The organism is Yaniella soli, from assembly GCF_054782375.1.
Window position 1 is genome coordinate 1 of sequence record NZ_BAAGSP010000008.1, and the last position, 115,343, is coordinate 115,343.

Genomic DNA, 115,343 nt, shown 5'->3' on the forward strand with positions numbered 1-115,343 from the left:
AGGCAGTGTTCTCAACGATCGGAGCCACCCGTCAGCAGACTTATCGACATAATCCCCACCTCGGCATAAATCGATTTATGCAGATATCGCCATAAATCGATGAGCTAGGCTACATCCCATTTGATGCTGACGCCGCCAACCTGTTTTTCCAACTCGTGGCCTCTCGGTATGAACAAGGCAGCTTGCTGATCACTTCGAATCTGAGTTTTAGTCGCTGGGGTGAGATCTTCACCGACGATGTCGTGGCAGCAGCCATGATCGATCGATTGGTCCACCACGCAGAAGTCCTGACCCTGGATGGTGAATCCTACCGCACCCGCACCAGACGAGAACTCATCGAAACAACCACCACCGACCAGAAATAACCCCTCAAGGGGTCAATATTCAAACGTCGAAAAGGGGTCAGAATTCAAACGACGTTGACACCCCGGAACATGGACACGGTTTCCACGCCGATTTCATTCGCCCCGCGCTCGCGGGGATGAGCCCAGTGCCGGAATTATCCACAAGAAAAAACGTTAATTCGCCCCGCGCTCGCGGGGATGAGTGAGAAAGTGGCGACTTTGGTGCCGTCTGGAAGTAATTCGCCCCGCGCTCGCGGGGATGAGCCCTTATTGCCTATAATTCCACGCCTAAACAATCGATTCGCCCCGCGCTCGCGGGGATGAGCCATGGTCGCGGTAGAAGTAACACCAATCGACCAGATTCGCCCCGCGCTCGCGGGGATGAGCCCCCAAGCCCTCGGCATCACCGTAGACACGTCTGATTCGCCCCGCGCTCGCGGGGATGAGCCCCCGTTTAGTAGTAGTCAGCCGTTGACACCTGAATTCGCCCCGCGCTCGCGGGGATGAGCCCCCCTAACGTTTATTTTGAAGCAATTTATAGAAATTCGCCCCGCGCTCGCGGGGATGAGCCCCAAGTCGCCCAGATGATTGAAGACCTACCAGAAATTCGCCCCGCGCTCGCGGGGATGAGCCCTCATAGACCCACTCACGGGCAACACCGGCCGGATTCGCCCCGCGCTCGCGGGGATGAGCCCGGTTCCACATCAGACACAGTGTCCACAGGTGAATTCGCCCCGCGCTCGCGGGGATGAGCCCCAGGTTTTTGGTATCAATGCATTACGCCAGCGATTCGCCCCGCGCTCGCGGGGATGAGCCGCTTTGTGGGAGGCGTCACGGGTGGTGGATGCGATTCGCCCCGCGCTCGCGGGGATGAGCCCCGGGGGCACCATCTTTGCGACGACAATGAATAATTCGCCCCGCGCTCGCGGGGATGAGCCCGGTGTCGGCTGAGTGGTTTGAGGCGACTGTGGATTCGCCCCGCGCTCGCGGGGATGAGCGATGTCACCATCGTCACCACCATCGTCACCACGTATTCGCCCCGCGCTCGCGGGGATGAGCCCATGCGAGAAGACATGATATAGGGATACAGTGAATTCGCCCCGCGCTCGCGGGGATGAGCAGCCCGGCCACCAGCAACGCGACAGCGAACGGGAATTCGCCCCGCGCTCGCGGGGATGAGCCCGCCGGTGATGTTGTTGAGCAGCACTGGGGGAAATTCGCCCCGCGCTCGCGGGGATGAGCCGAACTCACACAACTACCGACTCAGAATGCTACTCGTCGCAGGAGACCTAGACCACCAACCCCACACTTAAAACGGAAGAGCCCTTAAACGCTACGGCGTATCTGGAAGCACGGAACATCGACACCGTCAATTCACGATGGCAGCATAGAAGTACCACGAGTCTTTGAGCGGTCCATTCGCTCGGTGAGGAGATCCAAATGCGTTACCTGCTGTCATGGCATATCCGTGAGGATGAGATGCGTCAGCGCAGCCCTGCATGGCGGGAAGAAATAATGGCATTTCTCGCACAATTCGAAGATGAACTCTTTGTACATTCCGAGCTTGATTGGGTCGAGGTGCTCGATCCTGAATCGCATGCGATCGTGGTCGGCCCCGATGCCGAGATTCGCAACGGCTTCTATAACGAAAGCGGGAAGCCTTCTGCCAGAGTCTGGGCAATTCGCGTCGAAAACCGTGAGCGAGCCGTAGAGATTGCCGCGAAGTTTGCCGGTCAGCTCGACACCTGGATCGAAGTCCGTGAATCCTTGCCAGGGGCACAGAGACCCTAGTGGCGCAGGCTCGAATCACCACGGCTCAAACTCGTTCTACACGCGAGTGCTGTCGTAGCAAATTCGCTAGACCACTAACCCAGATAAATAATTTTCCGATGGTCGGATCGTGATCGGCCCGACTACTTCGAGCGAGTCGAGCGCGGCATCTGCATCGATTGTTGAGCGCGGTATCGCGGCTGGAGTTGGATAGGTCTTCAGCAAAAGTCGAAGCATATGACCACCAATAATTCGATAGTCACTGCCAGCGACGACGGCATCAGATACAGCTTTCTGCCCCAGGTATCCAAGGGCATCAGCGACGCTCAGTGCCGTTGTTTTGATTTTGATCGAGTGAGTCATAAAAATGCCCAGTGACGAGTGATGCAAGATGGTTTGCCGCTTCAAGACTGTCAATGTCGTTACTGTTGCGCACATCCCAGTACACAACGGCTGGATCGGCAACCGTTACATCATCGCAAACGGGAAAGTTCCCCACAGCAGTCGATTTCCACAGGGTGGGGTCACGGGGCACACAGATCACCAGTGTGGCATCGTGCAGAGGGGCTGGGACGAAGCCGTCCCCAGCAAGATCGATAGGGCCGTCTGTGTAAAGGCGACCACGTGTGGGTAACTTCCAGGGGGCGATCCGGTCAGCAGCCACGTCACCGCTAACTAGAGGACCGACTTCGAGCAGCGTAGCTACTTCGGCCGCTTTGAGCGTCTGCTCAACTATTGGCGCCACGCTGTACCAGCCGAATTCTTGCCCCGCGGCTCCAGAGTACCTCTCCGCCCAGTGCTTCAAGAGAGTTTCTGGATCACGGACTTCCACTCCCTGGTTTGTGCTGACCACCACTGAACCAAGCTGTCTACACGCGCTGGAGACCGATTGCTGACTGGTGCCCACCATGTCTGTGATCTCCGACTGAGTCAATGGATGCTCGGCAAGAAGCAAGCAGCGTTCCACTGCACGGCGAACCTAAGCTTTCCTACGGTGGCGTGGTTGCGCCAGAGCAGGCTGTTCAGACTCTTCCGACTGAAATATTCGACCCCGAAGGATAAGCTGCAGAGGTTCTTCCAGAAGAATATCTAGCTCTCCCGCACCGGCCCGTTCTAGAACTCCTGGCGTTGCGGTACGCCCAGCAAGAAGTGGCCTGAGGCCACTTGGCTGAAGTTTTCTTGCGCTCCGGACAGCATGGGCGGTAAGGCGCTCCACTGGTTCAACAAGGTGTACTTGGAACCTGTCTCCTGCTGGAGATTGAAGCAGCCAGGAGTTATTGGTGGCGCCCGCGGCGATGCTAAATTCCAGCTCTCGCAGCAGGGCTACGACATCAACGCTCATACTCGCTCCAACAACCTCTACTCCAATAAATAGGTTTTTACTTGTTGGACATTTAAGAGTTCGCGCCAATAGGGGCTAGTCAGCATGTCATTAATAGTCATTAAATCAGTACAGGCACCGGGGCCTGTTAAACGTGGATTTGTCAGAATTCATCGTTTGCCAGGAGCCCCTGATGCCTGCTTTTCCATTATTCATCATCGACCCCTTGTGGAGCCAATTTGAAGCGTTGATCCCGCCAGTGGTTGATGAGCATCCCTTGGGCTGTCACCGGACTCGGATCGCTGATCGCGTGGTGTTCGACAAGCTGGTGCAAGTGCTGGTGTTGGGTGCCTCCTATGAGAAAATCAGCGACACGACCTGTTCAGCCACCACTCTCAGACGCCGCCGTGATGAGTGGATTGCCGCTGGTATCTTCTCCGCTCTGGAACAAATTTGCTTGGATAACTATGACCGGATTGTCGGGTTGGAGTTGGACGATGTGTGTGTGGACGGGTGCATTGTCAAAGCTCCGTGTGGTGGGGACATCGCCGGTCGGTCCCCGGTCGATCGCGGCAAACAAGGCACTAAGCGTTCGGTGATGACCGATGGTGTGGGCAATTCCCATCGGTGTTGTGGCAGCCCCGGCCAACCGCAATGACTCTCCGTTGTTGCTGCCCACCTTGGAGTTGTTATCGCGGTTTGATGGGTACCTGCCAGACCAGATGACCGTACACCTGGATGCTGGCTACGATTCAGCCAAAACCCGTGGGCTGTTGACTACCCTGGGCCACAACTGACAGATCAGCACCAAAGGCGAACCCTTACAAGCCGGGGCTCGCTGGGTCGTGGAACGCACCAACGCCTGGCACACCCGAGGATTCAAGAAACTGCTGGTCAACACCGAACGTCGGGCCACGGTCAATGACGCCTTTATCGCCTTAGCCAACGCGATCATCATCATTCGAAGACTGGTTCGTGAAGCCTGGACCACCCACCGCTGGGATACCCGCCCCGAACGCAAACCTTAACCTATTGGCGCGCGTTCTAAGTCATATTTATGGTATATAGCAGTATATCCTGAGAGGCAGCACGTGAATACCGCCCAATACTGACAGCTCATCTCAGCTTTTAACGGCAACCGGGGCGATGGTCGAGTGACCACCACCCTGCTTACATGACTCACTATCGAGTCACTATCGATTCTGGTTAGTGTGCTGCCTTGCGACGAGCAATCATCAGCGCTGTCCCAACGCCCACTGCGAGCAATCCGCCGATCACGAGAGCAGAAATTTCTGCACCGGTATCGGCGAGCCCTCCGGTTCGGGTCATATCATCGCCTGCGGTGCCGCCACCCGTGGAAGTATCGTCTCCGCCATTTCCGTGAGCATCACCGGTGGGTGACGGAGTCGGTGTTTCTTCTGGAGTCGGCGTTTCGTCGCCGCTGGTCTGTTGTCCGGTCAGCTCAAGAGCTGAGCGAACTTCGGTGCCGGTGGCTTCGTGCGTGACAACCAGCGTGTAGTTGCCCGCTTCAACGTCTAGTGCTGACAGGTCGATATCGAGCGATGCTGTGTTGTCAGCAATTTCGACGGTTCCTGCGTCGACCGTGCCGGGGTTATCTGCAACTAGGCTGACCGACAGCTGTTCGCCGTCAAGCTCTGGAGCACCGTAGGACTGCAGTTGGAATCCGGACAGCTCAGCCGTGAAGTTGCCGTCAACGTCGTAGGAATCTTCGAGCCCCGAAACCTGAACAGCCTGTTTATCGAAACGTGGCGCAACAGCGCTGTCAAGTTCGTCCTGCAGGTAGTTGGTGAAGGCATCGGTATCAATCAGCGCAGTTTGCTGATCATTGGTGCCGTTGCCCAGCGCACGGAAGTTATCCCCGCCGGCAGCAAGGAAACTTGGTAGCGCGACGGTAAATTCGTCCTCGTCCTGGACCAAATTGCCGTTGACCCAGATCTCGTCGATGTTGTTGCCCAGCGTTTCGTGGCCAGCCATACCGATATCACCCGTGTAGGTGTAGGTCACGTTCGAGGAGAGCCCCAGCTGCAGGTATGGGCGCCCCGGAACCGAACCGTCAGCGGCTGTCTGCCACTGCTGCTCGAGTGTTTCACGCAACTGAGCACCCGTAATGTCTGTGGTGAAAATGTCGTTTGCGAACGGGTTGACGCCCACGGCATCTGCGACGGTGATATCACCGATTTCAGTTTCGATGTCCTGGCGTAGGCCGCCTGGGAATTCATCACGCAATCCACCGGAGTTCACCAGGCCGATATCGGCTGAAATACCTGCCGGGTTGTTGTTTCCGGCCCAGAGCCAAGCATCGGCGACTAGATGGCCCATCGAGGATTCGAGATCTCGCTGGTCAAAGTTGTGCCCGACTTCGCCGGTCTCTTCGTCTTCGCCATAGCGGTAGCCGGTGGTCACGTAGTCTTCCAGCGTCGCCAGTACTTGGCTGCCTTCTTCTTCGGCCACCTCTGCTGCGTCGTCAAGAATTTGCTGGATCTCCACGAGCGTCGGGTTAGCCGCGATCTCTTCTTCAGACGGTTCCGAAGTCTCCACCAGTTCGTGACTGTAGCCTACAACGTTGTCGTCAGCATCAAGCTCCAGCTCAACGCGACCCAAATTGTTGCCGTACTCGCCGGTTTGCAGCACCGGGCGTGTTTCACCCTCTTCGCCAGGAACGTTAGCATCAAGGACGTACTCTTCGTGGGTGTGACCGGTAAAGATGACATCGACTGCCGGGTGCGTCTCTGTGACAATCTCATCGGTGTGATCGTGATACTCAGCGACGATGACGTCGATGTCTTCATCTTCTGCAAGCAGCTCAGCTTGTTCATTCACCGCTGCAACGGGATCCGTGAAATCAAGACCCTGAACGCCGGACGGGTCCACCAGTGTTGGTGTTTCCTGTGTCACGGCACCGATCACCGCGACGGTCTGACCTTCTGGAGTTTCTATTTCTGTGTATGGGTCAACGATGGTGTCGCCATTCTCATCAACAACGTTCGCCGCGATGTGATCGAATGCTGCGAGCCCAGTTACGCGACCAGTCAAGTCATCTACACCACGGTCAAACTCGTGGTTCCCCAGCGCCGAAGCTTCCAGCCCCAAGGTATTGAGGTAATCGATGGTGGGTTCATCCTGCTGAACGGAAGAAACGAACAAGCTGGCACCAATATCATCACCGGCCGAAAGGAAGAGGTTGTTCTCGTTCTCTGCACGCTCAGCCTCGACGGTTGCCGCAAGGCTCATACCGACTTGGTGATCAACTCGTCCGTGGAAGTCGTTGATGTTGAGCAGCGTCAACGTCGACTCGGCGTCCTCCTGCATTGGAGCCATCAGGGTATTCGCTTCGAGACCCTCGCCGTTGTCATCATCATTTGAATCGTCGGCATCTGTTTGATTGTCGGTGTCGTTATCGTCGACGGACTCAGTCTCGTCCTCCGACGGCTCACCGGTTGGATCTTCGTTGCCTTCTGTTTCATCTTGTTCGGACGAAGGTGTTGGTTCCGACGTTTCCGGAGTAGGGGTCGACTCCCCCGTGGGTTCAGGTGACGGTGTTTCTGTCACCGAAGGGTTTTCAGGCGGTGTTGGTGATTCGGTAGTTGCCACCGCTGATGAGACCGCGATGGGAGCTACCAAGGCAGCAGCCAATAGAGCGCTGAGAGCTCGGGGCATGTGTGAAGACATGAAAGTTTTACTCCTTCAAGGTGTTGAGACGCCCTCACACTAAAGTCCTCATCTAACGGGCAGGTAAATCAGAGTTGACTCGAGAGGGACAAAGCTTCGAACTCCTGCGCCAAGGCGGTCGCTGGCCACTCTCCAGCAACCGGGAAGCTTGGATCAGATCCGTCGAACCTAGTGGAGTAATCCACTACCGACTGATGCATTACTCCATTAATTTCTGCGTTTTCATGCCGTATAGCCAGCGGCGGTCACCTTGTATTCAGGATCGAAAATTAGAGTGTCGAACGGAGCGCTATTCTCCACCTGCACCGTCAGATCCAAAGTTAATTTCACAGATTCTCTCAAATCGTATACGATTTGAGGTAAGAGATTTTGATCACGCATCAATCCTATGGAGGTACGGTCTCGCAATGAACGTCACTGCTTTCGACTTCTCACAGAAGCAGAATCGCCCGGGCAAAATTGTTGCCCTACATCTCAACTACCCGTCCCGCATCGAACAGCGCGGACGCAACCCAAAATTCCCCGGCTACTTCTTGAAGGCCACCTCTTCAATCGCCGCCACCGGTGCGACCATTGAACGTCCAGCCGGCACCGAGCTGCTCGCCTATGAGGGCGAAATCGCGTTGATCATCGGCAAGGATGCTCGTCGCGTTGCACCCGAAGACGGCTGGTCATACGTTTCCGGTATTACCGCCGCGAACGACTGGGGCCTCTACGATCTGCGTCATGCAGACAAGGGCTCGAATGTGAAAAACAAGTCCGGTGATAATTACACCCCGCTGGGTCCGGCTGTCATTGATGCCAAGGGTATCGACCCAGCTCAGCTGCGCGTCCGCACCTGGGTCAACGGTGACGTCGTTCAAGATGACACCACCGATGATCTCGTGTTCCCATTCGGCCAGCTGATCGCAGACCTCTCCCAGATGATGACGCTCGAAGAAGGCGACGTCATTCTGACCGGTACTCCTGCAGGTTCCTCGGTTGCGCAGCCAGGCGACGTTGTGGAAGTTGAAGTTGATGCACCGCAAGCTGACGGTGCACCGACCACCGGTCGTCTGGTCTCCAATGTCAAAGAAGCAGACTTCGCACTGGCCGCCTACGGCCACGGACCAAAGGTTGATGACGTCCAACGTGAAGAAGCCTGGGGCTCGAAAGAAGCCGCTGGCCTCCAAGATCCACGCGCCATCCTGACCGATGCACTGCGTGAGAAAATCTCTCAGACCGCTGTGGCCACCATCGTGGCGAACATGCGCAAACGCGGCATCAACAACTGCACCATCGATGGGCCGACACCAATGCACCCGGGCCGCCAGATTCTTGGTTTCGCCAAGACCCTGCGCTACGTGCCAAACCGCGAAGACCTGTTCAAGAAACACGGTGGCGGTTTCAACACCCAGAAGCAGGCCATGGACTCGGTCCAGCAAGACGACATCGTGGTCATGGAAGCCCGCGGTGAAAAGGGTACCGGAACACTCGGCGACGTCTTGGCCATGCGAGCGAAGGTTCGCGGCGCCAACGCGATCATCACCGACGGCGGCGTGCGCGACGCTGCAGCTGTTGTCGATGTTGACATTCCGGTGTACTCCAACGGCAACCACCCGGCAGTGCTCGGCCGTCGTCACGTCCCATGGGAGATGAACGGCACGATCGCTTGTGGCGGTACCACCGTCCAGCCAAACGACATCATCATTGGTGACGACGACGGCGTTGTGGTTGTGCCACCAGAGCTGCTGGTCGAAGTGATCGATGATTCTTTTGAACAAGAACAACAAGACGAGTGGGTCTACGAACAAGTCAAGAACGGTGCTGCCGTGGACGGATTGTTCCCACCGACGGGCGAGTGGAAAGCCAAATACGAGGCTTACCGCGCGGATAAAGGCAACTAAATGGAATCCAATGGTCTCTCAAAAGCCGATCAGGCACACCAGTATGTGCTGAAAGGCATTACCACCGGACGGTATAAGCCCGGTGATCGGCTGGTGCTGTCGAGTATTGCCACTGAACTCGGCATGTCGGTCGTGCCGGTGCGGGAGGCCATTCGGCGGTTGCAAACCGATCAGCTCGTACAGTTTGAACGCAATGTTGGTGCCACGGTCACCGGTATCGACCCGGTCGAATACCACCACACCATGGAAACGTTGGCGCTGGCTGAGGGATATTCGACGGCCCAGTGTGCACCACTGGTGACCGCCGAAACCCTCGAAAAAGCCCGCGGGATCAACGAACAAATGCGTGAACTGGTCGAGCAGGACTTTGCACCGGAACGATTTACAGAGCTAAACGAACAGTTTCACTCGGCACTGTTTGAACACCACCAGAACCCGCACATTCTTGACCTGGTGCACCGGGGTTGGAACCGGTTGGCGGCACTGCGTTCGTCAACGTTTTCCTTCGTGCCATCGCGTGCGACGACTTCGGTCGCCGAACACGATGCACTGCTGGAACTGATTGCTGAAGGCGCAGAGTTCTCAGTAATCGAAGCCGCCGCCCGCAATCACCGGCTCAATACCCTGAACGCCTACCTAGACCATCATGCAAAATCCGCAACCATAGATTTTTAGCAACACTCGAAAGGACGACATGACAAACGGAAAACCCGCAAACATGCCAGATAAAATTCGTCACTACATCAACGGTGAATGGGTTGACTCCATTGACGGCGACACCCTCGACGTCATCAACCCGGTCACCAACGAGACCTACATTCAGGCCGCTTCCGGTAAAGTCGCCGACATCGACGCTGCCGTTGCTGCCGCGAAAGAGGCTTTCGATAACGGCCCTTGGCCACACATGCTGCCACGCGAACGCTCACGCATCATGCACAAGATTGCCGATGTTGTAGAAACTCGTCAGCAAGAACTGGCCGAAATGGAAACCTGGGACTCCGGTCTGCCAATCACCCAGACCCTGGGGCAGGCACGCCGTGCAGCCGAAAACTTCCGCTTCTTCGCCGACCTGATTGTTGCTCAGCACGACAACGCCTTCAAGGTACCGGGTCGTCAAGCCAACTACGTCAACCGCAAACCAAAAGGTGTTGCAGGTCTGATCACTCCGTGGAACACGCCGTTCATGCTGGAATCCTGGAAACTCGGCCCAGCATTGGCCACCGGGAACACCGTTGTGCTCAAACCAGCTGAATTCACTCCACTGTCGGCTTCGCTGTGGCCAGGTATCTTCGAAGAAGCAGGCCTGCCAACCGGCGTCTTCAACATGGTCAACGGTTACGGTGAAGAAGGCTTCGCCGGCGACTCGCTGGTCAAGCACCCAGACGTGCCACTGATCTCGTTCACCGGTGAATCCTCGACCGGTCAGCTTATCTCGGCCAACGCTGCCCCGTATCTCAAGGGCCTGTCGATGGAACTGGGCGGTAAATCCCCAGCCGTGGTCTTCGAAGATGCCGATCTCGATGCCGCCATCAACGCGACCGTCTTCGGTGTGTTCTCCCTGAACGGTGAACGTTGCACCGCCGGCTCGCGCATCCTGGTTCAGCGCAGCATCTACGACGAATTCGTCGAGCGCTACGCAGCCCAGGCGGCAAACGTCAAAGTTGGTATGCCCAACGATCCAAAGACCGAGGTTGGCGCATTGGTCCACCCAGAACACTTCGACAAGGTCTGGTCCTACGTCCAAATCGGTAAAGAAGAAGCACGCCTCGTTGCAGGTGGCGACCGTCCAGAAGAGTTCCCAGAAGGAAACTTCCTGCAGCCAACCGTCTTCGCAGACGTCGCCCCGGATGCACGCATCTTCCAGGAAGAAATCTTCGGTCCGGTCGTGGCAATCACGCCATTCGACACCGATGAAGAAGCCCTGCAGTTGGCCAATGACACCCAGTACGGTCTGGCAGCCTACATCTGGACCAACGACCTGAAGCGTTCACACAATTTTGCACACAACGTCGACGCCGGCATGGTCTGGCTCAACTCCAACAACGTTCGTGACCTGCGCACCCCATTCGGTGGTGTCAAAGCATCCGGACTTGGTCAGGAAGGTGGCTACCGCTCGATCGACTTCTACACCGATCAGCAGGCCGTCCACATCAACCTGGGCGAAGTACACAACCCAGTATTCGGTCAGCAGTAAGACCTGGTTGGAACCATTACCGAAGGATCATCATGAAAATTGATAAAAATACACGCACCAAGACGAGCTCGGGTTTCCACGTATCTCAGCACGCGTCGGTGAACACGGACAACCCGATCCCAACGCCAAAGGCCGAAGCCCCAGATGTGCTGCGCGTCGCGTACATGGAACTACAGGTCACCGACCTGGCAGCTTCCCGCAAGTTCTACGTCGACGTTTTGGGCTTGCACGTCTCCCACGAAGACGACAACGAAGTATACCTTCGTTCTTCGGAAGAGTTCATCCACCACAACCTGCTGCTCAAAAAGGGCCCGGTTGCTGCTGTTGGTGCATTCTCTTACCGTGTTCGTTCACCAGAAGACGTCGACAAGGCCGAAGCGTTCTACAAGGAACTCGGCTGCCGCACCGAACGTCGCAAAGATGGTTTCGTAGAAGGTATCGGCGACGCCGTGCGCGTTGAAGACCCACTGGGCTTCCCATACGAGTTCTTCTACGAAGTCGACCACATGGAACGTCTGGCATGGCGCTACGACCTGCACGTCCCAGGCGCCCTGGTGCGTCTGGACCACTTCAACCAGGTCACCCCAGACGTCCCACGAGCCGCCGCGTACATGCAGGACCTCGGCTTCCGAGTCACCGAAGAGATCTCCGATGGCGAGACCGTCTACGCTGCATGGATGCGTCGCAAGCCGACCGTCCACGACACCGCGATGACCGGTGGCGACGGCCCACGGATGCACCACGTTGCCTTCGCGACCCACGAGAAGCACAACATCCTGGCGATCTGTGACCGCCTCGGTGCGCTGCGCCAGTCGGATGCCATCGAGCGTGGCCCCGGACGCCACGGTGTGTCCAACGCGTTCTACCTCTACCTGCGTGACCCAGACGGCCACCGCGTCGAGATCTATACGCAGGATTACTGGACCGGCGACCCAGACAACCCAGTAGTTTCCTGGGATGTGCACGACAACCAGCGCCGTGACTGGTGGGGCACCCCGGTTGTACCTTCCTGGTACACCGATGCTTCATTGGTGCTGGACTTGGATGGCAATCCGAAGGAAGTTGTCGAGCGCACGCACGACAGCGAAATGGAAGTCACTATCGGCGCCGATGGTTTCTCCTACACTCGCGCTGACGATGATGAGGAAATGCCAGACTGGAAAAAGGGCGAGTTCAAACTCGGCAACCAGCTCTAAGGCAACGTCACACACGATGTGACTAGCTCAAGCAACGCGCCTGCGGACCTTTTGGTCTGCAGGCGCTTTGTTTATTGAGCGACCGGGAGATAGTCAGACGCCTCGCCAGGGTAGAACGCCAAGCAACGAAAGAACCGAGTGCGGCGCGCGAGGTCACAACCCTTTTCAACAATCGTTGCGCGGATACCATAGCGATAAAGGGATCAAAGCGCATTGCTGCGCAAAAGAAAGTGGATGAAATATACTGTGAAAGAACAACAACGGGCCGACCTCCATAAGATGATCTGGCAAGTTGCCAACGACTTACGCGGTTCGGTCGATGGGTGGGACTTCAAATCGTATGTCCTGGGTATGTTGTTCTACCGGTTCATTTCCGAGAACCTCGCCAACTACATCAATAAAGGTGAGCACGAAGCCGGCAACCCCGACTTTGATTATGCCGTCCTAGCCGACGATGAGGCCGAGTTCGCGCGCGAAGAGATCGTCAACGAAAAAGGCTTCTTTATCTTGCCCTCAGAGCTCTTTGAGAACGTCCGCAAAGACGCGCCTTACGATGAGAACCTCAATGAGACACTTGAAGCTGTCTTCCGGGACATTGAGGGCTCCGCTGTTGGCACGAATAGTGAAGATGATCTCAAAGGGTTGTTTGACGACCTGAACGTTAACAGCACTAAGCTCGGCAACACCGTGGCACGGCGCAACGAAAGACTCGTAAAGCTGCTTAATGAGATTGGTCGGCTCCCGCTAGATGGAGATTACAACGACAACTCCATCGACCTCTTCGGTGACGCCTACGAATACCTGATGCAGATGTACGCCTCTAGTGCCGGCAAATCTGGTGGCGAGTACTACACGCCGCAAGAAGTCTCCGAGCTCCTCGCACTGATCACCACCCACAACAGAACTCAAGTTAACAAGGTGTACGACCCAGCGTGTGGTTCAGGTTCACTGCTGCTAAAGTTTGCCAAAGTGCTGGGCAAAGAGAATGTCGGTGGGTTCTACGGCCAAGAGATCAACCTGACCACATACAACTTGGCTCGTATCAATATGTTCTTGCACGATATCAACTACGAAAAGTTCGATATCGCCCTCGGGGACACGTTGACCGAGCCAGCTCACTGGGACGATGAACCATTCGAAGCCATCGTTTCTAACCCGCCCTACTCCACCAAATGGGAAGGCGACTCCAACCCCCTACTAATCAACGACCCTCGCTACTCCCCTGCCGGCGTGTTGGCTCCAAAGTCCAAGGCAGATCTTGCCTTCACCATGCACATGTTGCAGTGGCTCGCCGCCGACGGGACTGCAGCTATCGTTGAGTTTCCTGGTGTACTTTACCGCGGGGGCGCCGAGCAGAAGATCCGCAAATACCTGATCGAAAACAACTACGTCGAAGCAGTGATCCAACTGCCGCCAGATCTTTTCTTCGGGACCACCATTGGAACCTGTGTCTTGGTCCTCAAGAAGTCCAAGAACACCAACGATGTGACCTTTGTCGATGCCTCAAAAGAATTCGTCCGCGCTGGTAATAAAAACAAACTCTCCCCGGATAACATCCACAAGATCCTGAAGTCGTTTGACGACCGCGTAGACCGTGAGTACTTCGCCTCCGTCATCGATAACGGAGTTATCGAAGACAATAACTACAATCTCTCGGTCTCTTCATATGTAGAAGCCGAAGACACCCGCGAAACCATCGACATCACAGAGCTCAACGCCAAAATCGAAACAATAGTTGCGCGACAGTCAGAACTTCGTACTGAGATTGACGCGATCGTTGCCGATCTGGAGGGAGCGATATGAGCCGGGTTGATGAGCTGATCGCAGAGCACTGTTCGGATGGCGTTGAGTTCAAGGCGTTGGGAGACGTTTTGCGGATCAGGAATGGAAAGGACCACAAGCCGCTCGGGGACGGCGAGATTCCTGTTTATGGGAGTGGTGGGATCATGCGATACGTAGACGCTGCTGCCGCCGAAGGACCCTCAGTACTGATCCCGCGAAAGGGCTCCCTGGGCAATATTTACTATGTGGAGGGTCCATTCTGGGTCGTGGACACCATCTTCCGAACTGAGATCGACTCATCCCAGATCGACCCCAAGTTCGTGTACCACCTGCTGCTGACGTTGGAGCTTGGTGAGATGAATCAAGCAGGCGGTGTCCCGAGTCAAACCCAGAGGGTTCTGAATTCGTTACGAATCCCTGTGCCAGCGCTTGTGATACAGCGTGAGATAGTCAGGATTCTTGATACGTTCAGTGAGCTGGAAGCGGAGCTGGAAGCGGAGCTGGAAGCACGCAAGCAACAATACGATTTCTATGCTGAAATGTTACTGGCAGTCGACCATGATGTTCCGGTTGTGAGATTCGGCGATGTCGCGACAATTGTAAGAGGTGCATCACCGCGTCCTATACGACAATTCTTGACCGAAGACCCTGCCGGTGTTCCCTGGATTAAGATTGGGGACGTCCCGACAGAAGGCAAATACATAACACACACCGCGCAAAGGATCACCACTGAGGGTGCCCAAAAATCGCGGCGCGTGATGCCCGGTGATTTTGTGCTTTCAAACTCTATGAGTTTTGGCCGCCCGTATGTGTCTAAGATCGAAGGTTATATTCATGACGGATGGCTAGCCATCAGCGACTTTGAAGAAACCTTCATCCGCGACTACCTTTTCTATCTATTGCGTTCGGTATCTGTACAGGACGAATTTGCGCGAAGAGCTGGAGCGGGGACAGTAAAAAACCTAAATGCAAGCATAGTGCGTTCTCTTGATATACCTGTTCCACCCTTGGACCAGCAGCGGCGTATCGTTGAAGTCCTCGACAAATTCGATGCGCTCGTAAACGACATCTCTGCCGGTCTCCCAGGGGAAATAGCTGCGCGCCGTCAGCAGTATGAGTACTACCGAGATAAGCTGTTGACATTCAAAGAACTAGAGACTGCCTCATGACTGGGCAACAGCGGACTAATTATGACGTGGTGGCGTCCGGCGGCGAGCAGACGGTTGTGGTGGAGTATGAACCGGATCCTCGTTATGAGGTTGGGTATCAGTCAGAGGCGCAACTTGAAGTTGAGTTCATTCGTCAGTTGGAATCTCAGGCGTATGAGTTTGTCACGATCACGCGTGAGGAAGACCTGATAAGGAATCTTCGCACGCAACTCGAATCACTAAATAAGTTTGAGTTCTCTGATTTGGAGTGGCAGCGGTTCTTTGATGGTGTGATTGCCAGTAGGAATGACAGTATTGCTGAGAAGACCGCGCGTCTTCAAGAAGCAGACACCAAGCAGCTGCTCACTCGTGAAGACGGTTCTACGAAGAACATCACCCTCGTGGATAAGCGGAATATTCATAATAACCGGTTGCAGGTGATCAACCAATACGAAGTAGACCGCGGTGAGGGTGGGGCGTCGTTTTCGAACCGGTACGATGTGACGGTTTTAGTCAATGGCCTCCCAATGGTCCACATCGAGCTGAAGCGCCGCGGTGTGCCAATCCGTGAAGCATTCAACCAAATCGACCGCTATCAGCGGGATAGTTTTTGGGCTGGTTCGGGGCTGTTCGAATACGTCCAGCTTTTCGTGATCAGTAATGGCACGCAGACAAAGTATTACTCGAATACAACGCGTCGTCAGCATGTGGCTGACCAGCATGGCTCCCGGCGCACGCAGAAGACGTCGAATAGTTTTGAGTTTACGTCCTGGTGGGCCGACGCTCAGAATCAGCCAATTTTGGATTTGAAGGCGTTTGCCAAGACGTTCTTTGCCAAGCACACCTTGCTGAACGTCCTGACCAGGTATTGTGTGTGGACCAGTGACCGTCTTCTGCTGGTCATGCGCCCGTATCAGATCGTAGCGACTGAGAAGATCCTGCAAAAGGTCGAGATCTCGACGAACTACAAGACCCTGGGTACCCGGGAGGCCGGCGGGTATGTATGGCATACCACCGGCTCTGGGAAGACGCTTACTAGTTTCAAAGCAGCCCAGCTGGCTACCCGGAATCCCAGTGTCGATAAGGTCTTGTTCGTGGTCGACCGTAAGGATCTGGATTACCAGACTATGAAGGAATACGACCGGTTCGAAAAAGGTGCCGCGAATTCCAATACGTCGACGGCATTGCTGAAGAAGCAGCTGGAAGATCCGTCGAAGAAAATCATCATCACGACAATCCAGAAACTCTCAACATTCATCGCTGCGAATACGAAGCATGATGTGTATAGCCAGCACTTTGTGTTGATCTTCGATGAGTGCCATCGTTCCCAGTTCGGTGAGATGCACACGGCGATTACCAAAGCGTTCAAACGCTATAACCTATTTGGATTCACCGGTACCCCTATCTTTGCTGAGAATGCCGGCTCGGGTGGCAACCCGCATCTAAAAACCACTGAGCAGGCCTTCGGTGAAAAGCTCCACACGTACACGATCGTGGATGCGATCACCGATAAGAACGTGTTGCCGTTTCGGATTGATTACATCAACACCGTCAAGCTTGGTGCCGTTGACGATAAACAAGTATCGGCCATCGATACTGAGAATGCGTTGCTCTCTCCTGCTCGGGTATCTCAGGTAACGAAGTACATTCTGGATCATTTTGATCAGAAGACCAAGCGCAGTGAGAGCTATGCACTGGGTGAGCGACGTGTTCGCGGATTCAATTCAATTTTTGCGACTGCGTCTATTACCGCGGCTCGGACGTATTACGAGGAGTTCAAGAAGCAGCAAGAGGCGCTGGTGCCGGATCAACGGCTGAAAGTCGCCACGATCTTTTCATATGCTGCCAATCCTGAGCCGATCGATGGGATGCTGGATGAAGAAGGTTTCGAAACAGATGCAATGTCAGGAGACGATCGAACGTTCCTCGAGTCTGCCATTGTCGATTACAACCAGATGTTCGGAACCAGCTACGACACCAGCTCAGATAGTTTCCAGAACTACTACAAAGACCTCTCCCACCGGATGAAGACCCGCGAGTTGGACATGGTGATTGTTGTCAATATGTTCCTGACCGGGTTTGATGCGACCACCCTGAACACCTTGTGGGTGGATAAAAACCTCAGGAGCCATGGATTAATCCAGGCGTACTCACGCACCAACCGTATTCTGAACTCCGTCAAAACCTACGGCAACATCGTCAACTTCCGCGACCTGGAAGAAGCTACCAACGACGCCCTTGCCCTGTTCGGGAACAAGGACGCTGCGGGGATTGTACTGCTCAAGCCATATCGGGAGTACTACAGCGAATATGCTAAGAAAGTCGGTGAACTCCTTGCTGAGTATCAGCCAGGTGAGTTGATTACTGGAGAGGAGGACCAGGTCGCATTTGTGAAGCTCTATGGTGAGACCCTACGGTTGCGCAACATCCTTACCTCATTCGATGCGTTCGTCAACGACGAGATCCTCTCCGACCGCGATCAGCAGGATTACCAGTCGACCTACCTTGACCTATACAACGAGCGCAAACGCGCTGAGACCAGTGAAAAAGAAAGCATCATCGAAGATGTCGTCTTTGAGATTGAGCTGATCAAACAGGTCGAAATCACCGTGGACTACATTCTGCTACTGGTGCAAAAATACCGACAGGAACGCGGCGATGGCAATGACGTAGAGCTCCTGGCAGGCATTCGCCGTGCAGTGGACTCCAGCCCGAGTCTGCGGAACAAGAAGGACCTGATTGAAAACTTCGTTGACTCATTGTCTGTTGATGGGTCCGTCGAAGAAGAATGGCATACCTATGTAGCGGAACAGCAAGAACGAGAACTTAGCCAAATCGTCTCGGCGGAAAATCTTAAACCTGAAGCCACCGAAAAGTTCATTGATGATTCTTTCCGAAGCGGCGCACTGCGAACCACAGGAACCGCGATTACCAAGGTGCTACCGCCAGTCTCACGCTTTTCGAAAGACAAGAACCACAGCGAAAAGAAAAACCGTGTGATCCAAAAGCTCGACGACTTTTTCGAACGATTCTTCGGGCTAATTTCCAAAGAATAGATTCGAGTCTCGCATTAGGGAGTCTCCGATGCGCCGTGCAACTGGTCTGTTAAGTCGACGTACCTGTTTGTTTACTTTGGGCGCGAAAACAACGCCGGTACGTCATCGGCCAGCGTTATCTCAATCAACATCTTCCATTTTTATAGCGGTCTTGCCGGAGTTTTGGAATTCCCCAAGCGAGTCTTTTGCCAAAAAAATTCTTGGTACGTCCAGCTCTCACAGCCAGGGTTGTCAGGCGACTATCTGAGTTGGGCCGTTGCATTTTCACTATCGCAATGACGCTGTAGGCTTGCGGTATCTCTCGACCGATGGAGCACATATTGCGATCAAATATTGATGGCGGGGAGAAAGCCCCCACCGCCCAGTGCACGCGCGGTCATGACGGATTACACACCGGAGCAGTATGCTTTTCGTTTCCCAAACGCGTTCGTCAATTATGTCTGGAGCGGGCGTCTTCCGCCGCGCATTGGACGCAGATACGAGATTTCAACGGCCGGCAGGTGCGGCGGGATGGCGTTTGCATCGTTGGACTTTTTTCACCTTGAAACGCCTGTCCCATGCCGGGCGTCGAGTGATCGTTCTTTCGCGGACACACCGCCGGATGGTCACCCGCTGACGGACTATATCTATACTCGACAGTTGCACAGCATGCTGACCAAGGTGGGCGGATTGCGCGACGGGGTTCGGTATGTCCAGTGGAGTGGGTATTCAACGGCCGCCGTCCTCGCAAAGACCTCCGTCGAAGTGCAAAAGGTCGTCGAGTCAATCGATCGCGGACAACCCGTCGTGCTGGGCCTTATTCAAGCTACGAATCGAAGTTTGAAGGCTCAAGGCCGGAATCACCAGGTTGTCTGTTATGGCTACCGGTCCGATGCGTCAGGACCCCTCGAGTTTTATATTTGTGATCCGAATGAGCCGCCCCGAGCTTCATCGAATACCCCTTACGAAGTGATCCTAAGGTGTGTCGCTGACGCCGAAGACTCAGAATTCCCGTATCAAGTGAACAGACCCCACCGGGCTGATAGGTGGCGTGGATTTTTCGTTGTGCGATACCGCCCACGTCAGCCAAACCTCGATGTCATCAATGTCTGCAGCACAGACGGTCTGTGAGAAATAGTCTAAGTGCAGCCTTTTTTATGACCAGATCAAACAACGCTATGCGCGGCAGTTGATCGTGTGTTTCGGGTTTCTGACCCCGCAGTGTGAAGAAGAGTTCTGCAGGTCGGCGACGGCGGCCTGCCGCGCTGTACGAGCGGACGCGGAGGAAGAGTGAACCGCTGCCCTACTCTATGCGCTGGTGAGACGGTTCGCAGCCAGGCGGTTGAGCGAAACCTGCTGTTCTGCCGCGTCAAGTGCGAGTTGGCGGTGTGCCTCGGGGGTGACTCGAACCATGAATTTGCCAGAGTAAGAGCGGTCTGCAATCGCCTCGGGCAGTGCTTCTCCATTCGTTTTCATGTCCTCAAGCACGTCGGCAACGAGCTCCCGGATACCCGAAAACGCATCGTCTTGCTTGGCCGCGACCCACGACAGAGACGGGAGCTCTGCGACAGTACCAACGAACGCTGCGTCCTCAGCCGACCAACGCACACGGTAGGTGTAGTGTTCTGCGTTTACCATCATCATGACTGTTCACCTTCTAGTTTGTCGATCGCTGCTAACACTTATCGCACCTGATATGCCTTGGCCTTACCATGATCATTTTGAATGTTGACGCGCGGATCACCCTGCCAGCGAATCGAACGCCGCTCGGGCTGTTCCGCATCTGCGCTAAGAGTTTCTCAATCTTGACCACCGTTTTATAGCATCAATAATGATACTGGATTAGCAAGACTTCAGACATCGACAATGAAAGCGATGACAGCCCAGGCCCGGACCCCTACCTTCCTGGTAGACGGACGCGTCATTGATGCTGGACCTGGTTGGCAACCCAAAGGAAGTCGTCGAGCGCACCAATGACGGGGAAATGCCAGACTGGAAAAAGAAACTGTAGGCTTACGATACGCCTCGAGGGATGGAGCACAAGTTGCATTCAGATGCTGCTGGCGATGAGAAAGCCCATAGACCTCGTGAAGATGCGGTCATGACAGACTACGCACCAGAACACTATGCGTTTCGCTTCCCAAACGCGTTCGTCAACCACGTCTGGAGCGCGCGCATTCCGCCTCGTGTGGGCCGCAGGTATGAGATTTCGACGTCCGGCAGGTGCGGTGGGATGGCGTTCGCGTCGCTGGACTTTTTTCACTTCCGAATGCTTGTGCCGCCCGTGACATCAAGCGATTTTTTATCTTCTGTCGTGCCGCCGGACGGTCACCCGCTGGCAGACTATACCTATACTCGGCAGCTCCACAGCATGCTCACCAAGGTGGGAGGGCTATACGACGGTGTGCGGTATCTGCGCTGGAGCGGTCAGCGAACGGCCACCATATTGGCGAAGACCGCTGTTGAAGAACAGAAAGTTGTGGCATCGATTGATCGGGGGCAACCAGTCGTGCTCGGATTGATCCGTGCCACCAGCAGGAGCTTGAAGGCTCAAGGCCAGAACCATCAGGTCGTATGCTATGGCTACCGGTTCGATGCGTCAGGACACCTGGAGTTCTATATTTATGATCCGAATGAGCCGGTTCGAGCCTCGTCGAACAGCCCTTATGAAGTCATCCTCAAGAAAGCGAATGACGTTGCACACTCAGCGTTCCCGTATCAGGAGGACCGAGCTGATCGCATTGACCGATGGCGGGGTTTCTTCGTGGCGCACTATCGTCCGCGGAGCCCTGACTGCCCTGGCCTCACCTCACGTAGCGCCCAAAGAGGCCCAGCCCCCGACGATTTGCGGTGAAATCCTACCTGAGAGATTGAGCACCGCTGACGTTACGGCTCCCACCACAAAGCCAGCTTGAACAGATGCTGTCAGCCACAGGGCCTGCATCTCGGAGATCTGCCATTCCCTAATCAATGCCGGCGTGACCGCGGAAGCCGAAAACCACGTCCCCATTGCCAGTACGAGTACGAGTGCAATCAGCCACAGTTGACTCCGGGGACCAAAATATAGTGACCGTCTGTTGAATGCCGCGGTTGTCGTACGCCGTCTCGTCTGGCTGAGAGGCTGATTCCGGCCTGTTACTTTGCGACACCGCCGAGTTCACATCAGACGAATATCTCCTGGCCATTTGTGCTCCTCAAACCGTGACTCTGGTCCGGTGACACCTGAAGACTGGTTCCTTACTCCCCACATCGAACAGATCAGTACGATCAGCACTAAACCTTTATGACATAGGCCACAACTTGTTCACTCGCTCTGTGCGATCGACACTGGAGGTGTGGAGACTTTTACTGACAGACCGACTGCCCGGCAGCGCCTACTATAGACAGCTGACCGGCTGTTCTCTCAGCACGGCATACACGCTGTGGGAATAGACCGCATCGTCGCCGAAAGTGGCGTCGCAAAATCCACCATGTATGTCCACTTCCGGACAAAAGAAGAACTCATCATCGCGTATCTGCGCAGACGCAGCGACATGACGAGGGCTCGTGTCACGGCCGGAGTTGAGGCGCGGAACACCCGGCCGGTTGGTGATCGCGTTCTTGCCGTTTTTGATGTCCTGGACGAGATCGCCTCAGAACCAGACTTTCGTGGTTGCCCCTTCGTCAGCGCTGCAGCTGAGTATCCTGACCACCAAGGAATCTGGGAAGTCATCAATTACGACCGCAGCTGGCTGCCGCGTCTGTTAGAGGAGTTGCTGCGTAATGCCAATGTCCCGGACGCCTCAAACTTGATACGTCAGCTGGTCCAACTGCATGACGGTGCGAATGTCATGGCACACCTAGATCAATCAAAGGGCAGTGCAAGAATGGCGCGGAAGGCTGCCGAGCATCTCGTGGCCGACCTCTACTGAGCCCTTCTTGTTGCCACGTAGATTTGTCTCGTGCCTCGGACGCGAAAGGGTAAATAGGTCTACATCGGCCCTTACACCAGCGGCCAGGGGAAGCGAATACCGATCGACATAAAAAGGGTTTCGTATTACACTAAGTAGTATGAAAATATTGAGGGGTATATCAATTGCGGGTTCGAGTCCGTCCGAGGGTGCCTGCGAAGCGTCCTGAGATCAGTGATGAAGACGTTATCACAGCGTTTGAAACAGCATTGAGTTCCCGTGGCAGGAATACAGACCCCATCCAGTGGGTTGGGGTTGGCATAGATGGGCAGGGTCGCTTGTTAGAATTCGTCGCCGTTGAAGACGAACCGGATGGTTGGCTCGTATTTCACGCAATGATCGCGACGACCAAAGTACTTAACGAACTTGGGCTCAGGAGGTGATCACAATGGCTAAATACACCGCAACGAATGGCACCACTTTTACTGATGAAGACATTGAGCGCTGGGCTGCTGAGGCAGAATCTGAACAAGGCTACACCGGCGATCATATTGGCCCAGCCGTGCCAGGTCGGCCAGTCAGTGTTGGAGCTGAAGCGAAGCCGTTCACTCTACGTTTGGACGCAAACCGCCGCGCCAAGCTCAACGAAATCGCCGAACAACGCCACATCACACCATCGGAGCTCATGCGCGAATTGATTGACGCGTTGTAGCGGTCATTCACAGAAATAATACGTTCCAACGGCAGCAACAGAGCTTCACACCAGCGGCCAGGGGAAGCGCATGCCGGTGGGATCATCGGGATAGTGCCGGGCAAAGAGCAGTTGCCGGACCCGATCCTGCAACGCCGAGGTTTCTCGCCAACTCAGCTGTTCCTCAATGCTTTCTGGAACCTCATCCATCAGTGGTTCGAGATCGTCGAGCAGTTCAGCATCAATCTCTTCATCAGCAAAATCCCAGATCACGGTGCGCAGCTTCAACGGAGCGGCAAAACACAGGCCGTGATCGATACCCCAGAGCCTGCCGTCGCTGTCATAGAGCACATGACCAGCCTTACGGTCGGCATTATTTATGAGCAAGTCAAACACCGCCAGTCGACGCAGCTGATCGTGCGTCTCCGGTTTGTCCTCGAGCATCGTGAAGAAATGCTCGGCAGGATCATGGTCGATGAACAGCTGCAGTGAACCAATACCAAACGGCCCGTCGTCACGCACCACCGTCGTCGGGACGATATGCCACCCCAACGTTTCACTCAATAAATAGGTCGCACGTTCCCTCCGGTACAGGCCATGTTCGAAATCCATCAGCGGGCGCTCCCCGAGCTCCGGTTTATAGATTGCCCAGCACTGTTCATCGTCGTGTGTGATTTCGACGAGGAAGGTCTCATTGCTGCTGTTGGCCAGTTGCCCCAGCAATTCGATCTCGCCGTCAGCCAGTATTTCGTGATGCGCAGGTGACTGTTCGTCGGGCGGAGGCACTGGCGAATCCTGCATCATGGTGGTCACCGTTCCTATGAGGCGCGTAATCCTGCCAGTGATTCTAAGGTGGAGTTGACGGTCAGTACCCTCGGGTCGCTGTCTGCCGGTTGTGTTGGGTAGGCGATGGCTGACACGGAGCACGGCTCAATGCTGATCCGCTGGAAGCTGTTCAACGGGCTGCCCAGGGCATCGGACACGGCAACGCGAATAGGATCGGCATGCGAGAAACAGACGACCGTGCCACCTGGATGTTTCGTGCGAAATTGATCAAGGACGGTTGCCATGCGGTCTCGGATTTCTTCAAAGCTCTCGCCGTTGGGGAAGCGGAATTGATCCGGCTGCTGTTGCACGGTCCGCCATTCGGGCAGTTTCATCAAATCGCTCAGTTGCGCGCCGGTCCAGTCGCCGAAGTCGCCTTCGATGAGGCGGGGTTCCTCCACGATGTCCACGCCCGTTCGTGCGGCCGTGGGGGCCGCGGTCTGCATGGTGCGTTCCAGCGATGAGGAATACACCGCGGTGACCGGCAAAACCGCGAGCCGTTCAGCAACCCGGATAGCCTGGTCGTGTCCGTGCTCGCTCAGATACAAGCCGGACGCTCGGCCGGGCAGAACCTTGCCGGTGGTCGGGGTCTGACCGTGTCGCACCAGCAGAACCAGCGTGGTCTGGGCCTCATGTTCGGTATTCATCACTGCCAGCCTACCCAACCAGGCAATACCCCAACCCCTCGACACCTGTGATCGACCAGACTAGCGTGAGCAATGTGACTACCTCTGACGAGATCAATACGCTGGCACAATTACGAGCTTCCGGGCACGTCCAAAAATCCGTGCGCGAAGAGTTACAGGACAATTTACTGACCGCCCTGGCGGCCGGTGACAATCCGTGGCCCGGTCTGCACGGTTTTGAACGCACCGTACTCCCGCAGGTGGAACGTGCTCTAATCGCCGGTCACGACGTGGTTCTACTAGGTGAACGCGGCCAGGGCAAAACCCGCTTGCTGCGCACCCTTGCGACCCTGCTCGATGAATGGACCCCGATGATCGCCGGATCCGAACTGCACGAGCACCCCTATGAACCCATCACTGCCGAATCTCAACGCCTACTCGAAGCCAAGGGTGATGAACTGCCGGTCACCTGGCTGCACCGAGACGACCGCTACGTCGAAAAACTCTCGACGCCGGACACGTCCGTCGCAGATCTGATCGGCGATGTGGACCCGATGCGCGTGGCTGAAGGTCGGCGGCTGGGCGACCCCGAAACTATCCACTACGGACTCGTCCCACGTGCCAATCGCGGGATTGTTGCGCTGAACGAGCTGCCAGATTTAGCCGAGCGCATCCAGGTCGCGCTGCTCAACGTCATGGAAGAACGCGACATCCAAATCCGAGGCTATGTGCTACGGCTGCCACTAGATGTGTTGATGGTCGCGAGCGCAAACCCGGAGGATTACACCAACCGCGGACGGATTATCACGCCGCTCAAAGACCGCTTTGGGGCAGAGATCCGCACCCACTACCCTCTCGACATTGATGACGAAATCGCGGTCATTCGCCAAGAAGCTGAGCTCAGCGCCGACCTGCCCGATGTACTGCTGGAGATCCTCGCCCGTTTTACCCGGGCCCTGCGAAACTCCCCTGCGATTAACCAAGCCTCCGGCGTCTCAGCACGGTTTGCGATTGCGGGTGCTGAGACCATTGCCGCCGCGGCACGTCATCGCGCAACAGTCCATGATGAGAAAGCAGTTGCCCGACTGACCGACATCCATACGGCCGTTGAAGTCTTGAGTGGCAAAATCGAGTTCGAATCCGGCGAGGAAGGCCGCGAAGACCAGATCTTGCAGCACTTGTTGCGCACGTCCATCGCACAAGCTGCCCGGGCGCATTTTGGCGGCATCGATTTCACTGCGCTCGTGGATGCATTTGACGGCAGCCGGACGATCACCACCGGTGAACACATCACAGCCCAAGAGTTCTTAGCCGAGCTACCAGAAGTGGCGGAACCGGGGCTCTACGATGAGATCGCGTCCCGGCTCAATGCAGGTTCTGACCCCGGATTGCGCACCGGTGCCATCGAGCTGGCGCTCGAGGGACTCTATCTGGCTCAAGAATTATCGAAAGTGTCGGAAGACGGGCAATCTGTCTACGGCTAAGGAGGCGTCATGCGCCACGGAAAGTCTGCACGCTACGGCCGCTATACCGGCGGACCCGATCCATTGGCCCCACCCATCGATCTCACCGAAGCGCTCCATGAGATCTCCGAGGACGTGATGGCCGGATACTCGACCGAGCAGGCGATGCGCGAGTACTTGCAGCGTGGCGGACCCGGTATGACGGGGCTCGATGAACTGGCCGGACGAGTCCAGAAGCAACGCCGTGACTTGTTGAGCCGTCATCGCTTGGATGGCACGTTGGAACAGGTCCGTGAGCTCCTCGACGATGCGGTGTTGGAAGAGCGCAAGCAACTGGCCAGGGATATCTGCATGGATGACACCGACAGGGACTTTCGGGAAATGCAGTTGATGAATCTGCCCGACTCGACTGCAGCGGCCGTGACGGAACTGTCTGGTTATGATTGGCAATCGAGTGGCGCTCGAGAAAAATACGAACAGATCAAAGACCTCCTTGGCCGCGAGATGCTCGACCAACGGTTCGCCGGGATGAAACAAGCATTAGAAAGTGCCACCGATGAGGATCGAGCGGCTATTTCCCAGATGCTCAACGATCTCAATGACCTATTGGATAAGCACGCCCGCGGGGACGATACCCAGCAGGATTTCGATGATTTCATGGCCCGGCACGGGGACCAGTTCCCTGAGAATCCGCAAAATATCGAAGAACTCATCGACACTTTAGCCCAGCGCTCGGCTGCCGCCCAGCGAATGCTCGCCTCTATGACCCCCGAGCAACGTCAAGAGCTGACGGAGATGTCGAATCAGGCATTCGGTTCCCCCGAGTTGATGGACCAACTCAGCCGGCTCGATGCGAATCTGCAGGGTCTGCGTCCGGACGAAGATTGGACCGGTTCAGAGCAATTCGAGGGTGACCAGGGCTTAGGGCTCGGGGACGGCACCGGTGCGCTGCAGGATCTCGCCGAACTCGATGCGCTTGCCGAACAGCTGTCCCAGTCCCATGCCGGTTCCACACTGTCTGATGTTGATATTGAGAAGCTCGGCCGTCAACTCGGGGACGACGCCGCCGCCTCGGCACGGGCCCTAGCCGAACTCGAGCAAGCACTGCGGGATTCTGGGCTGCTTCGTCGTGGCTCAACGGGCGACCTACGCCTGTCACCGCAGGCGATCCGGCGACTCGGCAAAACGCTGTTGAAAGACCTCGGACGGCTCTCGGGTCGCCAAGGACAGCGTGATACCCGGCATGCCGGAGCTGCCGGTGAGCTGACCGGAGGCACCCGCGCCTGGCAATTTGGCGACGTGGAGCCTTGGAACGTCACGCGCACCATCACCAACGCCATCACCCGGACCGTTTCAGAAGGGCACGACCCACGGTCGGGACTGCGCCTAAGCGTGGAAGACGTCGAACTACAAGAAACCGAAGCACGAACCCAGGCCGCGGTGGCCTTATTGGTTGATACCTCGTTCTCGATGGCTGCTGAAGGCCGTTGGCTACCGATGAAGCGCACCGCGTTAGCCCTGCATCAGCTGATCTCGACTCGGTTCCGCGGCGATGAACTCCAGCTGATCAACTTCGGCCGCTATGCCAACCCGGTCCACATTGATGAGCTGACAACTATGGCTCCGATGTACGAACAGGGCACCAACCTGCACCACGGGCTCCTCCTTGCCACCCGGTTCTTCCGTAAGCATCCGTCCATGCAACCGGTACTGTTAGTCGTCACCGATGGTGAACCCACAGCTCACCTCATGGCACACGGCGAATCCTGGTTCTCATACCCGCCCATGCCCGAGACCTTGCACACCACCGTGGCCGAGCTCGACCGCACGAGACGGTTGAAGGCCGAGGTCACGTTCTTCCGCTTGGGAGACGACCCCGGTCTGGAGCAATTTCTCGATGCCATGGCCAATCGCGTGGGCGGCAAAGTAGTCTCTCCGGACGTAGCGGACCTGGGTGCGGCCGTCATCGGTGAATTCCTCCACTCCCGGGACCCGCATTTCCCGTCGTCCTTCTAACCAACTCGATGACGCTAACCTTGAACCAACACTCATGGGAGGATCAGAGAACCAATGGCACAACGCACCCCACCACCAGAAACCAGTGTCAATGAAGTACTCGCCGAGCTGGCAGATCTTGAGGATCCACAAGCCAGAGCGGTCAACGAACGCCGTGGCAACGATATTGGCGTCAACCTTTCGAAACTCCGTGCCATTGCCAAACGGTTGAAGACCCAACACGAGTTCGCCGCCGAACTGTGGGATACCGGCGATACTCAAGCACGCCTGGTCGCACTGCTCATCAATAGTCCGAAAAAGTACAGCGCCGAGCAACTCAATACGATGCTGCGTGAAGCGCGCGTGCCAAAAGTGCACGACTGGTTCGTCAGCTACGCTCTGAAGAAGAACCCGGAGTCGGAAACCCGACGGATCCAGTGGATGAGCGACCCCGACGAAGTGGTCGCCAGTGCAGGCTGGACACTGACCAGTCATGCGGTGGCCAAGAATGTCGACAATCTTGATTTGGAGGGGTTGCTCGACACTATCGAAACCGAAATGCCACAGGCTCCGAAGCAACTGCAGTGGGCGATGAACGAGTGCTTGGCCACCATCGGCATCCACCAGTCTGAGTATCGCGCCCGAGCCCTGAAGATTGGTGAGCGGTTAGCCGTCCTGAAGGACTATCCCACTCCCCCGAACTGCACCTCACCCTATGCACCAGAATGGATCAACGAGATGGTCTCACGCCAACAAGCCTGAACAGCAGACTGGGCAATATTTCGAGCAAAAACCCTCGCGTTCTCTGCAGCCGACCTCTATCGTGGTGTTTATGACGAATACATCACAGCCGACAGCTCTCGAACTGTTTGATATATCAGATAAACATCTGCGTGCTCGTGCAAGCCTCAAGTGGTCAAACGTCGATCCTGACGTCCTGCCCGCGTGGGTCGCTGAGATGGACGTACACTTGGCGCCTGCTATCACGGAAGCACTGCAGTCAGCGCTAGCACGCCACGACGCCGGCTACCCGGGCTCCGCCGAAGGCCTCATCACAGCGTTTTCGGATTTTGCCCGGCAATATTGGAATTGGTCTGTGGAACCCGAGCACGTCAGCGTTCACGTCGATGCGGCGACGATTGCTAGCAAACTGATGCGACACTATGCCGGGGCAGACGGCCGGGTAATGATTATGCCTCCGGTCTATAACCGCTTCTACGATTGGCTTTCGGGCAGTGGTGTCGAGCCAGTCGAAGTGCCACTGACCGACCTGTCCAACGGAGGTTTCTTTGATTTCGACGGGATCGAAGCCGGTTTGAAAGCCGGTACCCGGGTCATTTTGTTGTGTAACCCGCATAACCCGCTGGGTCGCGTCTTTTCCGAACAGGAGCTGAGCCAACTAGCAGAGCTGGCCGATCAGTACGACGCCGTGGTCCTCTCGGATGAAATTCACGCGCCACTGGTGCACCCAGGCGTCGAGTATGCGCACTGGTTGACCGTGTCGGATGCTGCACGGAAAACCGGGATCGCGCTGCACACCGCTACCAAATCCTGGAATTTCGCAGGGTTAAAATGCGGCATTGCAGTACGCTCCGCGACCGGCCCTTGGCCACACGAGCTCGATCCGAAATCCACGCTGACCGATAGTGGCTTCTGGGGCATCTTGGCGGCTGAAGCCGCCTTCGGCCGTTCTCGAGACTGGCTCGATACAGTTCGTGACCACTTCGCAGCACAAAGTCAAAGACTGACGGCCCTACTTGCCGAGCATGTACCCGGTGTGACATTTCATCCGCCTCAGGCAAGCTTTCTGGCATGGCTAGATTTCAGCGAAACCGCGCTCACCGAGGAACCATCGACCTATTTTCTGCGCGAAGCCCGCGTTGCGCTCAACCCGGGAACTGCGTTCGGCGCCGTTGGCGCAAGCTGTGCTCGCCTCAACATGGGGACCTCTGCCGAACGACTCGAACGGATCGTCACTGCGATGGGAACAGCCTGGCCGCCACGGTGACTACCGCTCGCGACGGTTCGTGGTGAACGCTGATTTACCAGTGATCGCCCGACCAACGATGAGAGCCTGCATCGAATCGGTGCCCTCATAGGTCGAAATGACTTCCATATCAGTCAGGTGACGGGCCACGTGGTTTTCTAGCAGCAGACCGTTACCGCCCATCATGTCGCGGGCTTCACGACACACTGCCAACGCCTTGCGTGACGTGGTCATCTTGACCATGGAGGCAATCGTTTGGTTGTCTTCCCCACGGGCTTGCAGCTCGGCCAAGCGCATGCACATCAGCTGCATGGTGGTCACATCGGCCAACATCGTTGCCAGTTTTTCCTGCACGAGCTGGTAATGACCAAGCGGTGCACCAAACTGGCTCTTCCCAGATGAGGGTGTAGGTCGGCCGGGCGCGTCGGTCCGCAGGTAGACGTCGAGGTCTCCCGACGATGGAGGTTCCTACGCCATCTATCCGAAAGACCTCGACGTGTCCGACGCTACCCCGCCGGCCGGCTTCGGCCGCCCTGACCTGACCGCCTTCGCGTCTTATCCCAATCGACTCTGATCGGGTCTGCTGATGCTCTCGACGAGAACGCAGCGACATCACAGCCACCCAACCCCGACCGTCCGGGAAGCCGGGACACGTCACATGGCTTGTGCTGCGGGCGTGTCGACTGGGTCGTCCACGGGCGACGCAGGAGCGTCGACGCGACGTGCTGAGAGGTGGTTCCAGTCGAGCACTAGCACACCGGCTACAGGCATGACGATAGGTCAGGAACGGCGTCGCTCCCTACGCAGGAGGGAGCGCAGAGTCTCGGCGTTCGCGTAGCCGACTCGTAGCGCGATCTCGGCGGAGGTGAGGTCCGTGGTTACTGAGAGGTGCCGAGCTCGTTCGATGCGAAGCCGTTGGACGAAGCCGAGCGGAGTGAGGTTGAGCGCCGCCCGGACTCGTCGTTCGAGGGTGCGCCGGCTGGTGCCGAGCGACTGCGCGACGAAGGCGACGTTGAATGGTTCGTCCAGGCGGGCGCGCACGAAGCGTTCGAACTCGACGACGATCGGGTCCTCGTGCCGGAGATGTTCGTAGGCGACGAAGGCCGCCTGCGACGGGCGCTCGTCGATGATGAGGAGCTTGGCGACATGTTGGGCCAGGTCGGGGCTGATCGATCGCACGAGTGAGAGCGCGAGGTCGATGTGGGCGAACGCGGCGCCGGCGGTGACGAGGTTCCCGTCGACCACGACCATGGTGTCGAGATCGAGGGCGACGGTCGGATAGCGCTTCAGGAACTCCGGCCCCAGGAACCAGCTGGTCGTCGCCCGCCGATGATGCATCCGTCCGGTCTCGGCGACAGCGAACACGCCGGTGCACGCCGCGGCGATCCGGGTGGTCGCCTCGTCGAGGCGCCCGAGCGAGGCGATGACCGAACGAGCATCTCGGCTCTGGAGGGCGTCGTTGGTAGCGGCGGCCGTAAGGGTTCCAAGCGCAGGGACGACGACCACGTCGAACTCTCCGGACTCCGACAGCGGGTGGTCCACCGACAGGGTCATCGATGCCGTCGTGGTCACTCGCCGTTTCGGTCCGAGGATGGCGAGTTCGATCGGGTCGATCCGCGGGTCGACATCGCCGCGGGCTCCGTCGGCCACCCGCAAGATGTCGATGATCGACGCGATAGCCGAACCGAAGCAGCCGTCGATCGCGATCAGTCCGATACGCATGACGTAAAGAATAGCATAACTGCCGTATACGCCACTTCCCACCGGCCCTCGCTCGTCATAGGCTGAACTCGTCCCACTAAGAACCCCGACCTCAAGGAGAGTCCCTCATGTCAACACCCGCATCACTTCCGTATGCTTTCGTCGCCAAGATCGTCGCGGCCGATGGACAGCACGACGCGCTTGCCGATCTGCTCGCCGGCGCTGTCGCGCTCGCCAACGAAGAAGTAGGAACGATTGTCTGGTTCGCGGTTAGGACCCACGCCGACACCTTCTGGATCTTCGATGCATTCCCCGACGAGGCCGCTCGCGACGCCCACGCCAACGGCGCCATCGTCGCAGCCCTGACGGCCAACCAGCACCTCCTCAGCGCAGCACCCGAGATCCTGGCGGCCGACGTCCTCGCGTCCAAGCTCCCGTAGTCCGCCAACGCACGAGACGCTCGCGCCCCGCCGAGCCGTCGCCAGGTCGCGACGCAACGCCATGCTGCGTTGCCGAGCGGTGCGAGGCCTATCGGCACACGGACAGGATGCCGGCCGTGAGCGCTCAGCCGGCGAGGGGTCCGTCGCAGAGGAGAGCGACGTCGGTGCCGGGCAGAGCCGTGAGGCCAGCGCATCGCGCGACCACCAGAACCGAACACGAACAGCCCCTGCCCTGCGTTTCCGCAGGCCAGGGGCTGTTCGCCGGAGCCGCCTGTCGGAATCGAACCGACGACCTAATCACGTCGGCTTTGCGTCTATCGCTTGATGCGCCCACGGGGCGAACGAGCCGCTGACCTGCGCAAACGCCGAGCGTGGGGGACGCCGCCATCAGGTGGTGACCGACGACGACCGACCAGTACCGACCGTTTCACCGGAGCTTGCGGCGGCGTCGAAGCCGAGCAAGTTCCATTCCTTTAGCTCACCGCGCCCTCCTCCTCACCGGTCCCGTCGTCGTCGAAGACGTTTCAGGGGTCTTCATCAGATGACGGTGTAGGTCGGCCGGGCGTGTCGGTCCGCAGGTAGACGTCGAGGTCTCCCGACGACGGAGGTTCCTACGCCATCTATCCGAAAGACCTCGACGTGTCCGACGCTACCCCGCCGGCCGGCTTCGGCCGCCCTGACCTGACCGCCTTCGCTCGACTCGACGGCCTCGGTCTGAGCGTGACCGGACAACGACTTGAACCGGATCGTGCGGTCCTCGCGTGCCGCGTGGTGGAACCAGATCAGTGGTGCCGACGGTGCGGCAGCGAAGGCGCTGCTCGTGACACCGTGATCCGGCGGTTGGCCCACGAGCCGCTGGGCTGGCGACCGACCGTGCTGGAAGTTGTAGTGCGCCGCTACCGCTGTGCAGACTGCGGACACGTGTGGCGCCAAGACACCAGCGCCGCGGCGGAGCCACGCGCGAAGCTCTCGCGCACCGGGCTGCGGTGGGCGCTGGAAGGGATCGTGGTCGCACACCTCACCGTCGCCCGTGTCGCCGAGGGACTCGGGGTCGCGTGGGACACCGCCAACAACGCGGTCCTAGTTGAAGGCAAGCGGCTGCTGATCAACGACCCCACGCGGTTTGAGGGCGTGAAGGTCATTGGCGTCGATGAGCACGTCTGGCGCCACACCAGGCGTGGCGACAAGTACGTCACCGTGATCATCGACCTCACCCCGGCCCGCGATGGCGCCGGCCCAGCAAGGCTGCTGGACATGGTCGAGGGCCGGTCGAAGGCGGCGTTCAAGACCTGGCTCGCCGACCGCGACGACGCCTTCCGTGACGCGGTCGAGGTGGTCGCGATGGACGGCTTCACCGGGTTCAGGACCGCCGCTGCAGAGGAGATCCCGGACGCGGTCACGGTGATGGATCCCTTCCACGTCGTGCGCCTGGCCGGTGACGCCCTCGACAGGTGCCGGCGCCGGGTCCAACTCGCGATCCACGGGCACCGTGGGTTCAGGGACGACCCGCTCTACAAGTCGCGGCGCACGCTGCACACCGGCGCGGACCTGCTCACCGACAAGCAGAGCGACAGGCTACGCGCGCTGTTCGTTGATGACGCTCACGTCGAGGTCGAGGCGGCCTGGGGTGTCTACCAGCGCATGATCGCCGCCTATCGCCACGAGGACCGGCAACGTGGCCGCGAGCTCATGGAGAAGCTGATCACCGACCTCAGCGCCGGCGTCCCCAAGGTGCTCACCGAGCTCACCACCCTGGGACGGACCCTGAAGAAGCGAGCCGCTGACGTGCTCGCCTACTTCGAACGACCCGGCACCAGCAACGGGCCGACCGAGGCGCTCAACGGACGCCTCGAACACCTGCGCGGCTCCGCACTCGGGTTCCGCAACCTGACCAACTACATCGCCCGAAGCCTGCTCGAGACCGGCGGCTTCAGACCCCAACTCCTACACCCCCGATTGGGATGAGCCACCAAACTGTTCGCGATTCAAGGCGTACCGTGAAGCATGCTCAAAGGCAGCCATCGCATGGCCCAGCGCTTCCCAGGAGGCTCCGCCGCGGGTTGCCTGCAGCACCCGATTCACGTCCTTGAACGACTGACCAAATTCCAACTGGTTCTCATTGGATACACGCACGTTGTCGATCGTGATGTCGGCTTGCAGAATTGAGCGTTTGCCAACTTTCCCTTCGATCACCTCTGGCGTGTACCCATCAGGGAACTCTCCGTCCTCTTTTTCGATAACGAATGCCTTGACTTCACCATCAGCCTCATCGCGTGCGTAGACCACGGTCACGTCTGCTGCATGGCCGTTGCCAATCCAACGCTTGTGGCCGTTCAGGACCCAGGAATCACCGTCGCGCCGAGCCGACGTTTCCAAGGCCACGGAGTCAGAACCATGGTTCGGTTCGGTCAGCGCAAACGCGCCAGTTTTGTCGAGTGCCGTCATGTCGGGCAGCCAGCGTTGGCGTTGTTCTTCATTGCCCAGTAGGAAGATTGATCCCATACACAGGTTGGCATGCACACCGAGGAACGTACAGATCGAACCGTCGATGCGTCCCAGTTCACGCGACAACAGGCCCGCCTCACGGCGCGAAAAACCAGGGGCACCGTATCCCTGCACGAAGCTGCCAACTATGCCGATTTCTTTGAGCGCCGGCAGGATTTCATATGGGAATTCCGCACGCTCCCAATGGTCATTAATCACTGGGCGCACATGCTCGAGGCCAAACGCACGGATCTTGTCGCGCAACGCGATTTCCTTTTCACTCAGATCACTATCAAGCATAAAAAAGTCTGGATGGTCAATAAGGTCGTTCGTTTCCAAAACGGTGCCCTCTCGCGGTCTATGAATATAAAAGGTATGGGTTATTCTGCTGAAAACCCTGGCCCGGCGTGTGTTTCAAGTACCCAACGAAACGCCTCGTCATGCGGTTTCGGCTTCCCTGTCTCGTCATCGAGCACGACCATGGTGGCTTCGGCATACACACACGGTTGGCCATGCTGTGTCAGTAACTGACCGAACGTAAATGAGGAGCTACCAATGTGGGTAATCCAAGCCCATACGGTAGTCTCTGGGCCATATTGCACTTCACGCTCGAAGCTTGCATTCATCGCACGGGTCACGCGTTTCGGACCGCTCTGTCCCGGAGTGGTATCGGTCCACTGCTGCGTGGCGAGGATGCGTGCCTCTTCGACAAGCGTAAGGATACGGACGTTATTGATATGCCCGTTAATATCTTGGTCCGACCAGCGCAATTGCACATCAATCGGCGTCGCAATGGCTTGGATTTCTGTAAAGTTCGACACGAGTCGCCATCTTCTGTGTGAGCGGATAGTTCATTCATTCTGAGTTCATATAATCAGGTAGATTGATCACTGTCCAATACTTACTGGCCGTATTTTTGATATCAAATTCTCATGAATGGTGCCGCTGATGGAAGTCAAGCAAGCAGAAACGTTCCTCGCAGTGGCTGAGGAACTGCATTTCGGTCCAGCCGCAGACCGGTTGCGGATAGCGCAGCCACCGTTAAGTCGAATGATCAAACAACTCGAACGGCAGCTCGGTACGGAACTGTTTATCCGTAGTACCCGAAATGTGGAGTTGACATCAATCGGTAAGGCGCTGATTGAGCCGGCCCGCAATCTGGTGACGGCGTCACACGATGCGATCCGCACTGTGGAGAACACGATGAACGGAAAAGTGGGCCACATTCGGATGGGGTTTGCCGGAGCGTCGACATATCGCTCGATTGGTGACATCTTCCGCCGGCTGCGAGAGGAAAAACCGGGCATCAGCCTTGATGTCCAATCGTCCATGTTCTCACCGGACGGCTTGCAAAATGTATTAGATAAGGACTTGGATCTGGCAATTGGCCGGTGGGATTTCCTGCCCGCAGACCTAGATTCTCACGTGATAGCGGTCGAAGATGTCATCGTGGCGCTGCCTCCGTCTCATCGATTGGCGGATGCCGAAGAGGTCTCCATGAAAGACCTTGCCGAGGACTCGTGGGTTTCACTTCCGGTTGGCTCCGGCTCCGCCTTGCAGAACAGACTGAAAAACTTGGCAATGGCATCGGGGTTTGTTCCTCGCATTACGCAAACCGCACCCGATTCCTGGGCACTGATGGTGCTCGTCGGGGTTGAGAGCGGTTGTGCGATTACGGTGAGTTCTGTCAGAGAGAACCTGCCCGATCCTGGTGTGAAGTTCAAGAGGATCGCCGATTCGCCAAACCCGCCACTTGAGGTGCGGCTGATCTGGCGAAAGGACAACATGACCCTTGCGGTCAACGCAGCCGTCAATATCGCAAAAGAGCTATTTCCGGTGCCCGAATAGTATGAGGGCTTATTCGGAGTAGTCGTACCAGCCTTTTCCGGTTTTTCGGCCATAATCTCCGGTCGCGTACTTGGCGGCCAGCACCGGGTGCGGCTTCGATGCTTCATCACCGGTCTGTTCATATTCGGCCATTCGAACGAGGTAGGCGACATCGATGCCGACTAGATCCATGAGTTCAAACGGTCCCATGGGGTGGCGCAGCGCGCCCTTGGCGGCACGGTCAATGTCTTGGAAGTCTGCGACTCCCGCATCATAGAGTTTCAATGCTTCTAACCGAAGGGCCCCGAGCAGACGGTTGGCGACGAAGCCTGGGATCTCTTGCTTCAGTTCGATGACATCTTTACCGAAGGCGTCAGTGACGGCGATGGTGATATCTCTCGTCTCTTGAGATGTACCCTCGTGTGGCACTACTTCAACACCTTGCATCACCAACGCTGGGTTGAAGAAGTGCATATTGCAAACTTTGTCCGGTCGATTCGTGGCATCTGCGATTTGCGACGACATAATATTCGAGGAGTTCGTGGTCAGAATGGCCTGAGCCGGAGCAGTCTTATCGAGTTGAGCGAAGATGTCACGTTTGATTGCAAGATTTTCAACAGCTGCTTCGATCACGAAATCGGTGTTGGCTACCGCAGCATCCTGGTCCGTCGAAAACTGGAGCAACTCTTTGGCCTGCTGCACCGCTTCGGCTGTGCGACGGCCTTTTTCAACGTCGCGGTCAACCCGTGACCACAGCTGTTCTTTCGCCCGATCCAAGGAAACCTGTTCAATGTCGACCACGGTGGTCGAGAAACCTGCGAGCGCGGCGACCATGGCGATTTGTGATCCCATGGCACCGGCACCGATCACGGTGATGTTGTTGATGTTATGTTTCATAAGCCATCCGGTTCTCCCCTAGTCTTCGAGCTGGGCTTGATGGTTTTGTGGGTGACGCGCTCGTGATGCACGGAGGCGTAGTCTGGATCGCGCTTCGCTGAGAAAGCCTCGGTGCCTTCGTCGCGTTCCTCGTTGCTATAAGCAACGGACTGCGCGAGTCGCTCCAGCAGCATGCCGGTTTCATGATCCACATCAAAACCTCGTTGCAGTACTTGTTTCACAAGTTTCAACGCCAAAGGTCCTTTTGACCGGATGCGTTGTGCTTTCTTCTGTGCTGCGTCGAGGAGTTCTTCTGGTTCCACGAGCTCGGTGAGTAACCCTAGTTCATAGGCTCGCGCTGCCTTGAGCCGTGCACCCGACATAATGACATCGGTGGCCACGCCGATACCAACAATCTTTGCCAATCGTTGAGTTCCACCAGCTGCCGGGATGATGCCCAACCCAGTTTCCGGTAGTGCGAATAGCGCGTTGGTCGAGCCGATGCGGATGTCGCAGGCCAGGGCCAGCTCATGACCGCCGCCAAACGCGATACCGTTGACAGCCGCGATGGTAGGTTTCGGAAAGGACGCGATCTTGTCATAGAGCCGCTGCATGACCGCAATCATGCCGTCATAGGGCAGACGTTGCGATAGCTCTTGAATATCCGCACCAGCGACGAAGGCCTTCTCCCCCGAACCGGTCAACACCACAACGTCCACGGTCTCATCAGCCTCAATATTGGTGAGGTGCTCATCGAGTCGTGACATCACGTGCTTGTTCATGGCATTGAACTTGTCAGGCCGGTTTATGCTCAGTATTGCGACCCCATCGGTATCTTCGCGCAATACGAGCGCTTCGGCTTCGTCTGTCATATGGTCCTTTCCGACTGTGGCGCAAATAAGCTCTCGCTCATTGTCACGCACCACGACACGAACCTCAATGATGGCGGACAACACTTACCATTCCGGTATCAATACGATGCAGCTCAGTCATCAACGAGGATCTGCTTCTGGAAGGTAAAACGTTGCCCTTCCTCAGGCAAGTATTGCTCTGTTATGCTGGGATCTATGTCACGGTTTTCAGCCCTCGGGTGGCCGGTTTTACGCCAGGCGATGTCCAAAGATAAGTTCGGACGCGGCCCGACTGTGGAGTCTCCCAAGTATCAAAATATGCGACCGCGCACCGAGGATGCTGACGACGTTGTCCAGAGTGTCTGCCCATATTGTGCAGTGGGCTGTGGGCAGCTGATTTATACCAAAGACAACAAAGTCACCCATATTGAAGGTGACCCAGACTCCCCCATTTCACGCGGCAGGTTGTGCCCCAAGGGGGCAGCATCCGAGCAGCTCGTCAATACGCCGTCACGTCAGAAGACCGTGCTGTATCGCAGACCCAAGGCCACCGATTGGGAAGAGATCGAGCTCGACACCGCCATGGAGATGATTGCGGATCGTTTTCTCGAAGCTCGCGAAAACCACTGGGAAGATTTTAACGACGAGGGAACGCCCGTCAATCGCACGATGGGAATTGCCTCCCTGGGTGGGGCGACTATCGATAACGAAGAGAACTATCTGATCAAAAAACTGTTTTCGGCTGCCGGTGCGGTGCAGATCGAGAACCAAGCCAGGATTTGACACTCCTCCACAGTTCCTAGTTTAGGATCTTCCTTCGGGCGTGGCGGTGCCACCCAGCCATTACAAGATATGGCGAATGCAGACCTGATTGTTATTCAGGGTTCAAACATGGCCGAGTGCCACCCGGTGGGCTTCCAGTGGGTCACCGAGGCGAAACAACGTGGCGCCAAAGTCATTCACGTCGACCCACGTTTCACGCGCACATCGGCCGTGGCCGATAAGCACATCACCATTCGTGCTGGCTCAGACATTGTGTTGTTGGGCGCGCTGATCCACCACATGATCGAGAACGACTTGTGGTTCAAGGACTACGTGGTGCCCTACACCAACGCCTCGCATGTGATATCTGAAGGATTCGCGGGGCCAGAAGATCTCGACGGACTGTTCTCGGGCTACGAAGAAGACCTGCTGGGCTATAACAATGACACTTGGCAGTACGAGGAAGACCCGAACGAACCGGACGGCATCGCCAAGGACCGGACTCTGCAGCATCCGCGGTCGGTGTTTCAGATTCTGAAGCGGCACTACTCGCGGTACACCCCGGAAGCCGTCGAGGACATGTGTGGCATCAGCCAGGAAGATTTCTCATACCTCGCCGATGCGTACGCCCAGAACTCTGGTCGAGATAGAACAACCTGTGTTGCTTACGCGCTGGGGTGGACCCAGCATTCCATGGGCGCCCAGTTTATTCGCACCTCGGCAGTCTTGCAGTTATTGATGGGCAACATGGGTCGTCCAGGTGGCGGCATCATGGCGCTTCGTGGTCACGCAACGATTCAGGGCTCAACCGATATACCAACGCTGTTCAACCTTTTGCCCGGCTACCTGCCTTTCCCGGTCGCTGGGAAGCACGACACTCTGCAGGATTACTTCGATAAAGCCGTACCCAAAGATCAGAAGGGCTTCTGGTCAAACGGGGACGCCTATATGGTTTCCTTGTTGAAGGCATGGTTCGGTGAGGCGGCCACCGAAGAAAACGACTACGCCTACCACTACCTGCCGAGACTGACCGGCGCCCACGGCACCTATCAAACGCTGATGCGTATGTTTGACAAGGGCGTCGACGGCTACTTCGTACTGGGACAAAACCCGGCCGTCGGTTCGGCCAATGGACGCATGCAACGCTTGGGGATGGCGAATCTGAAATGGATGGTCGTGCGGGACTTCCAACAGATCGAAACCGCTACCTGGTGGCGAGACGGCCCCGAAATCCAAAGTGGTGAGTTGAATACCGAAGACATCGACACCGAGGTCTTCTTCCTGCCCGCAGCCAACCACACCGAAAAAGCTGGGACGTTCACTCAAACTCAGCGGTTAGTGCAGTGGCGTCACCAAGCCGTCACCCCGCCCGGTGATGCCCGCTCCGAACTCGAGTTCTTCCACGAGCTTGGCAAACTCTTGCGAGAGAAACTCAAAGACTCACCGGACCCACGAGACCGCCCACTGTTGGATATGACCTGGGACTATCCGGTGGATGAACACGGTGAACCAGACGCTGAAGCCGTGATGCGAGAGATCAACGGCTTCCACACCTCCGGCCCCGATACCGGAAAGCCGCTGGATACGTTCAACCAGATGAAAGCCGATGGTTCCACCGCTGGCGGCTGTTGGATATACACGGGTGTCTATGCCGATGGCGTCAACCGTGCCGCACTGCGTGTCCCCGGCGATAAACAGGATGCGATGGCACAAAAATGGGCGTGGGCCTGGCCTGCGAACCGCCGCATTCTCTATAACCGTGCCTCGGCTGACCCGGATGGCAAACCATGGTCGGAACGCAAGAAACTCATTTGGTGGGACGAGGACGAAAGCCGGTGGGTTGGTCCAGACGTGCCCGACTTCCCCGTCGATCTCGCTCCCTGGTCCAAGATGCAGGCCGGTACCTACGGTCCGGCAGCTATTGCCGGTGATGACCCGTTCATTATGCAATCCGACGGCAAAGGCTGGCTCTTTGCCCCAATGGGTATGAAAGACGGGCCACTACCGACCCACTACGAACCTGCTGAGTCGCCTGTACGCAATGGGTTGTACCCCCAGCAAGAATCACCCTCCCGAATGCTCATAACCACCGAAGGCAATGAACTGGCACCGGCTGCCGGGGCACCAGGTTCAGAAGTGTTCCCCCACGTGTTCACCACCTACCGTCTCACCGAGCACCACACCGCGGGCGGCATGAGCCGGTTCTTGCCCTACCTCTCCGAGCTGCAACCAGAAATGTTCTGTGAAGTATCCCAAGAGTTGGCCGAAGAGATCGGTTTGGACCCCTACGGGTGGGCCACGATTGTCTCCCCGCGTGGCGCAATCGAAGCTCGCGTGCTGGTCACCGCTCGCATGAAACCGGTGCGCACCGGGGGCAACACGGTCCATCAGATTGGGCTGCCCTACCACTTCGGTGTCGGCAAAGAAGCACTCATCACCGGTGATAGCACCAATGACCTGCTGGGTATGACACTGGACCCCAACGTCTTTATCCAGTCGGCCAAAGCGGTGGCCTGCGACATCCAACCGGGACGCCGTCCACGCGGCGAAGCCCTGGTAGATTTTGTCGATGAGTACCGCGACCGGGCTGGCATCACCACCATGACCGGACAGCGTCAAGTAACCTATCAGCGCGACCCTGACACGATGAAAATCGACCAACCACCAAAGTTGTCTGAACCTGAGCACCACGAAGGAGACAAACTTGTTTGACTTCAAGGAAAAACCCGGCCAACTCATAGAGGCCCACGGTCAGGGGACGCAACGCAAAGGCTTCTTCACCGACACCTCCATTTGCATCGGGTGTAAGGCCTGCGAGGTCGCGTGCAAAGAGTGGAACGAAGTGCCCATGGACGGCAACCTGGAGCTGCTCGAATCCTCCTACGACAACAGCGGTGGCCTCGGGGCCAACACGTGGCGGCACGTCGCATTCATCGAACAAGACCAAGAGCAGATCGAAAAAGCCCGCGACTCCGGGAAAAAACTCGTCAGTCTTGGCATGCCGTCGATCGGTGCCCCCGAGAAGCAGGAACACGACACCTCGAAAAACATTGGGATGCCAGCCTTCGGCTCCCCCGGTGTTCGTATCAAAGACAAAGTCGATAATCCACCGAACCCAGATACCCCGGAATTCCGGTGGCTGATGAGTTCCGACGTCTGTAAGCACTGCACGTATGCGGGCTGTTTGGATGTGTGCCCAACCGGCGCCCTGTACCGCACCGAATTTGGCACCGTCGTCGTCCAAGATGATATTTGCAATGGCTGTGGCACGTGTGTGGCCGGCTGCCCGTTCGGTGTCATCGAGCGCCGCGATTCCGGAACTATCCACACCAAACCAGACCGTGTTGACTCTCGCTACGCGATGGACGTGAAGCACGAGGGCACCGCCAATAAATGCACGCTGTGCTACGACCGGCTGGTCGATGGTCAGCAACCAGCGTGCGCTCAGACCTGCCCGACCACCTCGATCAAATTCGGTGACCAGTCGGAGATGCGCGACTCCGCCATCGAACGGGTCACCACCATGCATGCACAAGGCAACACCGAAGCCCGCCTCTACGGAGCCAACCCCAACGACGGCGTCGGCGGCATCGGTTCCGTTTTCCTGCTGCTCGACGAACCCGAAGTCTATGGTCTGCCACCAGATCCACAGGTGCCCACCAAAAACTTACCGGCAATGTACAAAAAGGTTGGCATCGCGGCCGCCGGAATGCTGGCTGCTGCTGCAACCGCGTTCGTAGGAGCTCGTAAAAAGTGACCGTCTCCGACTTCGACGACTACCGGCCCGCACACGAGCCCCGTCGCAAAAAGAAACGCAACCGTCCGCCAGCTAAAGGTCGGCGACGCGGTGGCGGCGACGGTGGCCGTGAAGAACCGATGGTCGAAGACGTCGAATTCAGCGACTCCTATTACGGCCGACCCATCGTCAACCCCCCACCGTGGGACTACAAAATCGCCGCCTACCTGTTTCTTGGTGGCATGGCCGGCGGGTCAGCCATGCTGGCCCTCGGAGCGGATGCGGCAGGGCTCGACAAGCTGCGTCGCAACACCAGGCTCACCGCCCTTGGCAGCACGATCGCGGGCACCGGATTTCTCATCCTCGACCTGGGACGCCCCGAACGCTTCTTGCACATGATGCGCACCTTCAAACCATCGTCGCCGATGAACATCGGTACCTGGATACTGGGTAGCTTCGGCACCGGCGCGGGCGTCGTTGCGGCCGTCGAAGTCGACAACATGACGGGACAGAAGCTCCCACTCGGACCGCTACGTTCGTTGTTGCAGTGCGCCGAGAAACCAGCGGGAGTGCTCACAGCGCTCATCGGTGCGCCCCTGGCGTCCTACACCGGTGCGCTCCTGGCCGACACTGCGGTGCCAACCTGGAATGCGGCCCGAGATAACCTGTCGTATCTGTTTGTGTCATCGGCTGCGATGGCCTCCTCCGGTGCGGCACTAGTTACCACGCCGACAGCCCAAACCCGCCCGGCCCGCGTGCTTGCGACCATCGGTGCAGCATCTGAACTGTACTTCAGCGAAAAACTCACCGAGCCCATGCACCCGGTGGAAGCCGAACCACTCAAAATGGGACGCCCCGGCATGAAACTGCGCTGGGCCAAACGTCTGACCATCGCCGGTGGGGTCGGGGCCGCACTGCTGAGTCGAAATCGGATAGCGGCCATCGCCTCGGGAGCAGCACTGGCCACAGCATCATTGTTGACCCGCTCGGCCATTTTGGAAGCCGGCATCGACTCGACCAAAGACCCCCGTCACGTCGTGGAACCACAAAAAGCACGCCTGGAAGCACGACGAGAACAAGGCATCGTCGACGACTCGATCACCACCGTGGGCTAACGAACCTCCAGGGTCCCTGCACGATCCGTCGTATAGCCAACCACCGGGTGGCCCGGAAGTTCACCGACCACCAACAAACCACCTGAGGTTTGGGCATCGGCCAGCAACAACAGGTCCTCTTCAGTGATGCCATTGCCGGTTTCAACGTCGTCGGCAACCCACTCGAGATTGCGTCGCGTACCGCCCGAAATATAGCCATCGCGTAGCGCCTCAGCTGCACCATCGACCAGTGGCACCGCATCTTTGTCGATGACCGCACCCGTATTCGACGCGCGCATCATCTTGTATAAGTGCCCTAACAAACCGAAACCAGTCACATCCGTGGCGGTTTTCAACCCGGCGGCCACGGCTTGTTCGGCCGCTGCCTTATTCAAGGCGGTCATCGTATCAATCGCTGCCTGGAAAACTTCCCCGGTCGCCTTATGCCGGTTATTCAACAGGCCCAGGCCGATCGGTTTGGTCAACGTCAGCGGCAATCCCGCCTCAGCGGTGTCGTTGCGCAACAACTGATCTGGCCTGGCGATACCGGTCACGGCCATCCCGTATTTCGGTTCGGGATCATCCACCGTATGCCCGCCAATCACCGGGCAACCGGCCTCTTTCCCAACGGCCAGCCCACCGGCCAGCACCTCGGCCATCATCTCGGCCGGGAGCACGCCGCGCGGCCACCCCATGAGATTAATGGCCACAATAGGACTACCACCCATCGCATAGATATCACTGATCGCATTGGCCGCAGCAATCCGGCCCCAGTCATACGCCGAATCAACCACGGGAGTGAAGAAGTCTGCGGTCGACAGAATCGCGGTGTCACCATCAATTCGCACGGCGGCCGCGTCATCGCCGTCATCAATACCGACGATGACGTGGTCATACTCCTGGCCTGCGAGGTTCGCAACAGCATCTTCGAGCTCACCCGGGGGGATTTTGCAGGCGCATCCGCCACCCGAGGCTGTGGTTGTTAAACGAGGGACTGTGTGCTCTAAAATCTCAGACATGCCCCCAGTATAAGAACGCGGGCTGTGCTGCGATAGAGCCAGTGCGACAGTGCTGGGCGGTGGCAAACGTGATAGTTTGGTTTTTTGGAGGCGTCAGGGTTCCTGGTGGTCCCCGCGGTCTTCAAAACCGACGAGACCAAGTAGCTTGGTCTGGCGGGTTCGATTCCCGTCCGCCTCCGCCAATAATGCCACCGCAATGACTGGCGACGCAGAGTTTTGTAACCGCACAGATTGGCAACCACAGCGTTTGGCAACCGCACAGATTGGCAACGAAAGGACCCCGGTGAGTTCAGATCCGCGCCGAGCCATCCCGTCCACCGATCGGCTCCTGGCGCTGTCCGAAGTCGTCGAAGCCGGTACCCGGTTGGGGTCACCGAAGATCCGTCGTATTATTTCAGACGTGCAGGCTGCTGCACGTCGCGGAGACCTTGCCCCAGCAGACGTGACGCCACGCGTTGTGGCGGCTGTTCAGACCGCACAGACCACCGAACTGTCACCGGCACTCAATGCCACCGGCGTCATCATACACACCAACTTGGGGCGCGCTCCCCTAGCCGCTGCGGCCCGCGAGGCCCTGGCTGCTGCCGCCGGTTACGTGGACCTTGAACTCGACCTCGCCGACGGCAAACGCGCCAAGCGGGGCACGTGGGCAAAAACCGCCCTGTTGGCCAGGGCGCCCAATGCCGAAGACGCGCTGATCGTTAACAACGGCGCCGCGGCCTTATCGCTTGCCACCACGGCACTTTCGGTTGGAGAATCCCGGCCAGAGGTGGTGATCAGTCGTGGCGAACTGGTCGAAATTGGTGCCGGATTTCGACTCCCCGACCTCATCACTTCCACGGGGGTACAGCTCACCGAAGTCGGCACCACCAATCGGACCAACCTCGACGACTACCGCAACGCCATCGGAGCCAACACCGGGGCCCTGCTGAAAGTGCATCCGTCGAATTACTGGATCGGCGGGTTTAACGCAACGGTCCCCACCAAAGCACTGGCCAACCTGGCGGCAGCACATCAGGTTCCGTTGATCGTAGATGTGGGGTCGGGGCTATTCGAACCAGACCCGGTCTTGCCTGACGAGCCGACGATTTCGCAGGCGTTGGCCGACGGGGCAGATGTCGTGATCGCCAGTGGGGACAAACTCTTAGGCGGTCCCCAGGCCGGTTTGTTGCTGGGCAAGGCTGACGTAATCGCCCAATTGGCCAAACACCCCTTGGCTCGGGCATTTCGCGCCGATAAATTTGCGCTTGCCGCGTTGGAAGCCACACTCAATGCCCCATCGACACCGGTCCATGATGCACTGCACGCTGATGCCAGCGAACTGCTCGAACGCACGCAACGGATCGCGACTGCCATCGACGCCGAGGTCGTGCCCCACGAAGGGCGAGTCGGCGGTGGTGGAGGTGTCGGTGTCCCGATCCATGGATGGGCGCTGAGCTTGGAAGAACACTTCGCCGAGCCGCTTCGCACCGGCAACCCGGCGATCCTCCCCCGGGTCGCCGATGGACGCTGCCTGGTTGATCTACGCTGCGTGCCGCCAGCCGACGACCAAGTCATCATCCAGCGTCTGAGCGAGATCGTTGAGGTGCAGCGTTGACAGACCAGTTTGTGATCGCCACCGCCGGACACGTGGATCACGGCAAATCTGCCTTGGTACAGGCTTTGTCCGGAACCGAGACTGACCGCTGGGCCGAAGAACGCGAGCGCGGTTTGACCATCGATCTCGGCTTTGCCGAAATGGCGTTGCCCTCGGGCCGGTCGGTGTCGTTCGTGGATGTGCCAGGTCACGAACGGTTCGTCGGCAACATGTTGGCCGGTCTTGGCCCAGCCCCGATCGTCTGTCTGGTGGTTGCTGCCGATGAGGGCTGGCAAGCGCAGACCTCCGAGCACCGCGATGCGATCAAGGCGCTTGGGATCAGCACCGGCATCGTGGTCATTTCGCGGCTCGATCTGGCGCCCGAGAGCATCGATGCGGTCACGGCCCAAATCCGACACGAACTGGCTGATACCGCACTAGCACAGGCGCCAATCGTTGCAACGTCGGCTATGGAGCAGGCCGGATTGGATGAACTCCGAGGCGTACTGGATGAAGTGCTCGACACGCTGCCGACTCCCGATACCACCGCGCCGATTCGATTTTGGGTTGACCGGTCATTCGCCGTCAAAGGGGCGGGCACCGTGGTCACCGGGACCCTTGCGACCGGCACCCTGCGCTACAACGACCAGCTCCAATTGGCCGGCGAGTCCGCCACGGAAGTGACGGTCCGCAACCTGCAAAGCCATGGCAGCTCCGCCACGGAACTCAGCCCGGTCACCCGTGCCGCAGTGAATTTACGTGGAATTGCGGTCGAGGATGTTGCCCGCGGCGATGTGTTGGTCGCGCCGGCAGCATCGTTCACCACCGATATCGTGGATGTAGCCGGCACACCCGAAGTGGATTTCACCGCATTACCCCAACAATTCTCGGTCCACCTTGGCACTGCGACCGTCTATGCACACTGTCGACCACTGGGACCGGATTTCGCCCGGCTGACCCTGGACCGGGCCCTGCCGTTACACATCGGGGACCGATTTATTTTGCGCGGCACCGGACAGCATCTCATCGCCGGTGGAGCGACCGTGGTCGATGTCGACCCACCGGCCCTGCGGCGGCGCGGGGCGGCGAAGCGCCGCGCCGAAACTCTTGCCGACCTACGACCTGAGGATCATTTGCGCCTCGAAGTGCAGCGTCGTGGTGCGGCGGTCAAGACGACCGTTACCGCGATGGGTATCCCGGTGCCCGATCCCCTACCGGACACCGTGCTGGACCACGACCGGTGGTATGTCGACCGGCAGGCGCTGGCGACATGGGCCCAGCAACTCCGCGACACCGTAGCCGCACACTATGATCGTGACCCCAGCGCCGGCGGGATAACCCAGCAGGCTGCGGTCAACGTCCTGGCACTACCCGAGCGCAGTTTGCTACCCCTGGTCGTGAAACAGGCCAAGCTCGAGCAGGCTGCCGGGCGGATTGCTGATCCGGTCCTGCAACCCACCCTGGGTGCGGCTGAATCCAAGGTGGCTGAACTCGAGCGGCGTTTTGTCCAGGAGCCATTCGCCGCGCCCACCGCAGATGAGCTCGCAGCACTGGGCCTGGGTGATAAGGAACTGGCCGCAGCAGCCCAACAACAACGTGTCCTGCGCTTGGACGACAATATCGTGCTGAGTCCCAAGACGCCGGCCTTGGCCATGCGCAAGATCGTACAGTTGGAGCAACCGTTCACCGTCTCTGCGGCACGTCAGACGCTGGGCACCACACGACGGACACTCATCCCGCTGTTGGAACATTTGGATGCACGCGGCTGGACACAACGGTTGGATGGCAATGTGCGCACGGTGACCGGTCGGTAGCGGTCATTGCGCACTTCGACAAACTCACAATACGTCAATGGCATTTCGTATACGATTGAGACAGGCTTTTTCTACTCAAGGAGTCCGATGTTAGACCACGAAACACACGTCAAAATTGCAGACGAACTACACCAGGCCAACATTGACCGCAAACCGGTCCCGCTGCTGACCAAGCGCTATCCCGATATGGTGATCGAAGATTCCTACGCCATCCAGAAGATCTGGGCGGATCGCCAAATCGAAACCGGTCGTCGCAACGCTGGCCACAAAATCGGGCTGACCTCCAAGGCGATGCAAGATGCAACCGGCATCGACGAACCAGACTACGGCGTGATCTTTGACGACCAGGTCTTCGAATCCGGTCACGTTTTCGAATGGAAGCAATATACCCATCCGCGTATCGAAATAGAACTCGCCTTCGTGCTGAAGGATGACCTGCGTGGGCCAAACGTCAACATCTTCGATGTACTGCGTGCCACCGAATACGTCACGCCGGCGCTGGAAGTTCTCGACGCCCACATCGAAATGGAAGGCCGCACGATTGTCGACACCATTTCGGATAACGCTGCCCTGGGTGCGATGGTACTGGGTGGCAGCCCGATGAAACCAGAAGACGTCGATCTGCGCTGGGTTGGCGGTGCGCTGTGGCGCAACCAGGAAATCATGGAGACCGGTCTTTCTGCGGGCATCCTGGGCCACCCGGCCAATGGTGTGCACTGGCTTGCGAATCGTTTGGCTGGACACGATGACTACCTGGAGGCCGGCGAAATGATCCTGGCCGGTTCGTTCACGCGCTACATGTGGGTCTATCAGGGCGATACGGTCTTTGCCGATTTCGGTCCGCTCGGCACCATCGGCGTCCAGTTCGACTAACCACCAGCACCAGAAAGGGATTTTCAGTATGGCTTTAGTACCTCGCCCATCATTCAAAACACTATTTACCGATGCAGCACAGCAGGACCGCAACCGTGCGGCAGCCGGCATGTTCTTGTCTTCCGGTGATGCCACCGTGGCCGAAATTGCCGCCGGGGCCGACATGGACTACTTGCTCATTGACGCCGAACACTCCCCCTTGAGCCTGGAATCCGTCCAAGCACAGTTGCGGGTCATTGCAGGCTATTCCTCGATTCCGGTCGTTCGTGTACCAGAAAATGACTCGCGCATTATTAAACAGTTCCTCGATCTAGGCGCCCAGTCGCTGATCATTCCGATGATCTTCACCCCCGAAGACGCAGCGAAAGCCGCCGCCGCGGTCGCATACCCATCGGAGGGCACCCGAGGCATCGGTTCGGCGCTGGCTCGTTCCGGTGCGTGGGGTCGCTATCCCGAGTATCTGACGACGGCACGTGACACGATCACGTTGATCATTCAGATCGAGACGGCCGAAGCGGTTGAGCACATCGATGACATCCTCGCGATCGAGGGCATCGACGGGATCTTTATTGGCCCTTCGGATCTGTCGGCATCCATGGGATACCTGGGGCAGCAGAACCACCCGGATGTAGTGAAGGCCGCCAAGGACGTGATCGCCAAGGCAACAGCTGCGGGCAAGATCGCCGGCGTTAACGCGTTCAACCCGGATCAGGCCGCGGACTATGTGGCTGCCGGCGCTGACTTCGTCAATGTTGGCGCCGATGTTGCCCTGTTGGCCCGTGCGACCGAGCAGCTTGCGGCCAAGTGGACCAGTACCGAAACGGAAACCACCAGCTACTAATTCCCGATGCAGGGTCCGCTACAACCGTGCGGCCACTGCATCTCGGATTCGCTGTAAATCGACCGTGCCGGGGCAGGCGGTGGCCACCACCCAATGATGCGGGATGATCTGGGTCTGCGGATCCAGATCATAGTCCCGGCAAATTTGGGTGCACAGGTCAATCGAGATGTCGTACGTCGAGCTAGATGGCGCACGATCAGGATCAGCCGAGTGTTCGATGCCGATGCTGCGCTGGTTCATCGGGAAATCCCCGGCGTGCCAGGCGGTATTCATTTCACTGACGTACTGATGCAGCGCCCCTTCCCCGATACCATAGTGTGCACTGACCCCGGACGACGAATTCGCAAAGGTGGCATCAGCGGCCGCCAGCGTTCCGACGATGTAGTGAATGACAATGCGGTCAACGGCGGTGCCACCTCGTCCGCCGGTGTAATTTTCGGTGTGCTTCCAGATCGGCTGCATGGATCACAACCCCTTTCCGAGGGGGCAACCAAGCTGGTTGGCCGGATTCTGTTGTTTGGCTGTTTGGTCATAGGTGGTGCCATGGCCCAGCGGTTGCTCAGCGGTCTCGGCCGCCAGGTCTGCTGCGTTGGCACCGGGCGCCATGACGAGGCCCGCTGTTGCCGTTGCGGCGGATGCGGCACCCAGGACAAATAATCTCCGTCGTGAAAGTTCCATGTGAGCCAGGCTAATCACCAGGGAAATCCCTGCGCAAGAAATGCCACATGAACTTCGTGTAAACCCACACGAGGTTCGGTATCCTAAGCTGAAGAACACCTTGTCAACGCACCTACCCGGTCGTGAAAGAAGCACTGCATGAGCATTTGGTTTGATCAGCCCACGTTAGAAGATATCGCGAAGCTCAACGACGGGACCGTCGGCGAAGTGCTCGGGATCGAATTCACCCACATCGGTGAAGACTACCTGGATGCTCAAGTCACCGTCGATGAGCGTGTCCTGCAACCAGCCGGTATCCTTCACGGCGGGGTCTCGGTCGTTCTTGCCGAATCCGTGTGCTCGATTGCCGCGACCATGACCGTTGATTCGACGAAACAGTACGTGGTCGGTCAGGAAATTAACGCCAACCATATTCGCCCGGGTTTGTCCGGTGATGTCATTACCGCCCGGGGGACGCCGATTTCCCGTGGCCGACGATCCCAGGTCTGGGATATCCGCTTGCATAATCAGGACGGGAAACTGGTGTGCATTTCACGGTGCACGATGGCAGTGTTGGACCATGCCGAATAATATGACCACCCCGCAACGATTCACCGTGCCCGGGACCGATCCACATTTCGCCTCCGATAACATTGCCGGGGCGCATCCAGAAATCATGGCAGCGCTTGCCGATGCCAACACCGACGCTGCCGCCTACGGTGGGGATCCGATCACCGAGGACTTCCACCAGATGATCGATACCGTCTTTGGGACCGGGGCGTATGGGTTTCCGGTCTTCAATGGCACCGGTGCCAATATTGTGGCGCTGCAGGCGGTATCGCATCCGCACAGCTCAGTGATTTGTGCCGATACGGCCCACGTATACACCTCGGAGTCCTCAGCCCCGGTGCGCGCCGGCATCAGCTTGAAGCCCCAGCCGCACCGCAACGGCAAACTCGACCCCGCAGACGTCGAAGCGGTCCTGGCGTCTGATCTGGGCAATCCGCAGTCGACTCAGCCCACCGCGGTGTCCATTTCACAGGTCACAGAAATGGGGACGGTCTATACGGTTGCTGAGATGACAGCACTGTGCAATGCCGTCCACGAAGCTGGTCTGGCCATTCACATGGACGGCGCCAGACTCGCACAAGCCGCAGCCGCGCTCGGACTGGACCTACACGGGGCCACGACCGCCCTGGGTGTGGATATTTTATCACTGGGCGCTACGAAGAATGGTGCGCTGGGGGCCGATGCGGTCGTCGTCCTATCGAATCGGGTACAACAAGCTGCCCTGGCCCCGATCATCAAATACACCACCCAGCTGTCGTCAAAAACCAGCTTCCTCTCGGCACAGCTCAACGCCATGTTTGGTACGTCGCTGTGGCACCGCAATGCGACCACCGCCAACACGGCAGCACAACAACTGGCGCACGGTCTAGCAGCAATCCAAGACGTGGAAGTCCCGACACCGGATGCGACTACGGTGCTGGCCGCCATGCCCGAAACCCTGGTGGCGCGGCTGCACGAACACTACGTGGCCCACCTCTGGGGACACGATGCGACCGGACGACCGATTGTTCGACTGGTGTGTTCTTGGGCAACGACCCCACAGAAGGTCGACGAGCTGCTGCAGGTGCTCAGCCCCTAGCGCGGGTCCTACTCGTGTTTGTCCTAAATGTTGACATTACGTCTTAACCACCGGTGGCCCGTAGATTAATCAATCTACGGGCCACCGGTTCAGCACCGTTGCGGGGCTGAGTTTATTGCTGGTTCACAGCAAGGTGCCTAGTGTTTGCTGACCCTCTGGTGACGAATCACTAACACGGCACCCAGTGCGATCAACACCATGCCCAATATCCACGGCAACCACATGTTGGCACCGGTATTGGCCAGATCGTTCTGGTCACCGGAAGAACCATTGTCGTCCGACGCCTCCCCATCGTTGGGACCACTGGACTCGGTGTGCGAAGTAGCGCCGGGTTCGTCCGTGGCGTTCTCCGTTGGATCACCCGATCCGGTGTCTGTAGGGGTTTGGGTCGGTTCGGTTGGTTCCTCGGTCGGGGTTTCACCGTCACCTGGTTCATCGCTTTCACCCGGGGTTTCACCATCGCCTGGTTCTTCACCTTCACCCGGTGTTTCACCATCACCTGGCTCTTCACCTTCACCCGGTTCTTCAGGTGAGGTGACGGTTACGGTTGAGCGCGCGGTTGCGGTGCTGCCGTAGTCGTCGGTGACGGAGTACACCAGCACATAGGTGCCCGCTTCAGGTAGCGCCATGCGTAGGAGACTTGCTCCTTCCTCCACGGTAATGCTGTCGGTTATATCTTGACCGTTGGCATCGGTGGCAGTAACACCTTCCAGTGGGTCGAATTCGACCCCTGCGATTTCGGTGCGTTCTGCTGGGACACCACCGAGGGTCGGTGGTACCGCGGTCACAGTCACCTGAGTCGTGGCTGTGGTTTCAAGCTCCGAGGCATCCTTGACGGTATAGACCAATTCATAGGTCCCTGGCGTAGCGGTGTCTACTGAGCCGTCGACGGTGATGGCTGAGGTCAGATCCCCACCGGACGCGTCGGTGGCAGTAATGCCCTCCAACGGTTCGAATGGCTGGCCCTGGGCCACCTCGACTTCCTCGTGTACACCTTCCAGTTCAGGCGCGGTAGCGTCCTGAGTAATGGTGACTTGGTCAATCATGGTGCGATCGAACGTCTGATAGGTGCTCAGAGTAAGTGCCTCAGGCGAGACGTCGATGTCGGTGTACTGCGGCTGATTGGATTGATCCTTGACCGCAGCGTCCGGTGAATTGTCGTCGATGCCGTAGAACTTACTGCCCGAAGCGGAGTTCGCCGTCAAGTACAGCACTTCCCCGTCTTCGGGAGTCAGTGTGACCCCGGATTCCTGCTGAGCTTCCAGATCGCCGGCCGGTTCGGTACCGTCCATCAAGTAGCTACGGGTGTAAATGTGGTCGTGTCCTGAGAGTACCAAGTCCACGCCCAATTCGCTCATGACCGGCGCTAATGCTTCGCGACGCTCGATAACATCGGTCTCCACGGAGTGGAATGCTGCCGAGTAGATCGAGTGGTGCCAGGTGGCTACCGTCCAGTTGACGTCATCACCGTGCTCTTCTACTACCTCGCGCACAAACTCGATGTGGTCTTCTTCGCCTGGGCTGCGAGCGTTGGAGTTCAGGTTGAGGTACAGCACATCGTTGTAGATGTACCAGTAGTTCCCACCAGCACGTCCTTCAACGTCCTCATAGCCATGCTCGGTTGAGCGGTTGGGGATATTGAAGTGGGCGTCATATGCCTGCGACTGATTGTCATGGTTGCCGGGCACAACCGCCCACGGGAGTTGCTTGAGCAGTTCAGGTTCCAGGAATGCCGCATACTCGTCTTCGGAGGTGTGGCTTTCCACTTGATCACCGCCAGAAACAATCAGCGAAGTGTCCGGTTCCAGATCCGCAATGGTACCCAATGCGGTATCCCAGCGTTCACCGTCGGTTTCCCAGTTTCCTGAGGCACCGATCTGAGCATCCGAGAGGAAAACGAAACTGAAGGTTTCGTCGTATGTGCCGGTCCACAACTCGTAGGAGCGTGACCATCCCATCTCATCATTCCCCACCCGGTATAGGTACGAGGTGTCTTCAGCGAGCCCTTCCAGGGTGGCTTTATTGGAGAATCGTTGATCGGGCGCCTGGTTGGTTTCAGCCTCTACGATGCTAGCTTCGGCTTCCGGGAAGTCCTCAGAAGTCCTTGCGCTGGTCGGAGCTATCTGCACCTGTGCAGGCACTTCTCGGTCGGTATAGAATGTCAGGTTCCGTTCAGTCTGATCAGCACCTACCGTCAGCACCACATCAGAGACCGCTGCCGGTGCGTCACTGGCGACGACACTGAGTTCTTCAAGCTTCATGAAGATGTCCGAGCTACCTGCGTTGGTGTTGTGCACTTGCACGGCAATTGTGTTGGTGCCGGAGCGCAACACCTCAGCGTCGACGGAGAAGGTGTCCACCGAGGGGTTGGATTCGTTATCACCGGCGTACACCATGTTGGTTTCGGCCGCATCGATACGACCATCACGAAAGCCCGCGACCTGTTCACCATTCACGTAGACCCGGGCGGCATCGTCATAAGCAAGACGTCCGCTCAATGATTCGACACGTTCTAGCAGCTCGTCGTCGAGCTCAACGGTAGTGCGGAAGAAGAACGCCTCCTTATTATCGGTGGTGTCCTCCTTGTACTGGTCTACCAAGGTGGCCGGGGTATAGCCACCACCGAGGTCAGCGATCTCGCCACGTTTGGCACCGAAGCTATCACTGCCAGTACTCCATTCGGAATCATCGAAGTCTTCAGCTGTCCAGGCCGTCTTGGAATCAAGGCCTTCGGCTGGATCGTCACCGGTGTCAGAGTAGCGCCACTGCGTCTCTTCGGTGATCAGCTCAGTGCCTTCCAGATCCGGTGCCTCCGGGATTGTGGGCTCGGTTGGAGCCTGCGGAGTCGGACGGGTCGGCAGCTGCGTTGCAGGGTCCTCGGGGTTCTCCGGATCTTCGTCTTGCGTCGCAACCGGACGTAGGGCCACATCGAAGATGTGCATGATGCCCTGGCTCACCTCGGTTGGGAGGGTCACGCTGCTCACGGTCTTGTCCTCATCCAGCGGGACAACTGAGGTTCCGAATACCACCGGTGCGGCAGAATCGGAGCCACCATCGAGGGTGTTGCGCTGGGTGAGTTCAATCAATCGGACGTTGCCGGGCTCTATGGAGCCTGGAACCCAGTCACTGAATCGCACATCGACGTCCTGCGTCGTACCATCGGTGTAGGTCACTTCTGCGGTACCACGGGAGGGACCATTTGTGGCCAGGCCCATGAACGAAATACCAGAGGCAGGAGTGTCTTCAAAATCCAGCACCTGACCATTGGGAATCCAGTGGTCGGCTTCGCCCGGCGCGGTATCCGGCCAGGTAAAGGTCACGCCCGTTTCACCCATGCTGATTTCTGCCCCGCCGGTGACACCGGCGGCTTCAAGATCCTGACGGGACAACCCGGTACCACCGCCGTCAAGGCCGCCCATGTTGACTGCACCGTCATTGGTGGTGCCAACGGAGTTCCGGACGTTTTCGCCATGATCATAGGAGGGTGGAACGTCGTCTTCACCGGTGCCCCATGATCCTGGCTCAGTGTCCATCGTGAAGTCGAGGGTGCCGCCGCCGTTCTGCATGAACGAAGCCGGCAGCCATGATGCGGTCTGGGAGGTGCCGTTGACGGACAGTCCCGTCGCGTACTTGGTGGTCGAGCCGGCGCCGGGCGCGTTGATCTCAACCGTCCGGTCAGAACCCTGGGATGAGATGGTTATGGACTCGAACATTGGGGCGGAAACGACCATATCGGCGGTGCCCCAGATGGCTGGCATCATGCCAATATTTGCCCACACGTACCAGGCGCTCAGCGACCCCAAGTCGTCGTTGCCATAGAGTCCGCTCGGGGTGGTGTCGAACAGCTCAGTTGTGGCACGGTACAAGGTATCAGTGGTCTTGGCAGGATCCTGCAGCCAGTTGTACACCCAAGGCAGGATGAAACTTGGTTGGTTGGCCAAGTAAGCGGTCTCACTGAAGGCACCCCCATCCAGATCCTCCAACACGGCATCGAGCTCTTCGGTGGCCGTTTCAACACCACCGCGGGCTTCGATCAGTGCGTCCATGTTCTGGGTGACATTGAAGCCGTACTGCTTGCCGGTGGACTGTTCGAACTGATTGCCTTGCGTATTCAGCGGCGCATTGATGAAGCCGTTCTTATCGCGACCGTCGATATGTTCACGGGCGAAGTTGAACACGTTCTTCCAGTTTTGCCCTCGTTGAGAGAACAGGTCATATGCTTCCTCGTCGCCGAGACGTTGGGCCAGCTGCGCGATCGAGAAGTCGTTGGTCGCGTATTCAAGCGTGCGTGAGGTCGCAGCGTTATTCCGGTCTGCCGGGACCCAGCCCAACACTCCGTAAATCGCGGCATCCGAGCGGGCGGAGTCGGTAGCCGGAAGCGATTGCGATTGCACCATGGATTCCAGCGCAGCTTCACGATTGTAGTCGGTCGAGCCGAAATCATCGATGCTGGCGACGATCGTTTGGAGGGAGTCGCCGCTCATTTTGGTCTGGACCCGGTTGTAGGTCGGCCAGCTGGTCCACTGCCCGGACTGTTCTACCATGGCCACGATGGACTGGTTGATGTCTGATCCTCGCTCAGGGAAGAGCATCGCCAGCAGTTGGGCCTGACCGCGGTACATATCCCAACCGGAGAAGTTGACGTAAAAGTCTCGCCCATCTTCGATTTGGTGGACCTCGTCGTCAAAGCCACGATACCTACCGTCGGCATCTTGGAAAGTGTTCGGGTGCAATAGTGCGTGATACAGCGCAGTGTAGAGTTTCACCCGTTCGTCCTCGGTGCCGCCCTGAGCGTCGACGGTGCCTAGGGCTTCTTCCCAGGTACCTCGGGCTTGTGCTCGTATTTCGTCGAAGTCCACGTCCTGCGTCTCCGAGGAAGCATTATTGCGGGCACCTTCCACGGAAACATAGCTCAGTCCGGTTTTGGACGTAACATCCGCACCGTCTTCGAAGGTCAGCCACATACCACTGCCGTGCGCGGATTCTGTTGAGGCAACCGTGTCACCGGTTTCCATGCCTACAGCGTCCCAGGTGCCATAAGCCTCCACCTGCTGATCGAAGGTGGCAGAGAAATACGCGGTGTAGGGGTCCCCACCATTGCACACGATATTTGCGGTCACGCTACCGCTCAGTTCACCGGTTTCCGGATCAAACGCAATATCGGCATATGAAACGTCGTTATTCGAACCTGCCGCATCAAACATCAGCGTAGCGTTGTCGTCGAAAGCATACCGGCTCACCGATGTACGGGTGGTGCTGGTGAGCTCTACATCGACGCCGTCTTCCAGGCCCACGGAGTAATACCCGGGCTCGGCGGCTTCGTCCTCATGCTTAAAATCGAGGAAGTACTCACTGATCGACTCGGCAGGGTTGGTAGGCAGCACATCTGACTCGCCCATCTCACCGGTGTACGGCATGACCGGAAAATCGAATCCGCCATAGTTGGAGCGGCAACCTGTTCCGGACAAGCGCGTCATTCCGAAACCACGTAGCTGATCAGCGGAATACTCGTAACCGCCGAACTGCTCACCATCTTCGGTTTTATACGTAGTCGGACTGGATTGCACCATCCCGAAGGGAACCGTGGCGCCCGGGTAAGTATTACCGTAATGATCGTTACCACGACCACCGTTGTCGTGGTCAAATCCGGTGCCAATGAACTGATCCACCGCATCGAATGCAGTAATGTCTGATGACGGTTCCGCGTGGCTGACAGGGGCCGACACTAGCCCGGCTGCAGCAACGGCCGCCACGATGGTCGCGGCCATACCAGTACGGAATCTTCGAGGAATCCGTAAGGTGACAGGCCGCCCTTCAAAATCTGTGGGCATGAATGAGTTCCTTTCCAAGGGAGAGCGTGCAAGTGAGTCGGCGGTGCTATCACACCGCCACATTGCTGAGCGTAACCAGGCCACTTGTCTAGCGCATGAACAATAAGTACACGAAGGTAAAATTGAAACGTTCGTAGGAGAAAACACGCTGCATACCGAGGCGCTTCCTGCGTGAGAATCGCACCGCCGTCCACCACAGCAGCCGTGTTATTTCTGTTACTCACGCCTCAGACAGCCGGCACTCCACTATATTAAGTACAGCACCACTTCACTTATTCACACCAGGAGCCGCTATGACGACACCACCAGCGACCACCACCCTGACGCAATTGGCCGCCGGGCTTGCCGATCAGGCAGTCAACATCGTTGACCTAACCAATACGTTGTCAGCGTCGACGCCGACCCTGCGCCTGCCCGAACCGTTTTCGAATCTGGATGATTTCAGCCTGCAAAACGTTGCACGGTTCGACGAGGCCGGTCCGATGTGGGCACATAATAACTTCTCCCAGGGTGAGCACGTCGGCACGCACATCGATGCACCCATCCACTGGATTTCCGGCCGAGATGGCAAAGATGTGGCCCAGATCGAACCGGAGCGTTTGGTTGGGCCCGCCGTCGGGCTAGATTTCAGTACCGAGTCAGCCCAGGATCCCGATTTTCTGATCGAGGTCGAACACATCCAAGCTTGGGTTGCCGAACACGGTCCCCTACCCGAAAACGGCTGGCTGCTGTTTCGGACGGGGTGGGATCAATACGCCCACGATCAAGCAGCATTTTTGAACGCCGATGCAACGGGTTCCCACACGCCAGGGTTCTCGGCCGAGTGCTCGCGCTGGTTGGCCGAGGAAACGACGATCTCGGGAATCGGCGTGGAAACTGTGGGCATTGACCAGGGCAACGCCGCCGAACTCGATCCACCCTTTCCCATGCACTATCACCTGCTGGGTAACGATAAATACGGCATCACCTCGCTGCAGAACCTGGCGAAACTGCCAACGCGCGGGGCGGTCATTATCGTGTCGCCGTTGCCGATTGTTGGCGGGACCGCCTCACCGTGCCGCGTGTTCGCACTGGTGGAGGGGGCATGACCACCGTTGCCCAACAAATCGGTGCCCTACTGGGACAGCTTGGCGTTGGCCACAGCTTCGGTGTGGTGGGTTCCGGCAATTTTCATTTGACCAACGCCCTGCGTGATGCCGGTGTGCCCTTCACTGCCACCCGACACGAAGGTGGGGCCGCCACGATGGCCGACGCATATGCTCGCATGTCGGGCAAGGTTGCCGCCGTCTCGCTCCACCAGGGATGCGGGCTGACCAATGCGGCAACCGGGATCGGTGAGGCGGCCAAATCCGATAGTCCGGTGCTCGTGCTCGCCGCAGAAGCCTCCCGCGGGGCGGTGCACTCGAACTTCGCGATGGACCAAGACGGGTTCGCCACGAGTTTGGGCGCCAAGGCACATCGCGTGCACACCCCCGAAACTGCCGTGGCCGATACCCTGCGCGCCTACCGCACGGTCCTGCGGGAGCGTTCCACCGTCGTGCTCAATCTCCCTTTGGACGTGCAAGATGCCCCAGCCGTGGGCAGCATCGCGGAACTGGCCGTCGAAGCCGCCCCCGCACAACGCCCAGACCAGCGCTCACTGGCCCAGCTGGTCGAGTTGCTGCAAGCCGCCGAACGCCCCGTGTTCCTGGCGGGTCGCGGAGGGCGCAACGCAAAGTCCGAGATCACCGCACTGGCGCAACAGTCCGGAGCGTTACTGGCCACCAGCGCCGTGGCCAAGGGCCTATTCAACGACGACGCGTTCAACCTCGGCATCTCGGGTGGCTTTTCGTCGCCGCTCACGGCCGAGCTCATCACTCACGCCGATCTCATCGTGGCGTTCGGCAGCGCGTTGAATATGTGGACGATGCGGGGCGGCAAACTCATCGGTGCAAACACCAAGGTCGTCCAGGTTGATACCGATGATGCCGCTATCGGCGCGCACCGTCCCGTGACTCTGGGCGTGGTGGCAGATGCTGCCGCGACAGCAACCGATGTTATGGCGCGGTTGAGCAAGGATCAACCGCGGCGGTACCGCACCGACAACATTCGAGAGCGTATTGCCACCGGCGCCCGCTGGGACCAAACCGAGACCCCAGATATCGGGGTTGCCGGTCAACTTGTGGACCCGCGCGAGGTCACGAAGCGACTCAACGAGCTCCTGCCGGACGAGCGCGTCGTCGCCATCGATTCGGGGAATTTTATGGGCTACCCGTCCCAGTATTTGGATGTCCCCGACGAATTTGGCTTCTGTTTCACCCAGGCCTTCCAATCCATCGGGCTGGGGCTCTACACCACCCTGGGTTCGGCTTTTGCTCAACCCGACCGGTTGCCCGTGCTCGGAACCGGCGATGGAGGATTTTTGATGGCCATCCACGAATTAGAAACCGCGGTACGCCACCGCATCCCTTTGGTCGTCCTGGTGTACAACGATGCGGCCTACAGTGCAGAGATTCATCACTTCGGCGATGACCACGATTTGGACACCGTCGTCTTCCCGGACACTGACATCGCCTCCATCGCACGTGGTTTTGGCGCCGAGGCCATCACCGTCAAAGACGTCGCGGACCTGAACTACGTCACCCAATGGCTGGACTCCTCACCCACCGCTCCCCTGGTCATCGACGCGAAGATCGCCAACGATGGCGGCTCGTGGTGGTTGGCCGAAGCCTTCCAGGGCCACTAACCGCACGGGCCGTTTTGTGTTCACCCGTGACTCATCCCCTATCCGCGGCCGCTTGAGGTGACTATTGTGTGAGGCAACCAAACTTTAAGGAGCGGTTATGAGCCTCCCACATCTCACCTCACAGTATGCCGATGCGTTCCCTGAGCTCGTCCGGCACGCCACACCTGCTCCGACACCCGACCCTCAGCTGGTGCTACTCAACCACGAACTCGCCATCGAGATCGGCCTCGATCCCGCATGGCTCACCACGGGCGAGGGCATCGACTTTCTGTTGGGCCACACGCTGCCCGATTCCACCGAGCCCTTCGCCCAGGCGTATGCCGGCCACCAATTCGGTGGCTACGTTCCGTTACTCGGCGATGGTCGTGCCGTGCTCACCGGGGAACTGACCGTCGATGACCAGCTGATCGACATCCATCTGAAGGGCAGCGGTCCCACACCTTTTTCTCGTCCTGGCTCTGACGGGTACGCGGCACTGGGCCCTATGCTGCGCGAGTATCTGATCTCCGAGGCCGTGTATGCGCTGGGCATTTCAACCTCCCGCGCGCTGGCCGTGATCACCACCGGCAACACCATCTTGCGGGAGGCCGAACAGCCCGCTGCGGTCCTCGTCCGTACGGGCCCGTCCCACATTCGCGTCGGGACGTTTGAATATGTCCGCGCCAAAAAGGACTTGGAGTTGCTCCAACGGGTGACGAATTACAGTCTGACGCGTCATTATCCGCATGTTGAGGCCGAGAACCCTGCACTCGCCCTGTTAGAGCACGTGGTGGCCCGTCAGGCGCAGCTGTTGGCATCGTGGATGCACGCGGGCCTGATCCACGGGGTGATGAACACCGATAATATGACGATCGCGGGGCATTCGATTGACTTCGGTCCGGTGGCCTTTCTCGATGCTTTCGATCCCAATGCGGTGTTTTCGTCGATCGATTTCGCGGGACGGTATGCCTACGGGAATCAGCCGGTCATCGCCGAATGGAATCTTTCTCGCTTCGCCGAGGCACTGTTACCCGTCATCATGCAGCCGGGTGATGAACAACTCTTGACTCAAGATGAGGCGGTCACTGCCGCAACGGAAACCGTGGTGTGCTTTCGCTCGATCTACTCCCAGGCATGGGCTACAGGCTTTGTGCGCCGTCTGGGTATTTCCGATGTCGAGGATGGCGCCAGTCTGGGCACCGAAGTATTAGAACAGCTGCGGGCTACGGACACGGATTTCACGTCGTTCTTTGCAGGACTTGCACGGATCGCGGAGTCGGGTGAGATTCCCGCCGAAATCTCGTTAGAGTTATCAGCTTGGTATCGGCGTTGGTTAGATATGCGTCCTGATGTAGAGGCGGTCGCGAAGCATAACCCGGTCTATATTCCGCGCAATCATCTCGTGGAGGATGCGATCGAGGATGCTGTGACCGATCGGAACTACGAAACGTTCAATACCTTGGCGGCTGCCGTGACGGATCCCTACACGCGCAGGGCGGCCCTTGAGCGGTTTGAACAGCCAGCTTCGATGGCGTTTGCGTTGAATTACCAGACGTTCTGTGGCACCTAGCCGAAACCAAAACGTCTTCAAATGCAGTGATGCCGCCCGAGGTGATTCCCTCGGACGGCATCAGCGTTGCTATCTCTCGGCGCTGTCTCTCTGCACTATGTCAGGAGTTACAGCCCACCGTCTTGTCCCGGGACCCAGTTGGTTCCGGCCAGTGGCAGACCGGTCATCGCAGACGACTCAATGGTGAGTGCGACGAGGTCTTCTGGCTCGAGGTGCGTCACGTGTGATTTCCCGCAGGCACGCGCGATGGTCTGGGCTTCCAGAGTCAGCACCTGCAGGTAGTTCGCGAGGCGTTTACCTGCTGCTACCGGATCCAGGCGCTTGGAGAGTTCGGGGTCCTGCGTGGTAATTCCGGCAGGGTCGCGACCTTCGTGGAAGTCGTCGTAGTAGCCGGCAGCCGAACCGATTTGCTCGTACTCCTCGGCCCAGCGTGGGTCATTGTCACCCAGCGCGATGAGGGCCGCAGTGCCGATGGCGACGGTATCTGCGCCCAGTGCCAGAGCCTTGGCGACGTCCGCGCCGGTGCGAATACCACCGGAGATGATGAGCTTCACTTTGCGGTGGACGCCCATTTCCTTGAGTGCTTCGACGGCTGGTCGGATGGCAGCAAGGGTCGGAATGCCAACGTGTTCGATGAACACTTCCTGGGTCGCAGCGGTACCGCCCTGCATGCCGTCAACCACGACGACGTCAGCGCCGGCGGCAACGGCCAGCTTCGTGTCGTAGTAGGGACGTGAGGCAGCCACTTTGACGTGGATTGGGACTTTCCAGTCGGTGATTTCGCGAAGTTCTTCGATCTTCAGTGTCAGGTCGTCTGGTCCGGTCCAGTCTGGGTGACGGCATGCGCTGCGCTGGTCGATGCCCTGTGGCAGGGTGCGCATCTCGGCAACACGCTCGGAAATCTTTTGGCCCAGCAGCATACCGCTTCCGCCTGGTTTTGCACCCTGGCTGACAACAACCTCGATCGCGTCTGCTTGGCGCAGGTGATCTGGGTTCATGCCGTAGCGCGATGGCAGCAGCTGGTAGACCAGCTTGGAGGAATGATGACGCTCTTCGTCGGTCATACCGCCGTCACCGGTGGTTGTTGAGGTTCCCATGGCGGATGCGCCGCGGCCCAGGGCTTCCTTTGCCTGGGCAGACAGCGCGCCGAAGCTCATACCGGCAATCGTAATCGGAATGTCGAGTTCCATGGGTTGTGATGCAGTGTCAGCACCCATGGTGACGTCGGTATCACAGCGTTCGCGATAGCCTTCCATGGGGTAACGCGAGATGGCAGACCCCAGGAACAGCAAGTCGTCAAAGTGTGGCACGTCGCGCTTGGCGCCCCAACCGCGGATGTCGTACACGCCCGTGTCGGCAGCATGCTGGATGGCAGCGATGGACGCTTTGTTAAAAATGGCGGACTCGCGGAGTCCACGATCTTCAGGACTTCTCATTTACTCTCCAGAATTGAAGTGGTACAGGGTACGCGCAGAGCCGTAGCGGGTAAAGGAGTCGACGTAGTCAGCATCGTTGGCTTCGTCTTCCATGCCCGCATCTTTCAACAGCTGTACCAGCTCTTGCCGGTGTTCGTCGCGCATTTCTTTGGCGATGCAGTCGGCGCCGAGGGATGCGACGCTACCGCGTACGTACAGGCGAGCTTCAAAAATCGAGTCGCCCAGTGCTTCACCGGCATCGCCACACACGACCATACGGCCGGCCTGGGCCATGAATGCGCTGAGACCGCCGATATTGCCTTTGACGACAATGTCGCCACCTTTGAGCGAGATGCCACAACGCGTTGACGCGTTGCCGTCAACCACGAGCAGTCCGCCGTGGGCGGTAGCTGCTGCTGATTGGGAGGCGTGACCGTTGATATGGACCTTGCCCGACATCATGTTTTCGGCAACGCCGGGACCTGCCATACCGGTGACGGTGATGTTGCCGTTTTGGTGCATGCCCGCGCAGTAGTACCCTACATCTCCGTCGATCACGACGTCGATATCGTCTTTGACGCCTACGGCTACCGAGTGCACACCCCGTGGGTTGGTGACTTTGTAGCTCTTCGCGGTTGGTGCGTGCAGTGCTGCGTTGAGGTCTCGAACAGATTTTTCGTTCAGGTCAACTTCTACTGTGGTGTCTGTTAGCGATTCCATGTGTAGACCTTCCCTGGCTCTGGTTCGAAAATTTCTGCATCTTCAATGCCTGGCAGATGGGCCATGGCCTGGAACTCCGAAGCCATAGCTACCCAGTTTGGGTGCTCGGCAACGATGGCAGGCTTGCACGCGAATTCGTCACGGGCAACGGCGAAGCCATCTTGGGTGGTCACAAGCAGGGTGTAGAAGCCGTCGAAGGTCTCACTGAGCGCGCGGATCGCGGTATCTAGATCCTCGCCTTTTTCTTCCATACGGTAGGAAATGTACTGGGCAGCAACCTCAGTGTCATTCTGAGAGTTAAACTCCACGCCAGCATCCTGCAGTTCGCGGCGGATGGTCGAGTGGTTGGAGAATGATCCGTTGTGTACCAGGGACAGTCCGGTGCCTACGGAGTATGGGTGTGCGCCTTCAGCATCCACAGCGGACTCCGTTGCAAGACGCGTATGGATGACGCCCTGCCAACCGGTGGTCTCCCCGAGACGGAATTCTTCGGCGAGATCCATCGGATGGCCAACACCTTTATAAACGACCATGTCATCGCCGGTGCCAATTTGGCGGGCTTCGGGTGCAACTTCGCGGATGACTTTGACGAGCTCTTTGCTAGCAACCTTTGCGCGAATGTAGCTCGTCTCGGCCATTTCTTCGCCGCTGACATCAGCGTCGGGCAGTTTGGCTCGGACGCGTTCGACGATATCTTCCGGTGCGCTCAGCATGGATACGGATGAATAGTTCTCGGGCAAACGCTCACGGTCACCGTAAAGCGCGACGCCAGCAGAGTCTGGCCCGCGTACGACGATTCCTTCGACCATCTCATGCAGGAGTGAACCTAACTGCGGATAGAGTGACTCATCACGCAGGTGGATTCCAGCGATTCCACACATGGATAGACCTCCTAATGTTTTGTTCTAAGTGGTTATAAATTGTAGAGCTACTCTAAGTTCGTCTACCTTAGGCAGGATCGGTAGCCCGCATCTCTTCGGCGGGGAACGCCTCGACATCATCAAGCATCTTAGTCGGTTTCGGCATAACCTTCAGGATAAGACCGACGATAAACCCGAGGACCAGGGCAATCACAATCGTGCCTACTACCGCAATAGCCTGTGTTCCTCCGGCATGCCCGAAGGCAATCGGCATCAGACCGCCGAGAATCCCTGGTACACCGTGGAGGTTATGCACACCCATGGTGTCCCAGACTCCCGTTTTTGCTCTTAGCCATTCGTCAAGGAATACGAACGAGAGCGTCGAAACTGCACCGGCGACTAAACCGATCAACCAGGCCTGCCATGTAGTCACGAGATCGACGCTGGCACCGATTGCGACGCCACCGGCCAGGATGGCGTAGGTGAACACCAACGGATCAATAGTCCGCTTCAAGGCCCAGAGCAACACGTAGGTTGTCAGGATCGAACCGACCATAGCTAAGTAGGTGTTCGAAAGTCCTAGGATGATGTATTCAGGCTCGACCAGTGCTGTGACAAATGACGGCCACAGGACCATGAGCAACATCGATGCTAACCAGACAAATGACACGGAGTGCACGCTTGTGTCGGCTGGCTCGTCGTTGACCGCCTTATTACGCAAACCAAGAATGACACCCCAGCCCCAGTATGCGGCGAACATATGCACCAGGATGGAACCGCCGGCATCCAAAGTGCCTTGGAGCGCTTCGAAAAGAAACCACTCGATGATCATGTATGACGGGACGAATAGGATCCCGACAATAAGGTAGGAAATAGTGGAGATGTGACCCAAGAACACCCCGATGGCGATAACCAGGGTTATCGCGGCAAAGGCCGCGCCAATGACCAGCCCCACGCCCATCTCAGCATCGAAGAAGACTTGTTGCGCAAAGATGTAGAGCGGAAACACTGTGGCAAAAACCAACAGTGTCGCCAATGCCACTCCCCACTCGTAGCGTCTGATAAACATCATCAAGAATGCTACGAGCATGAGCATAAAGACGACGTCTTGACCACGATGGAACTGAAAGAGCTCCGCACTTTGGTCGCTGATCTCCGACACGGAGGCCTGTACATTTGTGAGTACTTGAGAAACTGTATTCATGATGTCACTTCTCCCTATTTCCGTCCGTGACTATCTGATTTATGGGAAACGCAGGTAGCGGGCGATTTCGTGCGTGGTGACCTCATCGGTGACCTCGTGGTACTCGGCGCGTTTGATCCGCGCGTAGTAATCCACAAATGATTCGGTGTCATCCGACGGTTCGCCGTATGGGCCATCAACTGGTACGTCACCGAATGCTTCGCGCAGCACGTCATCTTCACAGAGGTAGTGCACTGATTCCATCAGGGAGTGCGGCAACATCTGAATCTTGCGACGCTGGATTTCTTTCTGCGGTGCAATGTAGAGGTCCATGTCGTTTGGTTCGCCCGGATCCAGTTTCCGGTTCACACCGTCCAGGCCAGCTGCGAGGGCTGCAGTGAAGCCGAGATATGGGCTGCCTGCGAAGTCTGGCGTGCGGTCTTCAATAGCACCGGGGCGTGCAATACGCAGCATCTGTGTACGGTTATTGCCACCGTAGGTGATGGCAACTGGCACCCAGGTACGGATGAGTTCAGTACCGGCTTTCAATCGCTTATACGAGTTGACGGTTGGTGCAACCATAGCCATGTAGCCGCGTGCGTGATCCAGGATGCCGGCGGAGAACTGGTAGCCCAGTTCTGACAGATCCAGGCCACGTGGATCGTTTTCGTCCAAGAACAGGTTTTCGTCAGTTTCACTATCCCACAGGCTCATGGTGTAGTGGAAGCCATTACCGGTGTTATCGGTGAATGGTTTCGGCATGAAGGTCGCGATCATGCCGTACTGCTCAGCCAATGAGTCCACCATGTAACGGAAGAAGATCGCACGGTCAGCTGTTTCGAGTGCATCCGCGAACGTGACGTTGATTTCGAACTGGCCGTTGCCGTCTTCGTGGTCGACTGCGTAGTTGTCCCAGCCGAGCTCGGTCACGTATTTCGAAATGCTGGTCATGAGTTCGTACTGACGAGTCAAAGCCTTGACATCGTAGCAAGGGCGACCCCAGTTGTCGTATTTGTCGGCGACCTTTAGCGTGCCGTCGTCGTCATAGTCAACGAGCATGAATTCAGCTTCGAACCCCAGCTTGAACACGTAGCCCTGCTCTTTCGCCTTTTCCATCTGGTTCTGCAGGATGGTGCGTGGGCAGTATTCCCATGGTTCGCCTTCAACGGTCACGTTGCCAATAACGTGCGCCAGGCCCTTCTTCCAAGGGACGATTCGGAACGTCTTCGGGTCAGGAATAATCTCAACGTCCGGGCTCTGTGGGCCCTGGCCAATGTGTCCCGCAGCAAAGCCCGCGAACCCGACTCCCTCGGTAAAGAGTGCATCGACCTGGCTTGCAGGGACCAGTTTGGCACTTGATTTGCCTTGCACCTCGGTGAACGAGGCAAAGATAAATTCAATGTCGTGCTCTTTGATTAGTTTTTTGACATCTTCTACAGACTGGGGTTGTGCCACGGACTGCTCCTTCAGTGATGTTGGACTCAGTGGTCGTTCTTTGCTCATAGGGAACAACGAACTTCTTTCTGACATAAGTATCTGAGGTTGACTCAGTGATGACAGGTAACTTTTCCAGCCGCTTGAGACGGTGTCAACCGCGAAATCATGCGCCCATAGAGCGCAAATTAGCTGTGGACATGACGCACCTTTCGTGTTACGAGACTCGGAACGATCATTTTGGGTGCAAGAATGGTTGACTTGGAGTGTTACTTGCGTCACAATAATAGCGCTGACCCGATTGCACGTCTAGGTTTAGCCAAAACTCCATCACTACAGCCCCAAAAACCTGCAGATTCACTCAGCCTCTTAAGTTGCTGTTGGTAGCGACGACGCCCTATCCGGCGGATCTCGTAATGGGTTTTCGACCACCATAATCACCATTTGCCAGTGAGCACTGACCTCCGGTCGGGCACGCCCTAAAAGTGATGGCGATATGGCAGATATCGACGAAATATACCTGGCGGAAACGTTGCTTGAATGGTTCGGGCATAACTGGTGTAGAAAAAGTGACTTCGCGCAAAAAATTTACACCGCCGTCAGCCGCGTGTTCGATAATAGCGAAAAACGACGCTTGCCAAAACCCTCGCGATTCACCTACTCGTGGCCTTAGATCTGCGCAAGATGCGGCATCACGAAACCACAGCCAGGCACTTCTATCGCCTCAGCCTCAACCACCCATAAGGCATGGTTGCGCCCCACACCGGCTACACAAGCCAGCTGGGAACAGCCGAGCATGAACATAACTCGACGTCTTCCAAACCCATCGACGGCTTCGCAGAGCGAAAACGATAGGTTGTCAGAACCGCTGCCCGAGCCGCGCGGCAAACGCACTTGTTGGACAATCCCGCGCGGCACTGTTGAGAATCCAGGCAGAAATGTGAAGTCAGTGTTTGCGCCTGTCCCCGCACCCTGCGAACCTTAGATAGAAGGCGGGTTCGCAACTGGCCCGGCCCAGCAACACATTTTTCTAGAGAGTGAGGCAACCGATGATATTCATCGCCGCAAAATTCAAGGTCAAACCAGAATACGCCGACCAGTGGCCCGAGCACACCCGAGACTTTACTGAAGCCTCGCGCGCCGAACCAGGTAACCTCTGGTTCGACTGGTCACGAAGTGTAGAAGACCCCAATGAATATGTCCTGCTGGAAGCATTCAAGGACGATGCCGCTGAAGCGCACGTGACGTCAGAGCACTTCCGCAAAGCACAAGAAGATCTGCCGCAACTGCTGCAAGAGACGCCAAAGGTCCGCAATATGCTCATTGACGGTGAGCACTGGGACGAACTCGGCGAGATGAAAGTGGGCTAAACCCCGTAGGGTGGGCACATGGTCGATTATTCTGAATCCGCAACCGCTGCCCTCAAACCGCTCGACAACAGCTCTTTCCAACGGGTCCTGGTAGTGGTCGCCCACCCAGACGATGCTGAATATGGCACGTCTGCGGCGGTCTCGATGTGGACCGAGCAAGATATTGAGGTTGGCTACCTGTTAGTCACGGCGGGCGAAGCCGGTATGCAACGCCCGCCGATTGAAGCGCGCAAGCTCCGTGCTGCTGAACAACGCGAAGCCTGCGACATCGTCGGAGTAGATCACCTGCAGATTCTCGATTTTCCCGATGGCCAGGTTGAATATGGCATCGAGCTGCGCAAGGCCATTGCCTACGTGATTCGGGCATTCCAGCCCGATGTGATTATCAGCGGTGCAGGAGAGGTCCGTGTCCCCTGGGGGGCTGGATCATGCTGATCACCGCGCCGTGGGATTGGCTACCATCGATGCCGCACGGGATGCCGGGAACCAGTGGCTGTACACCGAACAGTTCCATGAGGGGCTCACCGCCTGGGAGACCGATACACTGCTGTTGACCGGCACCGAGCCCACACACTACGTTGAGATTTCTCAAAACGCCGTTGAGCAAGCCGTGGCTTCTCTGAGTGCACACCGCGAGTACTTGGCAGATCTGCCGGATCATCCAGCACCCAAGGACTTCATCCCCGAGATGCTCGCCGCCCAGGGCAAAGCAGCCGGGGTACCGTACGCGACGGGATTTGCAAGACAGTAACCCAGGGGCCGACACTACTCCTGCAGGGCATCCCCCAGCATCGACAGTGATGTCAACAGCGCTTCACGCCCGTTGGCACCCCGATACGCAATCAAGATATCCACGAGCTGTTCGGTGATCAACATCAACGTCGCCCGCGAAGTACGGATGAGTTCATCCTGAAACGAATCACTCGTGGGCGGTACCACCAACGTCACGTCGGCAATCTCGGCCAAAGCCGAGCCCGCAAACGACGTCATGGCCACGACGTTTGCACCGCCCAGCTTGGCCGCTCGCATCGCATCGAGGGTCGCTTTATTTGCACCCGACCCTGAGTAACCGAAGCACACCGATTTCGGCCCCAGCTGGTGTGCGATAATCTGCTCAGAGACCGTGTCGTATTGTATTTCTGCCGACCGGCCCATGGAGTTCAGCCGCTGCACAAGGTCAAGCCCCAATGGGCTCGACAAGCCATGAGCAATGACCAGCACACGGTCAGCCTCGTCGAAGAGGCGAATACACTCCCGCAGTGCCTCTTCGGTCAGCGCCGATGTTGCACCTGCCAGCCCGACGCCAAAATTCGTCACCCCGGCACGCAGTTCACCGAGCTTTGAAGAGGTTGCATGATCGGCAGGCGGCGACGCATTCTGCTCCAGTGCGAGTTCTTGTACGAGGGCCACCCGCAACTGAGGAAACCCGTCGTAGCCCAGCGACTGGGCGGTGCGGATCACGGTGGTGCGTCCCACCCCGACCTGTTCTGCCAGGACTTGCGCCGTGTACTCAACGGTGGCGGCTCGATCCGCCATAATGGCTTCAATGACGCGTCGCTGGTTGGGCTGGAGCGAGGGAGCAAGCGACGCCATCCGCGCGCTCGGTGGGGTATCAGAGGTCTGTTGCCACGACACGAGCACGGCTCCCTTCCATAATGCGGCGACGAATCGCGCCAGAAATCGTATCGACAATCATCGTGATGACCACGACGACGATCAGCAGCACACCGACGGTTTCCCATTCGCGGTAATTCGTATAGTTGGCCAGCATACTGCCAATGCCGCCCGCCCCGATCAGGCCGAGCACAGCAGAGGTACGAATGTTGATTTCGAAGCGATACAGCGCAAACGAAATAATGGATGGTGCGGCGGCGGGCCACAGTGCCCAGCGGGTCACTTCGGCCACGTTGCCTCCCGCGGCACGCACGGCCTCGGTGGAGCCGGTTGGCAACGATTCGATCGTCTCGTAGGTCCACTTACTCTGTTGCCCGATCCCTGAAATAGCCAGGGCGAGTGCACCGGTAAATGGCGTCAGCCCGGTCACGGTGAGCAAGATGATGGCGATGATGACTTCTGGAAACGCGCGGATGACCGCAAAGATGACGCGCAGCGTGGTGCGCAACCAAGCGGGCCCGACACCGTCGGCGGCCAACATCCCCAGGGGGATCGACACCACCACACACAGGATGGCGCCGATCCACGCCATCGAGATAGAACGCCACATTTCAAAAAGTGCACGCGGCAGTCGATCCCAGTCCGGGGACGTGAACATCAGTTGTAGGTAATGCCAGATCTGACCGGGCATTTCTGGCAGATCGCGCCACTGGATGTCGAGCGTGCCGGTGGCCACCAGGATGACAAGGGCAACCACGATCGCGATGAGCGTGGACCACAATTTTGACGGCCGCGTTGGGGGCGTCGGCGTGGTGGTGACGTGTTGGCCCTCGCGCCGGGAGGTTGGTGTCAGCAGCGTCATTACACAAGCCTCTTTCGTACCACGTTGGACAGCAGCTCGATGGCGATCACCACGACGAGAATCTGGAGAATCACGACGGAGACATCGGAGTAGGCGTAGAAGGATCGACGCTCGTCCAGCAGCCGGCCAATGCCGCCTGCCCCGACGATGCCGAGAATGGCAGAGATCCGGACGTTCAACTCGAGCGTGTACAGCCACTGGTTGGCAAACAGCGGCCAGCTCTGCGGTAGCGCCGTCACCCGGTTGATCTGGAACTGGGTGCCTCCGGCAGCACGACCAGCTTCCATATACGAGTGATCGGCGGAGTCGATCGCTTCGGAGACGAGCTTGACCACGATGCCGATGTTGAACAGGAACAGTGTCAGGACACCGGGCAACGCGCCCACCCCGACCATCGCTACCAACACGGTCGCGTACACGAGATCAGGCACCGAGCGGATGATGTTGATGATCGTGCGCGTGAGACCGCGAGCCAAAGATTTCGGGTTGGTGGGTTTGGCGGCCCAGAGCGTCAGCGGTATCGAGACAAGTGCCGAGGCGACGGCACCGACCAGCGCCATCTGTAGGGTTTCGAGCATCGGCCGCCAGGTGCGGCTCAGAAACTCGAAGTTTGGCTGCAGCATTTGCAACAGTTTGTCGTAGCCGTTGCGCCAATTCTGCACGATCGAGGCGATATCTACGTCAATACCACCGATCGACGGGACGGTGGTGGCAATGGTAAACACCACGAACCCCAAGACCACCAGCACATTGCGTCCGACGTTGCGCGGTTTTCGTGGCACCCGGTCGCGCACATTTTGGTGTGTCGGGGAGGGAGGCGTCACCGTGGTCATACGCCATCTCCCAGTACATCGCGCGATTGGATGGGGCGGCCGTAAATCTGCTCGAAGTGGGCATCGGTAGCATCATGAATCGGGCCGTCGTAGACGAGTTGCCCGTTGCGCAGCCCGATGAGTCTGGTGGTGTACTGCTTGGCCAAGTCCATCAGGTGCAGGTTGACCAGCACCGTGAGCCCCTGCTCCTTGTTGATGCGCAGCAGATCACCCATGACCGAATGTGCGGTCGGTGGGTCAAGACTGGCGACCGGTTCGTCAGCGAGCATCAAACTTGGTTCTTGCGATAGTGCGCGAGCGATCGCAACGCGTTGCTTCTGCCCACCGGACAGTGCCCCGCCACGGGCCCACATCTTATCCAAGATGCCCACGGAATCGAGTGAACGCAGCACAATATCGCGATCATGTTGAGTGGGGAGATCCAGCAGCGTGCGCCACCAGGGCAGGTGGGCGAACCGTCCGACCAGCACGTTATGAAACACATCGGTACGTTCTGCCAGATTGAATCCCTGGAAGATCATGCCGATCTGGCCCCGGGCATCGCGAAGTGTGCGCCCGCTGAGCGTATTGATCTGATGCGGACCTACGGTGACCTTGCCCTCGGTGGCCTCCACGAGCCCGTTGATGGTGCGGATCAAGGTGGATTTTCCTGATCCAGACAGGCCGATGATGGAGACCATCTCGCCGGGTTCGATCCGCAGTGACACATCGGACAACGCTCGTGTGCCGTTCGGGTAGGTCACAGAGACCGCATCGAGGTCGACCTGCCAGGAGGTGGCCGAAGTACCGTCATCAGTGTGTTGTGTGCGTGTGTCGGTGTGCATGAGCAGTCTCCATCAATCCGCAGGTTAGTTGGCAAACATTTCGAGGATCTCGCCGTAGCGTGCGATTTCTTCGTCACCGGTTTCAGCCGTCCAGTCGGACAGTCCGACGAGGTCATACATCACATCGGCTGCTTCATCCGAGGATTCGGCGTACTCATCCATCAGCGTCGTCAACTCGGCCACGAGATCATCGGGCAGTGTGTTGGTGACTGCTACGCCACCATTTGGAATCATCTCGGTGTAGGAAAATGCGACCACGTCCTCGGCGGCTTCTGGAGCTTCTTCGACGATCGAGTCGCGGGCGTCCCAGTACCCAAAGCTGACTTCTGCGTCACCGTTATGCACGGCCAGCACCGCATTGTTGTTGCCATCGACGGGAACCTCGACGATGTCATTATCGGTATCGACACCAGCGTCTTGCATGGCCACGATGGGATATTGGTATCCGGCAGGAGAGGTTGCAGCCTGTAGTGCAACCTCGGTACCCGCATCGATGTTTGCCAGGGCATCGGTGCCAGCCGGACCGTCGCCGGTCGCAGACTCGCCTGCTGCTTCGATGCCGTTGCAGTATGCCATTTCGGTTCCGGCAGCATCATAGGTGGCCATGACTGGTTCATCTTCGCAGTATTTGTCGGGGTTATTGGTGTAGCCAACCGCTGCGTAGGAGGTCGCGCCAAAGCGGACGTCGCGCAGAATGAGTTCGGCATCATGCTGTTCGATGGCGTTGTAGAGGGATCCTGCGTCGGTGATGGCGACCTGGGCCTGGTCGGCTCCTAGTGCTTCGACTGTGGCGGCGTAGTCGGTCGCCACAACTCCTTCGACGTCAATGCCAAGGTTCTCCGACAAATACCCAGTTAATGGGTCGAGTGCTTCGGCGAGGTCTTCACCTTCGGTCGAGGGGACTAGGGATAGGGTGATGGATTCTGGCCATTCGCCCTCGGCACCGCTGGTATCGGCATCGGGCTCACTACCGCAGCCAGACAGTGCGAGTGCACCGAGGGCGAGTGTGCTGAGCGTGACAAGAGGAGATTTACGCATGATGGGATGACCTTTCGGAAGTTGTGGGAAGTGCAGAAGAGGCGGGGGCTGCCGCTTGGACAGCCCATGTGTGGATGGCTGATACGAGGTTTTCCAGTGAAGCATCACGCATTGTGACTTGCGCGGTGGAGGTCGCTGCGGTGGCACCGACAAGCGCCGTATCGGCACCGAGTGCTAATGCCGGTGCAAGGTCGTATTCAACGATGTCCCCCACAGCAAGGACAGGTCCCTCGGCTAGCTCGACTTCAACGATGGCCTTCAGCCCGGCGGGTTTGCCGACCCTGAAGTGTAGTTCGTCGAAGCTGTCTTGTACGCCCCAGTTTTCGAGTACCCGTCCGACGCCTTCCTGCGGGGCGTTGGTCGCCAGCACGAGTCGTGCATGTTGACCGATGCGGGATAGAAAATCGTCGAGTCCGGGCATGGACCTGACCGGGGCGCTGCGCGTGCCGAGTTCTTCACGGCTGCGAATATAGGCGGCCGCCATCGTCTGGTCGTCTACCCCGTCGGCCTCTGCGAGCGATGCGACGATGTTGTATCCATCGCGATACTCGGTGGCGCCGGCGTCGTAATTGGCGAGTTCGGATTCGACTCGCTCAACAAATTGCGGGCCCGCAGCGTCAGCTACAAACCGCGCGTACGCAAGCACCGGACCGTGGCCGATGGCCAGGGTTCCGTCAAAATCAAAAATGATACTCGGTCTCACACAGATTCCTGTCGGGGTAAACGTTTTGGACGATGCGTCCACCGTAAGAGGATTCTGTGAACACAATGCCCCTTCTCGGGTGAACGCTGTGTGACCGCTCAGTGAAGTTCAATTGCATGAGGCCATCGTCACTGGGTGCGCGCTGGCAAGACACTGGACAGCGCACTCAGCATCCTTTGTTAGCGTCGTGCATACTCAGATTTTCGAACGACAAAGGAAGTATCCCCTATGCCAAAGAAGTTGCTCCTGAGCATCGCGGCAGTCGCGGCAGCATTCAGCCTGGCGGCATGCGGTGCTGACGGCGAAGAAAATGCCGGAGGCGATGATGCAGCACAGTCGGAACAACAAGGTCAGCAGGGTCAGGAAGGCATGCCTGAACCAAACCTTGAAGATATTCCGGACGTGGTAGCCGAGGTCAATGGCGAAGAAATCTCTGGCGACACGTTCTCGCAAAACTACGAGGCACAGTATCAGCAGCTGGCAATGCAGGCGCAGATGACCGGTGAACAGCCAGATGAAGCGCAGATCAAAGAGCAGGCGTTAGACATGATGATCAACAGTGAGCTGTTGGTGTCTGAGGCCGACGAGCAGGGCTTTAGCGCTTCTGACGAAGACGTTGATGAATACCTGTCCACCATGGCCGAAGAAAACGGCATGGAATCTTCCGATGACCTCGTAGCCCAGTTCGAGGAACAGGGTCTGGACGAGGAACAGGTTCGTGAGGACGTCCAGAAGGAAGTGAAGATGCAACAGGTCGTGGACACCCTCGATGCTGAGGAGCCATCTGATGATGAGCTCCAAGAAATGTACGACACACAGGTCGAACAAATCGAAGCCATGAATGAGCAGGCCGAAGAAGGCCAAGAGCAAGAAGTGCCTGATTTTGAGGAGCTGAAACCTCAGTTAGAGGAGCAGGCCACCATGCAGAAAGAAAACGAAGTGGTCAGCGCGCACCTCGAAGAACTCCGGCGTGACGCAGAGATCGAGACCCACATCTAATAATTGTGCAGACACAGAAAAGGTGCCTCAGGGAATCCCCGAGGCACCTTTTCTATGTCTCAACAACGTCGAGAAAAGTCTTTACTCTTGCCCGTCGCTCATCTGTGAAACGATCTCGTTGCGAACCGCTTCGACTTGTTCCTGCGACAGACCGAACTGGTGGTCGGCACCGAAATCGATCACGAGACCAGCATCGGTAATCGACTGGATGATCGCAGAGCCTGGAACCACACTGGCGTGTGGGGCAGCCTCGGTAAAATCTTCTGGGATGCCTTCTGGGGATGTGAAGAGCGGCATCACCGGATTGCCGTCGTTGTCTTGCAGCATCAGTGGGCTCACGGAACCATCTTCGCCGGCTTTATCCACGGATGGGAAGACCACCTGGGAATTCAAGAAGGCATTGATGACGTCGACAACTTGTTCATTGCTCGTGTCGCCCGCGGTTGCGGCGATCAACTTCTCTACTAGGTCAGTCTGCTCGGGGAATGCGTCCTGTGTCATCTCAATACCTCAAATTACTTCCGGTCGGGGACCTGCTGTTGCACAGGCATAACTGTCTCCACGCTACGCAATTCAACGGCTCGTGTGAAATCATTGACGTTCGACCGATTTCATAAGCGGGCTCAAAGTCTGCCCTCAGCTCTTCGAGCTCGTCCACATCAGCGTCGATCAGGAAAACCAAGCAGCCGTTGAAGCGTGGCTCGATGAGACCCTTGAGAGTTTTGTTGCCAACCCGTCAGGCCTCTGAAGCTCCAATATGGCAGGGACCGCTTCTCACAAAGAATCCTCGCGAAAACAACGGTGTGGCCACGCAAACGATAAAGATCAACTGAAGAATTGTTCGTGGTAAAAGCGCAGTTGAAGGAGCCGCAGCAGGTTCGACGCCCGATGCAGCTACAACATTTGCGGGAAACAGAGCAATCAACAACACGACGGCAGCCAACGCGGATAGGCGCCTCGTGCGCGGCACGAGCAACCCTGCCGCGAGCACGAACTCTATAACCCCGGTAGCGGTCACGGCGAGCCCCGGTTCAGGAATCAAGCCGGGGGCCGTTGCGATCAGCCCACTCCTTTGAGGTTCGACGAAATGCGTCACAGCGGTGCAGATGAACACCACGGACATACCCGCAGCGAGCGCAGCGGGCCAGTCATCCCAGGCAGCCGCAAATTTATACCCGCGAGCGCTTAGCCGTTTACCGACTGCGCGCACGATCAGTGACGTGAGCATAAGGGGAAGAAGGAGTGTCATGGCAACCCAATCTAGACAGCGTCTACATCATTCTAGTATGACATCTTTGCACTGTCTAGATAGGCTGACGGCATGAGCGATTATCACCACGGCAACTTGCGCTGCGCACTATTAGACGAAGCTGAACTTATGGCGGAGGAAGCAAACGCCGAAGCAATTACCTTGCGAGCATTAGCACGGAAAACTGGCGTGAGTCACTCAGCGCCGGTACATCACTTCGCCACGCGGCAAGGCCTGCTTTCTGCCCTATCTACCCGAGGCCTCGAACAGCTTCTGGCAGCGATCACGAAACACCCATCGGATATCTACGCCATGGGCGTCGAATACGTCAGTTGGGCGCTAGAACATCCAGGCCTTTATACGGTCATGTGGCAGCCACGACTCCTGGATGACACGGATTCTCGACTCAACGACGCGCGCAATGCAACATGGGATGCACTCACGAACGCCCTCACCACTGCCACACAGCAGTCTGCCGCCCACGAAGCAGAACTTCGAATTGATGCATACGCAGCATTCTCCATTGTGCATGGACTTGCGAGCTTATGGATCAACAAGGCTCTACCACTACCTGAGAGTCCAGCCGAGCTGGCAGCTCAGGTTACTCGTCGCCTATGTTTTGCTAGCAACAGCTCATAGCCGACGACCTAACAGCCCATTTTAGGCACCTTCAACAATGAGTTCGTCCAACTCAACGGGCTCGTCGATCAGACCCGTGTCTACCGAAATGCCGATAATCTGCTGCAAGGACTCGCGATGGTGCTCCTGCGGGAACCGGGGCAGTGCCGTTTGCTCGATGATCTCCGGGTCAGATTCGGTGTATTCAGTAATCACTTCCCGCACAACATCCGGGTTATCTTCTGCGTACTGCTGCGATTCTTTCATTGCAGCCGTAAAGTTCTCGACGAGTTCTGGGTCTTCAGCAAGCATTTGTTCATTCGTGAAATAACCGCCGATCGAGAGATCTTCGACCGGCTCAGAGAACGGTCCGTAAATCCGCTCAAGGCCAGCCTCATCACCCATAACTGCGAATGGGTCAACCGCAGAAATCGCATCGACATTGCCGGCTTCTAACTGGGCGACCATATCCGGGAAAGCCATCTCGACGAATTCAACCTGATCGGCGTCGCCACCTTCATCTTCGAGGCCTGAGGAAATCACGGAATCGAATATATTATTGAGGGTGTTGACGGCAAGCGTTTGGCCCTCGAGATCCGTGATGGACTCGATGCCTGAGTCTGGGTCGACCATCACAGCAGCAAAGTCTTCATCCGGGCTACCAGTGGTCTGCGGGCCGGTAGCGACAATCTGGACCGGGAGCCCCTGGGAACGGGCCATCACCAAGCTGGTGACGTTAGAACAACCGAAGTCTAGATCGCCCGATTGCACTCTTGGCACAATCGCTACACCGCCTTGGGCTTGGGTAAGTGTCAGATCGATGCCATGTTCTTCAAAGATACCCTCTTGCTGACCAACGTAGATCGAGGCGACATCGCCGATCGGAATAACGCCGACTTCGACGGGAGTCAGCTCACCGTCAGCACCACTATCACCTGAGTTATCTCCGCCACACGCGGTGAGTGCGAGCATTGCTGCTGCAGCGGTTGAACCGATGAGTGCCAAGCGGCGTCGACGAGCCGTAGTGTTGTTCATGGAGTCGTTCTTCTGTGCCCAATACGGTGTGAATCGTGTTGGTTATCACGTAATGATATTCACACAACTTACGCGACTCCAAACGATTGATCAATTCATCAATTGGAAATGACCACAATATGGAGGCTGGTGTCATGGATACGCTGCAAGAATTTTTAGAGACGGTTCCCAACGAAGATCATCGTGCCAAACTACAGCACGTCATCGAGTGGGCTCAGCGTGAGTTCCCGGACCTGAAATTGGAGATCAAATGGAATCAGCCCATGCTGACGCATAACGGTACGTTCATCATCGCGTTCAGTGCAGCCAAAAACTACTTCACCGTGGCTCCAGAAATACAGGTCTTGTCCGAATACCTCGGCCGCATCAAAGAGACCGGGTACGGGCACACGAAAATGAAGTTCCAGATTCGTTGGAATCAAGACGTGAACTACGACCTACTCAGAGACATCATTACCCGTTGCATGGAGTTCAAGAGGGGTTCTACGACGTTCTGGGCCCAGTAATTTCCAGTTACGATCGCCCTAATTTCGACAGCAGGACGGCAAGTGCTGCGCGCAGCCCGGTCGACAGTGTCGGCTCCATTACCGGAGCAAAGAACGGCGAGTGGTTGACTGGCACTCGACCGGCATCCAAGCGCTTTTGGGGATGCCCGCCGTACATCCAGAAGACGCTTGGTACCTCGATGGCTGCAGCGAGCGCACCAAAATCTTCAGAGCCCATGAGGGGCTCGGTTTCGATGACCGCTTTCTCACCCAGTTCGTTCTTCAACGCGCTCATGGCTGCGGTGGTTTCGGTTGGGTCATTGTAGTTCCGGGGAAAGGTCGAAAGTTCCTCGATCTTTGGTTCGGGCGCTCCAGAAGTCATGGCCTCGCCTTGAATAATGCGCCGCAATGCTGCCAACACAACCTGCCGGGTACTGGCATCCAGATTGCGCACGTTGAGGGTGAATTCTGCGGTGGCCGGGATGATGTTTTCTTTCAAACCGGCGTGAAAGGTTCCCACGGTCACCACTGCGGCATCCCGCGGATCAATCTCTCGAGACACGACGCCTTGAATGCGGGTAATGATGTGCGCACCCAAGACAATAGGGTCCGTCGAGTCTTGTGGCTGTGAACCGTGCGATCCCCGACCATAGAGGGTGACCTTCCAGGAGTCCGCCATGGACATTGCATCACCGATCGAATAATTGATCGTGCCGGTCAGGTTCGGCATGACGTGTTGACCGTAGACCACCTCTGGTTTCGGGGCCTTCTCCCAGAGCCCGTCTTCAATCATGGCCTGGGCACCGGCCGCAGTTTCTTCTCCGGGTTGAAAGATGATCACCAGGGTGCCTGCCCAGGCATCAGGGTTGGCAACCAGCACGCGGATCGCGGTCATGGCTGTTGCCATGTGAGTATCGTGCCCGCAAGCATGCATCAGCGGAACCTCGGTACCGTCGTCGAGTTGTCCGCGAGCCGTCGAAGCGTACTCGAGGCCGGTGTCTTCCGCAACCGGGAGGCCGTCAGTATCGGCCCGGAAGGCCACGGTCGGTCCGTCACCATTGCGCAAGATCCCCACGACACCAGTACCACCACAACGGAAGTGTTCGATGTCGAGTTCGTCCAGGAATGCCTCCAGGCGATGTGCGGTGGCGTGCTCCTGCATCGACAACTCGGGTGCTGCATGCAGTTCACGATAGAGCTGGTGCATGGATTCGATCAGTTGTGGCTCAAGTTCGGGCAATGCAGCAGTCATCGGTACCTCTCGTGATGGCGATCAGCCTGACGCTTCTATCGTATTGACTCAGACATAATTTGGAATGGTTGATGAACAGCTCTGCTGAGCCATCGACGTTAACACGGCCGCCAGTACTGTCCACCTGGCGCGTAGCAACGGGGCCCTGTATAGCCAGGATAATCCGCGTCAGTGCCATACCCGGACGGCGCCCCACTGCCAGACGTTCCTGAGGAACCTGAACCACCTGACGAATCGTTTGATGATCGAGAATTGCTGGATGACCCGCTCGTGGAACCCGACGAGCCGGAGGAACCAGAGGTTTCACTTCGTTGCTCTTGCACGTCTGGTGTTTGGCCTCGGTCGGGTTCAACTTGTTGACGACGCTGCCGCTCGGCTTCCTGCTGCTGTTGTTGCTCTTCTGCAGCTTCTTGCTGCCGTTGACGCTCCGCCTCCGCTGCGGCTTCCTGCCGTTCCTCTTCGGCTCGTTGCCGTTCTTCTTCCTCGCGCTTACGTTCCGCCTCGGCCTCGAGTTCCGTTTTGTGCTCCGTCAGCGCTGTTTCTCGCTCCTGGAGAGCCGATTGGTGAGAAGCTAACTGGTTCTCAAAATCGTCGAGACGATCTGCGTATACCAAGGCTAAAAAACGCGGTCCATCATTGTCACTGAGCTCGGCAAGGAGGGAAAGGTACTCATCGACCTGAGCTTGCAGAGGGGCTAACGTCTCAAGCGATTCTTCAACACCGGCTACATCCGACGGCAGGTCCTCTGGAGCCTGGTCAATATTGTCTTGCAAGTTCGTCAACTGTTGTGGCAAAGCACAATCGACTTCTGGGTCGAAGAGGCCAGCCTGATGATTTCTTGCATTGTGTTCAGCAGCTTTGACCTGGTCATAGAATTTCCGGTTTGGTTCGTACACCACGGCCACGCCCAGTCCCTGCGTGGCTATCTGCGAATTGACCAAAGAATCCTCGTGAAATACTCCGGCAAGTGTCCGCCCATAATGGTCTTCACGCTCAACGTCATACTCCAATTGCACTTCAGTACCAGTCGGTAAAAGTTCTTCTAGAAAATCGCTTGCCTCTGGCCCAAGACATTGCACGGCTTCATCGGGATGTTTTGTTTCCGGAGTATCTATATTCAGCAATCGCACCCGCGTTTTCTCGCCGTCCAAGTCCACGTCTATAGTGTCTCCATCGATTACTCGGAGGACCGATGCGGTGTCACGACCGTCATCGCTCAACGCTGCATACGACCATCCGATGATCGCCAGCGCCGGAACCAGCAAAATGCCAGCGGTCCATAACACCACTTTTTTAGTGACCCTCACGCGGCCCTCTCTTCATGTGTTCACAACAGAAAAATTCAGTCGCCAATATCGGCGCCCTGCCCGTCATCGGCAGAGTAGCAGGGGCTCCACACCGCAATATTGAGTGCATCATGACCGTCGGTGTGCTCGTGGGCCCGAATCGCAATCATATAGCCATCATCCGTGACCAGTCCCCGCTGAGCGTTGTCATCTTCTTCGGTCACGGCCAGGTTCTGGCTTGTCCGCCAAGCGTGATCGGCCTGCAACTGCTCAATCATGTTCTCGGCTACGGCTGAAGCGTCGGCATCTTCGATCAGGCGGATGGATATTTCACCCGGATAGTACATTGGTGTCCCAGCATTTCCACCGTCTACGCCTTCGCAGATCTTCGGACTGTGCGACTCGTCGCCCGGTCCTGGTAGCGGGTCATTGGTATCGACTGCATCCGTCGGCACCTGGGCGGAAAGCTCTTCGAGCAGTTCAAGACTGCGAGCTTCAGCTTGCTGGGCATCCAAGTATTCCCTCTCGTCGGTGTTCGCAGCGCAACTCGTGAAGCTCAGAGCCAGCGCACTGGCCATCAACAGCATGGGGAAGGTTCTTGAAACTCGAGCGGTGGGGAGCAGCATTATGGTGCTCCGTACACGGATAAGAGCCTCGAGCATTCCCGGTTTCAAACCCATCATTTCCTATTCTAAAACGATCCGTTGCTCGGGAGCAGCGCGCGCCCAAACGTGAGACCGCTCTGACCTCGAAGCATGCTGCAATGCAGCTTATATCACGGTTAATAAAAGGCAACTCACCTGACGCGACCCTAGCCTTGACTAGGAATATCGCGCGGTGGCAACCTAGGGTCAGCTGTAGTGAAGGTCACAACTCAAGATTGGCTAGCGCGACATTCACCTGGCTTTTCCGCAGTCACCAGGGATGTCCAAAATACCCGATACGACACCGTCGATATGTACGAGCATTCTCGTATACAAAGGACTTGATACGCGTGATGAATAATCCAACGCCCGGCAAACAACGTTCGCGCTATTCCGCGTTCCAACTCTTCTCCAAGGGGTTGTCCCAGGAAGGCTGGCCAGAGGTTTGGTCTCAGCCTGATATGAAGAGTAGCTACGATGTGGTGATCATCGGTGGTGGCCTCCACGGGCTCGCCACCGCATACTATTTGGCCAAGAACCATGGCATCACGAACATCGCGGTGATCGACAAGGGCTACATCGGAGGTGGCGGTTCGGGCCGTAATACGTCGATCCTGCGGTCGAACTATCTCACCCCGGATGGCGTGAAGTTCTACGATCGCTCCTTGAAACTCTACGAAGAGCTCTCAGGCGAATTGAATTTCAACCTGATGTTCGCTCAAATGGGTCACCTATCATTGGCGCACGATGACGGCGGCATGCGGACGATGCGCTGGCGCGCCGAGGTCAACAAGGTGCAGGGCGTGAATTCGGAAGTCATCGATGCCGACGCGGTCAAAGAACTCGTGCCGTATATCGATACGTCGAAAAGCACCCGGTATCCGGTGCTCGGGGCGCTGTACCACCCACCCGGCGGTACGATCCGTCACGATGCGGTGGTCTGGGGTTATGCTCGCGCCGCACACGAGATGGGCGTCCATATTATTCAGCACACCGAAGTGACCGGTATCGATGTCGAAGGCGGCAAAGTCACCGGTGTGAAAACCTCACAGGGCAATATCGCGACCGAAACGGCGCTGAACGCTACGGCCGGTTGGTCCTCGCTGATCTCCGATATGGCTGGCATCCGTATGCCGGTGACCACCTCCCCACTGCAGGCCGCAGTGACCGAACCGGTCAAACCATTCTTAGGCACCGTGGTCGTCTCCGGCACATTGCACGTCTATGTCAGCCAAACCGACCGCGGCGAACTAGTATTCGGCGCCAGCGTCGACCCGTTCACCTCATATTCGATGCGCGGCACCTTGGAATTCGTCGAAGGACTCGCAACCAACGTGCTGAGCTTGATGCCGTCCCTGTCGAAGATGCGCCTACTGCGCCACTGGGGAGGCCTATGCGATATGACGCCCGACTACTCCCCCATTATGGGCGAAACCGAGGTTGACGGCTTCTACGTTGATGTCGGCTGGGGAACCTACGGTTTCAAAGCCGGTCCAGTTGCCGGTGAAGCCATGGCAGAAAACATTGCCACGCAAAAACGTCCAGAGATCATCAAAGGCTTCGGTCTCGACCGCTTCTCGTCCGGCCGGTTGGTCGGCGAAAAGGGCGCCGCCGCGGTTGGCCACTAACCCGAATCACGAAAAGGAGCAACGTTATGATGCAAATTAACTGCCCGTGGTGCGGGCTACGCAACGCCACCGAATTTCGACAGCTCGGCGAAAAAGCGCCGCGTCCCGATGTCGCGACCGCCGATCCCAAAGCATGGCGCGAATACCTGTACTTCCGCGACAACACCTGGGGTATCGCCGAAGAACGGTGGTTTCATTCCGCGGGATGTCGCCAATACCTCACCCTGCACCGCGATACCTACGCCAATAAAGCCCTCCGTTCCGAAGGAGACCCTCGATGACCCCCTCTGAACACAATGCTCAACCTCGGCGTCTGCCCACCCAGAACCACGAGGTAATCGACCGGTCCCAACCCGTTACCTTCACCTGGAACGGCGAAACCTACACCGGATTCGAGGGCGACACCGTGGTGTCAGCACTGTATGCGGCTGGCGAGCGCATCTTCTCTCGCAGTATGAAACTGCACATCCCCCGCAGCGTCCTAACCGCCTCGATGCACGATCCGGGCACCATCATGCAGATCGATGACGAACCCAACGTGCGCGGTGCACACCGACAGATCACCGAAGGCATCAACGCCAGCTCCCAAAACACCTGGCCCTCGCTGAAATACGATATCCGCTCCATTAACCAGCTGGGCAGCCGATTCTTTGCGCCGGGCTTCTACTATAAGACCTTCATGAAGCCAGACTTCCTGCGTCCGCTCTACCAGAAGGTACTACGCGGATTCGTACACGGCGGTGTGGTATCCGAAGAAGAACCCGCCGAAATTTACGAGAAACGCTACGCCCACGCCGATGTCGTGGTCGCAGGTGGTGGACCCGCCGGCATGTCAGCTGCGCTGGCCGCCGCAGCAACCGGCGCGTCAGTGATGCTTGTGGAAGAAGAACACGAGCTAGGCGGTCACCTACGCTGGGCCGACGGCGTATTGGCACGTCAACTCGCGTCCGAGGTGGAAAGCAACCCGAATATTCGGGTGCTCACCAACTCGACCGTGGCGGCAAGCTATGACGACAACTGGCTCCCCGTCGTGCAGCGCTCACCAAAACCAGGCATGGCCGAACGCATTCTCAAAACCCGCGCTCGCAGCCTTGTCGTGGCCGCCGGTCTCATTGAGCGTCCATATGTCTTTGAGGGCAATGACCTGCCCGGCGTGATGCTCTCGACGGCAGCACGCCGACTCATCAACCTCTATGCGATTCGCCCCGGTGACCGCGCTGTCGTGTTAACCGCGAACCCCGAAGGCGATGCAGCCGTTGACGATCTGCGCCGGGCCGGTGTGGATGTTGCGGCCGTCGTGGATGCGCGCAAGGGCGATACCGTCGTGCGGGCTCGCGGCCGTGGCCGTCTGCAATCAGTCGAACTATCCTCGGGGCAACGCGTCGACGCTGACCTGTTGGTCACCGCGGTCGGCTGGACTGCACCGACGTCGCTGCTCAACATGTCCGGCGATCGGCCCTACTATGAACCACGCGCCGCACGCTTTTTGCCCGGTGGTACCGACGAGGGCGTCTATGCAGCCGGTGGGATTGCCGGCGATGGAGACGTTCAGCAACTGCGCGACCACGGTGCCTCCGTCGGTGAGCGTGCGGCAGCACATGCGCTGACCGAACGCGGTCGTGTGATTGCTTCGACCCCAACGGTGCCGGGCCAACTCGACGCGGTGGCTCAAGCCGACCTGCCCGAAATCGAACCGCTGCCGGTGCCCGAGCACCCCGAACTCTTCCGATCGTCCACGCACGGGTACGTGGATTACTCGGAAGATATCACCTCCAAAGATCTCGTCTCCGCGGTCAATGAGGGCTATGACTCGGCAGAGCTCGTCAAGCGCTTTACGACGGTCACCATGGGGCCGTTGCAGGGCAAGCTGGAGTTGGTGAACTTCATTGCCGTTGTCGCCGAAGCAACCGGCAAAACTATCGCCGAAACCGGCACGACCACGTGGCGTCCGATGTACTCACCGGTCGCCCTCGGCGCGCTGGCTGGGCGCAACTATGATCCGGTGCGCTACTCATCGATCCAGTCGTGGCACGAGGCCCACGGAGCCACTCCGCTGGTGACGGGCCAGTGGATTCGTCCAGAACACTACGGCGATCCCGAAGCTGAAGTGCGCCGCGTCCGCGAAACCGTCGGCATCATCGACGTGACCCCGCTGGGCAAGATTGACCTGCGCGGCCCGGATGTGCCGAAACTGCTCAACCTGCTCTACATCAATAAGTGGTCCAAATTGGATATCGGCAAGGTGCGCTACGGTGCAATGGTCTCCGAAGATGGCGTCGTGATGGACGACGGGGTCACCGCCCACCTGGCAGAAGACCACTACCTGCTGACCACCACGACCGGTGGTGCAGGTCGCGTGTGGGACTGGATCGAAGAATGGTTGCAGATTCACTACCCAGAATGGGAAGTCAACGCCACTCCGGTTACCACCGCCTACACGAGCATCAACATCGCGGGGCCACATGCCCGCACCCTGTTGTCGCGGCTTACCGAAGGCGTGGATCTGTCCGCGGATGCGTTCAAGTACATGCAGGTGCGTACCGGCACAGTCGCGGGCGTGGATGACTGTATTCTGTGGCGCATTGGCTTTACCGGCGAACTTTCCTATGAGATTCACGTGCCAGCCGCATACGGTCTGCACGTCTGGGAGACCCTCCTTGAAGTCGGCAAAGACCTGGGCGTTGGTCCATTTGGTATTGAGGCACAGCGTATATTGCGTCTGGAAACCGGCCATCTGATCGTCGGCCAGGACACCGACGGCCTAACCCAGGCCTACAGTGCCGGTCTCGACTGGGCCGTCAAGCTGGACAAAGACGATTTCGTTGGGAAGCCCGAACTGCTGTGGCAGCAACAGAAACAGGCCGGGCCCCGCTTCGTGGCCGTCCAGCCGGTCGATCCGACCATCGTGCCGGTCGAAGCCACCCAGATCATGCATCCTGATGGCACCATTGCCGGCCGCATCACCTCGAGCCGTCATTCACCGACGCTGAATCGATCGATCTGCTTGGCCCAGGTGGACCATTTGCTGTCTGAGCCGGGCACCATGCTCGACATTCGCCAGGTCGATGGTTCGATCATCCAAGCTGAGGTCATGCCAGAAATGTCGGCCGTCGATGCGGAAGGCACCCGCTTAGAAAACGACACGGTGCCACAACCGCTGACGACCTTCGCCAAGCCGATCGCTCGTGGCCCCGTGCGTCTTGGCACAGCGACCACGACAATCGCTGGCTGGGAGGTCGGAGCTGAGCCGAGTTCAGCGGCCATGACACTGCAAGATAAGTCGGCCATGGCAAAGATTGAAGTCCGCGGAGCCGCGCATGGTTCAACAGCGGAGAAGTTACAGACCGGGTTCGGCCGCACCCACCAAGGCGAACAGGGCACACTGGTCATCGGTTCTGGACCGGGCCAATGGCACGTCCTGTCTGAACCTGGCTCGCAGCACACCGCACTGGAGGAACTGCAGCAGATGGCCGATGAGACCGAAGAACTCACCACGGTGGTCGATCTCACCCACGGTCGTGCACTGTTCCGACTCACCGGCGCCGAGGCAGCTGAACTGCTCAATAAGGTTTGCTCGTTGGAGCTCTCCGACGACATCGTGCCTGACGGTTCCGCACTACGCAGCACAGTAGCCGGTGTCGTCACAGATATTGCACGCAACGATATCGCCGGCACACGCAGCTACCTGCTGCACTGTGAACGCTCAGCAGGCCAATACCTCTGGGACACGCTCTTCGATGTCGGTGCAGAATACCGCATCGAAGCCGCAGGTTCCAGCACCGTCTAACCGCAAAAGAACATACCGATAAGAAAGTGGCCGATCCAATGTGGATCGGCCACTTTCTCATGCATACTGGATCCCAGCACACTCGAAGTTATTCTTCGTCAGTACCCGCGTCGATAATCTCCATATCGGCGTCACGACGGGAATCCACCGCACCGGTCACCGAGCCATCGTCGTAGTCAATTTCTAAGGCCTGGACGGACCCGAAGACCGCATCGGCACGAGTCGTCACTTGGGCTTCCCAACCGCGCTGACCGATCAGATCAGCGACTTCTTGGCTCGGTTCACCTTCCAACGCCAATACTCCATCCTGCAGACTGTGGCGGGGCGCATCGATGGCTTCCTGCAGAGACGCATCCTGTAAAGCCCACGGTACGAGCACGGAGTTGAGGATGTTTGGTATTTGGTGACCACCCGGTGTGCCAATACCCATGACCACGCGGTCTTCGTCATCCAACACCAGCGATGGCGCAGACCAGCTCACCGACTTACGGCCAGCTTCGGGCTGATTCGATTCCGTGTCAATGGCTTCGAAGCGAGACAGCTGATCGTTGAGGAAAAACCCACCAACATATTCGGAGTCGCTACTGCCCCAAAAACTGGTCAGCGTGTTGGTCATCGACACCGTCAGCCCGTCGGAATCGACCACGGTCAAATGCGTCGTGTTCCCGGCCTCAATTTCAGCGCGGTCACCGGTGCCATCCTCTGGTTCGATCGCTGCGGCGGGTTCAGCAATATTCGCATTGGATTCCGCATCCGTGAGTTCATCGACGGGGACGTCCACAAAATCCGGGTCACCAATATGATCACTGACACTCTGGTTTGCGGTTTGCCACGCATTCGACAGATGGTCGATATATTCTACTGAGCCCGGTTCCGCATCTGCAGCGCCCAAGGATTCAGCAATCTGTAACTGCTGCACTATCGCAGCACCGGGTAGCGGCGGTGCCGCAGAGACGAATTCGTAGTCACCAAAACTGCCACTGACCGGTTGGGCATCCTCGGTCTCATAGTTGGCCAGAGTTTCGGCATCCAACCCGTCAACCTGGGTCAGCTGCTCGGCAATAGACCCGGTGTACATCGCTTCGGGACCATCTTGTGCCAGCGTCCGCAGCGTGTCCGCTAGTTCTTGTTGCACCAGCGTGTCACCCTGCTGCAACGGACGATCTGGCCCGGTGTGAAAATGATTCAGTCCGGCAGTCGAGGCTGGCCCGTAATCACTAACAATGCGTTGGGCAAGCAACTCGGTGACTTCAAAACCCTCATCGGCCAATTCGATGGCCGGTTGCAGCAATTCTGCCCATTCCATGCTGCCATACTGCTCGTGCAGGGTGGCCATGCCATCCACCATGCCGGGCACGCCCGTGCCGGAAGCTGGAATCGAACCGTCCACGGCCACCATTTCACGATAGTCATACCCGACCGGTTCCATCCCGGGCCCAGCGAGCACGGTTGACCCGCCGCCACCGATGCCTGAGGCGTAGGGTTCCACGACGCTAATGGCAAACGATGTCGCGATGGCCGCGTCAACCGCATTGCCACCGGATTCTAAAATCTCGACCCCTGCATCCGCCGCGTCCGGATGCGCTGCCGCCACGCCCTGCTGGCTCAACTCGGCGGAAGCCTCGGGCGTTGCCGGTGTCGTTTCAGATTCCGTCTCCGATGGGGCGGGTGTGGATTCCGTGGTGGGCGGCGGCGATGGCGTCGGCTCTTCCGGTTCGGCGCCACAACCGCTCACCGTCATCAGCGCTGCCAGTGAGCTCAAAGAGACCACCGTCTTGAGACGAAACGGCATGCTCGATAGGGTCCTCGACATTCGCAGGGTCCTTCCACAAAACAGTATGGTTTCGGCCACAGTAACACGCGCAGGTTTCGAGGAAGGATTGATTCCGGCGTGTTCGGCCTGGTCACGGGGTTGTCAGCAGTTTATCCAGTATGTTTGAAGATAGCGCGCCTAGAATGCGAGACCTGATGACGTCCACACGAAAACCAGATGCCCTCTATGCCCCACACCTCGGTTGCTGATTCCCCAGATCGCAGTGCCGGTAAGCCCCGACGCCTCCGCGGCCTGGATGCTGCCCGTGCCATCGCGATCATTGGGATGCTCGCCGTCAACGTTGGTCCACGCAAGGACACCGGCGACACCGAGCTAGCCGTGGTCATTTACGACATCCCCGCCGGCCGAGCCTCACTGCTCTTTATGATTCTTGCCGGGATCGGGATGTCTTTAATGACGAAACGCTCACGCGAAACCGGTGTGCCCCTCCCCTGGCAAACCATCCTGTGGCGTGCCGTGTTGCTGATCTTCAGTGGGCTGGCCCTGCAGATGTTGAGCCATGATGTCAGCGTCATCCTCACCTATTACGGCATACTCTTTTTCTGTGGACTACCGCTACTGCGAGCGCCGACGTGGCTGGTGACGACACTGGCCACCATCAGTTTGGTGTCTGGTCCGCTGATCTGGTTGTTCTTGCAACAACAGACCTCGACGACGTTTGATTTCCTGGCGCCCTCACTGGCAGACCCGTTGTGGACGATGGTGCATTCGACCTTGTTAACCGGTGCGTATCCGGTGTTGATCTGGTTGGCGCCGTTCCTGTTTGGCATCGTGCTGGGTCGGCTGCAACTTGCGGAGCACGCGACGCAGCTGCGACTCATCGTCTGGGGTGCTGTCGGTATGTTGCTGGCCTCTGGCCTCTCATTGACGCTGGTGGGCATCTACGGCCAACCCACCGGTTATGGCTGGGACCAGCTCATCTCGGGCGAGGCCCATTCGATGATGCCACTGTGGTTAATTGCTGGTAGCGGCGCCGCGGTATTGCTCATCGGTATCTTCTTGCGCGCCGAACACTGGGTGGTCCACCGGCTGAGCTGGCTGGTGTCTGCGGGTCGACTGTCGCTGACCATCTACGTCGCCCATCTCTTTGTGTTGGCTTGGCTTGTGCGTCCCGGACCAGAGACACTATTCCAGGGCTATATGATCAGCGCCGCGATGTCAGTGTTCTTTGTGGTCGCGGCCCATATTTGGTGGCGACAGATCGGCCTCGGGCCACTTGAGCGGCTCTTGAGCTGGCCCCCACGGCTCACGCGCTAACGCAGGATCCACACCATCCCGACTCGTGATAGCAAGTCGCTGGTCGTGGCCACCTAGTAGCTCGGGTAGCACTCTTGACTTGGGTCGTTGCCATCATAGGCGGCCCGACCGCTTTGTGTATCATCGTAAATCTGCGATGGAATATCATTCCAATGCTCCGCATACGACAATTGAATCTCCACCTCAGTGTCCAGCAGCTCACGGACCATCGCTGCATATGCAATGTTGTCATCACAAGCCTCATACTCACCGGCATGGAGGATTTCAAGGCTGAACTTTGGCTCCCGGTGCATCGGTTCCAGGTATACAAAATTGAATTCAACAACCTCACCGAGATCTCGTTCGGCGGCCTCATACAGCGTCCAAGCTTGCCGAATGTTCGAGTCCCGGGGTCCCTCCACGAATATCTGATAGTCGGGGCCAGGCACCCATCGCTCGCCAACCTCCCGCATTTTGTATGACCATGGGGCACTGTCGGTACCGGCCTGCAGTTGAACGTAGACGTGCTCATCGCCAATCCCGGCCGGGATCTCAGCATCCTCAAATGCCTTGAAAGCGTTGAACCCCTCAGTGGCCTTCTCCGAACGCATGGTAAAAGCGATTTTTGGTTCGGGATCGTCGAGCTCTTCCGCCCGATATTGCTCGTGTTTCCACACTTCCACTTCTTGTGCGTGTGTTGTTCGAGCCGTCTCGAGTACTTCAGTCCATTGCTCAGCGGTGAAGTCAGGTACCACACCTTCCCAGCGTTGAAAGGCCTGCACCCAAGTAGATCCGTCGACAAGGATGTCTGGCACAAAGATGCTCGTTTCCGCTGACTCGGCTAACAAGCGGCCCGCCTCGTCAAGGTCTGCATCCTCATATAAGGCGGCCGAGTAATCATAGAGACTGCGGGGCCTAGTCATTGGATCGTGGTCCTCATATGCAAAGTTCACGCTGGAGAACTCATCTGACTGCTCCAAGTCCTCGGCCGCAGCTTCGGTATCGCGAATATACTCATCGACACAACCGCTCAACATCATGCCCACGAGGATGATCATTCCCGCTACCGCAGATCTCCTATACGTGAAGGAACTGCGGCACTGTTGTCCGAGGGACGTGGCTCGACCTTTCGGAGCCCGCGTTTCGTAGGCCATTTTCAATCTACGCATGATTTCGGCGACGAACAGACTGCGATGGACCTGAGCGTGGTGCTGACCCTATTGGCAAATGGCACGTTAGCGCACGATCCACAGGTCAATAATGACCGCGGCAGGTTCTCGTCGTCCGGAACCAACGACGACGGTCGATTCCAACCAGCGCCACGACGTCTGCTCGGTATCGGCCACTTCAAAACGCGGCGCACACCGAAAATAAATGCGTTCTGCCGGGACCTCTTTGCCTTCTGCCAGCGCGGTAATATCCTCGGCCGCACCGGTCCGGTAGGCCATATTGGTCACGAAGATGCGCGCGCCGTCGTCGAGTTCGATCACGTATCGGGCGTCGAGATCCGATTCCGTCGCGCTACGGATGACCTGAAAATCAGCTCCGGCGTCCAGAATGGTGCCCGAAACATTCGGCCCCGTCAGCGTGCCGCCGGTAATCGGAATCACTCGACGTTGACCGGCATGCGTGCGCCCGACCTCAACGGGTTCAGCAACTTCAATACGAAGCGTGCCAAAGTACTCGAGCGTTGGGGCAGCAGGTTCAATGGGTTCAGTAGCAGTCGTCATGGGAACTAGAATACGACATTCGGGTTTTCCATAATCAAAGTGTCCGGATTTCTCGGTGTCGCTTTGTCGTGCGGAACCATACTGTTAAAGCATGACTTCAACAACAACTCCCCAAGCGGCGCACGAAGCCGCACGCCCACCTTTGAGGTTGGGCTTCACCCTCTTACATCTCACGGTCATGGGCACCGTCGGTACGGTGACCATCGGATTGATCTCCGCGGCCATCAGCGCCGGGCTCGGCATGATCTTCTTACTCGGTATCGGACTGCTCGTCCTGCTCGGTGTGCTCTATGCACTCTTTGGGCTCGCGTGGTTCGAAATCGAACGCATCGCCTATCTCTATCACGTCCCGGCGCACTCGTTGACGTGGCGGCCACGGCTCCAGCCCGGTTTCGTGGGCTACCTCAAATCCCTGTGGAGCAACCTGGCTCACGGGCGCATGTGGGCGGCCCTCGGCAACTTCCTGTTGGCAAGTATTCTGGGTGCGGTCATGCTCGGCGCCATCCAAGCCATGGTCCACTTCATCGTCGTCTCGTTTGGCCCGCTGACGGATGCAGAATCGGTCTCCATCCCGTTTGGTATCCAAGTCTCCTCGGCTCAAGCACCCTGGATGCTGTTGCTGGCACTGGTCTGCGCCGCAATCGCCGTCGGTTTGATGTTCCTGCATCGCACCATCTCGACCGCCATCATCGGTGCTACCGCACGCGAATCGCATCTCAACGAGCAGGTGCGCACCACCACCGTGCAACGTGAAGGCGCCATGCGTGCTGCCGAAGTGGAACGCACCCGCATCGAGCGTGATCTCCACGACGGCGTCCAACCCCGACTGGTCTCCGTCGGGATGACGCTGGGTCTGGCAAAACAACAGATCGATGACGATCCCGAACAGGCCAAATCACTCGTGGATGAGGCCCACACGTCAACCAAGACCGCTATCACCGAGCTGCGCCAACTCACCCGCGGCATCTACGCCTCGGTGTTGGATGATCGCGGGCTCGATGCGGCGTTGTCAGCAGTTGCCGGGCGCTCCCACATACCGGTCAACCTGGACGTTCGCTTGCCGGGGCGCTATGACCGCACTTCCGAAGCTGCCGTGTACTTCGCGATTGCCGAAGGCCTCACGAATGCGGCAAAGCACTCCCGCGCCTCCGAAGCCCGCGTGACCGTCCGGCAACGTGACGAAGAGCCAGGACGCCCATACCTGTGGGCACGGGTTGAAGATAACGGCGCCGGCGGAGCAAAAGTCTTACCCGGTGGTGGCCTGGATGGCATCACCAATCGGGTGGTCGCTGCAGGCGGCACCATCAAAATCGACAGCCCCACGGGCGGGCCCACTGCTCTGGAGGTGAGCGTGCCATGCGCATCCTAATCTGTGAAGACTCCGTGCTGCTGCGCGAAGGACTCGTGCGGTTGCTCGAGCATTCGGGTCATGAGGTCTCAGCGGCACTTCCGGATACCAGCGACCTGTTGGCCACGTTAGACGCGGATATGCCGGACCTGGCCATCCTCGATGTGCGACTACCGCCAACCTATACCGATGAAGGCATTCGAGCAGCGCTACACATTCGCCACAGCTACCCCGAGTTGCCGCTGCTCGTGTTGTCGCAGTACGTCGAGGAGCGCTATGCGTCCGAACTGATATCCACGCATACCACCGCCCTGGGATACCTGCTCAAAGACCGGGTGGCAGACGTGACCGAGTTCGTCGCCTCTCTGGAACAGATCCGATCCGGTGGCACGATCCTCGATCCGGAAGTGGTGGCACAGCTGTTGACCAGAAGTAATCACGACGACCGCATGCAGCGCCTTACCGACCGCGAGCGCACCGTGCTGGCCGCCGTCGCCGAAGGGAAATCGAACCAGGCCATAGCCGAACTGCTGCATCTGTCAGCAGCCAGCGTGGAAAAACACATCACCGCGATTTTCCAGAAACTCGAGCTGGAAGCAGACGGCACGGGCAACCGACGGGTCCTGGCCGCACTGGCCCACATTGAAAACCAGGGCAACGGCACCCAGACCGGCACACAGCCAAGACAGGAAGACTTATGAGCACCAACATCACCTCGAATGAAACTGACACACGCGTCCCGCCGCCACCTGAACCGAAGCGTCCGTCGGCGACCCGACCCATCATGGTGCTGGTCGCCGTCATCGGCGGGCTGACCCTACTAGTCATCATGTTGACCACCATCTTCAGCTCGGCCATCGGGCTCAACCGCGGCGCGGCTACCACCACGGCCGACGCCACCGGTGTCACCTCGCTGACCGTCGATGCGGGCGCCTCACGATTCGACGTTGAATTCAGCGACGTCGACGAAGCAACCTTGGAGACCAACGGGCTCAACGCTGACCGGTGGAATCTGACCCGGCAAGGCACGGATCTCACCGTTGAGGCGCCGAGCCTGTGGACCAACTGGTGCCTCTTCAACTGCAGCAATAACGGAACCCAGGTCACGTTGGTGCTCCCTGAGGATCTCAATGACGGCAATCTGAGTGCTGACCTTGATCTCTCGGCAGGACGGTTGAACGCCACCGGTGACTTTGATCAGCTCGCGTTTGAACTCGGTGCCGGCGAAGCGATCATCAACGGCTCCGCCCGCGCACTCGATGCCCAGCTGAATGCCGGCAGCGCCAATGTGCAGCTAGCCGACGTGGAAACCGCTGAACTCGAGGTCTCTGCCGGACGATTGGAAACCGAGCTGACCGGTAGTGCCCCCGCGACCGTGGATGCAGAAGTCAGCGCTGGGCGGCTAGATCTGACCCTGCCGGATGTGGCCTATGCGGTAGATTCCGACATCTCAGCCGGAAATCTCGATAATGGACTACAAACCAGCTCAGCTTCAGACCATCGCATCGGCATCCAGGTCTCTGCCGGGAATGCGACTCTTCGTGCGGGAGAGAATCCGAACGGCCAGTAACAGAGTCGGCTGAGAGAATAATTGCATTCACTCCCCAACTGCGAGTCCTATGGCAGAGCCCTTGTCGCGTATAGCCCACCAAAAACCTTGAGCCTTAAAGTATCAAGTATTTTACCTAGCTATCGCGCGGGTTCTGCCTTAGACTGTTGGCGTCTATTGGGTGTTTACTGCCCATAACTAACAGGTGTCGGAGTCTCGACACTGCTCAACTCACACTGCAGGAGACCATCACATGTCGCAGGCAACTACTGAGCCGCAAAAAACCACTTCTCGTAAAGTCAAAGCTCTACTCGCCGGTGGACTTGTCCTCGGTGTCGGCGCCGCGGTCACCCTGGCCGCATGGACGGACCAGGAATGGGCCGAAGGCATCTTTAGCACAGGCTCATTCAACATCGAATCCAGCGTGAGTGGTGAAGAAGGCTCATTCAACGACCACACTCCTGAAGAAGACGGCGTTGCGGCGCTCACCTTCGAACTGGCCGGTGCAGACAACATGGCGCCAGATGACACCGTTAGCGCACCATTTGTACTGCGCTTGGACGAATCAACAACTTATAACGCTGAAGTTAATCTCGACTCGGCCAGCGTTGACGGCCCCAATGGTCAGAACCTCACCTACGGCATTACCGAGGTCGCCTCAGTTGAGGAATGTACCGCTAATGCTAGTGGGACCACAGTCGTCCCGACGGGTACCGCTATGACTTCTGCAGAGGGCGCCAATTTAGTTGAACTGACAGCCGGTGCAGAAGAGGCGGCTGGAGCTCCGTCCGTGCTCTGTTTCGAAGTATCTGCAGGGGAAGAACTCGTCGAAGGCGCATCTACAACCGCTCAATGGCAGTTCATCGGTAGATCCACCGATGAATAAGCTCCGGTTAGGATTTTCACCGCACCGTGTCTAACAACGACGCTCCTATGGACGCATCGCAGAGCCTCGAATCACGAGGCTCTGTAGGACGACGGCGCCGCGCCAACACGGTTCGACGTCGTCGTCAGGTCAGAGCGCTGCTGGCAGGCGGATTGGTGCTGGGCGTCGGAGCATCTGCCACGTTCGCGGCATGGACCGATCAAGAAAATGCTTCTGGTGAGTTCCAAACCGGCATTTTTGGGATTGAAGCCAACGTAGACGGCACGTGGAACAGCGAAGGCCAGATGCAGTTCGATTCTACGAACATGTACCCAGGCCAAGACGTCTACGCTTCGGTATTGATCCGGTCGAGCCCCGACACCACGATGGATGGCGAAATCACAGTCGCTCCTTTCGAGACCACCGGGGCTCTGGCTCCACATCTAAGCTACCGGGTCGCTGTCCCAAGTGAGGGGTCTTCGCCCGCCTGTGGACCATCGAGCTTCGGCCCAAATGGTGCAGCATTGGTTCCGCTGAGCGACCCTCCGGAAACCAACGATCCACACGTAGTCTCCTCTGCTGGGCAAAACGTGGTCGAGTACTGTTTCCACGTGCAGCTGGATGAAAACACACCAAATGCAATGCAGGGGACAGATACCCAACATATTTGGGTCTGGAGTGCGACATCAATTGACGACAGCTAAACGCTTGCGTTCCCGGCTCGGCGATATTTTGCTCTCGGTGCTGGCGGTGGCTGGCGCCATCTGCCTCATCTTGGTTGTAGTTGGGCTGACCATGAACGTGTCGATCATGATGTTCCGTACCGGGTCTATGGATCCGACGATCCCAGCAGGCTCCATTGCCTTGGTACGCGAGATTCCTGCCGCCGAGATGAGCGAAGGGGATATCGTCACAGTCGACCGGGGAGACGACCTTTTACCGGTAACGCACAGGGTCACAGAAATTACAGACCTCGATCCACAATCTGATGCCGTGACTTTCGTGATGCGCGGGGATGCAAATAACGTCGACGACCCCGAACCCTATACCGCCCAGACCGTGCGCCGCGTGTTCTTCTCGATACCGGGTGTAGCTCCGGTCATTCAATGGTTCCAAAACCCGCTGGTACTTGGTGGGCTGACACTGGCAGCTAGCGCCTTGGTAGTTTGGGCCTTCTGGCCTCGTAAAGATGAAGAAACTTCTGCGCCCAAACGTGGTGTACACAGTGCCCAGGCCCTGGTTTTACCGCTGGCTTTAGTCGTAGCTGCGCCACTGCTGACCAGCCCGGAGGAGAGCGATGTGTCCGGTGAGTACTTACGGATGCGTTCCTTCGGAGATGTCGAACGCATGACAAACCTGGCGCCGGGTGATTCAGCGACCTGGGCTGTAGATATCTGGGCGGATACACCCGAACCAGACGTCATTGATCTGCACTTGAGCGCCACAGGCCAACTCGCTGAACAACCGGACGCGTTGACCACCGTGGTGACTCTGTGCAGCCCACACCCCACTGCCACGGGCGATTGCGCCGAAGATGCACAGCGCTGGGAAATTAACACCCCACAGTTGGCCGACAGCAATGTTGCCCAGCCCATAGGGACAATGTCGACGGAAGAACCCCGTCGCGTACTCATCACCGCAACTCTTTCAGATTCACCCGGGGCTTCCATACAGGAAACCACTGCAAAATTCCGGGTCACAGCCGCCGGATCGGGGGAAGAACTGAGCATGACTCCTGACAACAGTGAGTCCTCCCCCACCACGGACGATGCTGATACAGGACTTGCGAGCACTGGTTTCACCGGCGCCCTGTGGAGTATAGCTATAGCCGTGGTGTTGATCATCGCTGGTTTGGCCATTACAACAGCCCGTGGCCATAGTCTGCGACGTAAGTCCGGACGTGGTCCGTCGTGATCGCTCACCTGCTGCCCAGGTTGCCAGCCGGTGATCCGGTCGGGCAAGCGCAAACCGGACTGCAACAACTTTTCCAACCTCGGCCGCTTCAACGGGGACTCAACGCACTTGGCCGGTTGCGTCTTGGCTTGTGGGGCACATGGCGTCAATCAGGGTAAAACTCTCTGGCATTTTTTGCAGCTTTCTGACGAGATTTTGTGAACCACATCACTCACAGGAGTGCAGATACGCCCGTCCAGAAACGAGTTGTCGAAATTAGATGATTGAACACGCTGTGTCGTTGGCTTTCCTTCTAGCGACACTGAGCACCACATCGGGCGCACCCTTCCAACGACCGCGAGCATAGGCTCCAATTCAACGAGAAATTCCTAACGTACCCGTATTCGGCGACCGCTGAGCGTATCTTACGTATGCTAATGTACTCCCGCAGGTCTAACGACAGCATCAGAAGCTCTCTGCCATGAGTTTCCTGCAAATGGATGTTAGCTCAGGATCACCCAGGCCTGCTGCACGAACCACTAATGAGCAGGCCTGTCCTTACATCGACGGAGACAGGATCGGAGGTCCAAGTTGATGCCTGTGGGTGTTCCATTTGGATGGCAATTCTTAGGCTATCTCCTAGCGGAAGCAGACTGCCAAGCAAATTCATTCTAAAAGTAGTTGTGTAGTCGTGATCATTGCCAGAATTTTCCACGGTATTTTCTTGGAGGTTAAAACCAGTGAGTGGGGCAAGGATAGCGCCGAGCCCAGACGAGTCTGCGAGGATGTTCGCGTTCGCTAGTTCATAGCCATCTGGCGCGGACCAGTACACCTCGACCCTGGCGCCTAGTAATCCGGGAATATAGTCGCATGCCTCAACGGCGAGTTCTGCTGGAGGAACGGCACCAGCTTGAAGAAATCCCGTGGCGTGCGCTTCCGCAGTCCAGCTGGCCTCAGTGGCTCCGATCTTGTTTTGCCCTGCTCCAAAGATGCTCAGAAGCACGGTCAACAAAATAATCATGGATCCAAGAAAGGTTCGGCTTCGTCTCTTGCGGCTCTGACCTTCTATGATGGACGTCATTGCTGTTCCGATTCTTAACGTTGACCAGACATATGTGACCTCGGTCCCGCGCAGATCGAAACCAGAGGAAAATCTGAGCTGCGGACTAATATGAGTACGAGCCTAATTGTACAGGGTCTTACCATCATATTTTCGCGTTGTACCGCAGCTCCGCGAGGGGCACAAACGCATCACCGGCCCAATCATCGCCGGAGATGCGTTTATGGTGTTGAGAGAACACCTATCACCCGTGTGAAAGAAGCACCGTGCAACCCATCCAGGAGCAAACGCCCCACCATTCACCCGCAGCACCAGTATCGACGCCGTGGTGGAGCCCGCGTGATCTGACACCCGGCTACTTCGCGCTGGTGATGGGCAGTGGGATCGTGTCGATCAGCCTGCACCTGCTCGAATATTTCATCGCGTCGATCGTGCTGCTGAGTATCGCGGCGATTGCCTACGTGATCTTAGTCGGGTTGAATCTCTGGCGGCTCGTCGCTCATCGACCCGCCATGTCGGCCGACTTCCACGACATCCAACATTCTTTCGGCTTTTTCACCTTCGTCGCCGGGACCGGTGTGCTCGGCTCGCGACTGGCCCTCTCCGGCTGGTGGACCACCGCCGTCATCCTGTTGATTATCGCAGCGGTCGCCTGGCTCATACTGGGGTATTTGGTCCCGGTGTTCGCCGTCCTTGGCAAAGCCACACGACCGCTCATCAAGTGGGCCAACGGTTCGTGGTTCGTGTGGGTGGTCGGCGCCCAGTCCGTCGCAGTCCTGGCAGCAACATTAGAACCACACCTAGCTGGCGCACGCGATGCCCTGGCGATGACGGCGGTATTTGCCTGGTCACTGGGTGTGGTGCTGTACGTTGCGGTCGCCGTGTTCGTGGCACTGCGGATGATGACGTATCCGCTTGATCCCCACGAATTCAATCCGCCGTACTGGGTTTCGATGGGAGCACTCGCCATCACGGTGGTGGCTGCTGCTCGCATCGCAGAAATGGCCTCCTCTCCGATGGTCGATGTCACCCGCGGACTCGTCGCGGGGATGGCCGTGTTGTTCTGGTGTTTCGCCACCTGGATGATCCCTGCACTCTTCGGCATCGGTATATGGCGGCACGTGTTCCGCAAGGTACCACTCGTCTACGAGCCCGGCCTGTGGAGCATTGTGTTTCCATTGGGCATGTACTCGGTGGCAGGCATTTACCTGGGGCGCGTCAACGACCTCCCGATTGTCGAAGCCGTTGGCTCCGGATGGATGTGGGTGGCGGTCATCGCGTGGGGCATCACCTTTGTCGCGATGGTGCGCACCATCGCGATACGTGTGGTCGGCCGTCGCGCAAAGGGAGTACTCTAGTCTCATGTTGATTGGCGTTCCCACAGAGATTATGAATAATGAAAATCGCGTCGCGCTCACCAATGGTGGAGTCCACGAACTGGTGACAGCAGGCCACACGGTTGTGGTCCAGGCCGGGGCCGGCATTGGCTCGGGTATTTCGGATGACGACTACCGTGCGGCAGGCGCCGAGCTCGTGGATGACGCCGCCCAGGTGTGGGAGCGCGCCGAGATGGTGCTGAAAGTCAAAGAGCCCGTCGACGAAGAACTCACCCGCATGCGTGAGGGCCAGCTGCTGTTTGCCTACCTCCACCTTGCGGCATCAGCCGAGTGCACCAAAGCTATTCTGGATTCCAAGGTCACGGCCCTGGCCTATGAGACCGTCACCCGCGGTCGAGCCCTCCCGTTGCTCGCGCCGATGAGTCAGGTCGCCGGGCGTCTGGCTCCGGTCGCAGGTGCATACCATCTGACCCAGGCAACCGGTGGATCCGGCGTGCTCATGGGTGGTGTGCCCGGCACCCGTCGCGCCAACGTGGTGGTCATCGGCGGTGGCGTGGCCGGTGAAGCAGCCGGTGTCATTGCGGCGGGCATGGGAGCCAACGTCAGGGTCATCGATCTGAACTTAGAACGCCTGGCCGAGCTCGACCAGATTCACCAGGGCCGCCTTGACACCCTCGCGTCCAACACCATGAATATTTCGGAAGCTGTAGCCGACGCCGACCTGGTGATTGGTTCTGTGCTCATTCCCGGCGCGGCTGCGCCGAAACTTGTGACGGCACAGATGGTCGAGAAGATGCGTCCCGGCTCGGTACTCGTCGACATTGCCATCGATCAGGGCGGCTGCTTCGAGAATTCACGGCCAACCACGCACCAGAATCCCACGTATTTGGTGGGCGACAAGATCTACTATTGCGTCTCCAACATGCCCGGCGGCGTGCCACAAACCTCCACCGCCGCACTGACCAATGCGACGCTACCCTACATCCAGCGGGTTGCTTCCAAAGGTTGGGAAGTCGCATTGGCGGCCGATGCTGGCTTGGCCGCGGGGCTCAATGCACACGCCGGACAGATTACCCATCGTGGTGTCTACGATGCCATGGCAGAAGATCTCGGGCTGTCAGAGGTTCGAGATTTTGCTGCTGTTGAGGATATCCTCGCCAACGCCTAATGAAATGAGGTCAGAAACTTCACCATGAACATGACCGACGCAGCGTATCAGTCAGCCCCTGGTGGGCCACTTGATGTGGATCGGGCCTTCTATACAGCGATTCGAGACCGCGCGGGTAACCAGCAACACCTTGTCGAACAGCTGACCGTCCCCATCCGCTCAGGCCGTGCCTGGGTTGTACCAGCCGGACATGTGTGCCGTGTGACGACCATCGAGGGCGCACAAGTGGCCGACATGAATTTTTGGAACCTGCACGACCCCAGAGAACGCATGTGGGCTGCCAGAACCCGCCAGTTACAGGCTGCTCATGTGACGGAGTTCGACCGGCTGTGGTCAACTCTGCCATTTCTTCGACCGATGGTCACCATCACCGGTGATTCGCTGCGCGACTACGGTCAGGATGCCGAAGGTGGAAGAGTCCACGATCTACTCGGCACCCGCTGCGATCCGTATGTGAATCGGATGTTGGAGGACGAAGACTTCGATTTTCATTGTCACTCAAACCTGACACGCGCGGTCGCCCCGTACGCCCTCACGGAGTTCGACGTGCACGATGTACTGAATGTTTTCCAGTGCACCGGCCTCAATGCCGCCGACGAGTATTTTATGAAGACCTCCCCGGCTCAACACGGAGACTATTTTGAATTCTTCGCCGAGCTCGATCTGCTCGTCGCACTATCAACGTGTCCTGGCGGCGACCTCTCGGTGCCGATGTTCGGCCCTGACGCTGGCGATACGCTCAGCGTCTGCAGCCCCCTCGGTGTGGAAGTGTTTTCCCTTGATGAGCAGCTTCTGACGGGGTGGCGTCAGCCCCAGCGCGCTGCCTACGCAGGACAGCATGGCATGAAGGGCCACGACTGGACACAGTAATCAACCACAAGCTGACGTAGTCCAAAATATAAGCTCAAGCAGGTAACGAGCTGCGGTATCGGCGGAAACCCAAGGGACACCTACTGGGCATCGGCATCTGAACCATCGACTTCGTAGTCAATTTCGGGTTCGTAATCCTTCGGGATAACGGTGATGACGACCCGACGGTTTTGTTGACGACCCTCCTCGGAGTTGTTATCCGCCCGGGGATGGTCCTCACCCATGCCTTCCGCTGTTACGTCCCCGGATGACACGGTGGTGTTGTCTCGCAACCATTCGACGACAGCTTCTGCGCGCTGTTCGGATAGCTCCGCGTTGTCGGCATATTCTTGGGACGGCAGATCATCCGTGTGGCCTTCTACCCGGATAGTGTAGCTCTCGTCGCGTTCTCCAATGTCGTCGGCAATAGCCTGGAGTTCGGTCTCGGCCTCAGAGCGGAGCGCGTGCTGATCACTATCGAAGAGCACGTCACCTTCAGTGGTGTACGAGGTGGTCTCATCGTGTTCGGAGTATTCCGTGTGCTCCGTTCCTTCCACACGATATGAATCCAAACGGTCGCTATCGACGCGGGCTGAATCCACTCGCATACTGTCGACTCGGTAGCTGGGTAGCCGCGTTGATGGGACGCGGTCACCGCTTTCCGTGGTCACTCCGAGACGATTCTCGCGGCTGTTGTGGCTACGGGAAGCGTAGATGTGGGGCCGGTGAATATGTGGACGATACACGTGCGCAATGTGGTCGCCTTCTTCCGCGTCATCGGGTTCAGTTTGGCAGACCTGTTCCTGGTATTCACCCTCTTGTTCGACAGCTGGCGAGATGATTTCCTCTTGGACGAGCTCATGCAATACTGTCCCATCGGGGAGTTCAACGGCCGGCACCGTGCGTTCGGGGATGCGGTATCCGGGGATGAACGAACCCGAGATTTCCACTGCCGGTAGGCAACCGCCGGGTGCAGGGTATTCAATCAGACATCCACCTTGGCCGACTCGCTCTGGTATGACGATAGCTGGAGCACCAGGCACTTCTACTGTTTGGCCATCGACTTCAACTGTGTCGGCTGAGAGTCCTTCCAGCTCCTCTTCAGGGATGACGACGTCGTCTAGCCATTCAACGGTGGCGCCGTCGATATTTTCGGCGTCGAGACATTGTTGAAATTCGACGGGGTCATCAACTTCGGCGACCAGGGAGTCGCCAGAATAGGTGTCTTCATCATCCTGATCGACCGCTTCGGTTTCCTGCGAGGCGGCTTCTTCGTCACGGAAGCCTGCTCTTTCTTCCGGGGCACACGAGCTCAGCGCGAAGGAACTCAGCAGTGCCAGGCCCAGGGTTCTGTACAAGATGGTGGGTTTACTGGTGGTCATTTGTCTCCCCCAATGGTTAGTCTCCGCGATTGATATAGCTGTGGTGCCTGTGAGTCGTTCGATACAGCAGGAAAGTTACACGCATCATTAAAGACTTTTCAGCCGATGTCATCGCTACACACGTGCAGATGACCTGGGCATCATACGTGTCACAATGACGGCGGGTGCCGCACCCTGTGGTGCGACACCCGCCGTCATGTGTATTTGTCTTTGCTTAGGATTTCACAGAGACATCAGCCTGGCTGGCAATCTTTGATTCTTCGCCAACGCGAGCGCCGGTTGGCACCTTGCGGTCGGCAGCTTCCTCTGTCACCAGCGGGTAGACACCGGCTTCGTTGTGCGTTTCACGGCCGGTGACCGGCGGGTTGAACACACATGCCATGCGCAGCTCGGTGGTCGCACGCACGGTGTGCTTCTCGTGACCATCCAGCAGGTACAAGGTACCATCGCGAAGCTGGTGCACTTCACCGGTTTCTTCGTTGGTCAGGGTGCCTTCACCCTGGACACAGTACACAGCTTCGATGTGGTTCTCATAGTGGAACGTCGACGTTGTACCGGCGTAGATGACGGTGTCGTGCATCGAAAAGCCAACGCCTTCGCGGGCCAGCACAATGCGACGAGAGCGCCAGGTTTCGGATTTGACGTCACGCTCGGTGTCGTTGAGATCTTCCAGTTGGGAAACGATCATAAAAAGTGTTCCTCTCGCTTAGGCGTTGACGGTTTCACCCAGTACCAGGGTGATGTCCTGTCCAGTGACTTCGCTGACGCAGTCGGCCAGAATCTTCAGGCCGCGCTCTAGTACGTCGAGCTCGATGGTCATAGCTGGCATCAACTTCAGGACTTCATCTTCTGGACCGGACGTTTCTACCAGCAGGCCCTTTTCGAATGCCTTCTTCGCAATTTTACCGGCAGCGTCGAAATCCGAGAAGTACAGCCCGGTCAACAGTCCACGGCCTTTGACTGAGGTGCCTTCAACTTCGATGGCAATCTTGGTCAGTGCATCTTGCACCGTATCGATCACCTGAGTGAGATGACCCTTCTGGAACGAATCATCGGCCCAGTAGCGACGCAGTGCTGCGGTTGCGGTCACAAAGCCCGGGTTGCTGCCGCGGAACGTGCCGTTGTGTTCGCCCGGTGCCCAGACGTCAAGTTCTGGCTTGAACAGGGTCAATGCCATTGGCAGACCATAACCGGAGATGGATTTCGAGACACACACGATGTCTGGAGTAATGCCGGCTTCTTCGAAGCTGAAGAAGCTACCGGTACGCCCACAACCTGCCTGGACGTCATCGACGATGAGTAGGATGTCATGACGAGCCGTCAGGTTGCGCAGTTCTTGCAACCATTCGGCGCGTGCCGCATTGAGCCCGCCTTCACCCTGAACGGTTTCAACAATGATGGCGGCGGGTTTATCGACACCGGAGCCGGAGTCTTCCAGCACGCGCTCGAGCCACAGGAAGTCGGGGGTTTCACCATCGAAGTAGTCGTCGTATGGGATCTTCGAGCTGTTGGTCAACGTCATGCCCGCGCCCTTGCGCTTCATCGAGTTACCTGTGACAGACAGTGAACCAAGGGTCATGCCGTGGAAAGCGTTGGTGAAGGACAGAATGTGCTGACGACCAGTCACTTTACGAGCAAGTTTCAGTGCGGCTTCAACGGTGTTGGTACCTGTTGGCCCGGGGAACATGACTTTGTAGTCCAGGCCGCGTGGTTCCAGGATCACATCCTTGAAGGTCTGCAGGAACTCACGTTTGGATGGGGTCATCATGTCCAGCGAGTGCACCAGGGCATCTGAGGTCAGGTACTCGACCAACTCGGAACGCAGTTCTGGGTTGTTATGGCCGTAGTTCAGGGCGCCAGCGCCGGCGAAGAAGTCGACGTAGTCTTTGCCCTGCTCATCGGTCATGACCGAGCCGGAGGCTTTCGTGAATACGGTTGGCCAGCCACGTGAATAGCTACGTACTTCAGATTCGGTGGTGTTAAAAATTTCGGTGTCCATGAGGATCCTTTCCCAGGTCGTCGTCAATCATGGTGTCTGCTCTGACTTGGGCGTCAGCGTGCCAGTGATGTTGGAAAATAGGGCCTGCGCGCAGCACAGCAGACTTGCAGCACAGCGGCGCGCAGAAGTTTATTGAGTCGTTGGCGCGTTAGCGCACAACGGCAAGGTGACGTTGTTCAGTGGAGTCCTGCCCGGTGTTTGGCACTAATGGACCGATACGGTGCAAGTATTCGGTGTCGTGTCCGTCCGGGTACATCTCCGGAGTGAACAACGGGGTGATGTCGTGTACCGCGTCGTGCCGGTCTGCCAGTGAAGCAAACAGCCGAATCGACGCGGCGTTATCATCGGTGACGGTCGTTTCGAGGTTTTGAGCTGAAGTGGTATCGACCAGGTAGTCCAGCATGCGGCTGGCTAGTCCATGTCCGCGCGCTGCCTCGTCGACGCCTACCTGCCAGATCATTAAGGTCTCTGGATCGTCAGGACGCATGAAGCCGGTGATGAAACCGAGCAACTGCTCATCTTGAGATACAGCGACCACGCTCGTCGAGGAGAAATCGCGGCACCAGAGTAAATACTGGTACGAAGAGTTCAAGTCCAGGACCCCGGTGTCACGAGTCAACCTCCACATAGCTGCACCGTCTGACAGCTTCGGCGGTCGGCAATCAATTACGTAACCGGAATGATCATTCTTGGTTTCGGAATATGGCATGGTCTCCAGAATAGCGAACTGATCGTCAATAGCAACCTGAAAACCTGCCCCATACTGCTCATTTCAACGAAATTCGACACACGCTTTCTGCGATCTGACCGCAATGAGTCGCGGTTTTCAGGAGCTCGACGGGAAGGCAAGACCACCTCAATGACTGTTATCATTTCGTTATAAACCTGTTGTCTCAGCGTTATCAATTCATCGTCTCTGGCTTGAACGATTCGCGACTATCCCCTCGGATCAGGCGAGGCCACCCCGTCGAGCCACTCAATCAAACCAAGACCTTGATCACAAGTTCACCTGGACCCCACTACCCAGAGAGCGTCTTTTGCGTTCGTCACAACCGAATCATTCACTAGCGGTGCCCGTTGACGAAGCGGACAGTCAGTGCTTGAAGTGCACGTAGAGTCGCCCTGAGTTCTTACTGTCCTTTTCCACTCGGTGATAGCGTGCTTTGATGTCCTTGCGGTCAAGAAAACGCAGCACACGCTTCTTCAGCGCCCCGCTCCCCTTGCCGGGAATGATCTCGACTTTCTTCGCGCGGGTTTCTTCAGCTTCATCGATAATGTCATGCAGCGCCCGGTCTAAGTCTTTACTCTTGTTGTAGATGTCGTGCAGATCCAACTTGAGACGCATGAATCGAGTTCCTCAGGCTTTCCTGCTATTTGGGATACGAGATGGTGTAGGTGAGGCGAGCAAACTGCCCCACCTGTTGAGCCGACGTCAACGTCAGCTGGTCTGAGTCTATTCGCATTGAGAGCAGTGGGGCACCCTGCCCAAGCGCTACCGGAGCCATGGTGAAGATCAGCTCACCAAGCGCCTCGGCCTCGAAGAATTTTGTACATCAGCAATATAACCATCAAAGCTTGTTGCTGTTTCGTAAACAATCCGGCCCATAAACTTCACGGTACCGGCAGCATTTTGCGACGCACAAGTACCCCGAAGAGCATCCTACGACTCCCCTAGTCAGGCCGATTCGCGGGCCGCAGCATCTTTCTACACCACGCTGTGGCCCTCAACCCGAGCACGATGCTCCTTGACATTTTTGATTGTTATTTCAAAGTACACTTCATAAAATGAAGTTATGAGCAAAGATTACGGTCAATTTTGTGGGTTAGCGAAAGCAGCATCAGTGCTTGGAGAACGTTGGGCACTGCTGTTGGTGCGAGATCTGAGCATCTCCCCTCGACGGTTCAAAGAACTCCACGATGGGCTACCGGGGATTCCGACCAGCGTGCTGACTACCCGTTTGCGCGAACTCGAAACCGCCGGCATTGCACAACGCCAAATCGCTGGACCCACGCAAGCCGGTGTGGTCTACGGACTGACCGCCTATGGCAAGCAACTCGGGCCCGTCCTCGATGCTCTCGGACGATGGGGTGCTCAACGCATGAGCACTCCAGAGCCAGATGATGTAATCACCAGTGCCTCACTCGCCGCTGCTCTTCGCAGCGGTTACCAGCCCGACGTGCTCACATCGCTGACAACCTACGAACTGCATGCAGGACCTGCTATCGCCTGGGCTCGTGCACACGGCGGGCAAATCGAAGTTGGTGCCGGTGCGCCTGATTTCACCGCCGATGTGACCATTCTGGCCGGCCCCCAACTCAGATTGTTGTTGGCGGGCCACATGTCAGCGTCGGAGGCGATTGCTTCTGGCGCAGCCGAAGTAACCGGCCCAGATGGTGCCTTGGCGACGTTTAGCCGCGCTTTTCACGTCCCCTTGGATGATTTTGAAACAGTTACCGACACCTCCTAAATATGGAAGGACTACCACCATGAAACTCAGCATCAACCTCTTTATGACCCTCAACGGGGTAAGCCAGGCACCCGGAGGCCCAGACGAAGATACCCGTAACAGCTTCAACGATGGCGGCTGGCTCTTCACGGTCTGGGATGACAGCTGCAGCACCGCAGTCAACCGGTGGTTTGAACAATGCGGCGCGCTGTTCTTGGGCCGAACCACCTACGATGTCTTCGCCGGATACTGGCCCCAGGTCACCGATCCCCAGAACGATGTCGCCCGGATCCTCAATACCGCACAGAAGCACGTCGTCACATCATCGCCGGTCGGCAACGAATGGGCCGATACGACCAACGTGTTGGACAACAATTTCCTCGATGCCGTAACCGAGTTAAAGACTGTCGACAGTGCAAAAGAATTGCAGGTTCACGGCAGCATTCAACTTGCTCGAGCCCTGCATAAGGCTGGCCTCGTTGATGTCTACCGTTTTCTCATTGCCCCGGTCACCGTCGCTGACGGTTTCAGTCTCTTTGATGAACCCGGCCCGTCCTACAGGATGAATGTTCAGCACGGGACCGTGACCGAAAACGGAGTTTTCGACGTCGAAATGCGTCCCGAAGAACTCCAAATCACGCAAACTGCAGCCGTCCAGGACGGTAAAGACTCGCACCAAGAAGTCTAAGGAAGTGCCGTCATGATTATTATTGCCGGATACCTCGAAGTCGATCCTCCCGACCGCGACGAGTATGTCCATGCCTTTACAGATTTTATCAAGACAGCACGACAAGCAACGGGTTGCCTGGATTTCTCGATCAGCGTCGATACCGCCGATCCCGCTCGAATGAATATGTTTGAGCTGTGGAATACCCAGGAAGATCTCGATGCCTTCCGCGCTCAGGCCGAGCCACCCGACACAGACGTTGAGTTTATTGGTGGGTGGGTCCAAGAGTATCTCATCGAATATAGCCGGGATCCGTTCAGCACGGATAACACCACCCCGGAGGCGACCCCGTGACGGTCTATGCAAGTATCAGTGTCTCATTGGACGGCTACTATGTTGGAGCGAATCCGAGCCAGAATGCACCCATGGGTGAAGCAGGTTCGGTTCTGCATAGCTGGTTTCGTCACGATGTAGCCGACAGACAACAACTGACGACTCACGAGCTCCTCCGCGACGAATTCGAACGACTCGGCGCGATGATCATGGGCCGTGACAGCTACGAACATGCCCAGGCTGTTTGGGGACCGCACCCGCCGTTTGAAGTGCCCATCTTTGTTCTGACGAATCGACCACGGTCAGATGACGTGCGTGAAGGGACAACGTTTCACTTCGTCACCGAAGGGTTCGAAACCGCGCTCGACCGAGCCCATGCTGCAGCACAAGGTCGCGATGTGGGATTACACGGCGGTGGCGCTATCCAACAGGCGCTGATCCACGAGGTGCTGGAGGAGCTACAAGTTCACCTTGTGCCACACATATTGCAGCGGGGACGGAGACTCTTCGAGCAATTCGATGACCGTCTCGAGCTGCAGCAGCATCGTGTGGTCGAGGGCAACGGTGTCACACATATCCAATACAGGGTGCCCTAGGATTTCGTGGACCGCCGGCGTCGATCAATGAGACGGCAGCCCCACGCGAATTGTATGATCACTTATCTCCTTGATCTGAAGGGCCCCGCCTCACGAGGTCATCTATCCTCGCCGCAGCCTCTTCAGGAGTCTCCGGCTCGTAGCTCGGATCGCGTGCGCGACGTCGATTCCGCATGACACGAAGAATGATCCATACCACCAACACCACGACGACAGTGCCGAGCACCACATTGGAGAACACATCGGCATAATCCGAGATGATGTGGAAATTTGAGCCCAGCAGATACCCACCCATGATGAACAAGGTGTTCCAAATCGCCGATCCTAGCGCCGTAAACAGGGTGAACAGCCAGAGATGCATCCGCTCAATCCCGGCAGGAATAGAAATCAGAGAGCGGAAGATCGGGATCATCCTGCCCAGGAAGACCGTCCAATATCCGAACCTGATGAACCATCGCTCGGTACGCTCCACGTCGTCGATGTCTACCAAGGGCATGGCGTAGGCGATCTTATACAATCGACGCCGCCCGAGCCACGCCCCTAGACCATAGAGGACGAGCGCACCGGTCACCGAGCCGATAGTCGCCCATAGAATGCCTTCGGCCGGGGTAAAGGCGCCACTGGCTGCGCTAAAACCTGCGAGCGCAAGGAATAATTCGGACGGGATCGGTGGAAAAATGTTTTCCACGAACACCATCAGCCCCAGGCCGACCGGCCCGAGAGCCTCCATGACAGTCAGCAGCAGATCGCCTAGCCAGCCGTACGAGACGTCATCGGGTGTGGCTCCGGAGAACATTGCGAGCGGATCAAGCATGCTCTCATCGTATCTACCGTCCCTGGAAAATAGCCGCTGACGGGGTGAAGCACCAAGGTTTTTGGCATCAACGTTATCCGCATGCCTCAGTCTTGAGCGGCGTCGGCGGCTCGGGTCACTGCTTCAGCAATGTCTGGTCCAAACATGACCGGGTCGTTATGGTCTGCTTGGTCGATGATGTGTTCTTCGACGAGATTCGGCGCTGCCTGAGCCACTTGAGCACTCAGTTGTGCGGGGATCACGGAATCCTCTGCGGCTCTGATGACGGTCACGGGAACTTCGGTTTCACGTACCTGGTCAATCACCGGGAAGTTGTCGCATAGCACGGTTCGCACCGGTAGCCAAGGATAGTGGTGACGGCCCACGTCAGCTAGTTCGGTGAACGGCGAGCGCAACACGACCACTGCTGGCGGTCTTTCCGCGATGAGTGCCGCGACCACTCCGCTCCCGATGGACTCGCCGAAATAAATGGTTTGGTCGGGTTGGTACCCCTGAGCCTCGAGGGCGTCCACGGCAGCAAAACCGTCACGGATCAGACCTTCTTCGGTCGGGGAACCAGGATTGGTGCTGTACCCACGATGTTCCAGCAGCAGCATGGCAAAGCCTTGTTCTTGAAAGTGCTGGGCGATGCCGGCTCTGTTTTCCCTGTTCCCCGCATTTCCGGGTCCCATGAGCACGGCCGTCTGTCGATCGTCGGCTTCCGGTGCTGGCGGCGCAAACCACGCCTCGAGTTCGTATCCATCCGAGGTGTGCAAGACGATATCTTCGCCACCGAGCAATGCATCTTCGGCGGGCGGCACCTCAGAGGTGTCGGGAAAGTAGATCATCGAGCGTTGCATGAACCACAGGACGACGAAAATTATCGCCGCAACCCCAGCCAACACGGCGACATACATCAGCGCTTTGCGCCCACGCCGCCACGGAGTGGGCGCCTCCACGGGATGTGTGGTCGCTGAGTCAATCCCAAACGTCATACTTCCTATAGTTCCAGTTGGTGACGACCGGCTCAATGCCGGGCGCGGACCAAGTGGTCACCGTCGGCGTTTGGGTGGTGAGCTACCGATACACGCGCTTGACGAGGCAGGGATAGTCGATTATGAGTCCGCCCTCATCAACGGAGATCGTTCGGCGGTGTCGAGTTGCGAGGCACCAAAGAGTTCCGATAGTCGTCCTGCGGTCATGTGGCGACGGAAATCCATTTCCCAAAAACGGTCTTGGGCATGAACGAATCCCTGGGCCATAAAGAGGTCATGCGACGTCTCAGCGGTAACCGTTGGGATCCCCCGGCTCATCGCGTTGCACTGTGACGGACTGCTCGAGGCCAGCTACTTCAAGTACCCCCTCGGTGTCTGGAAATGCTCGAAACACCGACCACGTGACGAAACCACCAACTGCCAGAGCCACCACGACCAGGGCGGAAAGCGTCCCCAAAAAGAATTTCAGCAGTCGAGTACGTTTCGATTTCGTCCGGGTAGCTTTTTCTGTCATGACGTGGGTCTCCGCGAGTAAGTGATGAGTTCACCCCAGGATACGTGACCTGCAACACGTATAGGCCACATGGCCCCTCTGCGATGGGCTCAAGTCACCATACCTAGAAGCGAGCGCCGCTGAATAAGCGGTGGCCGGCATTGATGAGCTGCATGACTTCTTTCGTTTTCAAGCCCTCGACACCGGGGATATATATGTAGCGGTGGTGTCGGTTCCAGAAGGGGCCCACCGCGGGAGAGAGCTTCTCACGTATTTCAAACGGAGTGCGCTCATTGACGTTATAGAGCCCGGATGGGCTCAGTTCCATGACGGCCCGTCGAACAAAGCCCCCATCATGTTCAGCTTGCACCATTTTGTGCTGTGCCGGACCAAAATCCCTCCACGGAATGGGGCCCACACCGCGCATCGTTAGACCATTCGGGTCGAGGATGACAGGATCTGTTTCGGTAGCGCTGTAGCGACTTCGCTTCCGCGCAACGGATACTAGCCAAGTCATCATGCCACCCATTGCCAGGAGACCCGGGATGAGCGCGAAAAGCGGCACCGGCCCAATGCTCGGATCCGTAACACTCACGAAGATTATGACCGTAGTGCCACCAACGGACATGACGCCCACCAGGACGCACAGCGCGATGATCAGGATCCGTGTAACAGATGACCAGGTTGAAGCGTCACCTCGGAGGCTCACCCTACCGGTCTGGTGCAATGTAGTCATGGCTTGGTTCAAGGTCGGCGACATATACAACATTAGACCATACGACGAACACTTGGCAGGTGATCAAACACAGCCAACTCTTTGGTATGTAGCGGTAAGTTGATGACTCCGAATGCCGCGAAGTCTTCGGTCAATATTCGTCAAACGCAACACGACTATATGAAAGTTCAGTCGAACACGGTCAGGCTACCCTAGACATGTCATAGCCGTATACAGATATATTCGTGGTAGCCCGTACCGTACTCTATGAGCTAACGTGAGAGCTATGTTCTAGTTCACTACGAAGGAACGGCCAAGGAGTATGGTGTTGGCGGTCTTTTTTCATACCTTAGGAGGACGTCGTGGATAGCTTTCCCCTATTCGGGTGGCTCATAATGATTGTTCCACCGATTCTAATGATCACTGCTGTTGTGCTGTTCTACGTCAGAGAGGTCAAGAAAGAACGGCTCGAAGACGAATTGCTCAAGCAAGAAATCGAATCGAGGGACTGACGTGGAGTACACAACCGGCATACTCATCATTCTGATCCTGTACTTACTCATGATGCTAGGAATAGGCATCTGGTCGGCGAAGGCTAGCAACCAAGGATCCTCGGACTACTTTCTTGGCGGAAATCGCGTAGGTCCCTGGGTGATGTCCATGAGTGAGAAGGCGTCCGAAAGCAGCGGATTCATGACCGCCGGACTCCCCGGCGAAGCATACTCAACTGGTATGAGCGCCGCGTGGAATGCGGTATCGAGTGTTTTCTCCATCTTTAACTGGGTATTTTTTGCTAAACCTCTCCGGCGGCTCTCCAAGCTGCTGAAGTCGCTCACAATCGTTGACTATTTGTCCACACGGTATCAAGACCACACAAATGTCATGCGTGTGGTGTCCATCATTATGATGACCGTGTTTCAGACCGTATATATTTGCGCCCAGTTCGTGGCATTCGGTGTGCTGTTTGAAGTCGTACTCGACATGAACTTCAGCACCGGCGTTATCGTCGGCGGTATTGTGACGACCCTCTACACGGTTGTCGGCGGATTCTTTGCTGTGACCATTACAGACTTTATTCAAGGTGTGCTCATGGCAGCCGCCTTTATTGTGTTGCCAATCGTCGGCATCATGAACATTGGTGGTTTCAATGAGATGGGCCGCTCAATCACGGACACGATGGGCTCTGATTTTCTCCAGCCGTTCTTTGGTAACCCAACCCTCACCTTTGCCGGTGTGATAGCAATCGTGAGCTACTTGTTTATCGGCATCGGTTTCAATGGCGCACCGCACGTCCTAGTTCGCTATATGGCACTTCGGACAACGCGTGATGTCAAAAAGATTGCGCTTATTGGCATTATTTGGATGATGATTGCCTACTACGGCGCGGTCTTCATTGGGCTGGCCGGATTAACGCTCTTCCCGGGTATTGACAACCCAGAGGAGATTTTCCCGACGATGGCTATAGAGCTACTCCCCTGGTGGCTTGGTGGCATCATCATCGCCGCGGCACTTTCAGCACTCATGTCCTCAATTGACTCGATGCTGCTCATCACGTCTTCATCGCTCGCCGAAGATCTCTGGAACAAAATCTTCTATAAAGGTCGACTCAGTCAGAAAAAGACCATTCTGGTATCACAGATTTCTACTGTCGTCATCGGAGCTATTGGCGTCGTGATCGCGATCAACCCATTCGACTCTGTCTTCTGGCTCGCCGTGTTCGCATGGGCAGGACTGGCTACATGCTTCGGTCCGCCGGTGATCCTTGCACTGTATTGGAAAGGCGTCACCAAATGGGGCGCGATTTCCGGAATGATCGTGGGACCAGTCGTCACCATCCTTTGGTACTTTTGGCCGCCCATCGATATTTACGAAGGCGGGCCAGCATTTATCGCCGCGTTGGCAACGATCGTGATTGTCAGCCTGCTGACCAAATCACCCGACGACGAGGAATTCCAAGAAATGTGGTCTACCTATAACGAAAAGAACGCCGTCGGCACCCCGTCATTCCTCGAATCCGAACACGAGTACGTGAGGAACATGTCGGCCGATGATCTGCGCATGAAATCTG

Annotated in this window: 100 protein-coding genes, 1 tRNA gene, 3 pseudogenes and 1 CRISPR repeat array (1 of these 105 running past the window's edge); of the genes and pseudogenes, 58 read left to right on the forward strand and 46 right to left on the reverse strand. The window is 57.5% G+C overall.

Features of this window, described 5'->3' with window-relative positions; translation table 11 throughout:
• Nucleotides 1-95: 95 nt before the first annotated feature.
• Both ACYVJT_RS05830 and ACYVJT_RS05835 read left to right on the forward strand, forming a co-directional pair.
• Nucleotides 96-365: pseudogene (locus tag ACYVJT_RS05830) on the forward strand (ATP-binding protein); the annotation flags it as partial.
• 95 nt (nucleotides 366-460) lie between these two features.
• A CRISPR array of direct repeats spans nucleotides 461-1,586; the repeat unit is 27 nt; unit sequence ATTCGCCCCGCGCTCGCGGGGATGAGC.
• Between the two features lie 198 nt (nucleotides 1,587-1,784).
• Nucleotides 1,785-2,135 (forward strand): YciI family protein, encoded by a 351-nt coding sequence (locus ACYVJT_RS05835; protein WP_343955937.1) that lies wholly within the window; start codon nucleotides 1,785-1,787, stop codon nucleotides 2,133-2,135.
• A gap of 295 nt (nucleotides 2,136-2,430) precedes the next feature.
• Here ACYVJT_RS05835 and ACYVJT_RS05840 read toward each other — a convergent pair whose 3' ends face one another.
• The gene (locus ACYVJT_RS05840; protein ID WP_343955938.1) at nucleotides 2,431-3,024 is read right to left on the reverse strand and encodes a hypothetical protein; all 594 of its coding nucleotides are present in this window, start codon (nucleotides 3,022-3,024) and stop codon (nucleotides 2,431-2,433) included.
• 604 nt (nucleotides 3,025-3,628) lie between these two features.
• Between ACYVJT_RS05840 and ACYVJT_RS05845 the strand changes: the two are divergent.
• Nucleotides 3,629-4,463 (forward strand): annotated as a pseudogene (locus tag ACYVJT_RS05845) (IS5 family transposase).
• A 178-nt stretch (nucleotides 4,464-4,641) separates the two neighbouring features.
• Here ACYVJT_RS05845 and ACYVJT_RS05850 read toward each other — a convergent pair.
• The gene (locus tag ACYVJT_RS05850) at nucleotides 4,642-7,125 is read right to left on the reverse strand and encodes a bifunctional metallophosphatase/5'-nucleotidase (RefSeq protein WP_343955939.1); all 2,484 of its coding nucleotides are present in this window, start codon (nucleotides 7,123-7,125) and stop codon (nucleotides 4,642-4,644) included.
• Nucleotides 7,126-7,532: 407 nt separating this feature from the next.
• Here ACYVJT_RS05850 and ACYVJT_RS05855 point away from each other — a divergent pair, with 407 nt between their 5' ends.
• The 8 genes from ACYVJT_RS05855 to ACYVJT_RS05890 all read left to right on the forward strand — a co-directional run bounded on the left by ACYVJT_RS05855 (nucleotide 7,533) and on the right by ACYVJT_RS05890 (nucleotide 19,497).
• Complete coding sequence (locus ACYVJT_RS05855) at nucleotides 7,533-9,011, forward strand: fumarylacetoacetate hydrolase family protein (protein ID WP_343955940.1); 1,479 nt, start codon at nucleotides 7,533-7,535, stop codon at nucleotides 9,009-9,011.
• Nucleotides 9,012-9,686 (forward strand): GntR family transcriptional regulator, encoded by a 675-nt coding sequence (locus tag ACYVJT_RS05860; protein WP_343955941.1) that lies wholly within the window; start codon nucleotides 9,012-9,014, stop codon nucleotides 9,684-9,686.
• A gap of 19 nt (nucleotides 9,687-9,705) precedes the next feature.
• Nucleotides 9,706-11,205, forward strand: coding sequence for a 5-carboxymethyl-2-hydroxymuconate semialdehyde dehydrogenase (gene hpaE / locus ACYVJT_RS05865; RefSeq protein WP_343955942.1), 1,500 nt, complete (start codon nucleotides 9,706-9,708; stop codon nucleotides 11,203-11,205).
• A gap of 32 nt (nucleotides 11,206-11,237) precedes the next feature.
• Complete coding sequence (gene hpaD, locus ACYVJT_RS05870; protein WP_343955943.1) at nucleotides 11,238-12,401, forward strand: 3,4-dihydroxyphenylacetate 2,3-dioxygenase; 1,164 nt, start codon at nucleotides 11,238-11,240, stop codon at nucleotides 12,399-12,401.
• 234 nt (nucleotides 12,402-12,635) lie between these two features.
• Nucleotides 12,636-14,204, forward strand: a complete 1,569-nt coding sequence (locus ACYVJT_RS05875) for a type I restriction-modification system subunit M (protein ID WP_343955944.1) — start codon at nucleotides 12,636-12,638, stop codon at nucleotides 14,202-14,204.
• Nucleotides 14,201-15,352 (forward strand): restriction endonuclease subunit S, encoded by a 1,152-nt coding sequence (locus ACYVJT_RS05880; protein ID WP_343955945.1) that lies wholly within the window; start codon nucleotides 14,201-14,203, stop codon nucleotides 15,350-15,352. The genes ACYVJT_RS05875 and ACYVJT_RS05880 overlap by 4 nt, the downstream gene beginning before the upstream one ends.
• The gene (locus tag ACYVJT_RS05885; RefSeq protein WP_343955946.1) at nucleotides 15,349-18,387 is read left to right on the forward strand and encodes a type I restriction endonuclease subunit R; all 3,039 of its coding nucleotides are present in this window, start codon (nucleotides 15,349-15,351) and stop codon (nucleotides 18,385-18,387) included. The genes ACYVJT_RS05880 and ACYVJT_RS05885 overlap by 4 nt, the downstream gene beginning before the upstream one ends.
• A gap of 648 nt (nucleotides 18,388-19,035) precedes the next feature.
• Nucleotides 19,036-19,497: a C39 family peptidase gene (locus tag ACYVJT_RS05890; RefSeq protein ID WP_425579842.1), complete on the forward strand. Its 462-nt coding sequence runs from the start codon at nucleotides 19,036-19,038 to the stop codon at nucleotides 19,495-19,497.
• Nucleotides 19,498-19,674: 177 nt separating this feature from the next.
• Here ACYVJT_RS05890 and ACYVJT_RS05895 read toward each other — a convergent pair whose 3' ends face one another.
• A complete protein-coding gene (locus ACYVJT_RS05895) occupies nucleotides 19,675-20,010 on the reverse strand; it encodes a type II toxin-antitoxin system HicB family antitoxin (protein ID WP_343955947.1) in 336 nt (111 codons plus the stop codon).
• Nucleotides 20,011-20,467: 457 nt separating this feature from the next.
• Here ACYVJT_RS05895 and ACYVJT_RS05900 point away from each other — a divergent pair, with 457 nt between their 5' ends.
• The 3 genes from ACYVJT_RS05900 to ACYVJT_RS05910 all read left to right on the forward strand — a co-directional run bounded on the left by ACYVJT_RS05900 (nucleotide 20,468) and on the right by ACYVJT_RS05910 (nucleotide 22,968).
• Entirely contained in the window at nucleotides 20,468-21,220 is a 753-nt protein-coding gene (locus ACYVJT_RS05900; protein ID WP_499418211.1) for a C39 family peptidase, read from the forward strand.
• Between the two features lie 541 nt (nucleotides 21,221-21,761).
• Nucleotides 21,762-22,277, forward strand: a complete 516-nt coding sequence (locus tag ACYVJT_RS05905) for a TetR/AcrR family transcriptional regulator (protein ID WP_343956036.1) — start codon at nucleotides 21,762-21,764, stop codon at nucleotides 22,275-22,277.
• Nucleotides 22,278-22,704: 427 nt separating this feature from the next.
• Nucleotides 22,705-22,968, forward strand: coding sequence for a ribbon-helix-helix domain-containing protein (locus ACYVJT_RS05910; protein WP_343955949.1), 264 nt, complete (start codon nucleotides 22,705-22,707; stop codon nucleotides 22,966-22,968).
• 45 nt (nucleotides 22,969-23,013) lie between these two features.
• Here ACYVJT_RS05910 and ACYVJT_RS05915 read toward each other — a convergent pair whose 3' ends face one another.
• Together ACYVJT_RS05915 and ACYVJT_RS05920 are read right to left on the reverse strand one after the other, a co-directional pair.
• Nucleotides 23,014-23,751 (reverse strand): SCO1664 family protein, encoded by a 738-nt coding sequence (locus ACYVJT_RS05915; RefSeq protein ID WP_343955950.1) that lies wholly within the window; start codon nucleotides 23,749-23,751, stop codon nucleotides 23,014-23,016.
• Nucleotides 23,752-23,765: 14 nt separating this feature from the next.
• Nucleotides 23,766-24,419 (reverse strand): histidine phosphatase family protein, encoded by a 654-nt coding sequence (locus tag ACYVJT_RS05920; protein ID WP_343955951.1) that lies wholly within the window; start codon nucleotides 24,417-24,419, stop codon nucleotides 23,766-23,768.
• Nucleotides 24,420-24,493: 74 nt separating this feature from the next.
• Between ACYVJT_RS05920 and ACYVJT_RS05925 the strand changes: the two genes are divergently transcribed.
• The 4 genes from ACYVJT_RS05925 to ACYVJT_RS05940 all read left to right on the forward strand — a co-directional run bounded on the left by ACYVJT_RS05925 (nucleotide 24,494) and on the right by ACYVJT_RS05940 (nucleotide 29,864).
• Nucleotides 24,494-25,882 (forward strand): sigma 54-interacting transcriptional regulator, encoded by a 1,389-nt coding sequence (locus tag ACYVJT_RS05925; RefSeq protein ID WP_343955952.1) that lies wholly within the window; start codon nucleotides 24,494-24,496, stop codon nucleotides 25,880-25,882.
• A gap of 9 nt (nucleotides 25,883-25,891) precedes the next feature.
• Nucleotides 25,892-27,877, forward strand: coding sequence for a VWA domain-containing protein (locus tag ACYVJT_RS05930; protein ID WP_343955953.1), 1,986 nt, complete (start codon nucleotides 25,892-25,894; stop codon nucleotides 27,875-27,877).
• A 54-nt stretch (nucleotides 27,878-27,931) separates the two neighbouring features.
• Nucleotides 27,932-28,618 (forward strand): DNA alkylation repair protein, encoded by a 687-nt coding sequence (locus ACYVJT_RS05935; RefSeq protein ID WP_343955954.1) that lies wholly within the window; start codon nucleotides 27,932-27,934, stop codon nucleotides 28,616-28,618.
• A 70-nt stretch (nucleotides 28,619-28,688) separates the two neighbouring features.
• Entirely contained in the window at nucleotides 28,689-29,864 is a 1,176-nt protein-coding gene (locus ACYVJT_RS05940) for a MalY/PatB family protein (protein WP_343955955.1), read from the forward strand.
• On the opposite strand, the gene ACYVJT_RS05945 is transcribed toward ACYVJT_RS05940, so the two are convergent.
• The gene (locus ACYVJT_RS05945; RefSeq protein ID WP_343956037.1) at nucleotides 29,865-30,278 is read right to left on the reverse strand and encodes an acyl-CoA dehydrogenase family protein; all 414 of its coding nucleotides are present in this window, start codon (nucleotides 30,276-30,278) and stop codon (nucleotides 29,865-29,867) included.
• Nucleotides 30,279-30,623: 345 nt separating this feature from the next.
• The gene (locus tag ACYVJT_RS05950) at nucleotides 30,624-31,565 is read right to left on the reverse strand and encodes a GlxA family transcriptional regulator (RefSeq protein ID WP_343955956.1); all 942 of its coding nucleotides are present in this window, start codon (nucleotides 31,563-31,565) and stop codon (nucleotides 30,624-30,626) included.
• A 107-nt stretch (nucleotides 31,566-31,672) separates the two neighbouring features.
• On the opposite strand from ACYVJT_RS05950, the gene ACYVJT_RS05955 reads away from it, so the two are divergent.
• Nucleotides 31,673-31,984, forward strand: a complete 312-nt coding sequence (locus tag ACYVJT_RS05955) for a putative quinol monooxygenase (protein WP_270106395.1) — start codon at nucleotides 31,673-31,675, stop codon at nucleotides 31,982-31,984.
• Between the two features lie 639 nt (nucleotides 31,985-32,623).
• Nucleotides 32,624-33,949 carry an ISL3-like element ISPfr2 family transposase gene (locus tag ACYVJT_RS05960; protein ID WP_343955957.1) on the forward strand — a complete coding sequence of 442 codons (1,326 nt, stop codon included), beginning with the start codon at nucleotides 32,624-32,626 and terminating at the stop codon, nucleotides 33,947-33,949.
• On the opposite strand, the gene ACYVJT_RS05965 is transcribed toward ACYVJT_RS05960, so the two are convergent.
• Together ACYVJT_RS05965 and ACYVJT_RS05970 are read right to left on the reverse strand one after the other, a co-directional pair.
• Nucleotides 33,929-34,807: an acyl-CoA dehydrogenase family protein gene (locus ACYVJT_RS05965; protein ID WP_343955958.1), complete on the reverse strand. Its 879-nt coding sequence runs from the start codon at nucleotides 34,805-34,807 to the stop codon at nucleotides 33,929-33,931. The two genes, ACYVJT_RS05960 and ACYVJT_RS05965, sit on opposite strands and share 21 nt — an antisense overlap.
• Nucleotides 34,808-34,848: 41 nt before the next feature.
• The gene (locus tag ACYVJT_RS05970; protein ID WP_343955959.1) at nucleotides 34,849-35,289 is read right to left on the reverse strand and encodes an acyl-CoA thioesterase; all 441 of its coding nucleotides are present in this window, start codon (nucleotides 35,287-35,289) and stop codon (nucleotides 34,849-34,851) included.
• A 127-nt stretch (nucleotides 35,290-35,416) separates the two neighbouring features.
• Between ACYVJT_RS05970 and ACYVJT_RS05975 the strand changes: the two genes are divergently transcribed.
• Entirely contained in the window at nucleotides 35,417-36,316 is a 900-nt protein-coding gene (locus ACYVJT_RS05975) for a LysR substrate-binding domain-containing protein (RefSeq protein WP_343955960.1), read from the forward strand.
• A 9-nt stretch (nucleotides 36,317-36,325) separates the two neighbouring features.
• Here ACYVJT_RS05975 and ACYVJT_RS05980 read toward each other — a convergent pair whose 3' ends face one another.
• Together ACYVJT_RS05980 and ACYVJT_RS05985 are read right to left on the reverse strand one after the other, a co-directional pair.
• Nucleotides 36,326-37,192, reverse strand: a complete 867-nt coding sequence (locus tag ACYVJT_RS05980; RefSeq protein WP_343955961.1) for a 3-hydroxyacyl-CoA dehydrogenase family protein — start codon at nucleotides 37,190-37,192, stop codon at nucleotides 36,326-36,328.
• Nucleotides 37,189-38,043, reverse strand: coding sequence for an enoyl-CoA hydratase/isomerase family protein (locus ACYVJT_RS05985; RefSeq protein WP_343955962.1), 855 nt, complete (start codon nucleotides 38,041-38,043; stop codon nucleotides 37,189-37,191). Before ACYVJT_RS05985 ends, ACYVJT_RS05980 begins: the two co-directional genes overlap by 4 nt.
• A 195-nt stretch (nucleotides 38,044-38,238) precedes the next feature.
• On the opposite strand from ACYVJT_RS05985, the gene fdnG reads away from it, so the two are divergent.
• Genes fdnG through nrfD form a run of 3 tightly spaced genes read left to right on the forward strand, consistent with a single transcriptional unit; the run spans nucleotide 38,239 to nucleotide 43,635 of the window.
• Nucleotides 38,239-41,496 (forward strand): formate dehydrogenase-N subunit alpha, encoded by a 3,258-nt coding sequence (fdnG, locus tag ACYVJT_RS05990; RefSeq protein WP_343955963.1) that lies wholly within the window; start codon nucleotides 38,239-38,241, stop codon nucleotides 41,494-41,496.
• A complete protein-coding gene (locus ACYVJT_RS05995; protein ID WP_343955964.1) occupies nucleotides 41,489-42,541 on the forward strand; it encodes a 4Fe-4S dicluster domain-containing protein in 1,053 nt (350 codons plus the stop codon). The genes fdnG and ACYVJT_RS05995 overlap by 8 nt, the downstream gene beginning before the upstream one ends.
• Nucleotides 42,538-43,635 carry an NrfD/PsrC family molybdoenzyme membrane anchor subunit gene (nrfD, locus tag ACYVJT_RS06000; RefSeq protein WP_343955965.1) on the forward strand — a complete coding sequence of 366 codons (1,098 nt, stop codon included), beginning with the start codon at nucleotides 42,538-42,540 and terminating at the stop codon, nucleotides 43,633-43,635. Before ACYVJT_RS05995 ends, nrfD begins: the two co-directional genes overlap by 4 nt.
• Here nrfD and selD read toward each other — a convergent pair.
• Entirely contained in the window at nucleotides 43,632-44,633 is a 1,002-nt protein-coding gene (selD, locus tag ACYVJT_RS06005) for a selenide, water dikinase SelD (protein ID WP_343955966.1), read from the reverse strand. The genes nrfD and selD overlap by 4 nt on opposite strands.
• An 86-nt stretch (nucleotides 44,634-44,719) precedes the next feature.
• Here selD and ACYVJT_RS06010 point away from each other — a divergent pair.
• From ACYVJT_RS06010 to ACYVJT_RS06030, 5 genes are all read left to right on the forward strand, one after another.
• Nucleotides 44,720-44,815, forward strand: a tRNA-Sec gene (locus tag ACYVJT_RS06010).
• 101 nt (nucleotides 44,816-44,916) lie between these two features.
• Nucleotides 44,917-46,230: an L-seryl-tRNA(Sec) selenium transferase gene (selA, locus tag ACYVJT_RS06015; RefSeq protein WP_343955967.1), complete on the forward strand. Its 1,314-nt coding sequence runs from the start codon at nucleotides 44,917-44,919 to the stop codon at nucleotides 46,228-46,230.
• Entirely contained in the window at nucleotides 46,227-48,023 is a 1,797-nt protein-coding gene (selB, locus tag ACYVJT_RS06020) for a selenocysteine-specific translation elongation factor (protein ID WP_343955968.1), read from the forward strand. Before selA ends, selB begins: the two co-directional genes overlap by 4 nt.
• 87 nt (nucleotides 48,024-48,110) lie before the next feature.
• Nucleotides 48,111-48,896 carry a fumarylacetoacetate hydrolase family protein gene (locus tag ACYVJT_RS06025; protein WP_343955969.1) on the forward strand — a complete coding sequence of 262 codons (786 nt, stop codon included), beginning with the start codon at nucleotides 48,111-48,113 and terminating at the stop codon, nucleotides 48,894-48,896.
• 28 nt (nucleotides 48,897-48,924) lie between these two features.
• Nucleotides 48,925-49,737, forward strand: a complete 813-nt coding sequence (locus ACYVJT_RS06030; protein WP_343955970.1) for an HpcH/HpaI aldolase family protein — start codon at nucleotides 48,925-48,927, stop codon at nucleotides 49,735-49,737.
• A gap of 18 nt (nucleotides 49,738-49,755) precedes the next feature.
• Here the strand turns inward: ACYVJT_RS06030 and ACYVJT_RS06035 are convergent, their stop codons facing one another.
• Both ACYVJT_RS06035 and ACYVJT_RS06040 read right to left on the reverse strand, forming a co-directional pair.
• Nucleotides 49,756-50,199, reverse strand: a complete 444-nt coding sequence (locus ACYVJT_RS06035) for a peptidoglycan recognition protein family protein (RefSeq protein WP_343955971.1) — start codon at nucleotides 50,197-50,199, stop codon at nucleotides 49,756-49,758.
• A gap of 3 nt (nucleotides 50,200-50,202) precedes the next feature.
• Nucleotides 50,203-50,415 (reverse strand): hypothetical protein, encoded by a 213-nt coding sequence (locus ACYVJT_RS06040; protein WP_343955972.1) that lies wholly within the window; start codon nucleotides 50,413-50,415, stop codon nucleotides 50,203-50,205.
• A 138-nt stretch (nucleotides 50,416-50,553) separates the two neighbouring features.
• Here ACYVJT_RS06040 and ACYVJT_RS06045 point away from each other — a divergent pair, with 138 nt between their 5' ends.
• Both ACYVJT_RS06045 and ACYVJT_RS06050 read left to right on the forward strand, forming a co-directional pair.
• Complete coding sequence (locus tag ACYVJT_RS06045; RefSeq protein ID WP_343955973.1) at nucleotides 50,554-50,985, forward strand: PaaI family thioesterase; 432 nt, start codon at nucleotides 50,554-50,556, stop codon at nucleotides 50,983-50,985.
• Entirely contained in the window at nucleotides 50,975-52,042 is a 1,068-nt protein-coding gene (locus ACYVJT_RS06050) for a threonine aldolase family protein (RefSeq protein ID WP_343955974.1), read from the forward strand. The genes ACYVJT_RS06045 and ACYVJT_RS06050 overlap by 11 nt, the downstream gene beginning before the upstream one ends.
• A 137-nt stretch (nucleotides 52,043-52,179) precedes the next feature.
• Here ACYVJT_RS06050 and ACYVJT_RS06055 read toward each other — a convergent pair whose 3' ends face one another.
• Nucleotides 52,180-57,873, reverse strand: a complete 5,694-nt coding sequence (locus ACYVJT_RS06055) for a GH92 family glycosyl hydrolase (RefSeq protein ID WP_343955975.1) — start codon at nucleotides 57,871-57,873, stop codon at nucleotides 52,180-52,182.
• 293 nt (nucleotides 57,874-58,166) lie between these two features.
• Here ACYVJT_RS06055 and ACYVJT_RS06060 point away from each other — a divergent pair, with 293 nt between their 5' ends.
• The 3 genes from ACYVJT_RS06060 to ACYVJT_RS06070 all read left to right on the forward strand — a co-directional run bounded on the left by ACYVJT_RS06060 (nucleotide 58,167) and on the right by ACYVJT_RS06070 (nucleotide 62,147).
• Nucleotides 58,167-58,961, forward strand: coding sequence for a cyclase family protein (locus ACYVJT_RS06060; RefSeq protein WP_343955976.1), 795 nt, complete (start codon nucleotides 58,167-58,169; stop codon nucleotides 58,959-58,961).
• A complete protein-coding gene (locus ACYVJT_RS06065) occupies nucleotides 58,958-60,598 on the forward strand; it encodes a thiamine pyrophosphate-binding protein (protein WP_343955977.1) in 1,641 nt (546 codons plus the stop codon). The genes ACYVJT_RS06060 and ACYVJT_RS06065 overlap by 4 nt, the downstream gene beginning before the upstream one ends.
• Nucleotides 60,599-60,695: 97 nt before the next feature.
• Nucleotides 60,696-62,147, forward strand: coding sequence for a protein adenylyltransferase SelO (locus ACYVJT_RS06070; RefSeq protein WP_343955978.1), 1,452 nt, complete (start codon nucleotides 60,696-60,698; stop codon nucleotides 62,145-62,147).
• 107 nt (nucleotides 62,148-62,254) lie between these two features.
• Here ACYVJT_RS06070 and ACYVJT_RS06075 read toward each other — a convergent pair whose 3' ends face one another.
• From ACYVJT_RS06075 to glnT, 5 genes are all read right to left on the reverse strand, one after another.
• On the reverse strand, nucleotides 62,255-63,583 hold the full coding sequence (locus ACYVJT_RS06075) for an FMN-binding glutamate synthase family protein (RefSeq protein ID WP_343955979.1): 1,329 nt from the start codon (nucleotides 63,581-63,583) through the stop codon (nucleotides 62,255-62,257).
• Nucleotides 63,584-64,282 carry a glutamate synthase gene (locus tag ACYVJT_RS06080; protein WP_343955980.1) on the reverse strand — a complete coding sequence of 233 codons (699 nt, stop codon included), beginning with the start codon at nucleotides 64,280-64,282 and terminating at the stop codon, nucleotides 63,584-63,586. It abuts the gene before it with no gap.
• Nucleotides 64,270-65,163, reverse strand: coding sequence for a class II glutamine amidotransferase domain-containing protein (locus ACYVJT_RS06085; protein ID WP_343955981.1), 894 nt, complete (start codon nucleotides 65,161-65,163; stop codon nucleotides 64,270-64,272). The genes ACYVJT_RS06080 and ACYVJT_RS06085 overlap by 13 nt, the downstream gene beginning before the upstream one ends.
• A gap of 67 nt (nucleotides 65,164-65,230) precedes the next feature.
• A complete protein-coding gene (locus ACYVJT_RS06090; RefSeq protein WP_343955982.1) occupies nucleotides 65,231-66,346 on the reverse strand; it encodes an ammonium transporter family protein in 1,116 nt (371 codons plus the stop codon).
• Nucleotides 66,347-66,385: 39 nt separating this feature from the next.
• On the reverse strand, nucleotides 66,386-67,780 hold the full coding sequence (glnT, locus tag ACYVJT_RS06095) for a type III glutamate--ammonia ligase (protein WP_343955983.1): 1,395 nt from the start codon (nucleotides 67,778-67,780) through the stop codon (nucleotides 66,386-66,388).
• 1,028 nt (nucleotides 67,781-68,808) lie between these two features.
• Between glnT and ACYVJT_RS06100 the strand changes: the two genes are divergently transcribed.
• From ACYVJT_RS06100 to ACYVJT_RS06110, 3 genes are read left to right on the forward strand one after another with little or no spacing between them, the layout of a single operon-like run.
• Entirely contained in the window at nucleotides 68,809-69,129 is a 321-nt protein-coding gene (locus ACYVJT_RS06100) for a putative quinol monooxygenase (RefSeq protein WP_343955984.1), read from the forward strand.
• 18 nt (nucleotides 69,130-69,147) lie between these two features.
• On the forward strand, nucleotides 69,148-69,564 hold the full coding sequence (locus ACYVJT_RS06105; protein ID WP_499418218.1) for a PIG-L deacetylase family protein: 417 nt from the start codon (nucleotides 69,148-69,150) through the stop codon (nucleotides 69,562-69,564).
• On the forward strand, nucleotides 69,536-69,880 hold the full coding sequence (locus ACYVJT_RS06110; RefSeq protein WP_499418220.1) for a PIG-L deacetylase family protein: 345 nt from the start codon (nucleotides 69,536-69,538) through the stop codon (nucleotides 69,878-69,880). The genes ACYVJT_RS06105 and ACYVJT_RS06110 overlap by 29 nt, the downstream gene beginning before the upstream one ends.
• Nucleotides 69,881-69,894: 14 nt before the next feature.
• Here ACYVJT_RS06110 and ACYVJT_RS06115 read toward each other — a convergent pair whose 3' ends face one another.
• Genes ACYVJT_RS06115 through ACYVJT_RS06140 form a run of 6 tightly spaced genes read right to left on the reverse strand, consistent with a single transcriptional unit; the run spans nucleotide 69,895 to nucleotide 75,003 of the window.
• The gene (locus ACYVJT_RS06115) at nucleotides 69,895-70,764 is read right to left on the reverse strand and encodes a MurR/RpiR family transcriptional regulator (protein ID WP_343955986.1); all 870 of its coding nucleotides are present in this window, start codon (nucleotides 70,762-70,764) and stop codon (nucleotides 69,895-69,897) included.
• Nucleotides 70,742-71,605, reverse strand: coding sequence for a phosphonate ABC transporter, permease protein PhnE (gene phnE, locus ACYVJT_RS06120; RefSeq protein WP_343955987.1), 864 nt, complete (start codon nucleotides 71,603-71,605; stop codon nucleotides 70,742-70,744). The genes ACYVJT_RS06115 and phnE (ACYVJT_RS06120) overlap by 23 nt, the downstream gene beginning before the upstream one ends.
• Nucleotides 71,605-72,438 (reverse strand): phosphonate ABC transporter, permease protein PhnE, encoded by an 834-nt coding sequence (gene phnE / locus ACYVJT_RS06125; protein WP_343955988.1) that lies wholly within the window; start codon nucleotides 72,436-72,438, stop codon nucleotides 71,605-71,607. The genes phnE (ACYVJT_RS06120) and phnE (ACYVJT_RS06125) overlap by 1 nt, the downstream gene beginning before the upstream one ends.
• Entirely contained in the window at nucleotides 72,435-73,262 is an 828-nt protein-coding gene (phnC, locus tag ACYVJT_RS06130; RefSeq protein ID WP_343955989.1) for a phosphonate ABC transporter ATP-binding protein, read from the reverse strand. Before phnC ends, phnE (ACYVJT_RS06125) begins: the two co-directional genes overlap by 4 nt.
• Nucleotides 73,263-73,286: 24 nt before the next feature.
• Nucleotides 73,287-74,300 carry a phosphate/phosphite/phosphonate ABC transporter substrate-binding protein gene (gene phnD, locus ACYVJT_RS06135; protein WP_343955990.1) on the reverse strand — a complete coding sequence of 338 codons (1,014 nt, stop codon included), beginning with the start codon at nucleotides 74,298-74,300 and terminating at the stop codon, nucleotides 73,287-73,289.
• Nucleotides 74,293-75,003: an HAD family hydrolase gene (locus tag ACYVJT_RS06140; RefSeq protein WP_343955991.1), complete on the reverse strand. Its 711-nt coding sequence runs from the start codon at nucleotides 75,001-75,003 to the stop codon at nucleotides 74,293-74,295. Before ACYVJT_RS06140 ends, phnD begins: the two co-directional genes overlap by 8 nt.
• Nucleotides 75,004-75,231: 228 nt before the next feature.
• Between ACYVJT_RS06140 and ACYVJT_RS06145 the strand changes: the two genes are divergently transcribed.
• On the forward strand, nucleotides 75,232-76,002 hold the full coding sequence (locus tag ACYVJT_RS06145) for a SurA N-terminal domain-containing protein (RefSeq protein ID WP_343955992.1): 771 nt from the start codon (nucleotides 75,232-75,234) through the stop codon (nucleotides 76,000-76,002).
• 81 nt (nucleotides 76,003-76,083) lie between these two features.
• On the opposite strand, the gene ACYVJT_RS06150 is transcribed toward ACYVJT_RS06145, so the two are convergent.
• Together ACYVJT_RS06150 and ACYVJT_RS06155 are read right to left on the reverse strand one after the other, a co-directional pair.
• Nucleotides 76,084-76,503 (reverse strand): SseB family protein, encoded by a 420-nt coding sequence (locus ACYVJT_RS06150; RefSeq protein WP_343955993.1) that lies wholly within the window; start codon nucleotides 76,501-76,503, stop codon nucleotides 76,084-76,086.
• Nucleotides 76,504-76,738: 235 nt separating this feature from the next.
• Nucleotides 76,739-77,251, reverse strand: coding sequence for a DoxX family protein (locus ACYVJT_RS06155; protein WP_343955994.1), 513 nt, complete (start codon nucleotides 77,249-77,251; stop codon nucleotides 76,739-76,741).
• A gap of 72 nt (nucleotides 77,252-77,323) precedes the next feature.
• Here ACYVJT_RS06155 and ACYVJT_RS06160 point away from each other — a divergent pair, with 72 nt between their 5' ends.
• Nucleotides 77,324-77,890 carry a TetR/AcrR family transcriptional regulator gene (locus ACYVJT_RS06160; RefSeq protein WP_343955995.1) on the forward strand — a complete coding sequence of 189 codons (567 nt, stop codon included), beginning with the start codon at nucleotides 77,324-77,326 and terminating at the stop codon, nucleotides 77,888-77,890.
• 21 nt (nucleotides 77,891-77,911) lie between these two features.
• Here ACYVJT_RS06160 and ACYVJT_RS06165 read toward each other — a convergent pair whose 3' ends face one another.
• Nucleotides 77,912-78,904 (reverse strand): ABC transporter substrate-binding protein, encoded by a 993-nt coding sequence (locus ACYVJT_RS06165; protein ID WP_343955996.1) that lies wholly within the window; start codon nucleotides 78,902-78,904, stop codon nucleotides 77,912-77,914.
• Nucleotides 78,905-79,038: 134 nt separating this feature from the next.
• On the opposite strand from ACYVJT_RS06165, the gene ACYVJT_RS06170 reads away from it, so the two are divergent.
• Nucleotides 79,039-79,410: an iron chaperone gene (locus ACYVJT_RS06170; protein WP_343955997.1), complete on the forward strand. Its 372-nt coding sequence runs from the start codon at nucleotides 79,039-79,041 to the stop codon at nucleotides 79,408-79,410.
• 7 nt (nucleotides 79,411-79,417) lie between these two features.
• On the opposite strand, the gene ACYVJT_RS06175 is transcribed toward ACYVJT_RS06170, so the two are convergent.
• From ACYVJT_RS06175 to ACYVJT_RS06185, 3 genes are all read right to left on the reverse strand, one after another.
• The gene (locus ACYVJT_RS06175; protein ID WP_343955998.1) at nucleotides 79,418-80,641 is read right to left on the reverse strand and encodes an amidohydrolase; all 1,224 of its coding nucleotides are present in this window, start codon (nucleotides 80,639-80,641) and stop codon (nucleotides 79,418-79,420) included.
• A 98-nt stretch (nucleotides 80,642-80,739) separates the two neighbouring features.
• The gene (locus tag ACYVJT_RS06180; RefSeq protein ID WP_343955999.1) at nucleotides 80,740-81,948 is read right to left on the reverse strand and encodes a thermonuclease family protein; all 1,209 of its coding nucleotides are present in this window, start codon (nucleotides 81,946-81,948) and stop codon (nucleotides 80,740-80,742) included.
• A gap of 35 nt (nucleotides 81,949-81,983) precedes the next feature.
• Complete coding sequence (locus ACYVJT_RS06185; protein ID WP_343956000.1) at nucleotides 81,984-82,553, reverse strand: hypothetical protein; 570 nt, start codon at nucleotides 82,551-82,553, stop codon at nucleotides 81,984-81,986.
• Between the two features lie 371 nt (nucleotides 82,554-82,924).
• Here ACYVJT_RS06185 and ACYVJT_RS06190 point away from each other — a divergent pair, with 371 nt between their 5' ends.
• The 3 genes from ACYVJT_RS06190 to ACYVJT_RS06200 are packed head-to-tail and all read left to right on the forward strand — an operon-like array spanning nucleotide 82,925 to nucleotide 87,986.
• Nucleotides 82,925-84,199 carry an FAD-dependent oxidoreductase gene (locus ACYVJT_RS06190; RefSeq protein WP_343956038.1) on the forward strand — a complete coding sequence of 425 codons (1,275 nt, stop codon included), beginning with the start codon at nucleotides 82,925-82,927 and terminating at the stop codon, nucleotides 84,197-84,199.
• A 26-nt stretch (nucleotides 84,200-84,225) separates the two neighbouring features.
• On the forward strand, nucleotides 84,226-84,480 hold the full coding sequence (locus tag ACYVJT_RS06195; RefSeq protein WP_343956001.1) for a sarcosine oxidase subunit delta: 255 nt from the start codon (nucleotides 84,226-84,228) through the stop codon (nucleotides 84,478-84,480).
• Nucleotides 84,477-87,986 (forward strand): 2Fe-2S iron-sulfur cluster-binding protein, encoded by a 3,510-nt coding sequence (locus ACYVJT_RS06200; protein WP_343956002.1) that lies wholly within the window; start codon nucleotides 84,477-84,479, stop codon nucleotides 87,984-87,986. The genes ACYVJT_RS06195 and ACYVJT_RS06200 overlap by 4 nt, the downstream gene beginning before the upstream one ends.
• A gap of 88 nt (nucleotides 87,987-88,074) precedes the next feature.
• Here ACYVJT_RS06200 and ACYVJT_RS06205 read toward each other — a convergent pair whose 3' ends face one another.
• Complete coding sequence (locus tag ACYVJT_RS06205; protein ID WP_343956003.1) at nucleotides 88,075-89,778, reverse strand: gamma-glutamyltransferase family protein; 1,704 nt, start codon at nucleotides 89,776-89,778, stop codon at nucleotides 88,075-88,077.
• A gap of 207 nt (nucleotides 89,779-89,985) precedes the next feature.
• Here ACYVJT_RS06205 and ACYVJT_RS06210 point away from each other — a divergent pair, with 207 nt between their 5' ends.
• Nucleotides 89,986-91,077: a heparan-alpha-glucosaminide N-acetyltransferase domain-containing protein gene (locus ACYVJT_RS06210; RefSeq protein WP_343956004.1), complete on the forward strand. Its 1,092-nt coding sequence runs from the start codon at nucleotides 89,986-89,988 to the stop codon at nucleotides 91,075-91,077.
• Between the two features lie 53 nt (nucleotides 91,078-91,130).
• On the opposite strand, the gene ACYVJT_RS06215 is transcribed toward ACYVJT_RS06210, so the two are convergent.
• Complete coding sequence (locus tag ACYVJT_RS06215; protein ID WP_343956005.1) at nucleotides 91,131-92,114, reverse strand: hypothetical protein; 984 nt, start codon at nucleotides 92,112-92,114, stop codon at nucleotides 91,131-91,133.
• 177 nt (nucleotides 92,115-92,291) lie between these two features.
• The gene (locus ACYVJT_RS06220; RefSeq protein WP_343956006.1) at nucleotides 92,292-92,786 is read right to left on the reverse strand and encodes a DUF3237 domain-containing protein; all 495 of its coding nucleotides are present in this window, start codon (nucleotides 92,784-92,786) and stop codon (nucleotides 92,292-92,294) included.
• Between the two features lie 91 nt (nucleotides 92,787-92,877).
• Here ACYVJT_RS06220 and ACYVJT_RS06225 point away from each other — a divergent pair, with 91 nt between their 5' ends.
• The 6 genes from ACYVJT_RS06225 (at nucleotide 92,878) to ACYVJT_RS06250 (ending at nucleotide 98,462) form a co-directional block, all read left to right on the forward strand.
• On the forward strand, nucleotides 92,878-94,155 hold the full coding sequence (locus tag ACYVJT_RS06225) for a sensor histidine kinase (RefSeq protein WP_343956007.1): 1,278 nt from the start codon (nucleotides 92,878-92,880) through the stop codon (nucleotides 94,153-94,155).
• Complete coding sequence (locus ACYVJT_RS06230) at nucleotides 94,143-94,835, forward strand: LuxR C-terminal-related transcriptional regulator (protein WP_343956008.1); 693 nt, start codon at nucleotides 94,143-94,145, stop codon at nucleotides 94,833-94,835. The genes ACYVJT_RS06225 and ACYVJT_RS06230 overlap by 13 nt, the downstream gene beginning before the upstream one ends.
• On the forward strand, nucleotides 94,832-95,704 hold the full coding sequence (locus ACYVJT_RS06235) for a DUF4097 family beta strand repeat-containing protein (protein ID WP_343956009.1): 873 nt from the start codon (nucleotides 94,832-94,834) through the stop codon (nucleotides 95,702-95,704). Before ACYVJT_RS06230 ends, ACYVJT_RS06235 begins: the two co-directional genes overlap by 4 nt.
• 232 nt (nucleotides 95,705-95,936) lie before the next feature.
• Nucleotides 95,937-96,569 (forward strand): SipW-dependent-type signal peptide-containing protein, encoded by a 633-nt coding sequence (locus tag ACYVJT_RS06240; protein ID WP_343956010.1) that lies wholly within the window; start codon nucleotides 95,937-95,939, stop codon nucleotides 96,567-96,569.
• A gap of 26 nt (nucleotides 96,570-96,595) precedes the next feature.
• On the forward strand, nucleotides 96,596-97,252 hold the full coding sequence (locus ACYVJT_RS06245) for a SipW-dependent-type signal peptide-containing protein (RefSeq protein ID WP_343956011.1): 657 nt from the start codon (nucleotides 96,596-96,598) through the stop codon (nucleotides 97,250-97,252).
• Nucleotides 97,239-98,462, forward strand: coding sequence for a signal peptidase I (locus tag ACYVJT_RS06250; RefSeq protein WP_343956012.1), 1,224 nt, complete (start codon nucleotides 97,239-97,241; stop codon nucleotides 98,460-98,462). The genes ACYVJT_RS06245 and ACYVJT_RS06250 overlap by 14 nt, the downstream gene beginning before the upstream one ends.
• Before the next feature lie 493 nt (nucleotides 98,463-98,955).
• Here ACYVJT_RS06250 and ACYVJT_RS06255 read toward each other — a convergent pair whose 3' ends face one another.
• Nucleotides 98,956-99,522: a hypothetical protein gene (locus ACYVJT_RS06255; protein WP_343956013.1), complete on the reverse strand. Its 567-nt coding sequence runs from the start codon at nucleotides 99,520-99,522 to the stop codon at nucleotides 98,956-98,958.
• A 245-nt stretch (nucleotides 99,523-99,767) separates the two neighbouring features.
• Between ACYVJT_RS06255 and ACYVJT_RS06260 the strand changes: the two genes are divergently transcribed.
• Genes ACYVJT_RS06260 through ACYVJT_RS06270 form a run of 3 tightly spaced genes read left to right on the forward strand, consistent with a single transcriptional unit; the run spans nucleotide 99,768 to nucleotide 102,876 of the window.
• A complete protein-coding gene (locus ACYVJT_RS06260; protein WP_343956014.1) occupies nucleotides 99,768-100,859 on the forward strand; it encodes a tellurite resistance/C4-dicarboxylate transporter family protein in 1,092 nt (363 codons plus the stop codon).
• Between the two features lie 4 nt (nucleotides 100,860-100,863).
• Complete coding sequence (gene ald / locus ACYVJT_RS06265; RefSeq protein WP_343956015.1) at nucleotides 100,864-102,006, forward strand: alanine dehydrogenase; 1,143 nt, start codon at nucleotides 100,864-100,866, stop codon at nucleotides 102,004-102,006.
• 24 nt (nucleotides 102,007-102,030) lie between these two features.
• A complete protein-coding gene (locus ACYVJT_RS06270; protein WP_343956016.1) occupies nucleotides 102,031-102,876 on the forward strand; it encodes an urea carboxylase-associated family protein in 846 nt (281 codons plus the stop codon).
• A gap of 80 nt (nucleotides 102,877-102,956) precedes the next feature.
• On the opposite strand, the gene ACYVJT_RS06275 is transcribed toward ACYVJT_RS06270, so the two are convergent.
• The 5 genes and pseudogenes from ACYVJT_RS06275 to ACYVJT_RS06295 form a co-directional block, all read right to left on the reverse strand.
• Entirely contained in the window at nucleotides 102,957-104,237 is a 1,281-nt protein-coding gene (locus ACYVJT_RS06275) for an OmpA family protein (protein WP_343956017.1), read from the reverse strand.
• A 295-nt stretch (nucleotides 104,238-104,532) separates the two neighbouring features.
• Nucleotides 104,533-104,925 (reverse strand): annotated as a pseudogene (locus ACYVJT_RS06280) (ectoine synthase); the annotation flags it as partial.
• 18 nt (nucleotides 104,926-104,943) lie between these two features.
• The gene (gene ectB / locus ACYVJT_RS06285; RefSeq protein ID WP_343956018.1) at nucleotides 104,944-106,236 is read right to left on the reverse strand and encodes a diaminobutyrate--2-oxoglutarate transaminase; all 1,293 of its coding nucleotides are present in this window, start codon (nucleotides 106,234-106,236) and stop codon (nucleotides 104,944-104,946) included.
• Between the two features lie 148 nt (nucleotides 106,237-106,384).
• Nucleotides 106,385-106,945: a diaminobutyrate acetyltransferase gene (ectA, locus tag ACYVJT_RS06290; protein ID WP_343956019.1), complete on the reverse strand. Its 561-nt coding sequence runs from the start codon at nucleotides 106,943-106,945 to the stop codon at nucleotides 106,385-106,387.
• A 384-nt stretch (nucleotides 106,946-107,329) separates the two neighbouring features.
• Nucleotides 107,330-107,581: a Smr/MutS family protein gene (locus ACYVJT_RS06295; protein WP_343956020.1), complete on the reverse strand. Its 252-nt coding sequence runs from the start codon at nucleotides 107,579-107,581 to the stop codon at nucleotides 107,330-107,332.
• 448 nt (nucleotides 107,582-108,029) lie between these two features.
• Here ACYVJT_RS06295 and ACYVJT_RS06300 point away from each other — a divergent pair, with 448 nt between their 5' ends.
• From ACYVJT_RS06300 to ACYVJT_RS06315, 4 genes are read left to right on the forward strand one after another with little or no spacing between them, the layout of a single operon-like run.
• Nucleotides 108,030-108,704 (forward strand): winged helix-turn-helix transcriptional regulator, encoded by a 675-nt coding sequence (locus ACYVJT_RS06300; protein ID WP_343956021.1) that lies wholly within the window; start codon nucleotides 108,030-108,032, stop codon nucleotides 108,702-108,704.
• A 19-nt stretch (nucleotides 108,705-108,723) separates the two neighbouring features.
• Nucleotides 108,724-109,371 (forward strand): dihydrofolate reductase family protein, encoded by a 648-nt coding sequence (locus tag ACYVJT_RS06305; RefSeq protein WP_343956022.1) that lies wholly within the window; start codon nucleotides 108,724-108,726, stop codon nucleotides 109,369-109,371.
• A 12-nt stretch (nucleotides 109,372-109,383) separates the two neighbouring features.
• Nucleotides 109,384-109,704 carry a putative quinol monooxygenase gene (locus tag ACYVJT_RS06310; RefSeq protein WP_343956023.1) on the forward strand — a complete coding sequence of 107 codons (321 nt, stop codon included), beginning with the start codon at nucleotides 109,384-109,386 and terminating at the stop codon, nucleotides 109,702-109,704.
• Complete coding sequence (locus ACYVJT_RS06315; RefSeq protein WP_343956024.1) at nucleotides 109,701-110,279, forward strand: dihydrofolate reductase family protein; 579 nt, start codon at nucleotides 109,701-109,703, stop codon at nucleotides 110,277-110,279. The genes ACYVJT_RS06310 and ACYVJT_RS06315 overlap by 4 nt, the downstream gene beginning before the upstream one ends.
• Nucleotides 110,280-110,337: 58 nt before the next feature.
• Here the strand turns inward: ACYVJT_RS06315 and ACYVJT_RS06320 are convergent, their stop codons facing one another.
• From ACYVJT_RS06320 to ACYVJT_RS06340, 5 genes are all read right to left on the reverse strand, one after another.
• Nucleotides 110,338-111,093: a DedA family protein gene (locus ACYVJT_RS06320; RefSeq protein ID WP_343956025.1), complete on the reverse strand. Its 756-nt coding sequence runs from the start codon at nucleotides 111,091-111,093 to the stop codon at nucleotides 110,338-110,340.
• Nucleotides 111,094-111,179: 86 nt separating this feature from the next.
• Nucleotides 111,180-112,067 (reverse strand): alpha/beta fold hydrolase, encoded by an 888-nt coding sequence (locus ACYVJT_RS06325; RefSeq protein WP_343956026.1) that lies wholly within the window; start codon nucleotides 112,065-112,067, stop codon nucleotides 111,180-111,182.
• Nucleotides 112,068-112,187: 120 nt separating this feature from the next.
• On the reverse strand, nucleotides 112,188-112,385 hold the full coding sequence (locus ACYVJT_RS06330; protein WP_343956027.1) for a penicillin acylase family protein: 198 nt from the start codon (nucleotides 112,383-112,385) through the stop codon (nucleotides 112,188-112,190).
• Entirely contained in the window at nucleotides 112,354-112,581 is a 228-nt protein-coding gene (locus ACYVJT_RS06335; protein ID WP_343956028.1) for a hypothetical protein, read from the reverse strand. The genes ACYVJT_RS06330 and ACYVJT_RS06335 overlap by 32 nt, the downstream gene beginning before the upstream one ends.
• Nucleotides 112,582-112,684: 103 nt before the next feature.
• Nucleotides 112,685-113,296, reverse strand: coding sequence for a hypothetical protein (locus tag ACYVJT_RS06340; protein WP_343956029.1), 612 nt, complete (start codon nucleotides 113,294-113,296; stop codon nucleotides 112,685-112,687).
• 492 nt (nucleotides 113,297-113,788) lie between these two features.
• On the opposite strand from ACYVJT_RS06340, the gene ACYVJT_RS06345 reads away from it, so the two are divergent.
• A protein-coding gene (locus ACYVJT_RS06345) for a sodium/proline symporter (RefSeq protein ID WP_343956030.1) crosses the window boundary here: on the forward strand, nucleotides 113,789-115,343 show its 5' portion. The gene runs 89 nt beyond the window's last position; 1,555 of the gene's 1,644 nt are visible here — the first part of the coding sequence; its start codon is at nucleotides 113,789-113,791; the stop codon falls past the right edge of the window.

Excerpts from the sequence above, each read along its gene's own strand:
- ACYVJT_RS05835 (WP_343955937.1), top strand. The coding sequence starts at position 1,785 with ATGCGTTACCTGCTGTCATGGCATATCCGTGAGGATGAGATGCGTCAG.
- ACYVJT_RS05840 (WP_343955938.1), bottom strand. The coding sequence starts at position 3,024 with ATGGTGGGCACCAGTCAGCAATCGGTCTCCAGCGCGTGTAGACAGCTT.
- ACYVJT_RS05850 (WP_343955939.1), bottom strand. The coding sequence starts at position 7,125 with ATGTCTTCACACATGCCCCGAGCTCTCAGCGCTCTATTGGCTGCTGCC.
- ACYVJT_RS05855 (WP_343955940.1), top strand. The coding sequence starts at position 7,533 with ATGAACGTCACTGCTTTCGACTTCTCACAGAAGCAGAATCGCCCGGGC.
- ACYVJT_RS05860 (WP_343955941.1), top strand. The coding sequence starts at position 9,012 with ATGGAATCCAATGGTCTCTCAAAAGCCGATCAGGCACACCAGTATGTG.
- hpaE (WP_343955942.1), top strand. The coding sequence starts at position 9,706 with ATGACAAACGGAAAACCCGCAAACATGCCAGATAAAATTCGTCACTAC.
- hpaD (WP_343955943.1), top strand. The coding sequence starts at position 11,238 with ATGAAAATTGATAAAAATACACGCACCAAGACGAGCTCGGGTTTCCAC.
- ACYVJT_RS05875 (WP_343955944.1), top strand. The coding sequence starts at position 12,636 with ATGAAATATACTGTGAAAGAACAACAACGGGCCGACCTCCATAAGATG.
- ACYVJT_RS05880 (WP_343955945.1), top strand. The coding sequence starts at position 14,201 with ATGAGCCGGGTTGATGAGCTGATCGCAGAGCACTGTTCGGATGGCGTT.
- ACYVJT_RS05885 (WP_343955946.1), top strand. The coding sequence starts at position 15,349 with ATGACTGGGCAACAGCGGACTAATTATGACGTGGTGGCGTCCGGCGGC.
- ACYVJT_RS05890 (WP_425579842.1), top strand. The coding sequence starts at position 19,036 with ATGCTGACCAAGGTGGGCGGATTGCGCGACGGGGTTCGGTATGTCCAG.
- ACYVJT_RS05895 (WP_343955947.1), bottom strand. The coding sequence starts at position 20,010 with ATGATGATGGTAAACGCAGAACACTACACCTACCGTGTGCGTTGGTCG.
- ACYVJT_RS05900 (WP_499418211.1), top strand. The coding sequence starts at position 20,468 with ATGACAGACTACGCACCAGAACACTATGCGTTTCGCTTCCCAAACGCG.
- ACYVJT_RS05910 (WP_343955949.1), top strand. The coding sequence starts at position 22,705 with ATGGCTAAATACACCGCAACGAATGGCACCACTTTTACTGATGAAGAC.
- ACYVJT_RS05915 (WP_343955950.1), bottom strand. The coding sequence starts at position 23,751 with ATGATGCAGGATTCGCCAGTGCCTCCGCCCGACGAACAGTCACCTGCG.
- ACYVJT_RS05920 (WP_343955951.1), bottom strand. The coding sequence starts at position 24,419 with ATGAATACCGAACATGAGGCCCAGACCACGCTGGTTCTGCTGGTGCGA.
- ACYVJT_RS05930 (WP_343955953.1), top strand. The coding sequence starts at position 25,892 with ATGCGCCACGGAAAGTCTGCACGCTACGGCCGCTATACCGGCGGACCC.
- ACYVJT_RS05935 (WP_343955954.1), top strand. The coding sequence starts at position 27,932 with ATGGCACAACGCACCCCACCACCAGAAACCAGTGTCAATGAAGTACTC.
- ACYVJT_RS05940 (WP_343955955.1), top strand. The coding sequence starts at position 28,689 with ATGACGAATACATCACAGCCGACAGCTCTCGAACTGTTTGATATATCA.
- ACYVJT_RS05950 (WP_343955956.1), bottom strand. The coding sequence starts at position 31,565 with ATGCGTATCGGACTGATCGCGATCGACGGCTGCTTCGGTTCGGCTATC.
- ACYVJT_RS05955 (WP_270106395.1), top strand. The coding sequence starts at position 31,673 with ATGTCAACACCCGCATCACTTCCGTATGCTTTCGTCGCCAAGATCGTC.
- ACYVJT_RS05975 (WP_343955960.1), top strand. The coding sequence starts at position 35,417 with ATGGAAGTCAAGCAAGCAGAAACGTTCCTCGCAGTGGCTGAGGAACTG.
- ACYVJT_RS05980 (WP_343955961.1), bottom strand. The coding sequence starts at position 37,192 with ATGAAACATAACATCAACAACATCACCGTGATCGGTGCCGGTGCCATG.
- ACYVJT_RS05985 (WP_343955962.1), bottom strand. The coding sequence starts at position 38,043 with ATGACAGACGAAGCCGAAGCGCTCGTATTGCGCGAAGATACCGATGGG.
- selD (WP_343955966.1), bottom strand. The coding sequence starts at position 44,633 with ATGTCTGAGATTTTAGAGCACACAGTCCCTCGTTTAACAACCACAGCC.
- ACYVJT_RS06025 (WP_343955969.1), top strand. The coding sequence starts at position 48,111 with ATGTTAGACCACGAAACACACGTCAAAATTGCAGACGAACTACACCAG.
- ACYVJT_RS06030 (WP_343955970.1), top strand. The coding sequence starts at position 48,925 with ATGGCTTTAGTACCTCGCCCATCATTCAAAACACTATTTACCGATGCA.
- ACYVJT_RS06035 (WP_343955971.1), bottom strand. The coding sequence starts at position 50,199 with ATGCAGCCGATCTGGAAGCACACCGAAAATTACACCGGCGGACGAGGT.
- ACYVJT_RS06040 (WP_343955972.1), bottom strand. The coding sequence starts at position 50,415 with ATGGAACTTTCACGACGGAGATTATTTGTCCTGGGTGCCGCATCCGCC.
- ACYVJT_RS06045 (WP_343955973.1), top strand. The coding sequence starts at position 50,554 with ATGAGCATTTGGTTTGATCAGCCCACGTTAGAAGATATCGCGAAGCTC.
- ACYVJT_RS06050 (WP_343955974.1), top strand. The coding sequence starts at position 50,975 with ATGCCGAATAATATGACCACCCCGCAACGATTCACCGTGCCCGGGACC.
- ACYVJT_RS06055 (WP_343955975.1), bottom strand. The coding sequence starts at position 57,873 with ATGCCCACAGATTTTGAAGGGCGGCCTGTCACCTTACGGATTCCTCGA.
- ACYVJT_RS06060 (WP_343955976.1), top strand. The coding sequence starts at position 58,167 with ATGACGACACCACCAGCGACCACCACCCTGACGCAATTGGCCGCCGGG.
- ACYVJT_RS06065 (WP_343955977.1), top strand. The coding sequence starts at position 58,958 with ATGACCACCGTTGCCCAACAAATCGGTGCCCTACTGGGACAGCTTGGC.
- ACYVJT_RS06070 (WP_343955978.1), top strand. The coding sequence starts at position 60,696 with ATGAGCCTCCCACATCTCACCTCACAGTATGCCGATGCGTTCCCTGAG.
- ACYVJT_RS06075 (WP_343955979.1), bottom strand. The coding sequence starts at position 63,583 with ATGAGAAGTCCTGAAGATCGTGGACTCCGCGAGTCCGCCATTTTTAAC.
- ACYVJT_RS06080 (WP_343955980.1), bottom strand. The coding sequence starts at position 64,282 with ATGGAATCGCTAACAGACACCACAGTAGAAGTTGACCTGAACGAAAAA.
- ACYVJT_RS06085 (WP_343955981.1), bottom strand. The coding sequence starts at position 65,163 with ATGTGTGGAATCGCTGGAATCCACCTGCGTGATGAGTCACTCTATCCG.
- ACYVJT_RS06090 (WP_343955982.1), bottom strand. The coding sequence starts at position 66,346 with ATGAATACAGTTTCTCAAGTACTCACAAATGTACAGGCCTCCGTGTCG.
- ACYVJT_RS06100 (WP_343955984.1), top strand. The coding sequence starts at position 68,809 with ATGATATTCATCGCCGCAAAATTCAAGGTCAAACCAGAATACGCCGAC.
- ACYVJT_RS06105 (WP_499418218.1), top strand. The coding sequence starts at position 69,148 with ATGGTCGATTATTCTGAATCCGCAACCGCTGCCCTCAAACCGCTCGAC.
- phnE (WP_343955987.1), bottom strand. The coding sequence starts at position 71,605 with ATGACGCTGCTGACACCAACCTCCCGGCGCGAGGGCCAACACGTCACC.
- phnE (WP_343955988.1), bottom strand. The coding sequence starts at position 72,438 with ATGACCACGGTGACGCCTCCCTCCCCGACACACCAAAATGTGCGCGAC.
- phnC (WP_343955989.1), bottom strand. The coding sequence starts at position 73,262 with ATGCACACCGACACACGCACACAACACACTGATGACGGTACTTCGGCC.
- phnD (WP_343955990.1), bottom strand. The coding sequence starts at position 74,300 with ATGCGTAAATCTCCTCTTGTCACGCTCAGCACACTCGCCCTCGGTGCA.
- ACYVJT_RS06145 (WP_343955992.1), top strand. The coding sequence starts at position 75,232 with ATGCCAAAGAAGTTGCTCCTGAGCATCGCGGCAGTCGCGGCAGCATTC.
- ACYVJT_RS06150 (WP_343955993.1), bottom strand. The coding sequence starts at position 76,503 with ATGACACAGGACGCATTCCCCGAGCAGACTGACCTAGTAGAGAAGTTG.
- ACYVJT_RS06155 (WP_343955994.1), bottom strand. The coding sequence starts at position 77,251 with ATGACACTCCTTCTTCCCCTTATGCTCACGTCACTGATCGTGCGCGCA.
- ACYVJT_RS06160 (WP_343955995.1), top strand. The coding sequence starts at position 77,324 with ATGAGCGATTATCACCACGGCAACTTGCGCTGCGCACTATTAGACGAA.
- ACYVJT_RS06165 (WP_343955996.1), bottom strand. The coding sequence starts at position 78,904 with ATGAACAACACTACGGCTCGTCGACGCCGCTTGGCACTCATCGGTTCA.
- ACYVJT_RS06170 (WP_343955997.1), top strand. The coding sequence starts at position 79,039 with ATGGATACGCTGCAAGAATTTTTAGAGACGGTTCCCAACGAAGATCAT.
- ACYVJT_RS06175 (WP_343955998.1), bottom strand. The coding sequence starts at position 80,641 with ATGACTGCTGCATTGCCCGAACTTGAGCCACAACTGATCGAATCCATG.
- ACYVJT_RS06185 (WP_343956000.1), bottom strand. The coding sequence starts at position 82,553 with ATGCTGCTCCCCACCGCTCGAGTTTCAAGAACCTTCCCCATGCTGTTG.
- ACYVJT_RS06190 (WP_343956038.1), top strand. The coding sequence starts at position 82,925 with ATGAATAATCCAACGCCCGGCAAACAACGTTCGCGCTATTCCGCGTTC.
- ACYVJT_RS06195 (WP_343956001.1), top strand. The coding sequence starts at position 84,226 with ATGATGCAAATTAACTGCCCGTGGTGCGGGCTACGCAACGCCACCGAA.
- ACYVJT_RS06200 (WP_343956002.1), top strand. The coding sequence starts at position 84,477 with ATGACCCCCTCTGAACACAATGCTCAACCTCGGCGTCTGCCCACCCAG.
- ACYVJT_RS06205 (WP_343956003.1), bottom strand. The coding sequence starts at position 89,778 with ATGCCGTTTCGTCTCAAGACGGTGGTCTCTTTGAGCTCACTGGCAGCG.
- ACYVJT_RS06210 (WP_343956004.1), top strand. The coding sequence starts at position 89,986 with ATGCCCCACACCTCGGTTGCTGATTCCCCAGATCGCAGTGCCGGTAAG.
- ACYVJT_RS06215 (WP_343956005.1), bottom strand. The coding sequence starts at position 92,114 with ATGATCATCCTCGTGGGCATGATGTTGAGCGGTTGTGTCGATGAGTAT.
- ACYVJT_RS06220 (WP_343956006.1), bottom strand. The coding sequence starts at position 92,786 with ATGACGACTGCTACTGAACCCATTGAACCTGCTGCCCCAACGCTCGAG.
- ACYVJT_RS06225 (WP_343956007.1), top strand. The coding sequence starts at position 92,878 with ATGACTTCAACAACAACTCCCCAAGCGGCGCACGAAGCCGCACGCCCA.
- ACYVJT_RS06230 (WP_343956008.1), top strand. The coding sequence starts at position 94,143 with ATGCGCATCCTAATCTGTGAAGACTCCGTGCTGCTGCGCGAAGGACTC.
- ACYVJT_RS06235 (WP_343956009.1), top strand. The coding sequence starts at position 94,832 with ATGAGCACCAACATCACCTCGAATGAAACTGACACACGCGTCCCGCCG.
- ACYVJT_RS06240 (WP_343956010.1), top strand. The coding sequence starts at position 95,937 with ATGTCGCAGGCAACTACTGAGCCGCAAAAAACCACTTCTCGTAAAGTC.
- ACYVJT_RS06255 (WP_343956013.1), bottom strand. The coding sequence starts at position 99,522 with ATGACGTCCATCATAGAAGGTCAGAGCCGCAAGAGACGAAGCCGAACC.
- ald (WP_343956015.1), top strand. The coding sequence starts at position 100,864 with ATGTTGATTGGCGTTCCCACAGAGATTATGAATAATGAAAATCGCGTC.
- ACYVJT_RS06270 (WP_343956016.1), top strand. The coding sequence starts at position 102,031 with ATGAACATGACCGACGCAGCGTATCAGTCAGCCCCTGGTGGGCCACTT.
- ACYVJT_RS06275 (WP_343956017.1), bottom strand. The coding sequence starts at position 104,237 with ATGACCACCAGTAAACCCACCATCTTGTACAGAACCCTGGGCCTGGCA.
- ectB (WP_343956018.1), bottom strand. The coding sequence starts at position 106,236 with ATGGACACCGAAATTTTTAACACCACCGAATCTGAAGTACGTAGCTAT.
- ectA (WP_343956019.1), bottom strand. The coding sequence starts at position 106,945 with ATGCCATATTCCGAAACCAAGAATGATCATTCCGGTTACGTAATTGAT.
- ACYVJT_RS06295 (WP_343956020.1), bottom strand. The coding sequence starts at position 107,581 with ATGCGTCTCAAGTTGGATCTGCACGACATCTACAACAAGAGTAAAGAC.
- ACYVJT_RS06300 (WP_343956021.1), top strand. The coding sequence starts at position 108,030 with ATGAGCAAAGATTACGGTCAATTTTGTGGGTTAGCGAAAGCAGCATCA.
- ACYVJT_RS06305 (WP_343956022.1), top strand. The coding sequence starts at position 108,724 with ATGAAACTCAGCATCAACCTCTTTATGACCCTCAACGGGGTAAGCCAG.
- ACYVJT_RS06310 (WP_343956023.1), top strand. The coding sequence starts at position 109,384 with ATGATTATTATTGCCGGATACCTCGAAGTCGATCCTCCCGACCGCGAC.
- ACYVJT_RS06320 (WP_343956025.1), bottom strand. The coding sequence starts at position 111,093 with ATGCTTGATCCGCTCGCAATGTTCTCCGGAGCCACACCCGATGACGTC.
- ACYVJT_RS06325 (WP_343956026.1), bottom strand. The coding sequence starts at position 112,067 with ATGACGTTTGGGATTGACTCAGCGACCACACATCCCGTGGAGGCGCCC.
- ACYVJT_RS06330 (WP_343956027.1), bottom strand. The coding sequence starts at position 112,385 with ATGAGCCGGGGGATCCCAACGGTTACCGCTGAGACGTCGCATGACCTC.
- ACYVJT_RS06335 (WP_343956028.1), bottom strand. The coding sequence starts at position 112,581 with ATGACAGAAAAAGCTACCCGGACGAAATCGAAACGTACTCGACTGCTG.
- ACYVJT_RS06340 (WP_343956029.1), bottom strand. The coding sequence starts at position 113,296 with ATGACTACATTGCACCAGACCGGTAGGGTGAGCCTCCGAGGTGACGCT.